The sequence below is a fragment of the Mesorhizobium sp. DxT genome, from assembly GCF_058448885.1.
Genome location: NZ_JBZFLJ010000003.1, coordinates 109,386 through 220,735 on the forward strand (window position 1 = coordinate 109,386; position 111,350 = coordinate 220,735).

General features: G+C 63.9%; 113 protein-coding genes and 1 pseudogene (2 of these 114 cut by a window edge). 75 read left to right on the top strand and 39 right to left on the bottom strand.

Annotation, left to right across the window (positions count from 1 at the left end; genetic code table 11):
* From ACVJNE_RS07635 to ACVJNE_RS07660, 6 genes and pseudogenes are all read right to left on the bottom strand, one after another.
* Positions 1-581, bottom strand: partial view of a proline racemase family protein gene (locus tag ACVJNE_RS07635; protein ID WP_499564388.1) — the 5' portion only. 424 nt of this gene lie to the left of the window's left edge; 581 of the gene's 1,005 nt are visible here — the first part of the coding sequence; it begins with the start codon at positions 579-581; its stop codon lies off the left edge, out of view.
* On the bottom strand, positions 581-1,387 hold the full coding sequence (locus ACVJNE_RS07640; RefSeq protein ID WP_499564390.1) for an isocitrate lyase/PEP mutase family protein: 807 nt from the start codon (positions 1,385-1,387) through the stop codon (positions 581-583). Before ACVJNE_RS07640 ends, ACVJNE_RS07635 begins: the two co-directional genes overlap by 1 nt.
* Before the next feature lie 192 nt (positions 1,388-1,579).
* Positions 1,580-2,132: pseudogene (locus ACVJNE_RS07645) on the bottom strand (type 1 glutamine amidotransferase domain-containing protein).
* A 94-nt stretch (positions 2,133-2,226) separates the two neighbouring features.
* The gene (locus ACVJNE_RS07650; protein ID WP_499564392.1) at positions 2,227-2,898 is read right to left on the bottom strand and encodes an HAD family hydrolase; all 672 of its coding nucleotides are present in this window, start codon (positions 2,896-2,898) and stop codon (positions 2,227-2,229) included.
* On the bottom strand, positions 2,895-3,374 hold the full coding sequence (gene dut / locus ACVJNE_RS07655; RefSeq protein WP_499564911.1) for a dUTP diphosphatase: 480 nt from the start codon (positions 3,372-3,374) through the stop codon (positions 2,895-2,897). Before dut ends, ACVJNE_RS07650 begins: the two co-directional genes overlap by 4 nt.
* A gap of 71 nt (positions 3,375-3,445) precedes the next feature.
* Complete coding sequence (locus ACVJNE_RS07660; RefSeq protein WP_368801495.1) at positions 3,446-3,916, bottom strand: Lrp/AsnC family transcriptional regulator; 471 nt, start codon at positions 3,914-3,916, stop codon at positions 3,446-3,448.
* A 105-nt stretch (positions 3,917-4,021) separates the two neighbouring features.
* Between ACVJNE_RS07660 and ACVJNE_RS07665 the strand changes: the two genes are divergently transcribed.
* Both ACVJNE_RS07665 and ACVJNE_RS07670 read left to right on the top strand, forming a co-directional pair.
* A complete protein-coding gene (locus tag ACVJNE_RS07665; RefSeq protein WP_499564394.1) occupies positions 4,022-4,270 on the top strand; it encodes a DUF6356 family protein in 249 nt (82 codons plus the stop codon).
* Complete coding sequence (locus ACVJNE_RS07670) at positions 4,242-5,042, top strand: class II glutamine amidotransferase (protein WP_499564396.1); 801 nt, start codon at positions 4,242-4,244, stop codon at positions 5,040-5,042. The genes ACVJNE_RS07665 and ACVJNE_RS07670 overlap by 29 nt, the downstream gene beginning before the upstream one ends.
* Positions 5,043-5,051: 9 nt before the next feature.
* Here ACVJNE_RS07670 and ACVJNE_RS07675 read toward each other — a convergent pair whose 3' ends face one another.
* A complete protein-coding gene (locus ACVJNE_RS07675) occupies positions 5,052-5,498 on the bottom strand; it encodes a MarR family winged helix-turn-helix transcriptional regulator (RefSeq protein WP_499564398.1) in 447 nt (148 codons plus the stop codon).
* A 68-nt stretch (positions 5,499-5,566) separates the two neighbouring features.
* Between ACVJNE_RS07675 and ACVJNE_RS07680 the strand changes: the two genes are divergently transcribed.
* The 6 genes from ACVJNE_RS07680 to ACVJNE_RS07705 all read left to right on the top strand — a co-directional run bounded on the left by ACVJNE_RS07680 (position 5,567) and on the right by ACVJNE_RS07705 (position 10,156).
* Positions 5,567-6,430, top strand: coding sequence for a haloalkane dehalogenase (locus tag ACVJNE_RS07680; protein WP_499564400.1), 864 nt, complete (start codon positions 5,567-5,569; stop codon positions 6,428-6,430).
* A 134-nt stretch (positions 6,431-6,564) separates the two neighbouring features.
* Positions 6,565-6,897: an ArsR/SmtB family transcription factor gene (locus ACVJNE_RS07685; protein ID WP_173188414.1), complete on the top strand. Its 333-nt coding sequence runs from the start codon at positions 6,565-6,567 to the stop codon at positions 6,895-6,897.
* On the top strand, positions 6,897-7,370 hold the full coding sequence (locus ACVJNE_RS07690; RefSeq protein WP_499564402.1) for an SRPBCC family protein: 474 nt from the start codon (positions 6,897-6,899) through the stop codon (positions 7,368-7,370). Before ACVJNE_RS07685 ends, ACVJNE_RS07690 begins: the two co-directional genes overlap by 1 nt.
* Positions 7,370-7,957 (top strand): glutathione S-transferase N-terminal domain-containing protein, encoded by a 588-nt coding sequence (locus tag ACVJNE_RS07695; RefSeq protein WP_499564404.1) that lies wholly within the window; start codon positions 7,370-7,372, stop codon positions 7,955-7,957. Before ACVJNE_RS07690 ends, ACVJNE_RS07695 begins: the two co-directional genes overlap by 1 nt.
* Before the next feature lie 52 nt (positions 7,958-8,009).
* The gene (locus tag ACVJNE_RS07700; RefSeq protein WP_499564406.1) at positions 8,010-8,948 is read left to right on the top strand and encodes a glutaminase; all 939 of its coding nucleotides are present in this window, start codon (positions 8,010-8,012) and stop codon (positions 8,946-8,948) included.
* 161 nt (positions 8,949-9,109) lie between these two features.
* The gene (locus tag ACVJNE_RS07705; RefSeq protein ID WP_499564913.1) at positions 9,110-10,156 is read left to right on the top strand and encodes a DNA alkylation repair protein; all 1,047 of its coding nucleotides are present in this window, start codon (positions 9,110-9,112) and stop codon (positions 10,154-10,156) included.
* Between the two features lie 48 nt (positions 10,157-10,204).
* Here ACVJNE_RS07705 and ACVJNE_RS07710 read toward each other — a convergent pair whose 3' ends face one another.
* On the bottom strand, positions 10,205-12,100 hold the full coding sequence (locus tag ACVJNE_RS07710; protein WP_499564407.1) for a PhoX family protein: 1,896 nt from the start codon (positions 12,098-12,100) through the stop codon (positions 10,205-10,207).
* 183 nt (positions 12,101-12,283) lie between these two features.
* Here ACVJNE_RS07710 and ACVJNE_RS07715 point away from each other — a divergent pair, with 183 nt between their 5' ends.
* The gene (locus ACVJNE_RS07715) at positions 12,284-13,873 is read left to right on the top strand and encodes a peptide chain release factor 3 (protein WP_368801505.1); all 1,590 of its coding nucleotides are present in this window, start codon (positions 12,284-12,286) and stop codon (positions 13,871-13,873) included.
* 37 nt (positions 13,874-13,910) lie between these two features.
* On the opposite strand, the gene ACVJNE_RS07720 is transcribed toward ACVJNE_RS07715, so the two are convergent.
* Positions 13,911-14,318: a hypothetical protein gene (locus ACVJNE_RS07720; protein WP_173188411.1), complete on the bottom strand. Its 408-nt coding sequence runs from the start codon at positions 14,316-14,318 to the stop codon at positions 13,911-13,913.
* Positions 14,319-14,671: 353 nt separating this feature from the next.
* Between ACVJNE_RS07720 and ACVJNE_RS07725 the strand changes: the two genes are divergently transcribed.
* From ACVJNE_RS07725 to ACVJNE_RS07740, 4 genes are all read left to right on the top strand, one after another.
* Complete coding sequence (locus tag ACVJNE_RS07725; RefSeq protein WP_173188410.1) at positions 14,672-15,331, top strand: peroxiredoxin; 660 nt, start codon at positions 14,672-14,674, stop codon at positions 15,329-15,331.
* A gap of 140 nt (positions 15,332-15,471) precedes the next feature.
* On the top strand, positions 15,472-16,347 hold the full coding sequence (locus ACVJNE_RS07730) for a D-alanyl-D-alanine carboxypeptidase family protein (protein ID WP_499564410.1): 876 nt from the start codon (positions 15,472-15,474) through the stop codon (positions 16,345-16,347).
* A gap of 9 nt (positions 16,348-16,356) precedes the next feature.
* The gene (locus ACVJNE_RS07735) at positions 16,357-17,043 is read left to right on the top strand and encodes a D-lyxose/D-mannose family sugar isomerase (RefSeq protein ID WP_499564412.1); all 687 of its coding nucleotides are present in this window, start codon (positions 16,357-16,359) and stop codon (positions 17,041-17,043) included.
* Between the two features lie 24 nt (positions 17,044-17,067).
* On the top strand, positions 17,068-17,685 hold the full coding sequence (locus tag ACVJNE_RS07740; protein ID WP_499564414.1) for a nucleoside triphosphate hydrolase: 618 nt from the start codon (positions 17,068-17,070) through the stop codon (positions 17,683-17,685).
* Positions 17,686-17,688: 3 nt separating this feature from the next.
* Here ACVJNE_RS07740 and ACVJNE_RS07745 read toward each other — a convergent pair whose 3' ends face one another.
* From ACVJNE_RS07745 to ureC, 8 genes are read right to left on the bottom strand one after another with little or no spacing between them, the layout of a single operon-like run.
* On the bottom strand, positions 17,689-18,459 hold the full coding sequence (locus tag ACVJNE_RS07745; RefSeq protein WP_499564415.1) for a class II aldolase and adducin N-terminal domain-containing protein: 771 nt from the start codon (positions 18,457-18,459) through the stop codon (positions 17,689-17,691).
* 39 nt (positions 18,460-18,498) lie between these two features.
* Positions 18,499-19,140: an urease accessory protein UreG gene (ureG, locus tag ACVJNE_RS07750; RefSeq protein ID WP_499564417.1), complete on the bottom strand. Its 642-nt coding sequence runs from the start codon at positions 19,138-19,140 to the stop codon at positions 18,499-18,501.
* On the bottom strand, positions 19,137-19,577 hold the full coding sequence (locus tag ACVJNE_RS07755; RefSeq protein WP_499564419.1) for a DUF3995 domain-containing protein: 441 nt from the start codon (positions 19,575-19,577) through the stop codon (positions 19,137-19,139). The genes ureG and ACVJNE_RS07755 overlap by 4 nt, the downstream gene beginning before the upstream one ends.
* Positions 19,574-20,242, bottom strand: a complete 669-nt coding sequence (locus ACVJNE_RS07760; protein WP_499564421.1) for an urease accessory protein UreF — start codon at positions 20,240-20,242, stop codon at positions 19,574-19,576. The genes ACVJNE_RS07755 and ACVJNE_RS07760 overlap by 4 nt, the downstream gene beginning before the upstream one ends.
* The gene (gene ureE, locus ACVJNE_RS07765) at positions 20,235-20,795 is read right to left on the bottom strand and encodes an urease accessory protein UreE (protein ID WP_499564423.1); all 561 of its coding nucleotides are present in this window, start codon (positions 20,793-20,795) and stop codon (positions 20,235-20,237) included. The genes ACVJNE_RS07760 and ureE overlap by 8 nt, the downstream gene beginning before the upstream one ends.
* A complete protein-coding gene (locus tag ACVJNE_RS07770) occupies positions 20,792-21,391 on the bottom strand; it encodes a glutathione S-transferase family protein (protein ID WP_444726957.1) in 600 nt (199 codons plus the stop codon). Before ACVJNE_RS07770 ends, ureE begins: the two co-directional genes overlap by 4 nt.
* A gap of 29 nt (positions 21,392-21,420) precedes the next feature.
* Positions 21,421-21,717: a putative quinol monooxygenase gene (locus tag ACVJNE_RS07775; RefSeq protein WP_379013908.1), complete on the bottom strand. Its 297-nt coding sequence runs from the start codon at positions 21,715-21,717 to the stop codon at positions 21,421-21,423.
* Between the two features lie 35 nt (positions 21,718-21,752).
* Positions 21,753-23,465, bottom strand: a complete 1,713-nt coding sequence (gene ureC, locus ACVJNE_RS07780) for an urease subunit alpha (protein WP_499564425.1) — start codon at positions 23,463-23,465, stop codon at positions 21,753-21,755.
* Between the two features lie 215 nt (positions 23,466-23,680).
* Between ureC and ACVJNE_RS07785 the strand changes: the two genes are divergently transcribed.
* Both ACVJNE_RS07785 and ACVJNE_RS07790 read left to right on the top strand, forming a co-directional pair.
* Positions 23,681-24,136, top strand: coding sequence for a hypothetical protein (locus ACVJNE_RS07785; RefSeq protein ID WP_499564427.1), 456 nt, complete (start codon positions 23,681-23,683; stop codon positions 24,134-24,136).
* Positions 24,137-24,322: 186 nt separating this feature from the next.
* Entirely contained in the window at positions 24,323-24,805 is a 483-nt protein-coding gene (locus tag ACVJNE_RS07790; RefSeq protein WP_173188403.1) for a hypothetical protein, read from the top strand.
* Between the two features lie 32 nt (positions 24,806-24,837).
* Here the strand turns inward: ACVJNE_RS07790 and ACVJNE_RS07795 are convergent, their stop codons facing one another.
* Genes ACVJNE_RS07795 through ACVJNE_RS07815 form a run of 5 tightly spaced genes read right to left on the bottom strand, consistent with a single transcriptional unit; the run spans position 24,838 to position 27,208 of the window.
* A complete protein-coding gene (locus ACVJNE_RS07795; RefSeq protein WP_173188402.1) occupies positions 24,838-25,143 on the bottom strand; it encodes an urease subunit beta in 306 nt (101 codons plus the stop codon).
* A gap of 11 nt (positions 25,144-25,154) precedes the next feature.
* Positions 25,155-25,751: a HupE/UreJ family protein gene (locus ACVJNE_RS07800; RefSeq protein ID WP_499564429.1), complete on the bottom strand. Its 597-nt coding sequence runs from the start codon at positions 25,749-25,751 to the stop codon at positions 25,155-25,157.
* Between the two features lie 37 nt (positions 25,752-25,788).
* On the bottom strand, positions 25,789-26,043 hold the full coding sequence (locus ACVJNE_RS07805; protein WP_499564431.1) for a DUF1272 domain-containing protein: 255 nt from the start codon (positions 26,041-26,043) through the stop codon (positions 25,789-25,791).
* Between the two features lie 9 nt (positions 26,044-26,052).
* A complete protein-coding gene (locus tag ACVJNE_RS07810) occupies positions 26,053-26,355 on the bottom strand; it encodes an urease subunit gamma (protein ID WP_499564433.1) in 303 nt (100 codons plus the stop codon).
* Between the two features lie 13 nt (positions 26,356-26,368).
* Entirely contained in the window at positions 26,369-27,208 is an 840-nt protein-coding gene (locus ACVJNE_RS07815; protein ID WP_499564435.1) for an urease accessory protein UreD, read from the bottom strand.
* A 189-nt stretch (positions 27,209-27,397) separates the two neighbouring features.
* Between ACVJNE_RS07815 and ACVJNE_RS07820 the strand changes: the two genes are divergently transcribed.
* The 9 genes from ACVJNE_RS07820 to ACVJNE_RS07860 all read left to right on the top strand — a co-directional run bounded on the left by ACVJNE_RS07820 (position 27,398) and on the right by ACVJNE_RS07860 (position 37,302).
* Positions 27,398-27,652: an acyl carrier protein gene (locus ACVJNE_RS07820; protein ID WP_173188388.1), complete on the top strand. Its 255-nt coding sequence runs from the start codon at positions 27,398-27,400 to the stop codon at positions 27,650-27,652.
* A 1-nt stretch (position 27,653) separates the two neighbouring features.
* Complete coding sequence (locus ACVJNE_RS07825) at positions 27,654-28,871, top strand: beta-ketoacyl-[acyl-carrier-protein] synthase family protein (protein WP_499564437.1); 1,218 nt, start codon at positions 27,654-27,656, stop codon at positions 28,869-28,871.
* 115 nt (positions 28,872-28,986) lie between these two features.
* Positions 28,987-29,691 carry a glutathione S-transferase N-terminal domain-containing protein gene (locus ACVJNE_RS07830; RefSeq protein ID WP_499564439.1) on the top strand — a complete coding sequence of 235 codons (705 nt, stop codon included), beginning with the start codon at positions 28,987-28,989 and terminating at the stop codon, positions 29,689-29,691.
* Positions 29,692-29,759: 68 nt separating this feature from the next.
* Positions 29,760-30,377 carry a LysE family translocator gene (locus ACVJNE_RS07835; protein WP_499564441.1) on the top strand — a complete coding sequence of 206 codons (618 nt, stop codon included), beginning with the start codon at positions 29,760-29,762 and terminating at the stop codon, positions 30,375-30,377.
* A 64-nt stretch (positions 30,378-30,441) separates the two neighbouring features.
* The gene (locus tag ACVJNE_RS07840; protein ID WP_499564443.1) at positions 30,442-32,241 is read left to right on the top strand and encodes a sensor histidine kinase; all 1,800 of its coding nucleotides are present in this window, start codon (positions 30,442-30,444) and stop codon (positions 32,239-32,241) included.
* On the top strand, positions 32,238-33,572 hold the full coding sequence (locus ACVJNE_RS07845) for a sigma-54-dependent transcriptional regulator (RefSeq protein ID WP_499564445.1): 1,335 nt from the start codon (positions 32,238-32,240) through the stop codon (positions 33,570-33,572). Before ACVJNE_RS07840 ends, ACVJNE_RS07845 begins: the two co-directional genes overlap by 4 nt.
* 198 nt (positions 33,573-33,770) lie before the next feature.
* Positions 33,771-34,727, top strand: coding sequence for a TAXI family TRAP transporter solute-binding subunit (locus tag ACVJNE_RS07850; RefSeq protein WP_499564447.1), 957 nt, complete (start codon positions 33,771-33,773; stop codon positions 34,725-34,727).
* A 90-nt stretch (positions 34,728-34,817) separates the two neighbouring features.
* Positions 34,818-36,935, top strand: a complete 2,118-nt coding sequence (locus tag ACVJNE_RS07855) for a TRAP transporter permease (protein WP_444726970.1) — start codon at positions 34,818-34,820, stop codon at positions 36,933-36,935.
* A 1-nt stretch (position 36,936) separates the two neighbouring features.
* Positions 36,937-37,302, top strand: a complete 366-nt coding sequence (locus tag ACVJNE_RS07860; protein WP_444726971.1) for a DUF1850 domain-containing protein — start codon at positions 36,937-36,939, stop codon at positions 37,300-37,302.
* A gap of 1 nt (position 37,303) precedes the next feature.
* On the opposite strand, the gene ACVJNE_RS07865 is transcribed toward ACVJNE_RS07860, so the two are convergent.
* A complete protein-coding gene (locus tag ACVJNE_RS07865) occupies positions 37,304-37,453 on the bottom strand; it encodes a hypothetical protein (protein ID WP_173188368.1) in 150 nt (49 codons plus the stop codon).
* 367 nt (positions 37,454-37,820) lie between these two features.
* On the opposite strand from ACVJNE_RS07865, the gene ACVJNE_RS07870 reads away from it, so the two are divergent.
* The 19 genes from ACVJNE_RS07870 (at position 37,821) to ACVJNE_RS07960 (ending at position 59,155) form a co-directional block, all read left to right on the top strand.
* Positions 37,821-38,327: a YciE/YciF ferroxidase family protein gene (locus tag ACVJNE_RS07870; protein ID WP_499564450.1), complete on the top strand. Its 507-nt coding sequence runs from the start codon at positions 37,821-37,823 to the stop codon at positions 38,325-38,327.
* Positions 38,328-38,518: 191 nt separating this feature from the next.
* Entirely contained in the window at positions 38,519-39,085 is a 567-nt protein-coding gene (locus ACVJNE_RS07875; RefSeq protein WP_499564452.1) for a thioredoxin family protein, read from the top strand.
* Positions 39,086-39,246: 161 nt separating this feature from the next.
* Complete coding sequence (locus tag ACVJNE_RS07880) at positions 39,247-40,479, top strand: MFS transporter (protein WP_499564454.1); 1,233 nt, start codon at positions 39,247-39,249, stop codon at positions 40,477-40,479.
* Between the two features lie 72 nt (positions 40,480-40,551).
* Complete coding sequence (locus ACVJNE_RS07885; RefSeq protein ID WP_499564456.1) at positions 40,552-41,439, top strand: MurR/RpiR family transcriptional regulator; 888 nt, start codon at positions 40,552-40,554, stop codon at positions 41,437-41,439.
* Positions 41,436-42,788, top strand: coding sequence for an aspartate aminotransferase family protein (locus ACVJNE_RS07890; RefSeq protein WP_499564458.1), 1,353 nt, complete (start codon positions 41,436-41,438; stop codon positions 42,786-42,788). Before ACVJNE_RS07885 ends, ACVJNE_RS07890 begins: the two co-directional genes overlap by 4 nt.
* Positions 42,788-43,639 (top strand): beta-keto acid cleavage family enzyme, encoded by an 852-nt coding sequence (locus tag ACVJNE_RS07895; protein ID WP_499564460.1) that lies wholly within the window; start codon positions 42,788-42,790, stop codon positions 43,637-43,639. Before ACVJNE_RS07890 ends, ACVJNE_RS07895 begins: the two co-directional genes overlap by 1 nt.
* A gap of 89 nt (positions 43,640-43,728) precedes the next feature.
* Positions 43,729-44,709: a TAXI family TRAP transporter solute-binding subunit gene (locus tag ACVJNE_RS07900; protein ID WP_499564462.1), complete on the top strand. Its 981-nt coding sequence runs from the start codon at positions 43,729-43,731 to the stop codon at positions 44,707-44,709.
* Positions 44,710-44,800: 91 nt separating this feature from the next.
* Complete coding sequence (locus ACVJNE_RS07905; protein ID WP_499564464.1) at positions 44,801-47,473, top strand: TRAP transporter permease; 2,673 nt, start codon at positions 44,801-44,803, stop codon at positions 47,471-47,473.
* A gap of 12 nt (positions 47,474-47,485) precedes the next feature.
* Positions 47,486-47,920, top strand: coding sequence for a universal stress protein (locus ACVJNE_RS07910; RefSeq protein ID WP_421928087.1), 435 nt, complete (start codon positions 47,486-47,488; stop codon positions 47,918-47,920).
* 112 nt (positions 47,921-48,032) lie between these two features.
* The gene (locus ACVJNE_RS07915) at positions 48,033-48,989 is read left to right on the top strand and encodes a sugar-binding transcriptional regulator (RefSeq protein ID WP_499564466.1); all 957 of its coding nucleotides are present in this window, start codon (positions 48,033-48,035) and stop codon (positions 48,987-48,989) included.
* Between the two features lie 298 nt (positions 48,990-49,287).
* On the top strand, positions 49,288-50,184 hold the full coding sequence (gcvA, locus tag ACVJNE_RS07920) for a transcriptional regulator GcvA (protein WP_499564468.1): 897 nt from the start codon (positions 49,288-49,290) through the stop codon (positions 50,182-50,184).
* A 142-nt stretch (positions 50,185-50,326) separates the two neighbouring features.
* Entirely contained in the window at positions 50,327-51,637 is a 1,311-nt protein-coding gene (locus ACVJNE_RS07925; RefSeq protein ID WP_499564470.1) for an ABC transporter substrate-binding protein, read from the top strand.
* 249 nt (positions 51,638-51,886) lie between these two features.
* Positions 51,887-52,759: a carbohydrate ABC transporter permease gene (locus tag ACVJNE_RS07930; protein WP_368801540.1), complete on the top strand. Its 873-nt coding sequence runs from the start codon at positions 51,887-51,889 to the stop codon at positions 52,757-52,759.
* Positions 52,760-52,771: 12 nt separating this feature from the next.
* Positions 52,772-53,596: a carbohydrate ABC transporter permease gene (locus ACVJNE_RS07935; protein ID WP_173188324.1), complete on the top strand. Its 825-nt coding sequence runs from the start codon at positions 52,772-52,774 to the stop codon at positions 53,594-53,596.
* Positions 53,597-53,613: 17 nt separating this feature from the next.
* Positions 53,614-54,612 carry an ABC transporter ATP-binding protein gene (locus tag ACVJNE_RS07940; RefSeq protein ID WP_499564473.1) on the top strand — a complete coding sequence of 333 codons (999 nt, stop codon included), beginning with the start codon at positions 53,614-53,616 and terminating at the stop codon, positions 54,610-54,612.
* Entirely contained in the window at positions 54,612-55,385 is a 774-nt protein-coding gene (locus ACVJNE_RS07945; RefSeq protein WP_499564475.1) for an L-iditol 2-dehydrogenase, read from the top strand. The genes ACVJNE_RS07940 and ACVJNE_RS07945 overlap by 1 nt, the downstream gene beginning before the upstream one ends.
* A gap of 1 nt (position 55,386) precedes the next feature.
* On the top strand, positions 55,387-56,865 hold the full coding sequence (locus ACVJNE_RS07950; protein ID WP_499564477.1) for a mannitol dehydrogenase family protein: 1,479 nt from the start codon (positions 55,387-55,389) through the stop codon (positions 56,863-56,865).
* 29 nt (positions 56,866-56,894) lie between these two features.
* A complete protein-coding gene (locus tag ACVJNE_RS07955; RefSeq protein WP_499564479.1) occupies positions 56,895-57,572 on the top strand; it encodes an HAD family hydrolase in 678 nt (225 codons plus the stop codon).
* A complete protein-coding gene (locus ACVJNE_RS07960; RefSeq protein ID WP_499564482.1) occupies positions 57,569-59,155 on the top strand; it encodes an FGGY-family carbohydrate kinase in 1,587 nt (528 codons plus the stop codon). The genes ACVJNE_RS07955 and ACVJNE_RS07960 overlap by 4 nt, the downstream gene beginning before the upstream one ends.
* 3 nt (positions 59,156-59,158) lie before the next feature.
* Here ACVJNE_RS07960 and ACVJNE_RS07965 read toward each other — a convergent pair whose 3' ends face one another.
* Positions 59,159-59,395, bottom strand: a complete 237-nt coding sequence (locus tag ACVJNE_RS07965; protein ID WP_499564484.1) for an Lrp/AsnC ligand binding domain-containing protein — start codon at positions 59,393-59,395, stop codon at positions 59,159-59,161.
* Between the two features lie 46 nt (positions 59,396-59,441).
* Complete coding sequence (locus tag ACVJNE_RS07970) at positions 59,442-60,272, bottom strand: hormone-sensitive lipase (protein WP_499564915.1); 831 nt, start codon at positions 60,270-60,272, stop codon at positions 59,442-59,444.
* A gap of 149 nt (positions 60,273-60,421) precedes the next feature.
* Here ACVJNE_RS07970 and ACVJNE_RS07975 point away from each other — a divergent pair, with 149 nt between their 5' ends.
* From ACVJNE_RS07975 to gnd, 14 genes are all read left to right on the top strand, one after another.
* A complete protein-coding gene (locus tag ACVJNE_RS07975; RefSeq protein ID WP_499564486.1) occupies positions 60,422-62,713 on the top strand; it encodes a bifunctional salicylyl-CoA 5-hydroxylase/oxidoreductase in 2,292 nt (763 codons plus the stop codon).
* Positions 62,713-63,468, top strand: a complete 756-nt coding sequence (locus ACVJNE_RS07980; RefSeq protein WP_499564488.1) for an SDR family NAD(P)-dependent oxidoreductase — start codon at positions 62,713-62,715, stop codon at positions 63,466-63,468. Before ACVJNE_RS07975 ends, ACVJNE_RS07980 begins: the two co-directional genes overlap by 1 nt.
* Positions 63,469-63,470: 2 nt before the next feature.
* Positions 63,471-63,944 carry a MarR family winged helix-turn-helix transcriptional regulator gene (locus ACVJNE_RS07985; RefSeq protein WP_499564490.1) on the top strand — a complete coding sequence of 158 codons (474 nt, stop codon included), beginning with the start codon at positions 63,471-63,473 and terminating at the stop codon, positions 63,942-63,944.
* Positions 63,941-64,753, top strand: coding sequence for an enoyl-CoA hydratase family protein (locus ACVJNE_RS07990; protein WP_499564492.1), 813 nt, complete (start codon positions 63,941-63,943; stop codon positions 64,751-64,753). Before ACVJNE_RS07985 ends, ACVJNE_RS07990 begins: the two co-directional genes overlap by 4 nt.
* A complete protein-coding gene (locus ACVJNE_RS07995; protein WP_499564494.1) occupies positions 64,753-65,904 on the top strand; it encodes an acyl-CoA dehydrogenase family protein in 1,152 nt (383 codons plus the stop codon). The genes ACVJNE_RS07990 and ACVJNE_RS07995 overlap by 1 nt, the downstream gene beginning before the upstream one ends.
* On the top strand, positions 65,901-67,529 hold the full coding sequence (locus ACVJNE_RS08000; protein WP_499564496.1) for an AMP-binding protein: 1,629 nt from the start codon (positions 65,901-65,903) through the stop codon (positions 67,527-67,529). The genes ACVJNE_RS07995 and ACVJNE_RS08000 overlap by 4 nt, the downstream gene beginning before the upstream one ends.
* Positions 67,530-67,588: 59 nt before the next feature.
* Positions 67,589-68,368 carry a tryptophan 2,3-dioxygenase gene (gene kynA, locus ACVJNE_RS08005; RefSeq protein WP_499564917.1) on the top strand — a complete coding sequence of 260 codons (780 nt, stop codon included), beginning with the start codon at positions 67,589-67,591 and terminating at the stop codon, positions 68,366-68,368.
* A gap of 111 nt (positions 68,369-68,479) precedes the next feature.
* Complete coding sequence (locus ACVJNE_RS08010; RefSeq protein ID WP_499564497.1) at positions 68,480-69,625, top strand: ABC transporter substrate-binding protein; 1,146 nt, start codon at positions 68,480-68,482, stop codon at positions 69,623-69,625.
* A gap of 195 nt (positions 69,626-69,820) precedes the next feature.
* Positions 69,821-70,741 carry a branched-chain amino acid ABC transporter permease gene (locus ACVJNE_RS08015; RefSeq protein ID WP_444726995.1) on the top strand — a complete coding sequence of 307 codons (921 nt, stop codon included), beginning with the start codon at positions 69,821-69,823 and terminating at the stop codon, positions 70,739-70,741.
* Positions 70,742-70,751: 10 nt separating this feature from the next.
* Complete coding sequence (locus ACVJNE_RS08020; protein WP_499564919.1) at positions 70,752-71,732, top strand: branched-chain amino acid ABC transporter permease; 981 nt, start codon at positions 70,752-70,754, stop codon at positions 71,730-71,732.
* Entirely contained in the window at positions 71,725-72,474 is a 750-nt protein-coding gene (locus ACVJNE_RS08025; protein ID WP_499564499.1) for an ABC transporter ATP-binding protein, read from the top strand. The genes ACVJNE_RS08020 and ACVJNE_RS08025 overlap by 8 nt, the downstream gene beginning before the upstream one ends.
* Positions 72,471-73,157: an ABC transporter ATP-binding protein gene (locus ACVJNE_RS08030; RefSeq protein WP_499564501.1), complete on the top strand. Its 687-nt coding sequence runs from the start codon at positions 72,471-72,473 to the stop codon at positions 73,155-73,157. Before ACVJNE_RS08025 ends, ACVJNE_RS08030 begins: the two co-directional genes overlap by 4 nt.
* A 52-nt stretch (positions 73,158-73,209) precedes the next feature.
* Complete coding sequence (locus ACVJNE_RS08035) at positions 73,210-73,620, top strand: RidA family protein (RefSeq protein WP_499564503.1); 411 nt, start codon at positions 73,210-73,212, stop codon at positions 73,618-73,620.
* A 152-nt stretch (positions 73,621-73,772) separates the two neighbouring features.
* The gene (gene gnd / locus ACVJNE_RS08040) at positions 73,773-75,200 is read left to right on the top strand and encodes an NADP-dependent phosphogluconate dehydrogenase (RefSeq protein ID WP_499564505.1); all 1,428 of its coding nucleotides are present in this window, start codon (positions 73,773-73,775) and stop codon (positions 75,198-75,200) included.
* 9 nt (positions 75,201-75,209) lie between these two features.
* On the opposite strand, the gene ACVJNE_RS08045 is transcribed toward gnd, so the two are convergent.
* Complete coding sequence (locus ACVJNE_RS08045; RefSeq protein ID WP_499564507.1) at positions 75,210-76,253, bottom strand: LacI family transcriptional regulator; 1,044 nt, start codon at positions 76,251-76,253, stop codon at positions 75,210-75,212.
* Positions 76,254-76,659: 406 nt separating this feature from the next.
* On the opposite strand from ACVJNE_RS08045, the gene ACVJNE_RS08050 reads away from it, so the two are divergent.
* The 11 genes from ACVJNE_RS08050 to rpe all read left to right on the top strand — a co-directional run bounded on the left by ACVJNE_RS08050 (position 76,660) and on the right by rpe (position 88,210).
* On the top strand, positions 76,660-77,898 hold the full coding sequence (locus ACVJNE_RS08050; RefSeq protein WP_499564509.1) for an ABC transporter substrate-binding protein: 1,239 nt from the start codon (positions 76,660-76,662) through the stop codon (positions 77,896-77,898).
* An 82-nt stretch (positions 77,899-77,980) separates the two neighbouring features.
* Positions 77,981-78,874 carry a carbohydrate ABC transporter permease gene (locus tag ACVJNE_RS08055; RefSeq protein WP_368801560.1) on the top strand — a complete coding sequence of 298 codons (894 nt, stop codon included), beginning with the start codon at positions 77,981-77,983 and terminating at the stop codon, positions 78,872-78,874.
* Positions 78,867-79,802, top strand: coding sequence for a carbohydrate ABC transporter permease (locus tag ACVJNE_RS08060; protein WP_499564511.1), 936 nt, complete (start codon positions 78,867-78,869; stop codon positions 79,800-79,802). The genes ACVJNE_RS08055 and ACVJNE_RS08060 overlap by 8 nt, the downstream gene beginning before the upstream one ends.
* A gap of 8 nt (positions 79,803-79,810) precedes the next feature.
* Positions 79,811-80,911, top strand: coding sequence for an ABC transporter ATP-binding protein (locus tag ACVJNE_RS08065; RefSeq protein WP_499564921.1), 1,101 nt, complete (start codon positions 79,811-79,813; stop codon positions 80,909-80,911).
* 25 nt (positions 80,912-80,936) lie between these two features.
* On the top strand, positions 80,937-81,683 hold the full coding sequence (locus ACVJNE_RS08070) for a sugar phosphate isomerase/epimerase family protein (protein WP_499564513.1): 747 nt from the start codon (positions 80,937-80,939) through the stop codon (positions 81,681-81,683).
* 11 nt (positions 81,684-81,694) lie between these two features.
* The gene (locus ACVJNE_RS08075; protein ID WP_499564515.1) at positions 81,695-82,837 is read left to right on the top strand and encodes a Gfo/Idh/MocA family protein; all 1,143 of its coding nucleotides are present in this window, start codon (positions 81,695-81,697) and stop codon (positions 82,835-82,837) included.
* 53 nt (positions 82,838-82,890) lie between these two features.
* A complete protein-coding gene (mgrA, locus tag ACVJNE_RS08080) occupies positions 82,891-83,937 on the top strand; it encodes an L-glyceraldehyde 3-phosphate reductase (RefSeq protein ID WP_499564517.1) in 1,047 nt (348 codons plus the stop codon).
* Complete coding sequence (locus tag ACVJNE_RS08085; protein WP_499564519.1) at positions 83,938-85,548, top strand: glycoside hydrolase family 43 protein; 1,611 nt, start codon at positions 83,938-83,940, stop codon at positions 85,546-85,548.
* The gene (locus ACVJNE_RS08090; protein WP_499564520.1) at positions 85,545-86,372 is read left to right on the top strand and encodes a TolB family protein; all 828 of its coding nucleotides are present in this window, start codon (positions 85,545-85,547) and stop codon (positions 86,370-86,372) included. Before ACVJNE_RS08085 ends, ACVJNE_RS08090 begins: the two co-directional genes overlap by 4 nt.
* Positions 86,373-86,397: 25 nt before the next feature.
* Positions 86,398-87,456 carry a sugar phosphate isomerase/epimerase family protein gene (locus ACVJNE_RS08095; RefSeq protein WP_499564522.1) on the top strand — a complete coding sequence of 353 codons (1,059 nt, stop codon included), beginning with the start codon at positions 86,398-86,400 and terminating at the stop codon, positions 87,454-87,456.
* Between the two features lie 70 nt (positions 87,457-87,526).
* On the top strand, positions 87,527-88,210 hold the full coding sequence (gene rpe, locus ACVJNE_RS08100; RefSeq protein WP_499564524.1) for a ribulose-phosphate 3-epimerase: 684 nt from the start codon (positions 87,527-87,529) through the stop codon (positions 88,208-88,210).
* 17 nt (positions 88,211-88,227) lie between these two features.
* Here the strand turns inward: rpe and ACVJNE_RS08105 are convergent, their stop codons facing one another.
* Positions 88,228-88,854, bottom strand: a complete 627-nt coding sequence (locus ACVJNE_RS08105) for a LysE family translocator (RefSeq protein ID WP_499564526.1) — start codon at positions 88,852-88,854, stop codon at positions 88,228-88,230.
* A 1-nt stretch (position 88,855) separates the two neighbouring features.
* Positions 88,856-91,786 carry a DNA polymerase I gene (gene polA, locus ACVJNE_RS08110; RefSeq protein ID WP_499564528.1) on the bottom strand — a complete coding sequence of 977 codons (2,931 nt, stop codon included), beginning with the start codon at positions 91,784-91,786 and terminating at the stop codon, positions 88,856-88,858.
* A 391-nt stretch (positions 91,787-92,177) separates the two neighbouring features.
* Here polA and ACVJNE_RS08115 point away from each other — a divergent pair, with 391 nt between their 5' ends.
* On the top strand, positions 92,178-93,557 hold the full coding sequence (locus ACVJNE_RS08115) for a M20/M25/M40 family metallo-hydrolase (RefSeq protein WP_499564530.1): 1,380 nt from the start codon (positions 92,178-92,180) through the stop codon (positions 93,555-93,557).
* Positions 93,558-93,574: 17 nt separating this feature from the next.
* Positions 93,575-94,192 carry a ribonuclease D gene (locus ACVJNE_RS08120; RefSeq protein ID WP_499564532.1) on the top strand — a complete coding sequence of 206 codons (618 nt, stop codon included), beginning with the start codon at positions 93,575-93,577 and terminating at the stop codon, positions 94,190-94,192.
* A 16-nt stretch (positions 94,193-94,208) separates the two neighbouring features.
* Here the strand turns inward: ACVJNE_RS08120 and ACVJNE_RS08125 are convergent, their stop codons facing one another.
* Positions 94,209-95,303 carry an acyltransferase family protein gene (locus ACVJNE_RS08125; protein ID WP_499564534.1) on the bottom strand — a complete coding sequence of 365 codons (1,095 nt, stop codon included), beginning with the start codon at positions 95,301-95,303 and terminating at the stop codon, positions 94,209-94,211.
* A gap of 352 nt (positions 95,304-95,655) precedes the next feature.
* Here ACVJNE_RS08125 and ACVJNE_RS08130 point away from each other — a divergent pair, with 352 nt between their 5' ends.
* The 5 genes from ACVJNE_RS08130 to ACVJNE_RS08150 all read left to right on the top strand — a co-directional run bounded on the left by ACVJNE_RS08130 (position 95,656) and on the right by ACVJNE_RS08150 (position 101,300).
* Entirely contained in the window at positions 95,656-97,224 is a 1,569-nt protein-coding gene (locus tag ACVJNE_RS08130) for a peptide ABC transporter substrate-binding protein (protein ID WP_499564923.1), read from the top strand.
* Between the two features lie 65 nt (positions 97,225-97,289).
* On the top strand, positions 97,290-98,207 hold the full coding sequence (locus ACVJNE_RS08135) for an ABC transporter permease subunit (RefSeq protein ID WP_173189993.1): 918 nt from the start codon (positions 97,290-97,292) through the stop codon (positions 98,205-98,207).
* Positions 98,208-98,217: 10 nt separating this feature from the next.
* The gene (locus ACVJNE_RS08140) at positions 98,218-99,372 is read left to right on the top strand and encodes an ABC transporter permease (RefSeq protein WP_499564536.1); all 1,155 of its coding nucleotides are present in this window, start codon (positions 98,218-98,220) and stop codon (positions 99,370-99,372) included.
* A gap of 1 nt (position 99,373) precedes the next feature.
* Positions 99,374-101,017, top strand: coding sequence for an ABC transporter ATP-binding protein (locus ACVJNE_RS08145; protein ID WP_499564538.1), 1,644 nt, complete (start codon positions 99,374-99,376; stop codon positions 101,015-101,017).
* A 127-nt stretch (positions 101,018-101,144) separates the two neighbouring features.
* Complete coding sequence (locus ACVJNE_RS08150) at positions 101,145-101,300, top strand: hypothetical protein (RefSeq protein WP_368801579.1); 156 nt, start codon at positions 101,145-101,147, stop codon at positions 101,298-101,300.
* On the opposite strand, the gene ACVJNE_RS08155 is transcribed toward ACVJNE_RS08150, so the two are convergent.
* From ACVJNE_RS08155 to ACVJNE_RS08200, 10 genes are all read right to left on the bottom strand, one after another.
* Complete coding sequence (locus ACVJNE_RS08155; protein WP_499564540.1) at positions 101,297-101,758, bottom strand: RrF2 family transcriptional regulator; 462 nt, start codon at positions 101,756-101,758, stop codon at positions 101,297-101,299. The two genes, ACVJNE_RS08150 and ACVJNE_RS08155, sit on opposite strands and share 4 nt — an antisense overlap.
* Positions 101,759-101,916: 158 nt before the next feature.
* Positions 101,917-102,939 carry a sulfate/molybdate ABC transporter ATP-binding protein gene (locus ACVJNE_RS08160; RefSeq protein ID WP_499564542.1) on the bottom strand — a complete coding sequence of 341 codons (1,023 nt, stop codon included), beginning with the start codon at positions 102,937-102,939 and terminating at the stop codon, positions 101,917-101,919.
* On the bottom strand, positions 102,936-103,832 hold the full coding sequence (gene cysW, locus ACVJNE_RS08165; protein ID WP_499564544.1) for a sulfate ABC transporter permease subunit CysW: 897 nt from the start codon (positions 103,830-103,832) through the stop codon (positions 102,936-102,938). Before cysW ends, ACVJNE_RS08160 begins: the two co-directional genes overlap by 4 nt.
* Positions 103,829-104,650 (bottom strand): sulfate ABC transporter permease subunit CysT, encoded by an 822-nt coding sequence (gene cysT, locus ACVJNE_RS08170; protein WP_499564546.1) that lies wholly within the window; start codon positions 104,648-104,650, stop codon positions 103,829-103,831. The genes cysW and cysT overlap by 4 nt, the downstream gene beginning before the upstream one ends.
* Before the next feature lie 78 nt (positions 104,651-104,728).
* Positions 104,729-105,730, bottom strand: coding sequence for a sulfate ABC transporter substrate-binding protein (locus ACVJNE_RS08175; RefSeq protein ID WP_499564548.1), 1,002 nt, complete (start codon positions 105,728-105,730; stop codon positions 104,729-104,731).
* 220 nt (positions 105,731-105,950) lie between these two features.
* Positions 105,951-108,008 (bottom strand): bifunctional aldolase/short-chain dehydrogenase, encoded by a 2,058-nt coding sequence (locus ACVJNE_RS08180; protein WP_499564550.1) that lies wholly within the window; start codon positions 108,006-108,008, stop codon positions 105,951-105,953.
* A gap of 36 nt (positions 108,009-108,044) precedes the next feature.
* A complete protein-coding gene (locus tag ACVJNE_RS08185) occupies positions 108,045-109,001 on the bottom strand; it encodes a sugar-binding transcriptional regulator (RefSeq protein ID WP_499564552.1) in 957 nt (318 codons plus the stop codon).
* Positions 109,002-109,121: 120 nt separating this feature from the next.
* Entirely contained in the window at positions 109,122-110,168 is a 1,047-nt protein-coding gene (locus ACVJNE_RS08190; protein ID WP_499564554.1) for a substrate-binding domain-containing protein, read from the bottom strand.
* Between the two features lie 46 nt (positions 110,169-110,214).
* Positions 110,215-111,201, bottom strand: a complete 987-nt coding sequence (locus ACVJNE_RS08195; protein WP_173188262.1) for an ABC transporter permease — start codon at positions 111,199-111,201, stop codon at positions 110,215-110,217.
* Positions 111,201-111,350, bottom strand: partial view of a sugar ABC transporter ATP-binding protein gene (locus ACVJNE_RS08200; protein ID WP_499564557.1) — the 3' end only. The gene runs 1,356 nt beyond the window's last position; 150 of the gene's 1,506 nt are visible here — the last part of the coding sequence; its start codon lies beyond the right edge, outside the window; its stop codon occupies positions 111,201-111,203. Before ACVJNE_RS08200 ends, ACVJNE_RS08195 begins: the two co-directional genes overlap by 1 nt.

Below are 111,350 nucleotides of genomic sequence, written 5' to 3' on the forward strand. Positions count from 1 at the left end.
GTGAAGTCACGAACGGAATCGCGGCCGAATTCGAGCCCGAACTGCCGGCAGTCGGCCAAGGCGTAGAACGCGCCGCCATAGGCTATGTCGAACCGGATGGTGCCATAACCGGATACTTCGACCCGGCAGTCCGATGCGAAGAGGAAGGACGGTACGCTTTCGAACGAGACAGCGCCGGCGCGGCCGTTGTCGACTTCCACCTCCGCCCTCACCAGTCCGCAGGGGCATTCGATATTGACCACGGTCACGGGCTCGGTCTTCGCGACCACCCCCTCGTCGATCGCATAGCGGCCCAGCGCCAGGATGGCGTGGCCGCACATTGTCGAATAGCCCTCATTGTGCATGAACAGCACCGCGAGGTCGGCGTCCGGCAGGTCTGGTTCGACAAGCAGCGCCCCATACATATCGAAGTGCCCGCGGGGCTCGAACATCAACAGGCGGCGCAGATGGTCGAGATTGTCGCGCACGAAGGCACGCTTTTCCAGGATCGTGCCTTTCGGCAGCAGCGGGTAGCCGGCAGTGACGATCCGCAGCGGCTCGCCGCCGGTATGCATGTCGACAACGCGCAAGCTGCCCGGCATCAGCGACCTTCCGAGAACATGGCCTGAAGCTTGGCGAACGACATTGCCTGACGTGCATATTCGAAGGTGCCGTCTTCCAGCATCTCTTTCGCCGCGGCTTCCACGGCGCCAAAGGCTACCGTTGTAAGCTTGGAGCCGACCGAGACGCGCCGCGCGCCTGCGTCGGACAGGCTGGCGACCGAAAAACCCTGCACGGCCAGCACGTTGACCGGCTTGCCGACGCTTGTGCAGACGGTTTTCACGTCGGCGATGTCCGAGAGGCCGGGCGCGTAGAGCACATCGGCGCCGACCTTCTCGAATGCCTGCAGCCGGCGGATCGTGTCATCGAGATCGGGGCGTCCCCAGAGAAAATTCTCCGCCCGCGCGGTGAAGACGAAATCGTGCCCGAGCGCGCGGGCCGCTTCGACGGCCGCCGCGACGCGTTCCACAGCATGCGAGAATTCGAAGATCGGCCTGTCCGGGTCGCCGGTGGAATCCTCGATCGAGCATCCGGCGAGCCCCGTGGACGCGGCGCGCCTGATCGTCTCCGCGGCATCTTCAGGACTGTCGCCCTTGCCCTTTTCGAGGTCGGCCGAGACTGGCACGTCGACGGCATCCACCAGTTCGCGACAATGTGCGAGCATGGCCTCGAATTCGACGCCGCCATCGGGCAGGCCGCGCGAGAACGCGTAGCCCGCGCTCGTGGTGGCGAGCGCCTTGAAGCCCATATCGGCCAGCAGCTTGGCTGTGCCTATATCCCATGGGTTTGGGATGACGAAGGCGGCCGGGCCGTCGTGCAGCCGCCTGAATTCTTCTGCCTTGCTCATGAGATCCTCCGCTGGCTTTGTCGCGAGCGGACACGTTAGGTCGCCGGAAGCTGATCCGCAAAGGCTCGCAATTGGGCCAGCCGCACCCTCCTGACATGATCGTTTTTTGAAAGCGGCGCGGCAGCCCGTAAGGGCGCCAGCGCCGCCTTGCCCGGCCGCGAGACTGATCCGCTACTCAGCGGCCGAACCTCGTCATTCTGCCGCCGTGCGCTGTCCGGGATCGTTTTCTACGGCTTCCACGATAGCCGCCGTAAACGCTTCCAGATCGTCAGGCTTGCGGGCGGTTATCACATTGCCATCGCGCACTGTCTGGGAATCTTCCCAGCGAGCGCCGGCATTTTCCATATCGGTCCGGATCGAGTGGTAGGACGTGGCTCTAAGCCCCTTCACCAGACCGGCTTCAATCAGCAGCCACGGTGCATGGCAGATCGCCGCAACAGGCTTTCCGGTCGCATGAAAATCGCGAATGAAGCCTACCGCCGCCTTGTCGGTGCGCAGCACGTCGGGGTTGATCTGTCCGCCGGGCAGCACCAGTTTCAACCCGAGCGTTGCTTAGGGTACGGTCGACCTTGACGGCCGAACCCCAGTCTTTCTTTTCCCAGCCGGTAATCTCTCCGTTTTCGATAGAAACGACATCGACCGTCGCGCCGGCGTTCCGCAGTTTTTCCAGCGGCACCTCAAGTTCCGACTGCTCGAAACCGTTGGTTGCAAGGATCATGATGCGTGATTCAGGGATAGTTGGCATTCTCGCCTCCAGTTATCCCCCAGCTCCGCTTGAAGAACGCGCGACGCTATCAATCGTTCAAGATTTTTTGGCTGCTTACGCGTTGCCGAAACGGTCAGGCGAGACCGAGCAGGCGCGGCAGTTCGCGCATGTCGTCGAATGGTAAGCCGCCGGCTGCAGCAAGCGCCTCGCGATCCGACATCGGGTCGGCATGATAGGAGAAGACACGCATGCCCGCCGCGACACCAGCCTGGGTGCCGGGCACGCTGTCTTCGATCACGACGCAGCTTGAAGGCTCGAAGCCCATCTCACGTGCCGCATGGAGAAAGAGATCGGGGAACGGCTTGCCGCGCTCCACCATGGTCGAGCTGAAAAGCGCGTGCCCGAAATGGGGAAGCAGACCCGTGGAGCCGAGCGTCAGATGCATCTTCTCGATCCTGGCAGAGGAGGCCACGCACCAGGGAATGTCGCTTGCGCGCAGGGTATCGACCACGCGCTCGATATGGGGAATGGCGTCGACGCCGGCGCCGAATATCTCCTCGAGCGAGCCATACCAGCGTTCGGTGAGGTCGAAGCCCAGCCGATAGTCGCCGGCCTCGATCTCTTCCTGCACGCTCTTCATGCTGCGGCCCGAATAGACGCGCCGGCAATATTCGTAGGTCACGTCATGCCCCGCAGCGCAGAACCAGTCGGCGAGCACCCGGTTGGCCCGCTCCTCCGTGTTCACCAGGACGCCGTCGCAATCGAAGATGACGAGGCCCGGCGGCGTTTGCGTAGCTGCGCTCATTTCGTACCCGTCGAGCCGAAACCGCCCGCGCCCCTTGCTGTCTCGCCGGCCAGATCGCGCTCCTCGATCGCCGCATGGCTGACAGGCGCGAGGACAAGCTGCGCTATGCGCATGCCGCGCTCGATCGCGAAGTCCTCGTCACCGAGATTGACGAGCAGCACCTGAACTTCGCCGCGATAGTCGCTGTCGATGGTTCCCGGCGTGTTAAGGCAGGTGATGCCATGCTTGAACGCGAGGCCGGAGCGAGGCCGCACCTGTCCTTCGTAGCCGGCAGGAATCTCGAATATCAGCCCTGTCGGCACCAGCGCCCGCCGGCCCGGCAGCAATATCATCGGACGGTCTTCCGGCACCGCGGCGCGCAAATCCATGCCGGCCGCGCCGTCGCTTTCATAGGCTGGCAGCGCCAGCCCCTGCGAATGCGGCATGCGGACGATGCCGAGGACTGGTGCGGAGCGGGTGTCGGGAGCGGGCTTCATGACGCGCATGCTATGGCGGGGCATGCCGCTCTGGTCAATCGACGCAGCACCCTTTCCAGCGCTTTTCGGCGCTACCGCACCTCGACAGGCACGATCGTGGTGTCCTTAATCTCCTCCATGACGAATGATGCGGAGACATCATCCAAAGGCACCTTGGCGATCAGTCGCTGATAGAGCCGGTCGTAGGCCTTGACGTCGGCGACCCGGGCCCGCAACACGTAATCGAGATCGCCCGACATGCGATAGACGCCGGTGATCTCGGGGAAAGAAGTGACCGCGTCGCGAAATCGCTTCAGCCAGTCCGGGTCGTGATGCGAGGTGCGCAGGATCACGAAGACGGATAGTCCCAGCCCAAGCTTGTCCGCATCGACCAGCGCCACGCGCCCGGTGATGACGCCTTTCTCCTCCAATATCTTGACGCGCCGCCAGCAGGCGTTTCGAGACAGGTTCAGCCGCTCCGAGAGCTGGTCGACGGTCAGCGTCGCATCGCGTTGCAGTTCGGCGAGCAGGCGCCGGTCAATCGTATCGATTTCATGCTTCATTTCGGGACAATGTCCCATTTCTAGAGGCAGAACAAGGACAGATTGGGATTTCCGGCTAACGATGAAGGCTATCATGGGCCGGCTTGAACTACAGGGGACGAGTCCATGGCCACGCGCATCGCCCGCATCTTCACCGCCCATCCCGAAACGGTCGGCGAGACCTATTTCGGCCACATGGCTTTTGCCGCCTGGTTCGCCTCGCGGCTGTTCATGGCCGCCGGCGCGGCCGTCGTTCACGCTTTCTTGCCGTTTCTGTTCGAGACTACCGCGTCGAGGATCGTGCGCGAACTCTACGAGCGTACACATAACAGGGGAAGCAAGAGCAATGTGCCGGTGGGCGGCCTATCTCGGTGATCCCGTCTTCCTGGAAGACGTCGTAGCGGCACCTTGCCATTCGCTGATCGCCCAAAGCCATCAGGCATTGGAAGCCAAGACGGCCACTAATGGCGATGGCTTCGGCCTAGCCTGGTATGGCGAGCGGCCGGAGCCCGGCCGCTATCGCGACGTCCTCCCAGCTTGGTCCGACTGCAATTTGAGAAGCTTGTGCCGGCAGATACGGTCCGGCCTGTTCCTCGCGCATGTGCGCGCCTCGACCGGCGGCGCCACCAGCCGCGACAATTGCCATCCCTTCGTTTCAGGCCGCTGGTCGTTCATGCATAACGGCCAGATCGGCGGTTTCGAGCGTATCCGCCGCCGGCTGGAAGAAAGCCTGCCCGACGCGCTCTACGCGGAACTGCATGGCACGACCGATTCGGAACTCTTTTTCCTGCTGATGCTGGCCGAAGGCCTTGAAACCGATCCGCACGGCGCTGCCACACGCGCCGTCGCGCTTGTCGTGGCCGCTGCCGGTCAGGCGGCGATGGAACCTGCCCTGAAGCTGACGGCCGCCTTCGCCGATGGCGAAACGCTCTATGCGATACGCTATGCGACGACCGGCACCGCGCCGACCCTCTATGCGGGAGAACTGCGCGGCGGATCGGGGCGCTGCCTCGTCTCCGAGCCGTTCGATCGCGACGGACCGCAATGGTCGCCGGTGCCTGAAGGCAGCTTTGTGACGATGACGCGCGCAGGCATGAGCGTTCGCCCCTTCGCGCCGGCTGTGGCCTCGCTCGCTCTAGCCGGCTGACGGTTCGCCTTAGCGATCCTCGGAGACGTCGAGGATCTGCTCAAGAGTGGCGCGCAGGGCTTCCAGTCGTTGTTGCCCCAGGCGCTTGCCCCAGTCGTCCTCCACGCTTTGTCCGGTAGCCATCGCCAGCGGACGAATCTGCTTCCCGCGCTCGGTCAGCATTACGAGGCGCGCCCGCCTGTCGGTGGGGTGCGGCCGTCGCTCGACATAACCGAGCGCCTCGAGCTCTTCCACGGCTTGAGCCATCGTCTGCTTGCGCACACCTGCCTTCAGCGTGAGGTCCGATACCTGGATGCCTTCAGGCGGCACGAAGGTGAAGACATTAGCGTGGTGCGGGCGGATGTCTCCGAAACCCTGCTCCGCCAGTGCGCCGTCGACGGCGGACGAAAATTGTTGATTGGCGAGACGCAAAAGCACGCCGATGGATCGCGGCGCAGAGGATGAGCTATCGGGCATATTGACAGGCGCCTGTCTAAACGGATATAGACAGGCACCTTACCAAATTCAACCGAAGGAATAAACCCATGCCTGTCCTGCCTGTCCTTGGCTCAACGATTTTCTACAGGGATGCGGGAGCCGGTGTGCCGCTGGTGTTCCTGCATGGCAATCCGACCTCCTCTCATGTCTGGCGTAACGTCATCGCCAATATCGATGCGCCGGTGCGCACTATTGCCCCCGATCTGATAGGGATGGGGCAGTCCGGTAAGCCCGAAATCGCATACCGTTTCGCCGACCATGCTGCCTACCTCGATGCCTGGTTCGACACGATGGATTTGGACAGGGTGGTTCTGGTCGGGCACGACTGGGGTGGCGCGCTCGCCATGGACTGGGCCGCCAGCAACCCGTCCCGCGTCGCCGGCATCGTTCTGATGGAAACGATCCTGCGACCTATGACCTGGGCCGATTTTCCAGGCGCGCATCGTACCCGATACGAGACGCTGCGCGGTGAGGGCACGGGCGAGGCCAAGGTGCTCGACGAGAACTTCTTCATTGAGCAGGCACTGAAATTGACCGTCCGCAGCGGGCTATCGCCAGAGGATCATGACGTCTACCGAAAGCCTTACGCGACGCGCGAGAGCAGGCGTCCGCTGCTCGCCTGGCCGCGCGAGATGCCGATCGAGGGCGAACCCGCCGACACGATAGAGCGGATCGTCGCCTACGATGCCTGGCTGGCGGATTCTTCCGACACGCCAAAACTGCTGCTGACCTTCGAAGGCGAGGAAGGAACGCTGATGATCGGACCCGGGATGACCGATTGGGCCCGACAGAACATGGCGTCGCTGGAGATCGAGCGGTGCGGACCGGCCGGTCATGTGTGCCCGGAGGATCAGCCGGCAGCGATCGGCAAGGCCATTGCCTCCTGGGTGGGTCGTCACGGCCTCCGCTGAACGACCTTGAAGCCTGAGGTGGCCCGGAGGGGGCGCCTTGGGAACCTCTTTCCTGCGGTGACTGACAGGGGGTTGACTCTATAGGTTGCGAAATGTATTGAACCACAAAGTTAAATAACCAGATGGTTCAATAGATGCCAAACGATCCACTGAGCCTCACGCTTTCAGCCCTCGCCGATCCGACGCGCAGGGCCATCCTCGCCAGGCTGTCGCGTGGCGAGGCAACGGTCTCGCAACTGGCGGAACCATTCCAGATGAGCATGCCGGCCGTGTCCAAGCATCTGCGGGTTCTGGAGCGGGCGGGGTTGGTCGAGCAGGGACGCGAAGCGCAGTTCCGGCCGCGCCGGCTGCGACCCGATCCGCTTCGCGACCTCGCCGGATGGCTGGAAGACTACCGGCGCTATTGGGAAGAAAACCTCGACCAGCTCGACGACTACCTCAAGGAAATCCAGAAGGGAGACCGCTGATGAATGCCTCGACACAAGCCCAAGCCCGGCCCGAACTGACGATCAAGCGGGTCCTCGATGCGCCCCGCGAGCTGATCTACGCCTGCTGGACGCAGGAAGAGCACATGAAGAACTGGTTCTTCCCGAAAGGCTTCACCGTTCCGCATTCACAAGCCGATGTCAGGCCTGGCGGCAGCTACCGCTCCTGCCTTCGTGCGCCGGACGGCACCGACCACTGGGTCGGCGGCGTCTACCGCGAACTCACGCCCCCGGAGAAGATCGTCTTCACGCACGCCTGGCAGGATGAGGCCGGCAACAGCGAACACGAGACGGTGGTGACGATCACCCTCGAGCCGGTCGAAGACGGCAAGACCCGGCTGACGTTCCATCAGGCGTTCTTCCTCAGCGATGCATCGCGCGATGGCCATGCGGAGGGCTGGAACGAATCGCTGGACGGCCTCGAAACCTATCTCGAAAGCGGCAGGGCGGCGTGATGAAGCTCTATCTCACCCCCGGCGCCTGCAGCCTTGCCGATCACATCGCGCTGGCCGAGGCTCGCATCACCGTCGAGCCGGTAAAGGTCGACCTGCGCACACGCACGACCGAGCATGGTGACGATTTCACTGCGGTCAATCCCAAGGGCTATGTGCCGGCCCTCGAGTTCGATGACGGCTCCGTGCTGACGGAGAACGTCGCCATTATCGGCTGGGTGTCGGACCAGGCTCCAGCGCTCACCCCTCCCGGTCCGCTCGGACGGGCGCGCAATATCGAGATGCTCGCCTTTCTCGCCACCGAGGTCCATCGGCCGTTCATGCGCTCGATGTTCTCGCCCGCCGAGACTGAAAAGCAGGCTGCGCGGGAGGCGATCGTTGCCCGTCTCACCTATCTGGCCGGGCGGATTGAGGGCGACTACCTGTTCGGCGACGTCTTCAGCGGCGCGGACGCGCTGTTCTACGTTATGGTGCGCTGGGCGCGCGATTTCGGTTACGAAGTCGATAGTCGGCTCCTGGATTTCGCTGCCAGGGTGGAGGCGCGCCCTGCCGTACAGGCGGCGCTCCGGGCGGAGGGGCTCCCCGCCTGACGGATCGAAACGCCTCGCTGCGCGTTGCGCTCCGGACCAACCGGAGAAGGCAATGGCGAAGCGCGGCGTGAAAGTCGAACTCAAGGAACTCGAAAGCGCGGTCGAAGAAGTCGTCGGCCGCATGGGCGTGATCGAACGCTTCGGCAAGGCCGCAGACCACATCGAGGGCCTTGCCGAGATCGATACCGACCGCTTCGGCATAGCGGTCGTCACCGACGGTGGCGCTACGGTGACAGGCGGAGAAGCCGACGAGCCTTTCGCAATCCAGAGCATCTCCAAGGTTTTCGGGCTCACGCTTGCGTTGCAGGCTTTCGGCGACGACGTCTGGAAACGGGTCGGCCGGGAACCGTCCGGTGATCCGTTCAATTCCATTGTCGATCTGGAGCGCCAGAAGGGCATTCCGCGCAACCCGTTCATCAATCCCGGCGCGATCGTCGTGTCTGACATGCTGCTCGACATTTCGGCAAAGAGCGATACGCACAAGACGGTGCGCGAATTCCTTGCCGACCAGATCGGCGAGGATGTAGGCATCGACCGCAAGGTGTTCGACAAGGAATCCTCATCCGGATTCAACAACCGCGCCATGGCCAATCTGTGCAAGTCGTTCGGCAACCTCAACCACGAGGTCGAGGCGGTGATGAAGCCTTATGTAAGCCAGTGCGCGATCGCCCTTTCCGCGCGACAGCTCGCGCTCGCTGGCCGCTACCTGATGGATGGCGGCGACAAACCGACCGACCAGCAGCGAATGCTGGCACGCCGCGTCAATTCGCTGATGCTGACATGCGGGCAGTATGACGGATCGGGCGAGTTCGCCTTCCGAGTTGGCCTGCCGGCGAAAAGTGGCGTCGGCGGCGGCATTCTGGCTATCGCCCCCGGTGTTGCATCCATCGGCGTGTGGTCGCCGGGACTGGACGACAACGGGAATTCGCTTCTCGGCACGCTCGCGCTGGAGCAGTTGGCCGAGCGCATGGGCTGGTCTGTGTTCGGCTGACATCTGCGTATCGTGCAAGGTGCTGTGGATTTCGTCACCTCCTGACAGCATCCGTCAGGGAGTAGCGTCTATGGTCGCGGCATCTGACGAAACACACGGGTGCTTACGTGAACGATCAACCGGCTGCCGCCGCGCTGAAGGAAATATTCGACCGCGCGCGCATGCGCCGGTTCGCCGAGGATACGAAGACCATCTGGCCGGATTTCGATGCGGATCGGTTCGAGACGCTCGCCACCACCGGGCTCGACGATCTCGGCATCATGCAGCGCATGCGGCTGGCGGCGGACGCTTTCGAGGCAACACTGCCGTCCGACTATGAGCGGGCATTGGAAATTCTCTCGGCACTCGCGCCGCGTATCAGGCATGGCTTTGCATCGATCACACTGTGTGAATTCGTCATCGTGCGGGGCCTTGAGGATTTCGACCGCTCGATGGACGCGTTGAAGCTGTTCACACGGTATGGCTCGGCGGAATTCGCCATCCGGCATTTCCTGCAACACGACCTTCACCGCACGTTGTCGGTAATGCGGGAATGGTCGCTCGACGGGAACGAACACGTCCGCAGGCTAGCCAGCGAGGGGGCGCGGCCGCGCCTGCCATGGTCGTTCCAGCTCAGGCCGATCGTCGCGGACCCGTCGCTCACATGGCCGATCCTGGAGGCGTTGAAGAGCGATCCAAGCCTCTACGTTCGCAAATCCGTCGCCAACCACCTCAACGACATCAGCAAGGACCATCCTGCCTGGCTTGTCGATAAATTGGCGGGCTGGCCGCAAGAGGATGAACGTACGCGGTGGATCGTCAGGCAGGCCCTGCGCACCCTGATCAAGAAGGGCGACCGCGCTGCGCTGGCACTCGTTGGGGCGGCCGAAAAGGTCGACGCGCGCGTGGAAGGTTTTGCGGTGACGCCGCCGCGCCTCAAGCTCGGCGACCGCCTCGCCATATCCGCAACCGTCGTTTCGCAAGCGCACGAGACGCAGCAGGTCGTTGCAGACTATGCCGTTCATTATGTGAAGAAGAACGGTGCGGCCTCCCGCAAGGTCTTCAAGCTCAAGACCTTCGCGCTCGAGCCGGGTGCGACGCAGCCGCTGTCCATCTCCCAGACAATCCGCGACTTCACTACCCGCACCCACAATGCAGGTTTTCACAAGGTCGAGCTGATGCTGAACGGCGAAACTGTAGCCGAAGGCGGGTTCGATCTGACGCTTTAAAAGACCGGCTGCCTTGGGCGCGCGGGGACGCGCCCAAGGCTGGCTGGGTCAGCCGACGGGAGCGTTGTCGTCGCGCTTGATCGCGATGATCGAGGAGCGCGGCAGTTTGCCCTCGCCGTCCGGGAAGGGTGCGGCCGGATGCTGGATTCCGACGAACATCGTGCGCCTGTCTGCCGACCAGCAAAGACCCGTCACCTCGGATCCGTTCGGGCCGGTCAGGAAGCGTTCGATGCGTCCCGTGACAGGGTCGCCGGCCAGCATCTGGTTGTTGCCCTGTCCCGCGAACTCGCCTTCGTTGGAATCGTCGCCATCGGTCTGGATCCAGATCAGCCCGGTGGAATCGATCGCCATACCGTCGGGCGAGTTGAAGAGGTTGCCTTCGTTGACGTTCTCGGAGCCCGCATAAGGCCCTTCGTGAACGGTCGGGTTGCCGGCCATGACGTAGAGGTCCCATTCGAACGTGTCCGACGCATGGTCGTCATCGGCTGGGCGCCAGCGAACGATCTGGCCGTATTCGTTGGCCTCGCGTGGGTTCGGCCCGCCGACCGGCGTCCAGTCGCCGCCTGCATTGGCCCTGACGCCGCGGCGGCTGTTGTTGGTCAGCGCGCAATAGGCTTCGCAGGCGAGCGGGTTCACAGCGACCCATTCTGGCCGGTCCATCGTCGTCGCGTTGACCCGCGAGCCGGCGGTGCGCGTGAAGATGGCGATTTCGGCCGCCGACATGCCGGTTGCTTCCGGCGTCAGGGCAATCCATTTGCCCGTCATGTCATCGTCGAAGCGGGCCACGTAGAGCTGGCCTTCGTCCAGCAGCGTCGAGGTGTCGCCGCCCGGCACATAGATGTCGCGCGAGACGAATTTGTAGATGAACTCGCCGCGCTCGTCGTCGCCCATATAGACGACCACACGACCGTCGGGCGCGAGCGTTGCGGCGGCGTTCTCGTGCTTGATGCGGCCGAGCGCGGTGCGCTTTACAGGCGTGCTTGCCGCGTCGGTAGGGTCGATCTCGACGATCCAGCCGGCGCGGTGCGGTTCGTGGGGGTTCTTCGACGTGTCGAAGCGCGCATCCCATTTGTGATAGTCGTAGCCCCAGCCTTCCGGGGCAATGCCATAGCGCTTGTAGCCTTCGGCGGTCAGCCCTTCGAGCTGGGTGTCTCCCGTGGCGCCGAAATAGCCGTTGAAGTTTTCCTCGCAGGTCAGATAGGTGCCCCAGGGTGTCCTGCCGGAACCGCAATTGTTGAAGGTGCCAAGGCTTTCCGTGCCGGTCGGATCGGCCTCGGTCTTCATCAGGTCGTGGCCGGCGGCCGGCCCCGCGATGCGCATCGGCGTGTTGTGCGTAATGCGACGGTTGAACGGGCTGTCCTTGACCACGGACCAGTTGCCGTCGGTTTCGCTGATCTCGAAGACGGCAACCCCTTGCAGGTTCTGCAGCTTCAACACGTCCTGCGCGTCGCGTGGTACGCCGTCCGTGGCCCCGGGCAGGTTGATGTCGTTATTGGTGTATTCGTGGTTGACCGCGATGACCTGCTTGCCGCCGATCACGAACAGCTCCATGCCGTCCGTGTTCTCGCCGAAAATCTTGTCGGCATCGGCAACGGAACCGCCGGTCGCATGGTCAAGCTCTGCCACGCCGGAAAACAGCGGGTCGCCCCAGCTTACCAGACGCTGCCAGCTATAACCTTCCGGTACATGCACCGTGTTGTCGGTGGAAATCGGGATCGGCTTGAAGGCAAAGCGCGAATCCTGTGCCGCACGGGCGGGAAGGGAATTGAGAATGCCGGCACCCATGACGGCCGCGCCCGATCCGAAGGCGAGCACGCCGCCCAGAAAGCCGCGCCGCGAGATTGCCCGTTCCACGACGCGGTCGAACTCGTTTTCCTCCGGACGCGGGAAGTTGATCTCGTCCCACTCGTCGAATGTCGGTCTTTCATGCTTCGTGTCGGTCATAGTTGGCTCCCTTCGTATCTGGTGGCTTGCAACGAAGCTCGGCGCGTACGCCGGAGCTTGTTGTGTTTGCCTACCCGGCCGGCCACACAGATTGATGACAGCCCGATGAAAAGTGCAGTCGGCTTTTCTCGACATGGCTCGACGCCGCAGCTATAAGCCCGCCGACCGAAGGAACCTCTTCACATGGCCGAAACGATCGAAAAGGCGGTGTCGCGCCGCCGCACCTTCGCAATCATTGCGCACCCCGACGCGGGCAAGACGACGCTGACCGAAAAGCTGCTGCTGTTCGGCGGCGCGATCCAGCTTGCCGGCGAGGTGAAAGCGAAGAAGGACAAGATCCAGACGCGTTCCGACTGGATGAAGATCGAGCGCGAACGTGGCATCTCCGTCGTCACCTCGGTGATGACGTTCGAATATGGCGACAACGTCTACAACCTGCTCGACACGCCGGGCCACGAGGACTTCGCCGACGATACCTACCGCACGCTGTCGGCGGTGGATTCGGCCGTCATGGTCATCGACGCCGCCAAGGGCATCGAGCCGCGCACGCTCAAGCTGTTCGAGGTCTGCCGGCTGCGCGACATTCCGATCGTTACCTTCGTCAACAAGATGGACCGCGAGGCGCGCGACACTTTCGAGATCCTCGATGAAATCGAGCAGAAGCTGGCGCTCGACACCGCGCCGATCACCTGGCCGATTGGTCAGGGCAAAACTTTCTCCGGTACCTACCACCTTGCAGACAATGCCGTCCGGCGCGGCGACGACGAGGTCGAGCGCACCAAGGTCAACGGTCCGGATTCCAATCGCGTCGCGGGGCTGCTGCCTGAAAACGAGCGGCCGGCCTTTATCGAGGAGCTGGAGCTGGCGCGGGAGGCCTGCAGGCCGTTCGATCTTGCCGCATTCCGCGAAGGACACCTGACGCCGGTCTTCTTCGGCTCGGCGCTGCGCAATTACGGCGTGCGCGACCTGATCGAGGCGCTGGGCGCATGGGCCCCCGCACCGCGTGCCCAAGAGGCGGATTCACGCCGCGTCGAGGCGACCGAGGGCAAGATGACCTCCTTCGTCTTCAAGATTCAGGCCAACATGGACCCCAACCACCGCGACCGCATCGCCTTCGTGCGCGTGTGTTCGGGAACGCTGCAGCGCGGGATGAAGGCCAAGCTGGTACGCACCGGCAAGGCGATGAGCCTGTCCGCGCCGCAGTTCTTCTTTGCCCGGTCGCGCATAACCGCCGACGAGGCCTATGCCGGCGACGTTGTGGGCATCCCCAATCACGGCACGCTGCGCATCGGTGACACGCTGACCGAGGGCGAGGAAATCCTGTTCCGCGGCGTTCCGAACTTCGCGCCGGAAATCCTGCGCCGCGTACGGCTCGGCGACCCGATGAAGGCGAAGAAATTGAAGGAAGCCTTGCAGCAGATGGCCGAGGAAGGGGTCGTTCAGCTATTTTCACCCGACGATGGCTCGCCTGCCATGGTCGGCGTGGTCGGCGCACTGCAGCTCGACGTGCTCAAGGAGCGCCTGAACGTCGAATACGGACTGCCCGTCGACTTCGAGATGGCGCGCTTCACCGTCTGCCGCTGGATCTCGGCCGACAGCAGGGCGGAGCTTGAGCGTTTCGTCGAGGCGCATCGCGGCGACATCGCCCGCGATCTCGACGGCGATCCGGTCTTCCTGGCCCCACACGAATTCGGCCTCAACTACGAGGCCGAACGGTGGAAACAAATCCGCTTCGCTGCGATCAAGGACTATCAGGTCCGCGACGCGGCGTAGCCGAAGACAGCATTGAATGCCCTGCGCGGGGGCGTGGCTACTCAGCCGGCTGGCGCATGCCTGTTGCCCTGGCGACACCGTCCCCGCTGAAGATGATCCAGCCGAACAGCAGAACGCCGGCAAACACGATCAGCGACCCCATGGCCACGATGGGTTCCGCGCCCGGATTGCCTGCAAGCAGGACGTAGAGCGCGGGGATCATGATCACGATGCCGATCACGTAGATGGCGTATTGCAGCAAGGGCAGCCTGCCGGCGGCCTTGAGCGGGTTGACCGCGTAATAGGTGCCGAACAGCGCCGAAGTCACCCAGCCGAGCAGGTTGAGATGGGCGTGCGCGCCCATGACCCCGTGGTTGCCCGAGATCGACATGTGAAGGCCGATGCCGATACCTATGATGAGAAAGAGGATGGCCGTGCGAAAATACAGCGTAGCAAGAAATGGCATGATGTTCCCCAAATGGCAGCAGGGGCGATCCTTTGCACCTCTGATGGTCGAGGCCGTGTGATCGCAACGCAATAGCGTTCGGCCTGTACTGCCACTCCAGCCGATGCGCCAAATCTACGCCTATCCCGCTTTCGCGACAATCGGGCCGGGTGCGGGTGGACGACTATTTTTGGTGGATTGATTGTCCAGATGCGGTATGCCCTTCAGCTAAGTCAATGCTGAGCAAACCATTCCTGAACGGACGGCATAATCGCTCGTTCCGTTCTACAAATCGTCGCAATTTGCCGCGTCAACTCTCGTCTTGCGCTGCCATTGCATTATGATCAGCACAACAGCCATTGAGGAGAAACGCCATGGGCCTTCGCATCAACGATACCGCACCGGATTTCACGGCCGACACAACGCAGGGACAGATCAGCTTTCACGACTGGATCGGCGACGGCTGGGCCGTGTTGTTCTCTCATCCGAAGAACTTCACGCCCGTCTGCACGACGGAACTTGGCACGATGGCCGGTCTTGAGGGCGAGTTCCGCAAGCGCGGCGTCAAGATCATCGGTATCTCGGTCGATCCCGTCGAAAGCCACGCCAAGTGGAAAGACGACATCCGGACGGCTACGGGTTTCGCTGTCGACTACCCGCTGATCGGCGACAAGGACCTGAAGGTCGCAAAGCTCTACGACATGCTGCCGAGCGACGCCGGTGACAGCGCGGAGGGCCGCACGCCGGCCGACAACGCCACCGTGCGCTCGGTCTACGTGATCGGCCCCGACAAGAAGATCAAGCTGGTGCTCACCTACCCGATGACCACCGGGCGCAATTTCGACGAAATCCTGCGCGCGATCGATTCGATCCAGCTTACGGCCAAGCATCAGGTGGCGACGCCGGCCAACTGGAAGCAGGGCGAGGACGTGATCATCACCGCAGCGGTTTCCAACGAGGACGCCACCAAGCGTTTCGGCTCCTACGAGACGATCCTGCCCTATCTGCGCAAGACCAAGCAGCCCTCGGCCTGACTTGCGCAAGCGCCAGGTCATGAATACGGCGGCGATGGATGCCATCGCCGTCGTTTCTGTGACGGGATTGCGATGGCGGACAGGCTCGGGCATGATCCGAAACCGTCAGACATTGCCGGATCGATCACTCGGGGGACCTATTGCAAGCCGCAACTCGTGCCGTAACGGGCATCACGCGCCGCGCCGCCATCATCATGGCGGCATTCGTGTTTCTGGCGGGTTGCACGACGCAGACCGTCATGCAATCGGCTGTGGCACCGCTGCCGTCGGAGAAATACGCGGCCATCGTCGTTGATGCCAATAGCGGGCGGGTTCTTTACGAAGACAACGCCCGCGAGCCGCGCTACCCTGCGTCGCTCACCAAGATGATGACGCTCTACATGCTGTTTGAGGCTATGGACAGCGGGCAGCTCAACGTGATGACGAGCATACCGGTTTCCGCCTACGCAGCCGGGCGACCGCCGTCCAAGCTCGGTTTGAAGAAGGGCGGGAGCATAGACGTTCGCTCGGCGATCCTTGCGCTTTGCGTGAGGTCCGCCAATGACGTCGCTTCGGCCGTTGGGGAGCATCTCGGCGGCACGGAGGAACGCTTCGCTGCGATGATGACGGCCAAGGCGCGTTCGCTGGGCATGCGCTCGACAACGTTCCGCAACGCCTCCGGCCTGCCGGACGCCGAGCAGCAGACAACCGCGTACGACATGGCGATCCTTGCCATGTCGTTGCGCAAGCGCTTTCCCCATTACTATCACTATTTCAGCAACCGCGAGTTTGCCTATGCCGGCAAGGTCATTCGCGGCCACAACGACCTGCTGGGGCGGGTTGCGGGCGTTGACGGGCTCAAGACCGGCTATATCCGCGCGTCCGGCTTCAACCTGGCAACGTCGGTCGGGCGCGGCGGGCGGCGCATCGTCGCCATTGTAATGGGCGGCAAAAGCGCGGCCGTCCGCAACGAACATATGGAACAGTTGATCGAGGTCTATATGCCGCGCGCGTCGCAGGCGAGCGCCTCGCGCTGAGGAGACATGATGAAGCGGTCTGAAGTGAATTCCATCCTTGCCGATGCGGATGCCTTCATCCGGTCCCACGGTTATGTGCTGCCGCCATTCGCCTACTGGTCGCCTGAGGAGATGAAGGCGCGGCGCGCCGGGATCGGCGGCATTGTCGATGCGCGCCTCGGCTGGGACATCACCGACTACGGCACGGGCGATTTTGCCTCGACCGGCCTGTTCCTGTTTACCGTGCGCAATGGCAACGCAGCCGACCTGGCCCACGGCCGGGGCATGCTCTATGCCGAGAAGATCATGATTTCGCGCAAGGACCAGCTCGCGCCGATGCATCGCCATGACGTCAAGGCCGAGGACATCATCAACCGGGGCGGCGGCAAGCTGGCGCTCAAGCTCTACATGTCTGCGCCAGACGGCTCGATCGACAAGACGGCCGAGGTTAAGGTGCCCACCGACGGTGTGGTGCGCACGCTGGAACCCGGCGGCATCCTTAAGCTCCATCCCGGCGAGAGCGTGACGCTGCTGCCCGGCGTCTGGCACGCCTTCTGGGCCGAGGGCGATGACGTGCTGATCGGCGAGGTCTCCACCGTCAACGACGACGAGACCGACAACGTCTTTGCGGAGCCGATCAAGCGTTTCTCGAAGATCGATGAAGACGTCGAGCCGACCCACCTGCTCGTCTCGGACTATCGAAGGTGGCTCGACTGACGAGCAGGCCACACGGAGGAGGCCATGTCGGAGATCGCCCATCTGGCGGCAACGCTGTTTCGCAAGGTCGCCGGCCGAAAGCGGATTGTGGTGGCGATCGCCGGGCCGCCGGGTTCGGGAAAGTCGACCTTCGCGGAAGCGTTGATGCCCTTGCTGCCCGAAGGAACGGCCGTGACCGTACCGATGGACGGCTTCCACTATGACAACGCGGTGCTGGATGCCCGCGGTTTGCGGGCCCGCAAGGGGGCGCCGGAAACCTTCGATTTCGATGGCCTGCGCCATCTGCTGGAACGCCTGCGCGGTGCCGATGGGGATGTGACCGTGCCACTGTTCGATCGCAAGGCCGATCTTGCCCGCGCAGGCGCGGCGATTGTGCCGGCGGAGGCCCGGTTCGTTCTCGCGGAGGGCAACTACCTGCTGCTCGACGAAAGCCCCTGGTATGGGCTTGGGCCGCTTTTCGACTACTCCGTCTGGCTCGATGTGCCGATGCAGGAACTCGAACGTCGGCTGGTGCAGCGCTGGCTGGACCACGGGCATTCCCAGGAGGAGGCGCGCAATCGTGTGTTCTCCAACGACCTGCCCAATGCCGAGCGCGTGCTCGCCTCCCGCCGTCCACCCGACAAGACCATCAGGAACGGCTGATAGTCAGGCGTTGTAGTTCGAGCCCTCCTCGTCGAGGATAAGCCTGAGCTCCTGCAGATGGCGGCCGGCACTGTCGACGGGATAGCGGTCCATCTGGCTGGCCACCGTTTCGGCGACCGTGTCGGAAAGGATACGCAGCGGCCTGCCTGTCCAAAGGGCCTTGATATAGGTCTCGCAGGCGCGCTCGAAATAATAGAGTCGGTCGAACGTATCGCCCACAGTGTCGCCGATGACCAGCACGCCGTGATTGCCCATCACCATCACCTTGACCTTCGGATCGGCGAAAAGCCTGGAGCAGCGTTCGCCCTCCTCCTCGAAGGCGAGGCCGCCATAATGCTCATCGACCACCACGCGGTCGAAGAACGTCGCTGAATTCTGGTCGATGGGCGGCAGCCGCGAGTCGGCAAGCGAGGCAAGCACCGTGGCGTGCACGGAATGGACATGCATCACGCAGCGCGCATGCGGGCAGTTGCGGTGGATCGCGCCGTGCAGGCCCCACGCGGTCGGGTCGGGCGCGTGCGGCCGGTTCATCGTTTCGGGATCGTCGGCGTCGATCAACAAGAGATCACTCGCCCGGATGCGCGAGAAATGCATCTGGTTCGGATTGATGAGAAGCTGCGTGCCCTTTTCGTTCACCGCCAGCGAAAAGTGATTGGCCACGGCCTCGTGCATGTTCAACCGGGCGGTCCAGCGAAAGGCCGCCGCGAGATCGACGCGCTCTTCCTGAAACGGAAGGTTCGACCGGTTGCGTTCGGAAAGCTGGGTGACGCTCATTTCGGGATGCTCCGCTGGTTCGGCGCAAGCATGGCCCGATCAGGCCTCTGCCGCAACCTTCCGGGCCGGTTCCAGGCCACCCTGCTCAAGAATAAAGCCCACGACGGCGTCGAGGCCGCGTCCGCGCGATAGGTCGGTGAAGCCGAAAGGCTTGCCCTTGCGCATCCGTCCTGCATCGTCCGTCATCACGTCGAGATTAACGTTCACATAGGGCGCGAGGTCGGACTTGTTGATGACCAGGAAGTCGGAGCGGGTGATGCCCGGCCCGCCCTTGCGCGGGATCTCCTCGCCCTGGCAGACCGAGATTACGTAGAGGGTGATGTCGGCGAGGTCAGGTGAGAAAGTTGCCGCCAGATTGTCGCCACCCGATTCGATGAAGACGATGTCGAGATCGGGAAATTTTCCGCGCATCTCGGCGATCGCCTGCAGGTTGATCGAGGCATCCTCCCGGATGGCGGTGTGCGGGCAGCCGCCAGTCTCCACCCCCATGATGCGGTCTTCCGGGAGCGCCTGAAGCCGCGCCAGCATCAGAGCGTCTTCCTTGGTGTAGATGTCGTTGGTGATGACGGCGATCGAGAAATCGTCGCGCAGCGCTTTGCAGAGCTTTTCTGTCAGCGTCGTCTTGCCGGAACCGACCGGTCCGCCAATGCCGATGCGCAAGGGGCCGTTGGGTGAGGTCATGTGGCTACTCCTTGAAAGAGCAGGAGGGTTAAGCCCGCACCGATCAGCAGGCAGAGCGGTGAGAAATAAAGCCGGTCGTTGCGGGCGAACGGCATTTCCGGCGTGATCCGCCGCCAGGCGGGTGTGAATCCGGCGATGCCGCGTCCCAGGAAGACGAGGGCGGCGCCAAGCCCGCCCAGCCATATGAGTGCGGCCGGCAGCGGCAATGTGACGATGCCGGCCAGAGCCAGCGCGATCAGGGCCGCGACGGCAAGTGCGGCTGCCACGCCAAAAGCCGCAGGCGGCGAGGGCATGCGATCGATGCCCTTGAAGCCGGCAACGGCCCGCGCGCAGGATTTCTCGTCCGTTCCCGGCCAGACCCCACCAAGGCCCCAGTAGACATGCAGCGCAGCAAGCAGGCCCAGCACCAGCGCAATGAGGGCGGCGACCAGGGTCATGAGCGAAACAGTCGCGAATATTGCGTTTCGTGGTTCATCGCCGCGATCTCGACGACGAGCGTCGCCGAACCCAGATCGTCGAGCGAGGAGAGTGAGGCACGCGCGGCGGTTTGCGCCACCGTCGTTTCGAGCCCGGCGAGTATTGCGACCGCGTCGCTCTGGCCGATGACCGATAGCCGGATCGCGGCCTGGATCATGTTCGATGCGAAGGCCTGGAGATATGCGGCAAGCGCGCTTTCCAAGGGCACGCCCTGTGCCCCGGCCACGGCGCCGACGGCGACGCAATAGGGGCAATTGGCTGGCAAACGATCGGCAACGTCTGGTTGCCATGCTGCCGCCGATGTGAGGAAGGCCGCACCCTGGAGCGTCGATTCCAGATGCCGTTCTGCGGAGCCGGCCATCGCTTCGGCAAGTTCGGCGACGTCGATTAGCGAAGCCCCGTTGGCGGAAAGGCGAAAGCTCTCTGCCAGCAGCACCGCGTCGTTCCAGCCGGAACCCTCGGCCAGCAAGGTGGCGATCCACTCGGCGAGGTCGGCTCCGGTTTCGACCAACCCGTCATGAACGGCGCGCTCCAGGCCGTGGCTGTAGCTGAACGATCCGACGGGAAATGCCGGCGACAGCCATGCCATCAGTCGCAGCAGCGACGCCGTCCCGCGTTCAGGCATGGTTGTGCCCGTAATGCGGGTCGCCGGGAAGGCGTCCGAATTTGTCGGCTTCGCCATGATGATGGTGGTCGTGTCCGTGCGAATGGCCGGAATAGGCGCCGCGCACGGGGTTGAAGGGCGCAACGACGTCCTTGACCGTCGCGCCGAGCCCTTCCAGCATCGCCTTGATGACATGGTCGCGCAGGATGAGAATGCGCCCGGTCTCGATCTGCGCGGCGAGATGGCGATTGCCGATGTGCCAGCACAATTCGGCAAGGTGCAGCGCATTGCGAGGGGCAATCTCGTAGACCTCCTCCTCGGCCGCGACGATCCGCGCCGTGCGGCTATCGTCGAGCACCAACAGGTCGCCGTCTTCCAGCGCCGTGGGCTCCGGCAGGTCGACCAGCACCTTTTCGCCGCCGGCAAGCTCGACCACCCGCCGGCGCAGATGGCGCTCGTCATGTACAAGCACAACGCTGTCGAACGGCGCCGTGCCGGTTGCCGCCTCGGCCGCGCGGACAAACGCGCCTGCGCGCGGCAGCTTGGTGAAATCCTGATTGATCTGCAGCTTCACGCGGCCTCCTCGCGGGCTTTCGCACGCGCCAGTGCGGGGCGGGCAAGCACCCTGTCGAAATAGGCATTGACCCGGTCCGAGGCCACGTCGAAGCGGGCGCTGCGTGCCCACTGCCCGCAATGGCCGAGAATCACGTCAGCAGCGGTGAAGCGGTCGCCCATGGCGTATTCGTGCTCGCCGAGACGCAATTCCAGCGCGCGTATCTCGCGGGTGAATTCCGCTGTCGTCCAGGGTCCGACATCGACCCGCTCTTCCTCGGCCAGCAGCATGCGGTGCTTAAGCTTGTTCCACAGCGGCGCCTCGAGTTCCGACTGGGCGAAGAAAAGCCAGGCGTTGAGGTGGGCGCGCTCGGCCGGCGTCTGCGGCGCCATGCCTTTCTCGGGATGCTTTTCGGCGAGATAGGCGCAGATCGCCGCGGAATCCGTGACCACCACGTCGCCATCGATCAGCGCGGGCGCCTTGCCCGAGGGATTGTAGCGGCGCATCTCGTCAGTGTGCTGCTTGACCTTGAGAATGCTGTAGGGCTGGCCGAGCTCCTCCAGCATCCAGGTGACCCGGATGAGGCGGGAACCCGGCGATCCGACGGCCTGGTACATGCTTTGTCCTCCCTTGCGTTGCGAGCGCTTCAGAACTGCTCGATTCGCTCGGGATGCACAATCTCGATCCGGCGTTCGACGAGGTGCGGCGCGCTGGCATCGCGCCAGGCGAGGAGATGCGGCTGCTTCGAATGGGCGGTGAGGTCCTCGCGCGTCTCCCACTGCTCGATGAAGACCAGTTTCTCGGGGTCTGCGAGGCTTGCGAACAACTCGTAGGAGATGCAGCCCTTCTCCTTGCGGGTTTCTGCCATGCAGGCTGCTGCGGGTTCGCGCAGAGCCTCCAGTGAACCGGGCTTGATGGTGAGCGTGGCGACGACGTAGATCATGGCTGGCAGCCTCCCTGTGCATTTCGGCCGGCACGCTAGAACAGAAAATAGCGTTGCGCCATCGGCAGCACGGTCGCGGGCTCGCAGGTAAGCAGTTCACCATCGGCGCGCACCTCGTAGGTCTCCGGATCGACCTCGACATACGGAGTAGCATCGTTGAGCACCATCGAGTGCTTGCCGATGCCGTCGCGCGTATTCGCGACGGCCACCATGTTCTTCTCGACACCCAGCCTCCTGCCGAGATCGAAGTCGAGCGCAGCCTGGCTGACGAAGGTAACGGACGAGTTGGTGACCGCCTTGCCATACGCCGCGAACATGGGGCGATAGTGCACCGGCTGCGGCGTCGGGATCGAGGCGTTGGGATCGCCCATCGGCGCGGCCGCGATCGAGCCGCCGATCAGCACCATGTCCGGCTTCACGCCGAAGAATGCCGGATTCCACAAGACGAGATCGGCGCGCTTGCCGACTTCGATCGAGCCGATCTCGTGGCTGATCCCGTGGGCGATCGCCGGGTTGATGGTGTATTTGGCGATGTAGCGGCGGGCGCGGAAATTGTCGTTGTCGCCGCTCTCCTCCTTCAGCGCGCCGCGCTGGCGCTTCATCTTGTCCGCGGTCTGCCAGGTGCGGATGATGACCTCGCCGACGCGGCCCATCGCCTGGCTGTCCGACGAGATGATCGAGAATGCGCCCATGTCGTGCAGGATGTCCTCCGCCGCGATCGTTTCCTTGCGGATGCGGCTTTCGGCGAATGCGATGTCCTCGGGAATCGAAGGCGAGAGGTGGTGGCACACCATCAGCATGTCGAGATGCTCGGCGATGGTGTTGTGGGTATAGGGGCGGGTCGGGTTGGTGGATGAGGGGATCACGTTTGAAAGCCCGCACACCTTGATGATGTCCGGCGCATGGCCGCCGCCCGCGCCCTCTGTGTGGAAGGCATGTATCGTGCGGCCCTTGAAGGCCGCGACCGTATCCTCGACGAAGCCGCTCTCGTTGAGAGTGTCGGTGTGGATCATCACCTGCACGTCGTAGTCGTCCGCGACCGAAAGGCAGTTGTCGATCGCCGCCGGTGTCGTGCCCCAGTCCTCATGAAGCTTCAGCGCGCAGGCCCCGCCGAGGATCATCTCCTCCAGTGCGGCCGGCAGCGATGCGTTGCCCTTGGCCGACAGGCCGAGGTTCATCGGAAACGCGTCGAACGACTGGATCATCCGCCCGAGATGCCAAGGGCCGGGCGTGCAGGTCGTCGCCAGCGTGCCATGGGCCGGGCCGGTGCCGCCGCCCAGCATCGTGGTTACGCCCGACATCAGCGCCTCCTCGATCTGCTGCGGACAGATGAAGTGGATATGCGCGTCGAAGCCGCCGGCCGTCAGGATCCTGCCTTCGCCGGCGATTGCTTCGGTGCCCGGCCCGACGACGATGGTGACGCCCGGCTGGGTATCCGGATTGCCGGCCTTGCCGATGCCGGCGATGCGTCCGTCCCTGAGCCCGATATCGGCCTTGTATATGCCGGTGTGGTCCAGCACGAGCGCATTGGTGATAACGGTATCGACGGCGCCGTCGGCGCGGCTCGCCTGGCTCTGGCCCATGCCGTCGCGGATCACCTTGCCGCCGCCGAACTTCACCTCTTCTCCATAGACGGTGAAGTCCTTCTCCACCTCGACGAACAGTTCCGTGTCGGCCAGCCGCACCTTGTCGCCCGTGGTCGGGCCGAACATGCGGGCATAGGCGGAGCGCTGGATTCTTGCGGGCATGGGCTGTTTTCCTCGGATCAGTGTGCTGTCGGCGGAGCCGTAAAAGGTATTTGGCGAAGGCGTCCGGCGGCTTGCACATTGCCGCCACCAAATGACCCCGAAAAGGTCGCTGCGTTCATGAAACCGGAGCCGGGCCCATGCATTTCCCCGGTGGCCGCCTCGACGCGGCCGCTCCGAAAGAAGGGACAAACCCGAACGGAATGAAAGGTACGATCATGAAACGCATTCTTGGCCTCACCACCGCCGCTCTTATGGGTGCTTCGGTTCTCGCCGCTCCGGCCCTTGCGGAGAGCAAGATGGACCTCTCCGGCGATGCCGGCGCGACCACGACGATGCCGGACGTCGATACCGGCACCACGGCCGCGATCGATGGGAATTTCGAATCCGCGCTGACGGCGATCGGCGCCGGCTCGTCCAACGCACAGGCGATCGGTACGCTGAGCGAGGTCGACACCGTCAAGGTTGTCAGCGTCAGCGATCTGGAAGGTCACGAGCAGGCCGCGCTCGACCAGGCCGTGAGCCAGAACAGCGACAGCGTGGATGAGCTGCGCACCTCGATCGGCGCCAATGCGGCGCTCAGCGAGGAACTTCGCAGCCAGGGCGTCGACACCTCGGCGGTGGTTGCGGCCCAGATTGAAGCGGATGGTCAGGTTACCGTCTACGTGATGTGATTGTCGCTTACTTTCATCGGCCGGCGCGAGCTCGATCTCGCGCCGGCCGACTGATGCGCGACGATCCGTCGGTTTCGCTGTGCCGACCGTTTGTGTAGGCTTGGCCTGAACCAAATGCGCCGGTCGCGCATTGATGAGTCTGGTTCGGGCGCGATCAGCCCGATCAAATGAAAGGGAGCCTGACTTTTGCCATTCACGATTGCCTCCGACAGGCCGAACTGGCTTCATGCCGTATTCGCGACTGCCTTTCTCCTCGCATCTGCGCCCAATGTCGCACTGCTCGCACAGGGTCTGGATTCGGAGGAGGCCATCGACACCATCGTCGGTTCTGATGTGAAGACGGGTGAAAGCAAGACGGCCGCCGATGAAGAGCGCATTCTGGCGGCGATCGAGAAGTCGACCGACAACGCCGCGGACGTGCGCAAGCGGTTCTCTATCGATGATGTGGAGATCGTCTTCCTCCCGGATCTTGGCGAGGAAGAAACGGCCGTCGAGGCGAAGATGGAAGAGTACAAGGACGACGTCGCCGTTCTGCGCGAAGCTATCCAGGGTAGCGCGATCTTCTACCATGCCATCGATTCGCGTTCTGTCCTGCTCACCGACGTCATCGCCCTCGAATTTCACGACCAGAACGCCGTGACGATCTTCGTCGCGGGCGGCGAGCCCTGATAATACGAAGGCAGGGCTGGCCGCCTGTCCGCTCATAGCGGGCCCATTACCTGCTGCCTGAAGCCATAGACCTGGCGTTGGCCGCCGAGCGGCACGAGGGTGACGTCGCGCTCCTGCCCGGGTTCGAAACGAACGGCCGTGCCGGAGGCAATGTCGAGACGCATTCCGCGTGCCTTTTCCCGATCGAAGCGCAACCCCTCATTTGTCTCGAAGAAGTGGTAGTGGCTGCCGACCTGGATCGGCCGATCGCCGCTGTTTGCCACCTTGATCGTCACTGTCGGCTGGCCGGCGTTGAGTTCGATCTCGCCCTCTGCGGTGATTATCTCGCCCGGTATCATTGACGCCTCCCTCAGCCGCCGATAGCCAGCCAGACACCGCCCAGCGCCGTCAAAGCGCCAGCGATACGCGTGACCGTGCGGCCGGCATCGCCGCCGAAGAGCCTGCCGACAAATAGACCCGCGGCCACGCCCGCAGCGTGAAGCAATCCCGTGGCGATGGCAAAGCCGGCAGCATAGGCATAGGCGCCCGCCTCGCCGATCTCCCCGCCATGGGCGTGCCCGTGGAAGAATGCGAAGAAGCCGACCATGGCCATCGCCGCCCCGGTTGGCACGTTGAGCGCGATCGCTGCAAGCAGCCCGATGACGACCACTGAGGCGAGAATTACCGGCTCCACAAATGGCAGCGGCGCGCCGGCCATCGCGGCGACAAAGCCGGCGAGCATGGTTCCCACGAAGGCAAGCGGGACCAGCCACAAGGCTCGGCCGGAAAGCAGTGCTGCCCACAAGCCGACCGCGACCATGGCAAGGATGTGGTCGGTGCCGAACAGCGGGTGCGAGAAGCCGGCCATGAAAGAGCCGTGCTCCGTAGGGTCGAGGTGGGCGAGAGCCGGACTTGCGCTCGCGATGAAGGCGAATGCCGCAAGCGATGCGATCCTAGTTCTGGTCATAGAGTATTCCCCTGGTTTGTATCTCGATGAAACCTCGTTATGCGGCGTCCTTCGGCGCGCAGCCATCCGCCTTGAGCACGCGCTGCGTCGATGCAGGGAAGCGTGAAAGCTTGTCGGCGGGCCGGATCGGACGGCGAACGAGTTCGCCCCCGCAATTCGGGCAGACGCCGCCGAGCACGTCGGAGGCGCAGCTTGCGCAGAAGGTGCATTCGAAGGTGCAGATCACGGCGTCCCGTGTCTCGGCTGGCAGGTCGCGGTCGCAACATTCGCAGTTGGGGCGCAGTTCAAGCATCGCGAACTCCTAGCGGATCGGTTCGTGCACGGTGACGAGCTTGGTGCCGTCAGGAAAGGTCGCTTCCACCTGCACGTCGTGGATCATCTCGGCCACGCCCTCCATCACCTGTTCCCGCGTCACGACATGCGCGCCGGCCTCCATAAGGTCGGCAACGGTGCGGCCGTCACGGGCGCCTTCGACGACGAAATCGGTAATCAGGGCGATCGCTTCGGGATGGTTGAGCCTGACTCCGCGCTCCAGCCGCCTGCGGGCCACAATGGCGGCCATGGAAATCAGCAGCTTGTCTTTTTCACGCGGCGTCAGGTTCATCGTTCTCCACCCTTTAAAGTGACCAGGTTTTAGGCAGGCCTGCCTGTCCGTTGAGCATCGCGACAAGCGGAACCAGCCGCTCGCGCAGGGCGTAACCGTCGGTTGCGACCAGCCTCGCAAGAAGCTTGCCAGTCGAACCGACCTGCCATGCCGACGCGCCGCCGGCACCGTCGACGATGGTCCGCACCGCGTCGAGATGGGCGGCAGCCGCAGGGCCCACGAGAAGGACGGTGGCGCAGGCTCCAGCGCCGCCAAGCCCGGCCTTCCGGCCGATTGTGGCCGCGACATCGGGGCCGATCGCGAAGTCTTCGGCGTGAACCAATCGATCTCCGCAGCGCACTCGCCAGCAGTCGCGGAAGATCGCCGTCCGAACGGTTTCGCCCATCGCCCGCCGCCCGAAGATGGTCGCCTCGACGAGCAATGCCTCGGCATCCTCGGCAAGGGTCACATCGAGCGTGCGACGGAAAGCGGAGCGGTCGTAAACGATCGTCTCCTGAGGCAGCCATGCGACCCGCGCGCCCGATCTGCCCACGACTTTGCAGGTAACTTCGGCATGCCCCGCCGTGGTCCGGTAAACCTTTTCGCAGGCCTGGGTGGTGACGGTGACGGCCGTATCTTCGCCGGCTTCGATGTCCCATGCGAGCCGATCGCCGCCGGTCAGGCCGCCGGCAGTGTTGATCAGGATCGCTTCCAGTGGGCCGTCCCCGCGCGCCGGTAGCCGGATTTTGGCGGCGCCTTCCTGATAGAGCCTTTCCAGGCGGGTGGTGCCATCGCGCCGTCGCGCCGACAATCCACCGCTTGCCGATACGCGTTGCAGCTTGGCCTGCTCGAGGCGGGGTTGCAGTTGGTTCATCCGATGCGGGCTCCTTGCCGCAAAATGAAAGCAACGCTCGTGCCATTTGCGCCGCTGCCGGGCATTGTCGCCAGGGACACTTGTTGCGCAAGGGCGAATGGGTTCTTATAGAGGTCACAGGTGCGTGGAGAGGCGCATGCAAGGAGTTTTGCCCCGTTTGCGGGCACAGTCTGGTTTGGGGGTAGCGGAATGAGTGACGAACTGGCGGCGACAATCATCGAAAAGATCAAGGCGCACGCCAGCCCTGATGCAGGCGAGGTCACGCTGGCCACGGACCTGACGGAACTCGGCATCCATTCGCTGGAACTGACCGAGATCATATTCGACCTCGAGGACGAGTTCGGTATCGAGATCGAAATGAGCACGGTCGATGCCTGGTCCAATCTCTCGAATGTCGGCGATATCGTCGAAGCCGTGCGCGGCCTGATCCAGCAAAAATCCTGACATGGCCAGACCGCGGATCGTCATTACCGGCCTGGGCGGCGTCTGCGCGCTCGGCACCGACGTAGCGGCGATTTGGGACGCCATGCGTGCCGGCCGCTCGGGCATCGGCCCGCTGACGACGGTTCCGCTGCATGATCTCAAGGTGAATACGGGCGCCGAGATAAAGACGTTGCCAGAGCACGGCATCGAGCATCGCCGGCTCGTCACCATGGACCGCTTCAGCCTGCTTGCGGTGATCGCCGCGCGTGAGGCCGCCGCACAGGCGGGCCTTGGCATCGACGAGAACAACACCCGACGCGTTGGTGCCGTCATTGGCGCCGGCGTTGCCGGCTGGGAAACCATCGAAGACAATTACCGGGGCATCCTTCTGGATGGTCGGCCGCGCGCCAACATATTCTCCGTGCCGCGCGCCATGACCGGCGCACCCGCCGGTCAGGTCAGCATGGATCTCGGGCTGCGCGGGCCTGTCTACGGCGTGAGTTCCGCATGTTCCACCGCCAATCACTCGATAAGCAGCGCGGTCGACCAGCTTTTGCTCGGGCGCGCCGATGTGATGCTGGCGGGGGGCACTGAAGCGCCGCTGGTCTGGGGCATCCTCAAGGGTTGGGAAGCGTTGCGGGTTCTTGCCAAGGAGACATGCAGGCCGTTTTCCGCCGATCGCGAAGGTCTGGTGATTGGCGAGGGCGCCGGTGTCGTCGTTCTGGAGACGCTCGACCACGCGCTGGCGCGTGGCGCGACCATTCTTGCAGAATACGCGGGTGCGGGCATGTCGGCCGACGCCACCGATATCGTCGCCCCCACTGTCGACGGGCCGACGCACGCGATCCGCAACTGCCTCGAGGATGCCGGGCTCGCGCCCGAAGACGTCGATTACGTCAATGCGCACGGCACCGGCACGAAGGCAAATGACCAGATAGAAACGCAGGCGATCCGTGGTGCCTTTGGGGCGGCGGCGGATCGGCTATCGGTTTCGTCCACCAAGTCCATGCATGGCCACTGCCTCGGTGCGACGGCTGCGATCGAACTGATCGCATGCGTCAAGGCGATCACGGACGGGGTCGTGCCGCCGACTGCAAATTATCGTGAAGCCGATCCGGCCTGCGACCTCGATGTGACGCCCAACGCGGCGCGGCAACGAGAGATACGCGCCGCAATCAGCAATTCTTTCGCGTTTGGAGGCACCAACGCGACTGTTGCCGTAAAGGCATACCGTCCCTGAAACGGTGTCAGGAAGCCGGTCCCGGTTGCCTTGTATCGGCAAGCCGGCTCGCTATCTAAAACCGGTTATCCTCTCCCGCCGCGTTCTGTGGCACCACCGTAACAGGGACGTTCCCATGACCGATCTTTCCGGCTTCCAGGTCGCCACGCGTTGGCCGGCCCGGGACATAGACAGGCTGCAGCTCTATTCTTTCCCCACGCCCAACGGCGTGAAAATCTCGATAGCGCTGGAGGAACTGGGCCTGCCCTATGAGGCTCACCTGATCGACATCACCAAGAACGAGACCTGGACGGACCACTTCCTGTCCCTCAACCCCAACGGCAAGATCCCGGCAATCGTCGATCCGGATGGGCCTGGTGGCAAGCCACTGGCCCTGTTCGAATCCGGGGCGATCCTTCTTTATCTCGCCGAGAAGACCGACCGGCTGATCCCGGCAGATTCGGCAGGCCGCTACGAGACGATCCAGTGGGTCTTCTTCCAAATGGCGGGCGTGGGACCGATGTTCGGTCAGCTCGGTTTCTTCTACAAGTTTGCCGGCAAGGAGATCGAGGACAAGCGGCCGCTCGAGCGCTACGTCAACGAATCGAAGCGCCTGATGGGTGTGCTGGAGGCGCGATTGAAGGGTCGCGAGTGGCTCATGGGGGAAGAATACACCGTTGCCGACATAGCGACCTTCCCATGGGTGCGCACGCTGCGCGACTTCTATGAGGCTGACGAAATTATCGGGTTCAACGACTTCCCCGAAACGATCGCGTGGCTGGATCGATGCCTGGCGCGGCCGGCAAGCCAGAAGGGCCTCACCATACCCGCGCGCGGGTAGGCGACACGCTTCCAAAGAGGCCCGCGTCATGCGATAGGGAAGCCGCAATTCTCGGAGGCTTCCCAGACATGACCCTCGCAGGCTTCGTCACCTATGCTGGCGCGCTCGCCATAGCTGCCGCGATTCCCGGTCCCGGCGTCGTTGCCCTCGTCGCGCGGGCCCTCGGCTCCGGTTTCCGCTCGGCCATCTTCATGGCATTCGGACTGGTTCTTGGCGATCTGGTCTATCTGACGGCGGTGGTTCTGGGTCTCGCTCTCGTCGCCCAGACTTTCGGGACCGCCTTTCTCGTCATCAAGTGGGTTGGTGTTGCCTATCTCGCCTGGATGGCCTGGAACTTCTGGCGCACCGGCATCACGGCCGAAAAGGTCGATGCCGACCGTACCCGCGGCGGCATCTGGACCAGCGTGCTGAGCGGGCTGCTGGTCACGCTCGGCAATCCCAAGGTGATGGTGTTCTATCTGGCGATCACACCGACGATCATCGACATCGCTTCGATTACCCCGTCCGATTATGGGGTGCTCATCGCAATCACCGCAATGGTTCTGCTCGTGGTCCTGATGCCTTACCTGGCGCTTGCCGCCAAGGCACGCTGGTTCCTGGCGACACCGAGCGCGCTCAAGGCGCTTAACCGCACGGCGGCAACCTTCATGGCTGGCGCCGCCGCGGCGATCGCTACGCGGTCGTAGTTGCATCGACGAGCGCGCGGCCTCTACTATGAGGCCACGCAATGGGCATCATCTCGGGAGGACCATGCCCGGTTTCCGTTTTCGCCGCGGCCTCGTCGCGATACTGGCGCTGGCGCTGATCGCGTCGGCCGCGTCGGCGGTATGGTTCATCTCGCTTGAGACCGGAAAGCGCCGTGCGCTGGCGGCTCTCGACGACGAGCTGCATGTGCTTGCACGCACCGTCGAGGGTGAGATCGAGCGCTTCCGCTACCTGCCCGCCGTGATTGCGCGAGACCGGCGCATTCTCGACGTGTTGGCCTCTCCCGAGCCAGCGACGATTGAGCGCGCCAACGCCTATCTTGAGGCAGTGCGAACCGATTCCGGCGCCGACGAACTCTACGTGATGAAGCTGGACGGTCTGGCAGTCGCCGCCAGCAACTATGCCGAGCCGACCAGCTTTGTCGGCGAGAATTATCAGTACCGCCCCTATTTCACCGACGCGCTCGCGCGCGGCGAGGGACGCTATTACGCGGTTGGCGCGACGACGGGGATACCCGGCTATTTCCTGTCCTCGGTCATTCGCGACAACGGCCGGATCGTCGGCGTTGCCATCGTCAAGGTCGACATGCGCAAGATCGAGGCGACGTGGACCGATGCCCGGTCGATCGTCGCGGTCACCGACGCTGACGGGGTCGTATTCCTCACCGGTCATGCGCCGTGGAAATACCGGCCGCTGCAGGCATTGAGCGAGGAAACCCTGTTCGACCTCGCCCGCACCCGCAAATATGGCAGCGCTGATCTCGCATCAGCCAACCCGATCTTTTCCGATGCCGGCAGGCTTCCGGAAACGGCGCTTGTCGACGGCGAGGATGCGCGCCGCCTCGTTCTGCAGGTGGGCATAGAGCCGGATGGATGGAGGTTGCTCGGGCTCGCAAGCCTCGCGCCGATCCGCGCCAACAGCCTGCTGCTGGCGCTGCTGACCGCGCTGGCCGGCCTGCTGATCGCCGGCGCCGGCCTTTATATGCGACAGCGGCGCCAGCTCACGCGGGCGCGGCTGCATGCCCACGCCGAACTCGAACGGCGCGTGGTCGAGCGAACCGCCGAACTGAACAGGCAGGTGGAGGATCGCCGCCGCGCCGAAGCGGAGCTGCGTCAGGCGCAGGAATCCCTCATTCAAGCGGCCAAGCTGGCGGCACTGGGACGGATGTCGGCTGCGATTGTTCACGAAGTGAGCCAACCGCTCGCGGCGATGGAGAATACACTTGCTTCGACCGGACTGCTGGCGTCGCGCGGTGACGCGGCCGCTGTCGCCGACAAGGTGCGTTCCGCGCGCGATCTGGTACGCCGTATCCAGCGAACCGTGAAACTGCTGAAATCTTTCGCGCGCAACGAGCCGGTCAGGCTCGAGCCCGTGGATGTCGACAAGGCGATGGCCGTTGCGGTCGAGTTGGCCGCGGCGCGCGCAACCGAGCAGGGCGCGCAGGTCAAGCTGCGCAAATCGTCGTCGCCTCCGAGTGTTCTTGCCAATGCCACGCGGCTGGAACAGGTGATCCTCAATCTGGTTGTCAACGCGCTGGATGCGGTCAAGGAGAGGCCGGAGGGAGAGGTCGAACTGTGGAGCGAGCATGACGAGGAGCGCGTGCGCCTATTCGTGCGCGACAATGGCATCGGCATACCGGACCATCTGCGTGACCGCATCGCCGAACCGTTCTTCACCACCAAGCTCACCGGCGAGGGGTTGGGGCTCGGCCTTTCCATATCGCGCGCGATCCTGGACGAGTTCGGTGGCGGGATGAATTTCGAAACGCGCGAGGAAGGCGGCTGCACCTTCCGCATAGACCTCCCCGCAATCAGCGAGAACCGGCTCCGCGAGGCCGCCGAATGAGCCGGGGCTTCGTGTTGCTCGTCGATGACGAGGAGAATGTGCGCGAATCCGCGCGGGAGTGGCTTGTCCTCAGCGGGTTCGATGTTGTGACCGCACCCAACGCCGAGGCCGCTTTGGCGGGGTTCGACGCGCGCGGCTGCGACGCGCTGATCACGGATGTCCGCATGCCTGGCATGGGCGGTCTCGCGCTGCTTGCGGAGGCACGACGCAGGGACCCTGCTCTGCCCGTCATCCTCCTTACCGGTCACGGCGATGTCCCGCTCGCGGTTGAGGCGATGCGTGGCGGCGCGCATGACTTTCTGGAAAAGCCCTACGATGCGGACCATCTGGTGGCGGTGCTTGATCGTGCGGTTGCGCAACGCCGGCTGAACAGCGAGGTCGAGCGGCTGCGCGATGCGGTTGGCGCTTCCGCGTCGATCGAGACGCGTTTCATAGGCGATTCCGGTCCGGCCAGAGCGCTGCGTGTCCAGGTCGCGCAACTGGCATCGCTCGACGTCGATGTGCTCATCCATGGCGAAACGGGTACCGGCAAGGAGGTCGTGGCGCGCGCGCTGCATGATTTCGGCAAGCGCAGCGGCAGTCCCTTCGTCGCCCTCAATTGCGCCGCCATTCCCGAAAGCGTCTTTGAAAGCGAGGTATTCGGCCACGATCGCGGCGCGTTCACAGGAGCGGCCCAGAAACGCGTCGGTCGCATCGAGCATGCGAACGGCGGCACGGTTTTCCTCGATGAAGTCGAATCGATGCCGCTTGGCCTTCAGGCGAAGCTTTTGCGTGTGATACAGGAACGCGAGGTCGAACCGCTCGGCTCGAACCGGCGCGTACCCGTCGATGTCCGGTTCGTCGCGGCGGCCAAGGCGGATTTGCGCACGGAGAGCGACGCGGGGCGGTTTCGCGCCGATCTCTACTTCCGCCTTGCGACGGTCGTTGTCACCATCCCGCCGCTGCGTCAGCGCCGCCAGGATGTGGCCTTGCTGTTCCGCCATTTCTGCATCGAGGCCGCAAACCGCCACGGCTTCGATCCGCGAGAGCCGGATGCGGGCCTGCTGACTGCTCTCGAGGATTCCGACTGGCCGGGCAATGTGCGAGAGCTGCGCGCCGCCGCCGAGCGCTTCGCGCTCGGACTGCCGCTGGATCCGGGGTCGGCCGTCGCGGGGCAGGCTAACCAGCCGTCGCTTGCAGGGCGCGTCGCGACCTACGAGGCGCGGCTCATTGCACAGATGCTGGCCGAAACCGGGGGCAATACGCAGGAGGCGAGCCGCCTGCTTGGAGTGCCGTTGCGAACGCTGAACGAAAAGATCCAGCGCCATGGGCTGAGGCCGTCGCGATCCTGAGACTTCGGCGGATTCTTGCCGCGCTTTCGTAGGGTCAGGCGAAATCCTGCCGCGACCAGCACGAAGAAGCTCGCTGAGAGCCGGGAATTCCAAGGGTTTGGCGAAATGCTTGGAAATGGCACGCAGGATGCTAGGTTTTATCCGGGTGCACGGCATCGGTGCCGTGTCACGACAGGAAGTCAGGGAGGACTTTGCATCATGAAACACGTCACCAGGAATCTGCTTGCCGCCGGCGCTGTCGCCGTGTCGCTGGGCTTCGGCGCGACAACCGCCAAGGCGCAGGAATTCATCAACGTGCTGACCGGCGGCACTTCGGGCGTCTATTATCCGCTGGGCGTGGCGCTGGCGAAGATCTACAGCGACAACATGGATGGCGTGCAGACGCAGGTCCAGTCGACCAAGGCGTCGGTCGAAAACCTCAACCTGCTGCAGCAGGGCCGTGGCGAGATCGCGCTGGCGCTCGGCGACTCTGTTCAGAACGCCTGGGCGGGCAACACCGAAGCCGGCTTCCCCGGCAAGCTGGACAAGCTGCGCGCCATCGCCGCGATCTATCCGAACTACGTTCAGATCGTCGCCTCGCAGGAGTCCGGCATCACCGATCTGGAAGGGCTCAAGGGCAAGAGCCTGTCCGTGGGCGCGCCCGCGTCGGGCACCGAGCTGAACGCGCGTGCCATCTTCGAGGCCGCCGGCATGAGCTATGACGACCTCGGCAAGCTCGAATACCTGCCGTTCGCCGAATCCGTCGAACTCATCAAGAACCGCCAGCTCGACGCTACGCTTCAGTCCGCCGGCCTCGGCGTCGCCTCGATCAAGGATCTGGCGATCTCGCTGCCGACCACTGTCGTGGCGGTGCCGGCCGAGATCGCGGAAAGCATGGGCGCGCCATTCATCGCGGCGACGATCCCTGCCGGCACGTATGAAGGCCAGGCCGAGGACGTGCCGACCGTGGCGATCACCAACATCCTCGTCACGCATGACGGTGTCACCGACGAGGTCGCCTATCAGATGACCAAGCTGCTGTTCGAGAACCTCGACGAGATGGTTGCAGCGCATTCGGCGGCCCGTGCGATCTCCGCGGAGAAGGGTCCGCAGGGCCTGCCGATCCCGCTGCATCCGGGCGCCGAGCGCTACTACAAGGAAGCTGGCCTCCTCTAGGCCTTCGCCTTCGGGGCGTGCAATCGGCCGGCGCGGTTTCGCGCCGGCCCGTTGCCCGCAGCAACGTGGCTATCCTTTTCGGAGCACGCGATGACCAATGCAGCATCCAGCCCGTCCAAGGCGGACGAGGCCGCGGCAGCCATTCACGATCCCACCCATGGCAGCTTTCCGCTGACCCGTGAAGGCAGGGTTCTGTTCTGGATCGCGGTAGCCTTCTCGCTCTACCAGATCGGTTCCGCAGCGCACATCATCAACCTGCCGAGCCAGGTGGTGCGCGCCTTCCATCTCGGCTTTCTGGTGCTGCTGACCTTCCCGCTGGTCGCGGCGATGACCGGCCGAGCGCTTCCCGTGCGCGCCGTGGCCTGGGCGCTGGGTGCTGCCGGCATGGCGGTCGCATTCTATCAATGGTGGGAATACGTACCACTGATTCAGCGGACGGGGTTTCCGCTCACGCGCGACATCGCCGTCGGCGTCGTCGCGATTGTCACCGTATTCATCGCCGCCTGGGTCATCATGGGACCGGCGCTGCCGATCATTTCGGGCCTGTTCCTCGCCTACTGCCTGTTCGGCCAATACCTGCCGCGACCGCTCAACCATCGCGGCTACGCTTTCGATCAGGTGATCGACCACATGGCGTTCGGTACCGAAGGCATCTACGGCATCCCGATCTACGTATCGGCGACATATATCTTCCTTTTCATCCTGTTTGGCTCCTTCCTGGAGCGGGCGGGCATGATCAAGCTGTTTACCGACGTATCGCTGGGCTGGGTCGGTCATGCGCGCGGCGGAGCGGCCAAGGTCTCCGTCATCTCGTCCGGCATGATGGGCACCATCTCCGGCTCGGGCGTCGCAAACGTCGTGACAACCGGCCAGTTCACCATCCCGCTGATGAAGCGGTTCGGCTACCGCCCAGCTTTTGCGGGCGGCGTGGAGGCGACGTCCTCGATGGGCGGGCAGATCATGCCGCCGGTCATGGGCGCGGTGGCCTTCATCATGGCCGAGACGCTGGGCATCGAATATTACGAGGTCGTCAAGGCAGCGATCATTCCCGCCATCTTATACTTCGCCTCGGCCTTCTGGATGGTTCACCTGGAAGCGGGCAAGCGCGGCCTGATGGGCCTGCCTCGCTCCGAACTGCCGTCGCCGCTGCGCGCGCTCCGCGAGAGCTGGTATCTGATCCTGCCGCTGGCGGCACTCGTCTACCTGCTCTTTTCCGGCTACACGCCGCTCTTCGCCGGCACCGTCGGCCTGTCTCTGACAGTCCTGCTCATCCTCGGCACCACCGTTGCGCTCGGCCTGCCCAACACCGTGCTACGCTACGTCTTCTGGATCGGCCTTGGCGTGGTTGCGGCAAGCTTCTTCCGCCTCGGCATCAATGTCATTCTGGCGGCTGTTGTGGCGCTGATCCTGGTGAATGTCTTTATAGCGGGCGGTCGCGACACGCTCGCGGCCTGCCGCGATTCCCTCGCCGAGGGCGCAAAGACTGCCCTGCCTGTTGGTGTCGCCTGCGCGGTCGTTGGTGTCATCATCGGCACCATGACGCTGACCGGCGTCGCCAACACCTTCGGCCAGTACATCGTATCGGTCGGCCAGACCTCGTTATTCCTGTCGCTGGTCCTGACGATGATCACCTGTCTGATCCTCGGCATGGGCATCCCGACGATCCCCAACTACATCATTACCTCGACCATCGCCGGCCCGGCGCTGTTGGCACTGGGCGTTCCGCTGATCGTCAGCCACATGTTCGTCTTCTATTTCGGCATTCTGGCCGATCTGACGCCGCCTGTGGCTCTTGCTTGCTTCGCGGCTGCGCCGATCGCCAGGGAAACCGGATTGAGGATCGCAATGCAGGCGATCAAGATAGCCGCTGCCGGTTTCGTCATCCCGTTCATGGCCGTCTACACACCAGCGCTGATGCTGCAGGACGGCGGTGCTCTCACCCAGTCGATCGGCTTCTGGCCGGCGGTGGCCTACATTGTCTTCAAGGCGGGCCTGTCGATCATGCTGTGGGGCGTCGCCGTCATCGGCTATCTGCGCGCCGATCTTGCGATATGGGAGCGCCTGCTTGCAGCCGCTGCCGCCTTCACGCTGATCGCCGCCCTGCCGGCAACGGATGAGATCGGCTTTGCGCTGGCGGCGGCGATGATCGGTCTGCACTGGTGGCGCACCCGCGAGCAGGTGCCGCCTGCGCGCGAGGCGGGCGAATAGGATGAGCGTGTGCATCGCCGCAGCCGGCAAGACGCTGATGCTGGCGGCGAGCCTTTTCACGCTCTCCTGGGAGCACTCGGTCGAGAAGACGGCATGGCAGGAGGACTGGCTGGCGACGCCGGCCGGCCTTCACGCGTTGCAGGCACGCGTCAAGGGCTCGGGCGCCGGCATGGACCCGCCCGAGGGTTCGGTTCTTCATGATGGATGGTGGCGCTGGAAGCCCTCGATACCGCCGCTGCCGCGACTGGTGCTTGCCGCCTCGGGCGCAACGGCTTCGGGCTGGACGGTCTGTGCGGAGGGCCGGTGTGTCGAGGTGGGCGCTGACGCGGCGGAGCCGGTCGTCATCGAACCCTGCGGAAAGCCTTGACTTACTGGAAGCTGGCGTCGGGGTGCACGCCGCGGATGCGTGCGCAGGCGGGGCCGGGGCCGCGCATGTAGTGGCGCTCCGGGCGGTAGCTCGGCATGAAGAATTCGCGCACCGAAACTGCGCGGCTGATGATGTGAGCCCAGACCGTCATGACCCGAATTTCCCGTCCTCTCGGATGTCCCTTCCGAATGGCATTGATTGTAGCGCGGACCCGTGAATAACCCGTGAACGCGTTGTTAATGGGTAGCTGTTTAGGGCGCGATCCGTGACGCAATTGCGAGTGATTCGCGGCCCTTTCGCGGCTGCGCGACGATTGCCTGCCCTTGTTGCATTTGCGCAACGCCCTTTCTCGCCGCCCCGCTGCCGAAAAATTATCCCGATTGGCCAGGACCAAGCGGAACCGCCTCTGCGCTTCGACGTTGGAGAGGTGTCCGGACAGACACTGGCTCTGGCGTTAATCGAATGAACGTCGGGAGCCAGCCGCCCCTTAAAAAGAAGAAGCAAGAAAGGCTACGACGATGGGCATTTTTTCCAAGGACATCAAAACGATGGACGATCTCTTCGTCCACACGCTCCGCGACATCTACTATGCGGAAAAGCAGATATTGAAGAACCTTCCCAAGATGATCGACAAGGCGACGAGCGCCGAACTCCGCAAGGGCTTCGAGAAGCACATGGCTGAGACGGAAGGCCATGTCGAAAGGGTGGAGCAGGTGTTCAAGATGCATGGGGTCGAGGCCAAGGCGGTAAACTGCCCGGCTATCGATGGCATCCTGAAGGAAGCGGACGAAGTCGCTGGTGAGGTCGACGACGACCGCGTGCTCGACGCCGCGCTGATCGCTGCCGCTCAGGCCGTCGAGCACTATGAAATGACGCGCTACGGCACGCTTGTCGCCTGGGCGAAGGAACTGGGACGCAACGACGGCGCCGCCGTCCTTCAGAAGAACCTCGACGAGGAAAAGGCAACTGACGAAAAGCTGACGAAGTTGGCTGAGAGTCGGGTCAACCTCAAGGCTGCCGAATAGACCCCAAGGTCCACGAGTAGTCCACGAGTAGTACGCCGCAGCCGGGTTCCCCTCGCCTGGCAGCCGGCTTTCCGGCCCGCCGCTCTCCCATGCGGCGGGCCGATGCTTTTTCCGATTGAGCCGCCGGACTTCGCGGGCGCAGCCAAACATGTCTATGATGGGCGTCGATGCACCGACGATGGAGGATGAACATGGCGGCGGTTCCGCCCGTTTGTGATTTTGGCTGGAAGGGGATCGACGCAATCCTTCCCGGCGTGGATGGTAACGAGCATCAGCTTTCCGAGCATGTCGGCCCCGGCGGCCTCGTCGTGGCCTTCATCTGCAACCACTGCCCCTATGTGAAGGCGGTGATCGACCGCATCGTGCGCGATGCGCGAGACCTGAGCGCCCACGGCATCGGTTTCGTCGCGATCAACTCCAACGACGCCGATGCCTATCCGGAAGACTCATTCGAGAACATGAAGGCGTTCTCTCGCCAGCACGGCATGACCTTCCCCTACCTCCACGATGAGGACCAGTCGATTGCACGGGCCTATGGCGCCGCATGCACGCCGGACTTCTTCGGCTTCAATGCCGACATGCGCCTTCAGTATCGCGGCCGGCTCGATGCCTCGCGCCGCGAGGAGGGGCCGGCCGACCTTCGCCGCGATCTCTACGAGGCGATGGTCAAGATCGCGCAGACGGGCGAGGGACCGCGCGAGCAGGTCGCCTCTGTAGGCTGCTCGATCAAGTGGAAGGACGGCGGCGACTGGGCGTGAGCCCACAATGCCCCATCTGATGGCGATTTTCATCACGTCGGCCTGAGCTGTCTGGAACGGTCGATGTCTCGCCCGTGGCGCTTTGGCCCGTGGCCTGAAGCGACGATGCTGCCATTGAAAACATGATGGCGGGACCGCCGCCGAAAGGGATCGGAAACGCCATGGATGCCGCAGCGAACACGAAGGCTCGGGCCGACGTAGACGGCCGCTATGCCTGGACGAGGCTGTTCGTCTCGGTGCTGATCGCCACGATCGGCAGTGTCGGTATGTGGTCGGTCATCGTCGTCTTGCCGGCTGTCCAGGCGGAATTCGGCGTCGATCGTGGCGTCGCCTCGCTACCCTATACCGCGACCATGATCGGCTTCGCCTTCGGCAACGTCATGATCGGCAGGTTCGTCGATCGGGCCGGCATCCTGCTGCCGATGATGGTTGCGGCCGGCTCGCTCCTTGTAGGTTACGTGCTGGCAGCCATCGCACCCTCCATCTGGCTGTTCGCGCTGCTGCAGGCACTGATTGGGTTCGGGGCCTCCGCCACCTTCGGCCCGCTCATCGCCGATCTCTCGCACTGGTTCGATCGTCGCCGCGGCGTTGCTGTCGCCGCCGCCGCGAGCGGCAACTATTTTGCCGGCGCGATCTGGCCGCTGGTGATGCAGTTGACGCTGCCCACCGAGGGCTGGCGTTTCACTTATATCGCGATCGGCATCTTCTGTGCGGTGACGATGGTGCCGCTGGCGCAGTTGCTGCGCCGCCGCGCGCCCTATGCCGAGCCGGAGTCAGTCGCTGCCACCGGCGTGGCGCACAAGCGCTCCATCGATCTCTCGCCGCGCGCATTGCAATTGCTGCTGTGCCTGGCCGGTGTCGGCTGCTGCGTGGCGATGTCCATGCCGCAGGTTCACATCGTTGCCTATTGCGTCGACCTGGGCTACGGCGTCGCGCGCGGATCGGAGATGTTGTCGCTGATGCTGGTCGGCGGCATCGCGAGCAGGCTCGTCTCCGGTTTCCTGGCGGACTATATCGGCGGCGTGAAGACACTGCTCATCGGCTCCGTGCTGCAATGCTTGGCGCTGTTCGCCTACGTGCCGTTCGACGGCCTGGTCTCGCTCTATATCGTCTCCATGGTCTTCGGCCTGTCGCAGGGCGGCATCGTGCCGAGCTACGCCATGATCGTGCGCGAATATCTGCCGGCCCGGGAGGCCGGCCAGCGGGTGGGTGTCGTCATCATGGCGACGATCGCCGGCATGGCGCTCGGTGGCTGGCTTTCCGGCTGGATCTACGACCTCACCGGTTCCTACGCGGCCGCCTTCTGGAACGGGATCGGCTGGAACGTCATGAACATCTCGATCATGGTGCTGATCCTGCTTCGCAGCAGCCGACCGCGCCCGGTGCAGGCCTGACGGAATCTGATTGACACAAACGTTTCATTACAGCTTTACTGCGTGACAAGTGTTTCGTAGGGCGGAAGCGTCGTGAGCCTTCAGGAGATCTGGCAGCGCATCGAATCCCGCTACGGCGCGTTCTCGCCGCAGCTTCGTCGCGCCGCCCGTTTCGTCCGCGAGAACCCGCAGGATGTCGCCCTGCATTCGCTGCGAACGCTGTCGCGGCAGGCAGGCGTCTCGCCGACATCGATGACCCGTCTGATGCAGGCGCTCGACTTCGACAATTGGGACGCGTTTCAGGCAGATCATCGCGCGTGGCTCACCGCCGGCGGGCAGGGTGTGTTCTCGGATCGTGCCGATCGCGTCATCAGCGGATCGCGGGCACCGGGCGCAGAAGACCTGCTGCTCGACGCGATGGCCGCGGCCGAGCGGGACAACGTTTGCCACGCGCTCGCCCCGCAGGCGCGACGGAACCTTGTCCAGGCCGCCGACATGCTGGTCGCTGCGCCCGCTGTGGCAATCGCCGGCATCAGAAGCTGCTTCCCGGTCGCCTTCAGCCTGCACTATTCGCTGTCGCTGTTCATGCCGCATGTGAGGCTGATGACCGGCATCGGCAGCGCTCCGCTAGACGAGCTGCACCATCTGCGCGAGAACGATTGTCTGGTGGTGGTCTCGGTCGCGCCCTACAGCCGCGAGACCGTCGATGTTGCGCGCCATGCGCGGGACTCGGGCGTCCGCGTCGTCGCCATCACCGACGGGCCGCTGAGCCCGATTGCCCGGCTTGCCGACGTCACGCTTGTCGCGGCAAACGAAAGCCCGGCCCACATCGCCTCTCCCATCGGACCGATCGCTGCCGCCCAGGCGCTGGCGATACTGGTGCTGGCGCGCGCCGGCGATGGCGCACTGGATGCATTGCGTCGCCGCGAAGCCACTTTCGAAGCCATATCCGCCTACCTGCCAGAAGAGCCGAAATCATGAGCGCGAACCGCACCCGCATCCTGCATCGTGAACCGTCCCGCGACTTGCCCGTCGCAACGGGCGGCGATGGACCATTCGTCATCGACAGCGCGGGCAAGCGCTACCTGGACGCTTCCGGCGGAGCAGCCGTGTCCTGTCTCGGCCATAACGAGCGGCGCGTGATCGAGGCGATCAAGGCGCAGCTCGACCGCCTGCCCTACGCGCATACCGGCTTCTTCACCAACGAGCCGGCCGAAGCGCTGGCCGAACACCTGATCGAGCGCGCGCCGGACGGGCTCGGCCATGTCTATTTCGTCTCCGGTGGCTCGGAGGCAAACGAGACGGCCATGAAGCTCGCGCGGCAATATTTCTTTGAACGCGGCGAGACAGGCCGGCGGCACTTCATCGCGCGACGCCAGAGCTATCATGGCAACACCATCGCGGCGCTCTCGGTGGGCGGCAATGCGGGACGGCGCGCGATCTACGAGCCGATCCTGCTGCCGGCCAGCCATATCGCACCCTGTTTCGAATACCGCCACCGCCGACCCGACGAGACACCGCAGGAATACGGCATCCGCGCCGCTGACGAGCTGGAGGCGGAAATCCTGCGCCTCGGACCGGAAACCGTCATAGCCTTCATCGCCGAAACGGTCGTGGGCGCGACCGCGGGAGCCGTGCCGCCGGCGCCAGGCTACTTCCGCCGAATCCGCGAAATATGCGACCGCTATGGAGTCCTGCTCATCCTCGACGAAGTCATGAGCGGCATGGGCCGTACCGGCACGCTTTATGGTTGTGAGCAGGACGGCATCGCGCCCGACATTCTCACCTGTGCCAAGGGGCTCGGAGCCGGCTATCAGCCCATCGGCGCGACGATCCTCTCCGAGCGCATCTTCGAAACGATCACCGGCGGCTCGGGCGCGTTCCAGCACGGCTTCACCTATATCGGCCACGCGACGGCGGCCGCAGGCGCTCTGGCCGTCCAGCGTGTGATCGAGGAAGACGGGCTGCTCGAAAACTGCCGCCTGATGGGCGCGCAACTGCAGGAACGGCTGGGTGCGGCGTTCGAAGGACACCCTTTCGTCGGCGACATTCGCGGCCGTGGCCTGTTCATCGGCATCGAACTGGTCGAAGATCGACAGACGAAGAAGCCGTTTGATCCCGGTCTGCGCTTGCATTCGCGTATCAAGGCTGCCGCGATGGAGGAGGGGCTTATGGTCTATCCGGCTGGGGGAACGGCCGACGGCAAGGCCGGCGATCATGTCCTGGTGGCCCCGCCATTCATCATCGGCGAGGATCATGTCGGCATGATCGTCGAGAAGCTCTCGCGCGCGGTTGCTGCAGCGACCGCTGCGGCCGGAATCGCCGCCTGATGACCCATCCTTTCGCCATTGCCGTGGCGCCGAACGGGGCGCGGCGCACAAAAGCCGATCATCCGCGCCTGCCGATGACGGCGGCCGAGATCGCTCGCGACGCTGGGGACGCCCTGGCCGCAGGTGCGGCGATGATTCATCTTCATGTTCGCGACGTCACCGGCGCCCACACGCTGGACGCGGCGCTTTACCGCGAGGCAGTCGCTGCCGTCCGCAAGGCCGTGGGGGACGATCTGGTCGTGCAGGTCACCACCGAGGCTGTCGGGCGCTACACGCCTGACGAGCAGGTCGCCGTCATCGACGCGTTGCAGCCGGAATCCGTATCGATCGCGTTGCGCGAAATCCTGCCGGAGAACGGCGACGAGCGCGTGGCCGCAGCACTTTTCGAGCGCATGGAGAAGGCCGGTACGCTGCATCAGATCATCGTCTATGAGGCGGCCGAGCTGGCGCGTCTGGATGCGCTTGCCGCGCGCGGCGTGCTGCCGGACGGACCGCTCGCAGTGCTCGCGGTGCTCGGCCGGTACACGCAGCAGGGCGCCACTGGCGGCGAGCTGGAGGCGTTCCTGGCCGACGGCATCGAGCGGCATCAATGGATGCTGTGCGCCTTCGGGCCGCGCGAGACGGAATTCATGGCGCTTGCGTCGCAGGCAGGAGGTCATGCCCGGGTCGGCTTCGAGAACAATCTGTGGCTGCCGGACGGGTCTTTGGCTCCGGACAACGCCGCAATTGTCGCCGCGACTGTTGTTGCGGCAGGAGAATGCGCGCGCGGGGTTGCAAAGGCCGCGGATTTGCGCAGGCTTTGGCGAGTACCCGCATCGGCCGCCAATGAGATTTCGGCAGCCTCCGGGTGAGCCGAACAACCGGCCCTCGCGCACGGAGGGATCCGGGTTATATCAACCAACCCGTCAGGGGAACGTGCAAGGAGCAAGGAGACGCAAACATGAAATCCAGAAACCTGATTGGCCTCGGCCTCGCGATGGCGATGGGCGGCTCGCTGGCCGCCGGCGCCGCCGTTGCGCAGGAGCAGCAGTTCATATCGGTCGGCACCGGCGGCGTCACCGGCGTCTATTACCCGGTCGGCGGCGCGATCTGCCGCCTGATGAACCAGACCCGCCGCGACCACGGCATCCGCTGCTCGGTCGAATCGACCGGCGGTTCGGTGTTCAACGTCAACGCCATCAAGGGCGGCGACCTCGAGTTCGGCGTCGTGCAGTCGGACGTGCAGTACAACGCGTTCAACGGCGAGGCGAACTTTGCCGACGGCGGCGCGCATGAAGACCTGCGTTCGGTGTTCTCGCTTCACGCCGAGCCGCTGACAGTCGTGGCGCGCGCGGAAGCGGGCGTCGCCGGCTTCGATGATCTCAAGGGCAAGCGCGTCAACATCGGCAATCCCGGCTCCGGCCAGCGTGCGCTGATGGACCTGCTGATCGCCGAGAAAGGCTGGACCAACGCCGACTTCGCGCTCGCCGCCGAGCTGGCGCCTGCCGAGCAGAGCTCCGCGCTGTGCGACAACAACATCGACGCCTTCGCCTACACGGTCGGCCATCCGGCCGGCGCGATCCAGGAAGCAACCACCACCTGCGACAGCGTCATCGTGCCTGTCGAGGGTGAGGCGGTCGACAAACTGGTCACGGACAATCCGTACTACTTCAAGGCTGTGATCCCCGGCGGCATGTATCGCGGCACCGACAATGACGTGAACACCTTCGGTGTCGGCGCCACGGTCGTGACTTCGGCCACCGTCGACGACGAGGTCGTCTATCAGTTCGTCAAGGCCGTCTTCGACGACTTCGACAACTTCAAGAGCCTGCACCCGGCGCTCGCCAACCTGACGCCGGAAGACATGGTCGGCCAGGGTAACTCCGCGCCGGTCCATCCGGGTGCTGAGAAGTACTACAAGGAGAAGGGCTGGCTCCAGTAAAACCAGAAATTCGGGGCGTCCGATTGCCGGGCGCCCCGTTTTCGATCAACATGGCCCATTAGGGCAATGTGCGCGTCAGGAGGGGACCCAGATGGCGAACGATCCGAAGACTGCCGGCAAGGCAACAACGGCCATGACCGACGACGAACTTCAGGATCTCGTGGCATCGAGTGATACCGGCGCGCGCAATCCGGTCGGCACGGCCGGTCTGGTGATCGCAGGCGTTGCGCTGTGCTGGTCGCTGTTCCAGCTTTACATCGCCTCGCCGCTGCCCTTCATGCTTTCTCGCATGACCGGTCTGCAACTCGTCTTCAACGACACGCAGACACGCTCCATCCATCTGGCATTCGGCGTATTCCTCGCCTTCATGGCCTTTCCGGCCCTGTCCAGCAGTCCGCGCGACCGAATCCCGCTACTCGACTGGGTTCTGGGCATTCTGGCTGCGTTCTGCGCGCTCTACATCTTCATCTTCTACCGTGACCTCGCCCAGCGCCCAGGCCTGCCGATCACGCAGGACCTTATTGCTGCCGGGCTCGGCATGGTTCTCCTGCTCGAAGCGACACGACGTGCCCTCGGCCCGCCGCTGGTGATCGTCGCCCTGGTGTTCCTGGCCTATGTGTTCTTCGGTTCGTCGACCTTCGTGCCTGACATCATCCGCTGGGGTGGCGCATCCTTCGCGCGCGCCATGGACCAGATGTGGCTGTCGACGGGTGGCGTATTCGGTGTTGCGCTGGGCGTTTCGACGGCCTTTGTTTTCCTGTTCGTGCTGTTCGGCTCGATGCTCGACCGAGCAGGCGCCGGCAACTTCTTCATCAAGCTCGCTTTCGCGCTGCTGGGACACCTGAAGGGCGGCCCTGCCAAGGCCGCCGTGCTGGCCTCGATGATGACCGGCCTTATCTCGGGCTCCTCGATCGCCAACGTGGTGACGACCGGCACCTTCACGATCCCGCTGATGAAGCGCGTGGGCTTTTCCGCCGAAAAGGCCGGGTCGGTCGAAGTCGCAAGCTCGGTCAACGGTCAGATCATGCCACCGGTCATGGGCGCGGCCGCGTTCCTGATGGTCGAATATGTCGGCATTTCCTACCTGCAGGTCATCAAGCACGCTTTCCTGCCGGCGGTGGTCTCTTACATCGCTCTGCTCTACCTCGTGCATCTCGAGGCGGTGAAGAACGACATGCCCTCGCTGCCCAAGCGGGTGCAGCACCCGGCCAGGATCGCGCTGCTGCGTGCGGGCCTGGTGACCCTGTCGATCGTCATCCTGGCAGGCGCGATCTACAACGCGATCAACATGGTGAAATGGCTTCTGCCGGCAATTTCCGCGCCGGTGCTGCTCCTTGCCCTGCTGGCGGCCTATGTGTTGCTGATCTGGTATGCCGCCAAGCAGCCAGATCTTGAACTCGACGATCCCAATGCGCCCGTGGTGGAGCTGCCGATCGCATCCGAGGTCATCAAGACGGGGCTGCATTATCTGCTGCCGCTGTTCGTGCTTGTCTGGTTCCTGATGATCGAGCGCCGTTCGCCGGGGCTGTCGGCGTTTTATGCGGTGGTGCTGCTGATCATCATCATGCTCACCCAGAAGCCGTTGAAGGCCATGTTCAGGGGCATGCAAAGCGCTGAGACCAGCGCCGCGATGCGCGAAGGCTTCGACGATCTCATCGTCGGCATGATTTCCGGTGCGCGCAACATGATCGGCATCGCCTGCGCAACGGCCGCCGCCGGCATCATCGTCGGCACGGTCACCCTGACCGGCATCGGACAGGTGATGGCGGAGTTCGTCGAATTCCTCTCCGGGGGCAACATCTTCCTGATCCTCGTCTTCACCGCGATCATCAGCCTCATCCTGGGCATGGGCCTACCGACCACGGCGAATTACATCGTCGTCTCCTCGCTGATGGCGCCGGTGATCGTGGAGCTGGGCGCCGCCAACGGCGTCCTCATCCCGCTGATCGCGGCCCACATGTTCGTCTTCTATTTCGGCATCATGGCCGACGTCACACCACCGGTGGGGCTTGCCTCCTTCGCGGCGGCGGCGGTTTCCGGTGGTGATCCCATCAAGACGGGCTTCACCGCGTTCTTCTATTCGCTGCGCACGGTGCTGTTGCCGTTCATCTTCGTCTTCAACACTGATCTTCTACTGATCGACGTTGGCTGGGTGGGAGCGATCTGGATCACGATCCTGGCCACGGTGTCGATGCTGATCTTTGCGGCTGCGACGCAAGGCTTCTTCATGGCGCGCTCGCGGCTGTGGGAATCGGCCGCCCTCCTGCTCGTCACCTTCATGCTGCTGCGGCCCGGCTTCTTCCTAGATCTCGTGCAGCCGCCCTACGAACAGGTGGAGCCCGTGCGCCTGTTCGAGGTGATTCAAGGCGAGCCGGACGGCGCGCAGGCACGGCTGGTCATCACCGGCCCCGATTTCGACAATCCCGACCGGCTCGTCGAGCGCACCATGGCGTTCGATCTCGGCGCGCAGGGCGAGAGCGGCGAAGCCCGTTTCGAGCGTGCGATGGGCATGAACGTCACCGTCCAGGATGACAAGGCAATTCTCGAAGAGCCGCTGGACATGAACAGCCTCGCCGGCCGCACCCTGTCCAACCTGGATTTCTACGACCCAGACCGGCCGGTCGAGGTCACCGCCATCGAGGTTACCGCCGAGCGGATGCCGCGTGAGATCTTCTACATACCCGCGCTGCTGCTGTTCGGCCTCGTCGTCTTCACCCAGCGCCGCCGCGGCGGCACGCTGTTCGGCAATCCGAAGGCCGCGTAGGGAGGTGCGATCATGTACAAGAACATCCTGGTCTCGGTCGATCTCGGTGACGCCGAAAACGAAACGCGGACAATTGGCACCGCCGTCGATTATGCAAGGCTCTTCGGCGCGACGCTGCATGTGATGACGGTGGTGCCCGACTACGGCCTTTCCATCGTTGGCGGTTTCTTCCCCAAGGGGCACGAACAGGAGGCGATTGACCACGCCAACAAGGCATTGCACGAGTTCACCGGCAAGCACGTGCCGGCCGAGGTCAAGCATCGCCATATCGTCGGTCACGGCTCGATCTATCGCCAGATCCTGCACTATGCCGGTGTGGTTAAGGCCGATCTGATCGTGCTCGCCGCGGGACGAGAGGGGCCTGAGGACTACCTGATCGGTCCGAACGCTGCCCGCGTCGTGCGCCATTCAAAAACATCGGTATTGGTCGTCCGCGATAACGATTGACCATACGGGGAGCAGCCGAAAGGCACGGATTGACTGCGCGTGCCTGCGCGGCCAGAGTTGATCGCTGCGGCGCGGCGATCATTTGTTTCTCGCCGGTCCTGCACAGGTACCCATGAGCACAGTTCGCGATACCACATCATCCAGGCTCGACGATGCGGCCCGAGCCGGCTGGCTCTACTATGTTGCTGGCAACACGCAGGACCAGATTGCGACCAAGCTCGGCGTCTCGCGCCAGTCTGCGCAACGCCTTGTATCGCTGGCGGTTTCCGAAGGGCTGGTGAAGGTACGCATCGACCATCCGATTGCGAACTGCCTCGAACTGGCCTCCCGGTTGCGCGAGCGGTTTGGGCTTGATCTTGTGGAGGTCGTGCCCAGCGACCCCGGATCGGCTTCGACAACGCTTGGCGTCGCGGAAGCCGCTTCCGCCGAGATCGAGAGGCGGCTGTCTTCACAGCAGCCGATCGTGATGGCGCTCGGCACCGGGCGCACGCTGAAGGCCGCCATCGAAAAGCTGCCTGCGATGGAATGCCAGCAGCACAAGGTCGTGTCGCTGACCGGAAATATCGCGCCGGACGGTTCGGCTGCTTTCTACAATGTCGTCTTCACAATGGCCGATAAGGTTAAGTCGCGCTCTTTCCCGATGCCTCTGCCGGTCATCGCCTCGTCGCCGGAAGAGCGCGCCTTGCTGCACGGTCAGGAACTCATCCGCGCGACGATGACACTCGCCGCCCAGGCCGACGTTACCTTTGTCGGCGTTGGCGATCTCGGGCCGGAGGCGCCGCTCTACCAGGACGGTTTTATCTCCAAGGACGAGCTCGAGGCGTTGCGTAAGGCCGGCGCAGTCGCCGAGATCGTCGGCTGGGCGTTCGACAGCAAGGGCAGACCGGTGGAGGATGTCATCAACGACCGCGTGGCCTCGACACCGATCCCCTCGCGGGATTCGTCCGAGGTCATCGCGCTCGCCATGGGCGAACGCAAGCTGCCAGGCATCTTCGCCGCCGTCAGCGGTCGCCTCGTCAACGGCCTGATTACCGACGAGCGCACGGCGGTTGCCCTGCTCGCCATGTAGCGGCTAGATTCGTCTTCGCGGATCGTGGCTGTCTATCAGGCCGATGTCCCTTTGCATGTGTTCCGTCAGATGGCGGATTTCTACCCTTCTCGTCTTCTTGCGCGTCAATCGCGACAGAATGGCATGCACCAGGCCTGCCCAGTTTGACCTTGTGCGCTCGGGATGTCGCATCGGGGATTCTATTGTAACCATGAGGGGGCCGCTTTCCTGAAAGCCTGCTTATGCGTCAGTGTTTCAGATCGTCCCAAAAGGCGCTAAAATCCAACAAAACGTCGATCATCGGACATAAGGACTACTTATGTATCGTAACCTGCCGCCACTTTCTGCCGTGCGCGTTTTCGAGGCGGCGGCGCGTCACGGCAGCTTCACACGCGCTGCCGACGAGCTCGGCATGACGCAGGCGGCGGTGAGCTATCAGGTCAAGGCGCTTGAAGAGCGCGTTGGGGCGCCGCTCTTCCTGCGGCGGCCCCGTCAGGTCGAGCTGACGGAGACGGGGCTTCGTCTCGCCGCAGCATCGACGCAGGCGCTCGACATTCTCTCCGCAGCCTTCGGCACGATGCGTGACAATGTTGCGGGCAAGCTGACGATCAGCACCGTGCCCACGCTCGCGACCAACTGGCTGGCGCCGAGGCTGGGTCTGTTCCAGCTTGCCAATCCGTCGATCGCGGTTCGGCTGGAAACGTCGCCGCGCTACGTCGACTTCAGCCGGGAAGATGTGGATGTTGCGATCCGTGTCGGCACCGGCAACTGGCCCGGCCTTCTTGCTCATCCGCTGCTGCCGACGATTTTCACCCCGATGCTCAGTCCGGAGCTTGCAGCCTCGATCGGCGGCATCAACGAACCTGCCGATCTTCTGCGCCTGCCGATCCTGACCCCAACCGATCCTTGGTGGTCGCAGTGGCTGACGGCCGCGGGCGTCTCTCCGGAGGGACTGAAGGGCCGTCCACAGAACGAGATGGGCTCGCAGGCCAACGAGGCGCGCGCGGCGATCGCGGGTCAGGGCGTCGCAATCCTGACTCCCTTTTTCTTCACGAGCGAACTCGCTTCGGGCCGCCTCATTCAGCCTTTCGATCTCCTGTGGGAGGACAAGGCGTCTTTCTGGCTGGTCTATCCGCAGGGGCGCCGCAACCTGCCGAAGATCAGCGCCTTCCGATCGTGGATCCTGGCAGAGGCTGCGGCGTCACAATCGGATTGAGGCAACCCCGCATCGAGGTGTCCGTCGCCTGAGATTCGATGCTGCGCCGCAGCATCGAATCCGGCTTGACTTTCGGCAAGCTAAACTGAATATTTGCCCAACAAACTAGCAATTGCTCATCATGGTTCTAGGGAGGATATCCATGAAACTGAGATCTGCGCTGCTCGGCGCATGCTCCGTCGTCGCCCTGTCGGGCTCCGCGCTGGCCGAGACGATCACCATCGCAACTGTCAACAACGGCGACATGATCCGCATGCAGCGGCTCGCCGAGGACTTCACGGCCAAGCATCCGGACATTGAGCTGCAGTGGGTGACGCTGGAGGAGAACGTTCTGCGCGAGCGCGTCACCACCGACATCGCCGCCAGCGGCGGCCAGTATGACGTGATGACCATCGGCAACTACGAAGTGCCGATCTGGGCCAAGCAGGGCTGGCTGCTCGAACTCAACGGTCTTGGCGACGATTACGACGTCGACGACCTGCTGCCCGCCATCCGTGGCGGCCTGTCCGTGGATGGCAAGCTCTATGCCGCGCCGTTCTACGGCGAGTCGGCGATGATCATGTACCGCACCGACCTGTTCGAGGGTTCCGGTCTTGAAATGCCGGAATCGCCGACCTGGGAATTCATCGGAGAGGCTGCCCGCAAGATCAAGGCGGACAACCCCGACGTGAACGGCATCTGCCTGCGTGGCAAGGCCGGCTGGGGCGAGAACATGGCTTTCATCACCGCCATGGTGAACTCCTATGGCGGCCGCTGGTTCGACGAGAACTGGCAGCCCCAGTTCGATCAGCCGGAGTGGAAGAATGCCTTCCAGTTCTATGTCGACCTGATGAACGATGCCGGCCCGTCGGGCGCCTCGTCCAACGGTTTCAACGAGAACCTGACGCTCTTCCAGCAGGGCAAGTGCGCCATGTGGATGGACGCGACGGTCGCGGCATCCTTCGTCTCAAATCCGGAAGATTCCACCGTGGCCGACAAGGTCGGCTATGCGATCTTCCCGGATACCGGCAACGGCAATCACGGTCACTGGCTATGGTCCTGGAACCTGGCGGTGCCGGCGAGCTCGACCAAGGCCGACGCCGCGCAGACCTTCATCGCCTGGGCGACGAACAAGGCCTATACCGAGCTGGTTGCGGAGAAGGAGGGCTGGGCCAACGTTCCGCCCGGAACCCGCACCTCGCTCTATGAGAACGAGGCGTACAAGGAAGCCGCGCCCTTCGCGGAGCCAACCCTTGCTGCCATGAACGCTGCCGACATCACCAATCCGTCGGTGAAGCCGGTGCCCTACACAGGTGGCCAGTTCGTCGCGATCCCGGAATTCCAGGGGCTCGGCACGACGGTCGGCCAGCTTTTCTCGGCGGCTCTCGCCGGTCAGATGTCCGTCGATGACGCGCTGGCGCAGGCACAGAATGTCGCCACCCGCGAGATGACCCGCTCCGGCTACATCAAATAGGCTTCCTCCCGAAGCCTGGCCGTCCGGCTTCGGCCGGGCGGCCGCCCTTTCGGAAGATCATGCGTCCTTCGATGCTCGCTGCGCTCGCACTTCAGTTTGAGGACTGACGTGCATCAGTCCACAAGCGGTTGGCTCGATCAAACTACCTCCCTCATCCTGAGGTGCAAGCGCAGCGAGCATCGAAGGACGCACTTTCCGGCAAATCTCGCCGGACGATACGGAACAGGAACCCAGCAAGGGACCCCTGCCATGGCTACGCGACAAACCAGAACGCTTGCCCGCCTGATGATGGCCCCCGCCGTCGTTCTGCTGCTGATCTGGATGATCGTGCCGCTGTCCATGACGATCTGGTACTCGTTCCAGAACTACAACATGCTGAACCCCGCCATGCGCGGCTTCGCCGGCTTCTTCAACTACGTCTATTTCTATACGGATCCGGCCTTCTATCAGGCGATCATCAACACGCTGTTCATTGTCGTCGGGGTGCTGTTCATCACCATCGTCGGCGGCATCGCTTTGGCGCTTCTGCTCGACCAGCCGATCTTCGGCCAGGGCATCGTGCGTATCCTCGTCATCTCACCCTTCTTCGTGATGCCGCCGGTCGCGGCGCTCATCTGGAAGAACATGATCATGCACCCCGGCTACGGGGTGCTGGCGGATGTCTCGCGCTTCCTCGGTCTCCAGCCCGTCGACTGGTTCGCTCAGTATCCGCTCACGTCGGTCATCATCATCGTTGCGTGGCAATGGCTGCCGTTCGCGACCCTGATCCTGCTGACGGCCCTGCAGTCGCTCGACGAGGAGCAGAAGGAGGCGGCCGAAATGGACGGCGCCAACTTCGCCAACCGCTTCTGGTATCTGACCCTGCCGCACCTGGCGCGGGCGATCACGGTTGTGATCCTGATCCAGACGATCTTCCTGCTCGCCGTTTATGCCGAGATTCTCGTCACCACCAATGGCGGCCCCGGCTATGCCACGACAAACCTCGCCTTCCTGATCTACCGCACGGCGCTTCTGTCCTACGACGTCGGCGGCGCATCGGCCGGAGGCGTGATCGCGGTCGTCCTCGCCAACATCGTCGCCATCTTCCTGATGCGCGCCGTCGGCCGCAACCTCGACAGGTAAGGGAGAGACGATATGGCACGCGCAGTCTCCACACGCCGCAAATGGATCGCCACGGCAGCCGCCTGGGTGGTCGCCCTGGTGATCTTCTTTCCCATCTTCTACATGGTCGTCACCTCGCTGAAGACCGAGCCCGAGGCGATCGCCGGCATCAGCCTCATCCCCTCCGGCACCTTCGAGAACTATGTCGAGGTCCAGACCCAGCGCGACTATTTCAAGCCGTTCCTGAATTCGGTGATCATCTCGCTGGGCTCGACATTGATCGCGCTGCTGATCGCCATCCCGGCCGCATGGTCGATGGCATTCTCGCCGACGCGTCGGACCAAGGACATCCTCATGTGGATGCTTTCGACCAAGATGATGCCGGCCGTCGGCGTCCTTGTGCCGATGTTCCTCATCTTCCGCGATACCGGCCTGCTCGATACGAGGATCGGCCTGACAGTCGTCCTCACGCTCATCAACCTGCCGATCGTGGTGTGGATGCTCTACACCTACTTCCGCGAAATCCCCGGCGAGATTCTCGAGGCCGCGCGCATGGATGGCGCGACGCTGATGGGCGAGATCGTCTATGTGCTGACGCCGATGGCGGTGCCAGGCATCGCGTCCACCATGCTGCTCAACATCATTCTCGCCTGGAACGAGGCGTTCTGGTCGATCCGTCTTTCGGCAGCGAACGCAGCCCCGCTGACGGCGTTCATCGCCTCTTTCTCCAGCCCTCAGGGCCTCTTCTGGGCCAAGCTTTCGGCAGCGTCCACGCTCGCCATCGCGCCGATCCTCATCATGGGTTGGTTCTCGCAGCGCCAGCTCGTGCGCGGGCTCACCTTCGGCGCCGTCAAATAAGGTTTCGGGAGGAAGCCATGGGCAACATCACGCTCAAGAACGTGCACAAGGCTTTCGGGGCGACAGTCATCATCCCCGACATCGACCTTGAAATTTCGGACGGCGAGTTCGTCGTCTTCGTCGGCCCGTCGGGGTGTGGCAAGTCCACGCTGCTGCGGCTGATCGCGGGTCTGGAAGACACCACCTCCGGCACCATCCTGATCGACGGCGCCGACATGACGGGCGAGGCACCCGCCAAGCGCGGCCTGGCGATGGTTTTCCAGTCCTATGCGCTCTATCCGCATATGAGCGTCTACAACAACATCGCCTTCCCCCTGAAGATGGCGAAGGCCGACAAGGAAACCATCGACGCCAAGGTGCGAGCAGCGGCCCAGACGCTGAACCTCACCGCCTATCTCGAACGGCGCCCGGGGCAGCTTTCAGGGGGCCAGCGCCAGCGTGTCGCCATCGGTCGCGCCATCGTGCGCCAGCCCTCGGCCTTCCTGTTCGACGAGCCGCTGTCCAACCTGGACGCCGCCCTGCGCGGGACGATGCGGCTGGAAATCAGCGAGCTGCACCAGCAGCTCAAGACGACCATGATCTATGTCACGCACGATCAGGTCGAGGCGATGACGATGGCCGACAAGATCGTGGTGCTGAATGCCGGCAACATCGAGCAGGTCGGCTCGCCCCTCGACCTCTATCGTTCGCCCCGCAATCTCTTCGTGGCAGGGTTTATCGGATCGCCGCGCATGAACTTCGTCACCGGCGAAGAAGCTGCCAGGCACAACGCGGCGACCATCGGCGTGCGGCCCGAACATATCAGGCTCTCGACCACCGAGGGTGCCTGGAAAGGGGTGGTCGGCGTCGCCGAGCATCTGGGTTCGGACACGTTCCTGCACATCCAGGTCGAAGGCGTCGGCCAGGTCACGGCGCGCGCGGATGGCGAGTTCACCGTGCACCATGGCGATGCGGTCTGGCTTACGCCAGAGCCAACGAAGATTCACCGTTTCGATGCGGACGGGAACGCGATCTGATGGGGCGTCTGGCCGGCAAATCGGCATTGATCACGGGCGCGGCGCGTGGCATCGGCCGCGCCTTCGCCGAAGCCTATGCCGGCGAGGGCGCGACGGTCGCCATCGCAGACATCGATCTTGACAGGGCCAGCGAGACCGCGCGCCAGATCGGCGACGCTGCCTACGCGCTCCAGCTCGATGTGACCCGCCAAAGCTCGATCGATGAGGCGGTCAAGGCTGCCGAGGAACATGCCGGCGGCATCGACATTCTCGTCAACAATGCCGCCCTGTTCGACATGGCGCCGATCGTCGATATCACCCGCGAGAGCTACGATCGCCTGTTCGCCGTCAATGTCGCCGGCGCCCTGTTCACAATGCAGGCGGTGGCCCGGTCGATGAAAGCGCGCGGCAAGGGCGGCAAGATCATCAACATGGCCAGCCAGGCAGGGCGTCGCGGCGAGGCGTTGGTCGGCGTCTATTGCGCCAGCAAGGCCGCGATCATCTCGCTCACCCAATCCGCGGGCCTCGATCTCATTCGGCACGGCATCAACGTCAACGCGATCGCGCCAGGCGTCGTGGAAGGCGAGCACTGGGAGCATGTCGACTCCCTGTTTGCGAAGCATGAAGGTTTGGCTCCGGGCGAAAAGAAGAAGCAGGTCGGCGCGGCCGTTCCCTATGGCCGCATGGGCACCGCGCAGGATCTCGTCGGAATGGCGATCTTTCTGGCGACGAAGGAAGCCGACTACGTGGTCGCCCAGACCTACAATGTCGACGGCGGCAACTGGATGAGCTGAGATGGCAACGACACTTTCCCTCTCCACGCTCGGCAGCCTGCCAGAAGGCGTCGCGCGCCCGCAATATCAGCGCGAGGCGCTTTCACCGGGCATTCTGCATTTCGGTGTCGGCAATTTTCATCGTGCGCATCAGGTCGCCTATCTGGACGATCTTTTCAACGCCGGACGCGGGCACGACTGGGCGATCGTGGGTGCCGGCGTGCTGGAAGCGGAGCGGACGGGCAGGCAGAAGCTTGCCGCGCAGGATTTCCTGTCGACCCTGGTCGAGCAGGATGCCGGACACATGAGCGCACGGGTAACCGGCGCGATGATCGACTTTGTCGAGCCTGGCGACGCGGTGACGACAATTGAGCGGCTGGCCGACCCGGCGATCCGGATCGTGTCGCTCACCATAACCGAGGGTGGCTACTTCATCGATCCCGCGTCGGGGCGGTTTGACGCGGCTCACCCGGTCATCGTTGCCGATGCGCGCGACATTGCCTCACCGCGTACGGTGTTCGGCATGATCGTTGCCGGCCTGATGAGGAGGCGGGCGGCCGGCCTCGCGCCGTTCACCGTCATGTCGTGCGACAACATCCCGGGCAATGGCCACGTCACCGAAGACGCGGTCGCCGGACTTGCCGCGCTGGTCGATCCGGACTTGGCGCAATGGGTGAAGGAGAACGTTGCATTCCCCAATGCCATGGTCGATCGCATCACGCCGGCCACCAGCGACCGAGAGCGCGAGATCCTCGCGCGCGAATTCGGTGTCACCGACGCCTGGCCCGTTTTCTGCGAACCGTTTCGGCAATGGGTGCTGGAGGACAGGTTTTCGGCCGGCCGGCCTCCGCTGGAAGAGGTCGGCGTGACGCTTGTCGACGATGTCGCGCCGTGGGAACTGATGAAAATCCGCATGCTCAATGGCGGCCATGCGGCAATCGCCTATCCGGCGGCATTGATGGACATTCATTTCGTGCACGAGGCGATGGAGGAACCGCTGATCCGCGGCTTCCTTGAAAAGCTCGAGCGGGAGGAGATCATCCCGGTCGTGCCGCCGGTGCCGGATACCAAGCTCGAGGATTATCTGGCGTTGATAGAGCGGCGTTTCGCCAACCCCAAGATCGGCGACACCATTGCGCGTCTGTGTCAGGATGGTTCGAATCGCCAACCGAAATTCATCCTGCCGTCGGCTGCCGACCGGTTGAAGGCTGGCGGAGGCGTGACCGGCCTGTCCCTGGTCTCGGCGCTGTGGTGCCGCTACTGCACGGGGACCAGTGACTCCGGCCGGACCATCGAGCCGAATGACGCGAGTGCGGAGCGCCTCAAACAGGCGGCCCTTCAGGCCCGGCAGTCGCCGCAGGCCTTTCTGGCGCTTTCCGACATTTTCGGCGATATGAGCAATGTGCCCGCCTTCGCGGACGCTTTTTCCCGCAACCTCAATGCCGTGTGGGAGCAGGGGGCGAGTGGCGCATTGAAATCCTATCTCGCCGGGAAGCTCTGACCGGCCTTGCCGGAGGCGACTGAATATCCATGAAACGCGAGACCGAACTGGTCATCTTCGATTGCGACGGCGTCCTGGTCGACAGCGAGCCGATCTCGATCGCGGTGCTACGCGATGTGATCGCCCGCGCCGGCTGCGACATCGACGAGGCAACCGCCTACCGGCTGTTCCTGGGCCGCTCGATGACGACGATCGGCGAGACGCTGGTGCTGCGCTACGGCCTGCGCTTCACCGAGGAGCACCTTGAAGAGACGCGCCGGCTGATGTCGGCGCGGTTCCGCGCCGAACTCAAGGCGATCCATGGAATACGCGAAACGCTGCTGGCGCTTCCGCACCGGCGTTGCGTGGCTTCTTCCAGTCGGCCGGAGCGCATTCGATTGTCGCTGGAGGTCACGGGCATTCTGGACCTGCTGGAGCCGGCCATCTACAGTGCGACGATGGTCAAGCGCGGAAAGCCTGCTCCGGATCTCTTTTTGCATGCTGCCAGCCAGATGGCGGCAGACCCGGCCGCTTGCATCGTCATCGAGGACAGCCCTGCCGGCATCGAGGCGGCGAAAGCCGCCGGCATGCGGGTCTTTGCCTTTGCTGGTGGCTCCCATGCCGGACCGGGCGGCCTGCGTGAAGCCTTCGAAACGCTCGGGCCCGATCTGGTTTTCGACGATATGCAGCGTCTCCCCGCGCTTCTCGCGCAGGCGTCGCTTCCGTGAGCGAGCCGCTGGTTTGCGCCGTCGATGTCGGAACGGGCAGCGCGCGGGCCGGCGTGCTTGATAGCACCGGGCGGCTGCTCGGGCGCGGCGAGCATCCAATACTGATGAATCGGCCCAGGGCTGACCACGCCGAACACGATTCGGAAGACATCTGGTCGGCGGTGTGTGCGGCAGTGCGCGCCGCATTGTCCGTTTCCGGCGCGGCACCGGAATCGATCGTCGGTATCGGCTTCGATGCCACCTGTTCACTCGTGGCGCGCGACACGGCCGGGCGTCAGTTGACGCTGTCGTCGACCGGTGAGGCAAGGTGGGACACGATCGTCTGGCTCGATCACCGCGCCATCGCGGAAGCCGACGAATGCACCGCCACCGGCCATGCCGTCCTCGACCATGCCGGCGGCGTGATGTCACCGGAAATGCAGGCGCCCAAGCTGATGTGGGTCAAGAAACATCTGCCGGAGAGCTGGCAGGCCGCCGGGCATTTCTTCGACCTCGCGGACTTCCTGACCTACCGCGCCAGCGGATCGCTGGCGCGGTCGCAATGCACGCTGGCCTGCAAATGGACGTTCCTGGCGCATGTCGAGCCGGGCTGGCAGCGCGATTTTTTCGATGCCGTCGGCCTGCCTGAGCTGCCATCGCATGGCGGCTTGCCGGATCGAACGGTCCCCGTAGGAGCCGACCTAGGGCCACTCACGGAAGAGGCAGCCCGCGAACTCGGCCTGACAACAAGCTGCCGGGTCGCGGCCGGCATGATCGACGCTTATGCCGGCGCGCTGGGCGTCATCGGAGGCTTCGCTGCCGATGACGACGAGCTCGAGCGCCACATGGCGCTCATTGCCGGCACGTCGAGCTGTGTCATGGCGATGTCCAGGGATCGCCGGTCCTTCGCAGGGGCGTGGGGGCCCTACTGGGGCGTGACGCTGCCGGATTTCTGGATGATCGAGGGCGGCCAGTCGGCTACGGGCGCCCTGCTCGATCACGTCATCCGCTGGCATGGCGCGGGCGGCGAGCCCGATGCCGCCATGCACCGGCGCATCGGCGAGCGCATTGCCGTGTTGCGGGCCGAGCAGGGAGATGGCTTTGCTGGCCGGCTGCATGTGCTGCCCGATTTCCATGGCAACCGCTCGCCGCTCGCGGACCCGCATGCGGTCGGCGTGATCTCCGGGCTGACGCTGGACTCATCCTTCGACAGCCTCGCGAAGCTCTACTGGCGCACCTGCGTGGCGATCGCGCTCGGCGTCCGTCACATCCTCGATACCCTGAATGACGGCGGCTTCGTCATCGACACGCTGCATGTCACCGGCGGACATACGCGCAACCCGATCCTGATGGAGCTTTATTCGGATGCCACCGGCTGCCGCGTCGTCGAGCCCCTTGGCGACGATGCCGTGCTCACCGGTTCCGGCATGGCAGCGGCCGCCGCCGCCGGGCTCTACCCCTCGCTCGCGCAGGCCTGCGCCGGCATGCGGCAGCAAGGTCGCGAGCGCCGGCCCAACGCCGCCGCGCACGCCCGCTTCGACCGCGACTACCGGGTGTTCCTCGAAATGCACCGGCAGAGGAAGGCGCTGGAGCGGATGGAGTGAGCCTCAGAAAGCCTTGAAGGTCAGCGTGGTCAGCGAGCGGACGATACCGGGTACGTTGGCGACGTTGTCGTTTATGAACTTGCCGATATCCACGCTCTCATCGATGTAGATCTTCATCAGCAGGTCGTAGTCGCCGCTGGTCGAATAAAGCTCGGACGCGACCTCGCGCTTGAACAATTCGTCGGCGACCTCGTAGGTCCTGCCCGGCGAAACCTGAAGCTGTACGAAAACCGCTCTCATCAAAATAACTCCGCACCCATCTTTCAACCAGACTCGTGTGTGGCAGTCAGCCTGTCAACAGCGTTCGCGTCAGCGCATGGTCCGGGTCGGCCAGCCCGTCGATGACGTTGAAATGATGCCGGTCGGGCTCCTCCACCGTCAGCGTTTCCGCGCCGAGGCCAGTCCATGCATTGGCGAGCAGCGCATTCTGCCGCACGAATTCGGAGCGCTCGGCCGCGCCCACCCAGCAGGCGATCCGCGCCCCTGTCATCGGCTCCAGCAGCGCCGGGCTTTCGTCGTCCGCTTCCGCCCGATCGATCTTCAGCGTCTCGTTCATGGCCGTTGCCATCATCGGTCTGAGATCGTGCACGCCGGAGATCGAAACGGTGTTGGCTATGCGCGACCGCACGGCATCCGGCAGCGGCGAGTTGGCGCAGATCATCCGGCTGACGAGATGGCCGCCGGCGGAATGGCCGGTGAGGTGGATCGGACCGGCCACCATGCCGGCCGCGGCCTCGACGGCCGAGCCGATCTCCCTGACGATGCCGGCGATGCGGATGTCCGGGCAGAGCGTATAGGAGGGCATGGCGACGGCGTGGCCATGCGCAAGCGGGCCTGCGGCCAGATGCGACCAGAAGCTCCTGTCGAGCCGCAGCCAGAAACCACCATGGACGAAAACGACGAGACCTTTGGCCTCGCCCTGCGGCAGGAACAGGTCGAACCGGTTGCGGGGCGCATCGCCATAGGCAATCCCCAGTCGAGCGCGCCCGTCCGTGGCAAGCCGGTCGCGGAACGCCTTTGCCGGCTCGACCCAGGCCTGCGGCCAGCGATCGCCCTGCGGGATATTGGCGCCATTGGCGTATGCGTCGTCCCAGTCCGTGATGCGGTGATAGATCATGTGGTTCACGCTCTCCCTGCGCCATTCCTTCGCCTGCCGGCTTCATACTGTCCAGTGCGCAAAATATTTCAACCTTGAAATTTTAGGCTTGAAGCATGCCGGGATCGGTGCCATGTTCCCTGAAAATAAAAGAACGGGGAACGTGACGGATGAAGGTTGCAGTGCTCGGCGGTGGCCCCGCCGGCCTATACTTTGCCATCTCGATGAAGCTGCGCGACGCCGCGCACGACGTCACCGTGTTCGAGCGCAACCGGGCTGACGACACCTTTGGCTGGGGCGTCGTTCTGTCGGACGAGACGCTCGACAACCTCGCCGCCAACGACCCCAAGAGCGCTGCCGCGATCCGCGAACATTTCGCCTACTGGGACGACATCGCCGTCATTCACAAGGGTGTACGGACGCTGTCCACCGGACACGGTTTCTGCGGCATTGGCCGGATGCGGCTGCTTCTGCTCCTGCAGGAGCGTGCGCGCGAGCTCGGCGTCGATCTCCGTTTCGAGACGGAAGTGGGCGACCGCGCGGCGCTGATGGCCGACTACGATCTGGTGATCGCCGCGGACGGGCTCAACTCGAAGACGCGAACTGAGTTCGCCAAGCATTTCCGGCCGGATATCGACACGCGCAAGTGCAAGTTCGTCTGGCTAGGCACGAAGCAGAAATTCGACGACGCCTTTACCTTTATCTTCGAGAAGACAAAGCATGGCTGGGTGTGGGCGCATGCCTACCAGTTCGATCCGGACACCGCGACCTTCATCGTCGAATGCTCGCAGGAGACGTGGGAGAAGTTCGCCTTCGGCGACATGAGCCAGCAGGAGTCGATCGCCGTCTGCGAGGAGATTTTCAGGGATCACCTCGACGGTCACGCGCTGATGACCAACGCCAACCACATTCGCGGGTCAGCCTGGATCAGTTTCCCGCGCGTGCTGTGCGAGCGCTGGTCGTATCGCAACCTCGCGCTGATGGGTGATGCGGCTGCGACCGCGCACTTCTCGATCGGTTCCGGTACCAAGCTTGCGCTGGAGTCTGCCATCGCCATGGCCGACTATCTCCACTCAGAGCCGACGCTCGAAGCCGCCTTCGCCAAATACGAGGAGGCGCGCCGGCTGGAAGTGCTGCGGCTGCAATCGGCGGCGCGCAACTCGATGGAGTGGTTCGAGGAGGTCGAGCGCTATCTCGATCTCGACCCCGTCCAGTTCAACTATTCGCTGCTGACGCGCTCGCAGCGCATCAGCCACGAAAACCTGCGGCTGCGTGACGCCGAATGGCTGGGCAGCGCCGAGGCGTGGTTCCAGCGGCAGGCGGGCGCCGCCGCCAACGAGAACCGCGCGCCGATGTTCGCGCCCTACAGGCTGCGCGGCATGGAGTTGCAGAACCGCATCGTCGTGTCGCCGATGGCGCAATACAAGGCCGTCGACGGCTGCCCCACGGACTGGCATTTCGTCCATTATTGCGAGCGCGCCAAGGGTGGCGCTGGGCTGGTCTATATCGAAATGACCTGCGTCTCGCCGGAAGGACGCATCACCCCCGGTTGCCCCGGCTTCTACGCGCCGGAGCACGAGGCTGCGTGGAAACGCATCGTCGATTTCGTGCATGCCGAGACGCAGGCGAAGATCTGCGCCCAAATCGGCCATTCGGGCGCCAAGGGCTCGACCCAGCTCGGCTGGGAGGAGATGGACGCACCGCTGAAGCAAGACAACTGGCCGCTGCTCGCCGCATCGGCCGTGCCATGGTCGCCGCAAAACCAGACGCCCAAGGCGATGGACCGCGCCGACATGGATGTGGTGCGAGACCAGTTCGTGACTGCCGCCGAAATGGCGGAGCGCTGCGGCTTCGACATGCTCGAACTGCATATGGCCCATGGCTATCTGCTGTCTTCCTTCATCTCGCCGCTGACCAACCATCGCGACGACGAATATGGCGGCAGCCTCGAAAACCGCATGCGCTATCCGCTCGAGGTTTTCCACGCGGTGCGTGCAGTGTGGCCTGAAGATAAGCCGATTTCCGTGCGCATCTCGGCCAATGACTGGGTCGGCGACGATGGCATCACGCCGGCCGAGGCGGTGGAGATCGCGCGGCTGCTGCAGGCTGCCGGCGTCGACATCTGCGACGTCTCTGCGGGCCAGACGTCGATCCGCGCCAGGCCCGTTTATGGCCGCATGTTCCAGACGCCATTCTCGGATCGCATTCGCAACGAGACGGGCATGGCGACGATGGCGGTCGGCAACATCTACGAGCCCGATCACGTCAACTCGATCCTGATGGCGGGCCGCGCCGACTTGGTGTGCCTGGCACGGCCGCATCTGGCCGACCCGTACTGGACGCTTCACGCCGCAGCCCAACTGGGCGACCGTGGCGTGGTGTGGCCCGACCCCTACCTGCCGGGCCGCGACCAGCTCTATCGCCTTGCCGAACGGCAGGAACAAATGACGGGGAAAGTGTGATGGCGACGGCATGGAAGCACGCGCTCGTCACCGGTGGCTCGTCGGGCATCGGTCGCGCGATCGCGTTGTCGCTGGCTGGGGCGGGCGTCGCCGTGACCATCTGCGGGCGCCGCGAAAGCGAGCTGACCAAGGTCGCCGACAAGGCAGACAACATCCACGCGATTGTCGCCGACGTGACTGACGAGGATTCGGTCCGGGCGCTCTATGCGCAGGCGGAAGCCGCACGCGGTCCCTTCGACATCGTCGTGGCCAATGCCGGCATTGCCTCCAGCGCGCCCGCGCATCGCACGACGCTCGAGGACTGGAACCGCATCGTCAACGTCAATCTCACCGGCGCATTCCTGACCGTGCGCCCGGCGCTCGCCGGTATGGCCGAGCGGGCGCGCGGCCGTATCGTCTTCATCGCGTCGGTCGCCGGCCTGCGCGGCTCTGCCTATGTTGCGCCCTATGTGGCCTCCAAGCACGGCGTGGTCGGCCTCACCCGCGCGCTTGCCGCCGAACTGCTCAAGACCGGCGTCACCGTCAACGCCATCTGCCCCGGCTACGTCGAGACCGAAATGCTGGAGCAGTCGATCCATCGCGTCATGGAAAAGACTGGCCGCAGCGAGGAAGAGGCGCGGCGCGGCTTTGCCGAGATCAATCCCAACCACCGGCTGATTAAGCCGGAGGAAGTGGCCGCCGCCGCCATGTGGCTCGTCAGCGATGCGGCGATCTCGGTCACCGGCCAGGCCATTCCGATCTCCGGAGGCGGGTGACGATGGACGCATCCGCCGAGACGCTGGAAAAGCCCGCCACCAACAAGGAGCGGCTGCGCCTGTGGATCAGGCTGCTGCGCGCCGCGCGGGTGGTCGAGGGCGAGCTGCGTGAGCGGCTGAAGCGCGAGTTCGACACGACCCTGCCGCGTTTCGACGTGATGTCGGCGCTGTATCGTCAGCCCGAAGGCATGCTGATGAGCGACCTGTCGCGGTTTCTGCTGGTTTCGAACGGCAACGTGACCGGCATCGTCGACCGGCTGGTGACCGACGGTTTCGTCGTGCGCGCCAACCGCGACGGCGACCGGCGCACATCGATCGCGAGGCTCACGGAAGCTGGCTCGGCGCGGTTTGCGGCGATGGCTGAGGCCCACGAGATATGGATCGCCGAGCTTCTGGGCGAGGTGAGCGAGGAGGATGCGCGGCGGCTTTCGGTCATGCTGAAAGCCTTCCGCAGCAATTGGGAGAACGAACATTGAGTGAGATGGCGGGCCTCAAGCCGAAGCATTTTCTCTGGAGCGTCGAGAACCGGGTCGCAACCGTGCGGCTCGACAGGCCCGAGCGTAAGAACCCGCTGACTTTCGAAAGTTATGCTGAGCTTCGCGACACTTTCCGCGACCTCGTCTATGCCGACGATGTCGATGTCGTCTGTTTTCTCCCCAATGGCGGCAATTTCTGCTCGGGCGGCGATGTGCACGACATCATCGGCCCGCTGGTCGACATGGACATGAAGGGCCTGCTCGCCTTCACGCGCATGACCGGCGACCTCGTCAAGGCGATGATCAATTGCGGCAAGCCGATTGTCTCGGGCGTCGACGGTGTTGCGGTGGGTGCTGGCGCCATCATCACCATGGCCTCCGACATCAGGCTGGCGACGCCGGAGGCGAAGACCGCCTTCTTATTCACCCGCGTAGGCCTCGCGGGCTGCGACATGGGCGCCTGCGCCATGCTCCCGCGCATCATCGGCCAGGGCCGCGCTGCCGAACTGCTTTATACCGGCCGCACGATGAGCGCTGCCGAAGGCGAGCGCTGGGGCTATTACAACCGGCTCGTCGCCGCCGCCGATCTGGAAGCCGAGGCGCTCAAGCTTGCCGGCCAACTGGCCGCGGGCCCGACCTTCGCGCATGGCATCACCAAGACCCAGCTCAACCAGGAATGGTCGATGGGACTGGACCAGGCGATCGAGGCGGAAGCGCAGGCGCAGGCAATCTGCATGCAGACGCGCGACTTCGAACGGGCGTATCGGGCGTTCGTGGCGAAGGAACGCCCGGTGTTCGAGGGGGATTGATGGCCGACCGTTCCTTCCTGTCCTGGCCCTTCTTCGAGGACCGCCATCGCGAGCATGCAGAACGGCTGGAAGCGTGGTGCACGGCCAACCTGCCGGTCGACCATTCGGATGTCGACGCGGCCTGCCGGCGGCTCGTTGCAGCACTTGGCGACGCCGGCTTTCTCACGCCGAGCGCGATCGATCCCGCCGACCCGCAGCCGCTCGATGTGCGTACGCTCTGCATCACCCGAGAGACGCTTGCCCGGCATGACGGCCTCGCCGATTTCGCCTTCGCCATGCAGGGGCTCGGCACCGGTGCAATCAGCCTGTTTGGCACGCCGGAGCAGCGCCAATGGCTGGAGAAGACCCGCGCGGGGAAGGCCATCTCCGCCTTTGCCCTGTCCGAACCGCGCTCCGGATCCGACGTCGCCAATATGGAGATGGCGGCGACGCGGGACGGCGGCGATTACGTGCTCTCCGGCGAGAAGACCTGGATTTCCAACGGCGGCATTGCCGATCTCTATTGTGTCTTCGCCCGTACCGGCGAAGCGCCGGGCGCGAAGGGCATCTCCGCTTTTGTAGTCCCTGCCGATACGCCCGGCCTGATTGTTGCCGAGCGGCTTGAGGTGATCGCGCCGCACCCGCTGGCGCGTCTGTCTTTCGATGACGTGCGGGTCCCCGCATCGGCGATGATCGGAAAGCCGGGGGAAGGCTTCAGGATCGCCATGTCGGTGCTGGATGTCTTCCGCTCGACCGTCGGGGCCGCGGCGCTGGGCTTTGCCCGCCGTGCGCTTCATGAAACGGTTAGTCGCGTCGGCAACCGCGAGCTCTTCGGCGCGCCGCTCTTCGACCTCCAAATGGTGCAGGGTCATGTCGCCGACATGGCGCTCGATGTCGATGCGGCCGCGCTGCTCGTCTATCGCGCCGCATGGACCAAGGATGCGGGTGCTGCCCGTGTCACGCGCGAGGCGGCGATGGCCAAGCTCTATGCCACCGACCGCGCGCAGGCCGTGATCGATAAGGCGGTGCAGCTACATGGGGGCGACGGTGTGCGCAGGGGGCACATCGTCGAGAGCCTCTACCGGGAAATCCGCGCATTGCGCATCTATGAGGGCGCATCAGACGTCCAGAAGGTGGTGATCGCGCGGCAGACAATGGGAGCAGCGTCATGAGCCTCGGGCCCAGCGGGCACGTCGATACATTCAGTCGCGACAACCTTCCGCCCTTTGACCAGTGGCCGGATTTGCCGCAGCAGGGTTTCGACTATCCGGATTACCTCAACTGCGCGGTCGAGCTCACCGACCGCCTGGTCGAGAAGGGGTACGGGGACCGCACGGCCCTGATCGGCAACGGCCGGCGCCGGACCTACAAGGAGCTTTCGGACTGGACGAACAGGCTGGCGCGCGCGCTCGTTGAGAATTACGGCGTCAAGCCAGGCCACCGTATCCTGATCCGTTCGCCCAACAATCCTGCGATGGTCGCCTGCTGGCTGGCAGCGACCAAGGCCGGCGCGGTCGTCGTCAACACCATGCCGATGCTGCGCGCCGGCGAACTCGCCAAGATCGTCGACAAGGCGGAGATCGCACTCGCGCTCTGCGACACGCGCATCAAGGACGAGCTTGTCGCCTGCGCAAAGGACAGCCGTTTCCTCAAGCAGGTTGTCGGCTTCGACGGCACTGCAAACCACGATGCGGAACTCGACCGCGCCGCGCTCGACAAGCCGGTTACCTTCGAGGCGGTGAAAACCGGTCGCGACGACGTTGCGTTGCTCGGTTTCACGTCGGGCACTACGGGCGTGCCCAAGGCGACGATGCATTTCCATCGCGACATTCTCATCATCGCCGATGCCTACGCCCGCGAAGTGCTGAACGTGACGCCGGACGACGTGTTCGTCGGTTCGCCGCCGCTGGCCTTTACCTTCGGGCTTGGCGGGCTGGCGGTTTTTCCGCTGCGGTTCGGGGCTGCCGCGACGCTGCTCGAAAGCGCGACGCCGCCGAACATGGTCGAGATCATCGAGACCTACAAGGCGACGATCTCGTTCACCGCACCGACCGCCTATCGCGCGATGATGAAGGCGATGGACGAGGGCGCGGATCTGTCGTCGCTGCGCATCGCGGTCTCGGCGGGCGAGACGCTGCCTGCCCCGGTCTATGATGAATGGATTGCCAAGACCGGCAAGCCCATTCTCGACGGCATCGGTGCGACCGAGATGCTGCACATCTTCATTTCCAACCGGCTGGACGATCGCGCACCCGGCGTGACCGGCAGGCCGGTGACCGGCTACGAGGCGAAGATCGTTGACGGTGACATGAAGGAACTGCCACGCGGCACGATCGGCCGCCTGGCCGTTCGCGGCCCGACAGGCTGCCGCTATCTCGCCGACCAGCGCCAGATGGACTATGTGCGGGACGGCTGGAACCTCACCGGCGATTCCTTCCTCCAGGACGAGAACGGCCGCTTCCGGTTCGCAGCGCGCTCCGACGACATGATCCTGTCCGCCGGCTACAACATCGCCGGGCCGGAGGTCGAGGCCGCGCTGCTGGCGCATGCGCTCGTTGCCGAATGCGCCGTTATTGGCGCGCCGGATGAAGAGCGCGGCCAGATCGTCGAAGCTTATGTCGTGCTTGCCGCGGGAACCGTGGCCGATGGCGATACGATCCGCGCGCTGCAGGACCACGTCAAGGCGACGATCGCACCCTACAAATATCCGCGCTCGGTGAAAATCGTGGCAGCACTGCCGAAGACCCAGACCGGCAAGATCCAGCGGTTCCGGCTGCGTGAAGGAGGCGTCGCGTGACCGGCGAAGACGCCAGGACCACGACGCCGGAAGGCGCAGAGACCGACTTCCGCGGCCGGATGTCTTATGCCGACTATCTGCACCTGGACAAAATCCTCGACGCGCAGGAGACCCTCTCCGCCTCGCCCGACGAGTTGCTGTTCATTATCCAGCATCAGACGTCCGAACTGTGGATGAAGCTTGCCATCCACGAGATTTCCTCGGCGATGGAGGCGATCCGGGGTGACGATCTTCAGCCGGCTTTCAAGATGCTGACGCGCGTTGCCCGCATCTTCGAGCAGCTCAACAGCGCATGGGACGTGCTGCGCACGATGACGCCGTCGGAATATACGCGTTTTCGCGGCGATCTTGGCCAGTCGTCGGGGTTCCAGTCCTGGCAATACAGGGCCATTGAATTTCTCGCCGGCAACCGGAATGCGGCGATGCTCAAGCCACACGCGCACGATGCGGCAATCGTCGCGCGGCTGGAAGCGATCCTTGTGCGGCCGAGCCTCTACGACGAGGCGATTGCCTTGCTTGCCCGCAAAGGCTTCAACATTGGCGACGATGCCAAGCGAAAGGACTGGCGCGCCACGCGCCAGCCGGAGGATGCCGTCAAGGCTGCCTGGCAGGCCATCTACCAGGCGCCGGAAACCCATTGGGCGCTTTACGAACTGGCCGAGAAGCTGGTCGATTTCGAGGATTATTTCCGCCGCTGGCGGTTCAATCACGTGACGACGGTGGAACGCATCATCGGCCTCAAGCGAGGCACGGGCGGCACCGCCGGCGTCTCCTATCTCCGGCGCATGCTGGAGGTCGAGCTTTTCCCTGAACTCTGGACCGTGAGGACGGAGCTTTGATGCGGTGGCCGCAAGGCCCAACAAAATGAAGGAGACGGGCTGGCCAACGCCCGCGGATTTTTCCAACGTAGGGAACCCAGAGGGGTTCCAGGTAACAACGGGAGTAGAACTATGAAGAAAGTGATTGCAGCGGGCCTTGCCGCGCTTGCCATGAGTGTGTCGGGCGCGGCCTTCGCCGAGCCGGTCAAGATCGGAATGATCACCACGCTTTCGGGCGGCGGTGCTGGCCTCGGCATCGATGCCCGCGACGGCTTCATGCTCGCGCTCAAGAATGCCGGCGACGCGGCATCCGAGATCGAGGTCGTGACCGAGGATGACGGCCAGAAGCCCGAGCTCGCCGTGCAGATCGCCGACAAGATGATCCAGTCGGACCAGGTCGACATTCTGACCGGCATCATCTGGTCGAACCTTGCCATGGCCGTCGTGCCGAGCGCCGTGGCGCAGGGCAAGTTCTACCTCTCTGTCAACGCGGGGCCCTCGCCGCTTGCCGGGTCGCAGTGCAACGAGAACTATTTCAACGTCGCCTACCAGAACGACAATTTCCACGAGGCGATGGGCCAGTACGCAAACCAGGACTACAAGAAGACCTTTATCCTTGCGCCGAACTATCCGGCCGGTACCGACGCGCTGACCGGCTTCAAGCGCTTCTACAAGGGTGAGTTGACGGGCGAGGTCTACACCCAGCTCGGTCAGACCGACTACGCAGCCGAGATCGCGCAGATCCGCGCTTCCGGCGCCGACTCCGTCTTCATGTTCCTTCCAGGCGGCATGGGCATCGCCTTTACCAAGCAGTACGCGCAGTCGGGCGTCGACATCCCGCTGATGGGTCCCGGCTTCTCGTTCAGCCAGGATGTGCTGGGCGCGATCGGTGACGCGGCCCTCGGCGTCAAGAACTCCGGTTCTTGGGCGAAGGATCTCGACAACGAGACGAATGCGAAGTTCGTCGAAACCTTCCAGGCCGAATACGGCCGCCTGCCTTCCGTCTACGCCGCACAGGCATACGACACGGCGAACCTTATCGTCGCTGCGGCCGGAAAGGCGAGCGTCAAGGATGCGGATGCATTCCGGGCCGCGCTGAAGGAAGCCGACTTCGACAGCGTCCGTGGCAAGTTCTCCTTCAACACCAACAACCATCCGATACAGGACATCTACGTTCGCGAAGTTATCAAGGAAGGTGACGTGCTGACGAACAAGATCGTCTCCACTGCCTTCACCGATCACAAGGACGCCTACGCTGCCGAGTGCTCGTTGCAGTAGGTCCATCGCTTAGCGGCAGGCTTCCTTCTCCCCGCCTGCGGGGAGAAGGTGCCGGCAGGCGGATGAGGGGCAGGGACTTGTTGAGACCATCGTGCCGCCCCTCCTTCAACCCTCTCTCCATGAACGGGGAAAGGGGACAACAATGCCGCACCCATCATACAGCTAAGCAACAGGCCTGACCCGGACATTCCACCCGTGCAAACCGCTCTCTTCATCGAACAGATTCTCAACGGGCTGCAGCTCGGCGTGATGCTGTTCCTCATGGCCGCCGGGCTGACGCTGATCTTCGGCGTCATGGGGCTGATCAACCTTGCCCACGGGTCGCTCTATATGGTCGGTGCGTTCGCCTGTGCCGCGGTCGCGGCCGCGACCGGCTCGTTCTGGCTGGGGCTCGCGGCCAGCCTCGCCGCGGCTGCCGCTGCTGGCGCGCTGGTCGAAATCCTCGTCATCAGGCGTCTTTACGAGCGCGACCATCTCGACCAGGTTCTGGCGACCTTTGCCCTGATCCTGATTTTCTCGGAAGGGACGCGCTGGCTCTTCGGTTCCTTTCCGCTCTATCTGGACATCCCGCCGCTGTTGCAGGGAACCGTCCCGATTCCCGGCGGCTCGCGCTATCAGCTCTACCGGCTGGCGATCATCGGCGTCGGCGTCGCGGTCGCGGTCGGCCTGTTCCTCCTGATCTCGCGTACCCGGCTCGGGATGCGCATCCGTGCCGGCGAGTCCGACCGCGAGATGATCGGGGCGCTGGGTGTCGACATCCGCACGCTCTATACGGTTGTGTTCGCGCTGGGCGCAGCACTTGCCGGGCTTGCCGGCGCAATGGTCGGCGCGCTGCAATCCGTGCAGGTCGGCATGGGCGAGCCGGTGCTCATCCTCGCTTTCGTGGTGATCGTGATCGGCGGCATCGGCTCGATCAAGGGCGCGCTCGTCGGCGCGTTGCTGGTCGGGCTTACCGATACGATGGGGCGCATCCTGCTGCCGCAGCTTTTCGGTGTGTTCATGGACCCGTCGCGGGCCGGCCTCGTCGGCGGCGCGGTCGCATCGATGCTGATCTACATCGTCATGGCCGTCATTCTTGCGGTGCGCCCGCAGGGCCTCTTTGCGGCGAAGGGGTAAGGCGATGACGATCTCACGCGAAACGGCGATCAATCTGGTTCTGGCCTTGCTGCTGCTGGCCGTGCCTTTCATCGCCATGCAGTTCGGCAAGCCGTTCTACGTCACGCTTGCGACCCGCATGGCGATCCTCGGCCTCGCAGCCATAGGTCTCAACATCGCGCTGGGCCTCGGCGGCCTTGTGTCGTTTGGCCACGCAGCCTTCTTCGGCATCGGCGGTTATGCGGCCGGCATCCTGGCCAGCCATGCCTTTTCCGCCCAGCCTCTCGATTTCGGGCTGTTCGCGGTGCCGGGCAGCAATCTGATGCCCGTGATATGGGCGGTCGCCATCATGGCGGGCGGGCTGCTTGCGGCGGCGATCGGCTCCATCAGCCTGCGCACGTCGGGCGTCTATTTCATCATGATAACGCTCGCCTTCGCGCAGATGACCTATTATTTCGCGATCTCCTGGCCCGCCTATGGCGGTGAGGACGGGCTGTCGATCACGATCCGCAACACGTTCCCGGGCGTCAACACGCTTGTGCCGCAGAACTACTTCCTAATCTGTTATGCGTTGCTGGTGGCCGGCCTCGTGCTGTTTGCCCTGCTGCGCGACTCGCGTTTCGGAGCGGCGCTGCAGGCCTCGCGGCAGAACGAAGTGCGTGTCGCGTCCGTCGGCATCGCGCCCTTTCGCATCAAGCTCGCCGCCTTCGTCATCTCGGGCATGATCACCGCGCTGGCCGGTGCGCTCTATGCCGATCTCAACCGCTTCGTCAGCCCGTCGATGCTGTCATGGCAGATGTCGGGCGAGTTCATCGTCCTCATCATTCTCGGCGGTGTCGGCCGGCTGTGCGGCCCGCTCGCAGGCGCAATGCTGTTCGTTATGTTCGAATACATCCTCGGCGGCCTGACGGAACGCTGGCAATTCTTCCTCGGGCTCCTGCTGCTTGGCGTGGTTCTGTTCGCCCGTGGCGGGCTGATCGGATTGCTTGCCGGGAGGGCGCGTCATGGCTGAAGCCGTTCTTGCCATCCGCGATCTGTGCAAGTCTTTCGGGGCGTTGCGGGCAACGGAGAATGTCAGCATCGATCTGGTTTCGGGCGAAATTCACGCGCTCATCGGCCCAAACGGCGCGGGTAAGTCGACGCTGATCCACCAGATCGCCGGCACGCTGAAACCGGACAGCGGCGAGATCGAGTTTCTAGGAAAGCCTGTCAGCCATATTGGCGCGGCAGAGCGCGCCCGCATGGGCCTGGGACGTTCGTTTCAGGTCTCCTCGCTGGCGCCCGAATTCTCGGCGTTGCGCAACGTGATGCTTGCCGTCCAGTCGCGGCAGGGAACATCCTTCCGCTTCTTCAAGCCGGTGATGCGTGATGCGACGCTGGTCGAGCCTGCGATGGCGGCGCTGGAACGCGCCGGCCTCAAGGACCGCGCCCGCGTTGCGGCCGCCGAGCTTTCGCACGGCGAGCGGCGCCAACTCGAGATCGCCATCGCGCTCGCGCTCGGGTCGCGGGCCTTCCTGCTCGACGAACCGATGGCCGGCATGGGCCCGGAGGGGTCGAAGACCCTGACTGGCTTCCTCGACGGGCTGCGCCGTGAGGCGCCGATCCTGCTGGTCGAACACGACATGGACGCCGTGTTCGCGCTGGCCGACCGCATCTCGGTACTGGTCTATGGCCGGGTCATCGCAACCGGCACGGTCGAGGAGATACGCAGCGATCCGGAGGTCCGACGCGCCTATCTGGGAGGTGCCGAATGAAGCTGCTCGAGATTGCCGGGCTGGAGACCTTCTACGGCGCGAGCCAGGCGCTGTTCGGTGTCGATCTGGATGTCGCCGAGGGCGAGGTCGTGGCACTGATGGGCCGCAACGGCATGGGCAAGACCACGACCATCCGCTCGATACTCGCCATGACCCCGGCGCGTGCCGGCAAGGTGCGGCTTGGCGGGCGTGAGATACAGGCCATGCGGCCCCATCGGATCGCCCGGCTGGGCATCGGACTGGTGCCGGAAGGCCGGCGCTGCTTCCCCAACCTGACGGTCGCGGAGAACCTGCTTGCCGCCGCCCGTTCGGGACGCTGGAACCTCGCCGAGATCAACCGGCTGTTTCCCAGGCTGGAAGAGCGACGTGACCAGATGGCGCGCACCCTTTCGGGCGGCGAACAGCAGATGCTGGCGATCGGCCGCGCGCTGATGACCAATCCGAAGCTGCTGATCCTCGATGAGGCGACCGAAGGCCTCGCACCCGTGATCCGCAATGACATCTGGACCGTGATCCGCGTGCTGAAGGCGGAAGGACAGTCGATCCTCATCGTCGACAAAACGCTCTCCGAACTGCTGCCCTCGGCCGATCGCTGCGTGGTGCTGGAAAAGGGCGCCACCGTCTGGATCGGTCGCCCGGATGAGCTCACACCATCGCTTCAGGACCGCTATCTCGGCGTTTGACGCCGCAACGAAGAACAGGCGGCAAGCGCCTGTCTATCGGAGGATTATACCGATGACTGACACACAAACCCCGCACCAGCTTCTCCATCCAGCATCCTGGAAGAAGGCTGTGGGTTATGCCAACGGACTGATGACGGAAGGCCGGCCCGTCTGGATGGGCGGCCAGATTGGCTGGACCGGCGATCAGGTCTTCGAGGCGAAGGACCTTGTCGGCCAGACGCGGCAGACGCTGGAAAACATCGTGGCGATCCTCGCCGAAGCCGGTGGCCGACCGGAACACATCGTCCGCATGACCTGGTATGTCACCGACAAGCAGGATTACCTGGCCAATCTCAAGGGTATCGGCGAAGCCTACCGGGCCGTCATGGGGCGGCATTTCCCGGCGATGACCATGGTTCAGGTCGTTGCCCTGATCGAGGATGAGGCCAAGGTCGAGATCGAGGCAACGGCGGTCCTTCCCTGAGGATCGTCGGACCGCCCGCGCGGTTCTTTTGCCATAGCGTTGTGCAGCGCTTCCGTCATGGCTGCCATGCGGAAGGAGCAGGTTGACGCATTGATTGGCTGGCGTTCATCATTGCCGCCAGAACAATAAACCCACATCGATGGAAACGCCTCATGTCCAAAGCGGAAATCGGCCTGATCGGCCTCGGTGTCATGGGCTCGAATCTCGCGCTCAACATCGCCGAGAAGGGCTATCCCATAGCCGTCTACAACCGCACCTCGACCCGTACCGGTGCCTTCTTCGAAAATGCCGGCGACCTGCGGGGCAACATCGTGCCCTGTGCCTCCCTCGAGGAACTCGTGGCGCAGATCAAGCCGCCGCGCCCCATCATTCTCATGGTGCAGGCCGGCAAGGCGGTCGACGAGCAGATCGAGGGCCTGCGCGACCTGCTGGCACAGGGGGACATCATCATCGATGCCGGCAATGCCAATTTCCGCGACACGATGCGGCGCTTCGCCGAGCTTGAAGGTTCGGGCCTGACATTCATCGGCATGGGTGTTTCGGGTGGCGAGGAAGGCGCGCGTCACGGTCCGTCGATCATGGTTGGCGGCAAGGAAGACGCCTATAAGCGGGTCGAATCCGTCCTCACCGCCATCGCCGCCCGCTACGAGGGTGAGCCGTGTTGCGCCTGGCTCGGCGAAGGCGGGGCGGGTCATTTCGTCAAGACCATCCACAACGGCATCGAATATGCCGACATGCAGATGATCGCCGAGATTTACGGCATCCTGCGCGACGGCTTCGGCATGGAAGCGAAAGAGATCGGCGCGATCTTCGCGCGCTGGAACGAGGGCAGGCTGAACTCCTATCTGGTGGAGATTACGGCCGCCGTGCTGGAAGCTGCGGACCCCGTTTCGGGCAAACCCATGGTCGACATGATCCTCGACCGGGCGGGCCAGAAGGGTACAGGCCGCTGGTCGGCGGTCGAGGCGCAGATGATGGGGGTGCCGGCGACCGCGATCGAATCGGCCGTCGCCGCGCGCAGCCTGTCTGCCGAAAAGGAGCTGCGCGAGGCGGCAGCCAGCGCCTACGGCGGCGCTGCCGAGCCGGCGGGGCGCGCTCCGGACAAGGCCTTCATCGACGATCTCGAACTCGCCCTGTTTGCCGGCAAGATCGCGGCCTACGCCCAGGGTTTTGCCGTGATGGCGGAGGCCTCGTCGGAGTTCAAATGGAACCTTCCGATGCCGACGATCGCGCGCATCTGGCGCGCCGGCTGCATCATCCGCTCGCAATTCCTTGGAACGCTTGCGCGCTCCTTCGAAGCCGACACGAAGGCGGAAAACCTGCTGCTGATTGGCGATTTCGTGGAGATGATGAACGAGGCGCAGCCGTCGCTCCGCCGTGTCGTGTCGCACGCGGCACTGGGGGGATTGCCCGCGCCCGCACTTTCGGCAGCATTGGGCTATTTCGATGCGTTCAGGCAGGCGCGTGGAACCGCCAATCTCATCCAGGCCCAGCGCGACTATTTCGGAGCCCACGGCTTCGAGCGCATCGACCTCGAGGGTGAACACCATGGACCGTGGGGATCGGGCGCGGCGAGTTAAGGGCTGAGGTCAGGGTCTGGGGCCTTCGACGCCATCGGGTACGGCAAGCGTTTGCAATGATGCCGGCACTGCGCCGTCGATGCTCGCCCTGACAGCGCGGGCCAGTTCGCGACCGGCAAGGCGGAAATCCTCGTTCACCACAAGGATCTGCGGGCGGAACATCTGAACCAGCGGCGTCGATTGCTTGGTCACGATGTCGATGTCGCGGCCAAGCTGCAGCCCACATTCCTCGATGGCTGCGACAAGTGCGAAGGCGCCTGCACCGCTGCCCGAGACGAGACCGTCAGGTGGCGTGCTGCGTTGTAGAAGTGCCGTCGCGGCTGCCTTGATCTGTTCGACGGGCATGTCCACCCAGGCATCGCGAAACGGGATGGCGGCGCAACCCTGCTCTTCGACACCTTCGGCGAACCCGTCGCTCATATGACGGTAGTAGGTGAGCTTCGGCGACGGCGCGAGCAGGGCAAGCCGGCGTCGGCCCTTCGCCACCAGAGCTCGCACGGCCTGCATGGCGAAGGCATGGTTGTCAAAATCATGCCAAGGGTGCTCGACCCCCGTATGCGTGCGCCCGTGAGTGGCGAACGGAAATCCGTGTTCCGTCAGGTAGCGCACCCGTGGATCGTTGGGTTCCGTCTGCGAGATGATGACGCCGTCGGCGGAATGGGTCTCCACCACGTAGCGGATCGGATCCATCGGATCGTTACGGCTGGAATAGGGCGTCAGGATCAGGTGATAGGAGGACGAGGCCAGCTCCTCCGACACACCGTAGATGATGTCGGATATGAAGCCCATCAGTTGCTCGTCGGTATTGAGGACAAGCGAGATCACGTTGGTCTTGCCGGTGCGCAGGCGAACGCCAGCACGATTGGGCCGATAACCGACCTGGCGCGCGACGAGCTGGACGCGCTTCTTCGTCTCCTCGCCGATGTCCGGCGCGTCCTTCAGGGCGCGCGAAACCGTGGTGACGCCGAGCCCGGTCATGAAGGCGATCGTCTTGAGGGTGGGCCGGCCGCCGGCCGCCACCTCGTTCTGTCCGTTCCTGCGCTGATCGTTCATACGTCGCTGCCCGTTAACCCGGCGCACGGCCTAACGCATTCGCCCCAGCCGCACCAGTCCCGAGCTGAAAATGGAAACTGTAACGTTACAGTTTTTGAGAAGAGTTGCACGGCAAATCTGCCGATTGTTGAACTCGATCTGATCTCCATGTGGTCAGAATGGTGCCCTCGGCGCGCCATATGCTGCAACGCACAGCTTCTATGAATCAGCGCTTTAGCTACAAACTTGAAGAGAAATACCGCAATGCAGCATGTTTTCACCGCGAGCCTTATCTGCAGAGGAGCGAGTGGTGCATTAGTTCGAGGTTCGAAAAAAATCGCCGCTGACGCCGCTTTCCCCGTTGCGCGGCCCCTTGGATTGCCCTACGCTTCAATCTGTAACGTTACAGTTTCAGGGAGGAAATATGATGCGTTATAGGCTCCTTACCGCCGCCTTCGCCGCGACGGCGGCTCTCAACATTGCCGGACCGGTGCAGGCCGCAGAACTCGAAGTCACGCACTGGTGGACCTCTGGAGGCGAAGCGGCGGCCGTTGCCGAGTTCGCGAAGGCGTTCGACGCCAGCGGTCACAAATGGATCGACGGCGCAATTGCCGGCTCCGGCGGCACCGCCCGGCCGATCATGATCAGCCGCATCACCGGCGGCGACCCCATGGGCGCAACGCAATTCAACCACGGACGCCAGGCCGAGGAGCTGGTGGAAGCCGGATTGATGCGCGATCTGACCGACATCGCCGAGGAAGGCAAATGGCGCGAAGTGGTGCATCCGAGCTCGCTGCTGGATTCCTGCACCCTCGACGGCAAAATCTATTGCGTGCCGGTCAACATTCACTCGCAGCAGTGGTTGTGGCTTTCGAACGCGGCGTTCGAAAAGGCCGGCGTGCCGGTTCCGACCAACTGGGAGGAATATGCAGCCGCCGCTCCCGCGCTCGAGGAAGCGGGCATCATACCCCTCGCCGTTGGCCAGCAGCCCTGGCAGACCACGCTTGCGTTCCAGGTCCTGCTGACGGCGATTGCCGGGCCGGATGCCTACACCAAGATCTTCGGCGAAAAGGATGCGGACCTTGCCGCCGGCGAAGAGCTCGCCAAGGTCTTCGAGGCGGCCGCGCAGGCCCGTTCCATGTCGGCGAAGTCCAACGTGCAGGACTGGAACCAGGCCACGAATATGGTCATCACCGGCCAGGCCGCAGGCCAGATCATGGGCGACTGGGCGCAGGGTGAATTCCAGGTCGCCGGCCAGGTGGCGGGCGAAGACTATACCTGCCTGCCCGGACTGGGTGTCAACGAGGTCATCATGACCGGTGGCGATGCCTTCTACTTCCCGGTTCTGGATGACGAGGAAAAGAGTGCCGCGCAGGCCGACCTCGCCAAGCTGATGCTGTCGCCGGAAGTGCAGGTCGCCTTCAATCTCAAGAAGGGATCGTTGCCCGTACGCGGCGACGTCGACCTGGAAGCGGCCAACGACTGCATGAAGAAGGGTCTGGAGATTCTGGCCCAGGGCAACATCATCCAGTCGCCCGATCAGCTCATGTCGGCGGACTCGCTGACGCAGATCAACGATCTGTTCGTCGAGTTCTTCAACAATACGAGCATCACGGCCGAGGACGCGCAGAAGCGCTTCGTCGACCTAGTGGCGAACGCCGACTGATCTGTGAGCCAGCAGCGCCGCGCCGCCCCGGGAAGTCGGGGGCGGCGGGCGCGAGCGTGACCCTCATCAGGGAGTTGCCGTCATGCACGAGGCCCGGCGCCCGAACCCGCTGTTCAGGAATCTGAGCGCGAAGATTGCCGCGATCCCCATGATCCTCACCGCGCTGGTGGTCTTTGCCGGCGGCACGATCTGGACGATCATCTATTCCTTCACGAATTCCAGGCTTCTGCCGCGCGAGAATTTCGTCGGGCTGGATCAGTACGAACGGCTGTGGTCGTCCAGCAAATGGATCATCTCGATCCAGAATCTGCTGATCTATGGTGTCTGCCTGCTCGTCTTCTCGCTCGTCGTCGGCTTTCTGCTGGCGGCGCTGCTGGACCAGAAGATCAGGTTCGAAAACACCTTCCGCACCATCTTCCTCTACCCGTTCGCACTGTCCTTCATCGTCACCGGCCTTGTCTGGCAGTGGATCCTCAATCCGCAATTCGGCGTCGAGGGCATCGTTCGCTCGTTGGGCTGGACAAGCTTCTCGTTCGATCCGCTCTACAATGCCGACATCGTCATCTACGGCATCCTGATTGCCGCCCTCTGGCAGAGCACCGGTCTCATCATGTGCCTGATGCTCGCTGGCCTGCGCGGCATCGACGAGGACATCTGGAAGGCCGCGCGTGTCGACGGCATACCGATGTGGAAGACCTACGCCTTCATCGTCATCCCGATGATGCGCCCGGTATTCATCACGACGCTGGTCATAATCGCTTCGGGCATCGTCAAGGTCTACGACCTCGTGGTGGCCCAGACCGGCGGCGGACCGGGCATCGCGTCGGAGGTTCCCGCCAAATACGTCTATGACGCGATGTTCCTGTCGCAGAACCTCGGCCAGGGCTTCGCCGCATCGACCATGATGCTGCTGACCGTGCTGATCGTGCTGATCCCGTGGGCCTATCTCGAATTCGGAGGCAAGAAACGTGGCTGACGTCGCTATTCCCGTTTCCGCGCCGGCGGACCACGCTGACCAGGCACTTGCCGGTCCGAGCGGTCCCCGTCCCCGCAAGGTCATCTCCCGGCGCAACATCATCCTCTACGGCACGCTCTTCGTTGTGGCCGTCTACTACTTGTTGCCGCTGTATGTGATGATCGTCACCTCGCTGAAGGGCATGCCGGAAATCCGCCTCGGTAACATCTTCTCGCCCCCCGTCGAGATCACCTTCCAGCCCTGGGTGAAGGCCTGGGCCGAAGCCTGCACGGGTCTCAATTGCGAGGGGCTCAGCCGTGGCTTCTGGAATTCGGTGCGCATCACTGTTCCTTCGGTCGTGCTGTCGATCGCGATCGCGTCGGTCAACGGCTATGCACTGGCGAACTGGCGCTTCAAGGGCGCCGACGTGTTCTTCACCATCCTGATCTTCGGCGCGTTCATCCCTTACCAGGTGATGCTCTACCCAATCGTCATCATGCTGCGCGAGATCGGCCTTTACGGCGGTCTCTACGGGCTGATCATCGTCCACTGCATCTTCGGCATGCCGATCCTGACGCTGCTTTTCCGCAACTACTTCACCTCGCTGCCGGAAGAGCTGTTCAAGGCCGCGCGCGTCGATGGGGCGGGCTTCTGGGGTATCTACTTCAAGATCATGCTGCCGATGTCGCTGCCCATCTTCGTCGTGGCGGTCATCCTGCAGGTGACGGGCATCTGGAACGACTTCCTGTTCGGCGTCGTCTACACGCGCCCCGACTACTACCCGATGACGGTTCAGCTCAACAACATCGTCAATTCGGTTCAGGGTGTGAAGGAATACAACGTCAACATGGCGGCGACGTTGCTCACCGGGCTGGTGCCGCTGATCGTCTACTTCATTTCAGGCAAGCTTTTCGTGCGCGGCATCGCCGCGGGCGCGGTCAAGGGTTGATGCACATGATGGATACCAGCAACACGCCGAGTGTGGCGGTGCGCGGCGTCTCGCTCAATTTCGGTGCCGTCGAGGTCTTGAAAAGCCTCGACCTGGAGGTCGGCAGAGGCGAGTTCCTCGTTCTGCTCGGTCCTTCGGGTTGCGGCAAGTCCACGCTGCTCAACTGCATCGCAGGACTGCTCGACGTCTCCGCCGGCCAGATCTTCATCAACGACCGCAACGTCACCTGGGACGAGCCCAAGGACCGCGGCATCGGCATGGTGTTCCAGTCCTACGCGCTCTACCCGCAGATGACCGTGGAGGGAAACCTCTCTTTCGGGTTGAAGAACGCGCGCCTGCCCAAGGATGAGATTGAGCGCCGCATCGCACGCGCTGCGGAGATCCTGCAGATCGAACCGCTGCTCAAGCGCAAGCCATCTGCACTGTCCGGGGGCCAGCGGCAGCGTGTCGCGATCGGTCGGGCGCTGGTCCGCGACGTCGACGTGTTCCTGTTCGACGAGCCTTTGTCGAACCTCGACGCTAAGCTGCGCTCCGAGCTGCGCGTCGAGATCAAGCGGCTTCACCAGAAGCTCGAGAACACGATGATCTATGTCACGCACGACCAGATCGAGGCGATGACGCTGGCCGATCGCATCGCGGTCATGCGTGGCGGGATCATCCAGCAGCTCGATACGCCGCAGGCGATCTATTCGCGTCCGGTCAACCGGTTCGTCGCCGGCTTCATCGGCTCGCCGGGCATGAACTTCATCGAGGGCGAGTGTGTCGCAGATGGCGCCAGCGCCGTCTTCGAGGCGAATGGCGTCAAGGTGCCGCTCGACCGCTACGAATTCGCGGGCGGCGCGCATACCGGAAAGGCAGTCTTCGGCGTACGGCCGGAACACGTGATCCTCGGCGAGGGCGCTGGTGCGATGCCCTTCCAGAGCGACCTGACGATCGAAATCGTTGAGCCGATGGGCTCCGACTCGCTGGTCTGGGGCAAGTTCGGCGGCCAGAACCTGAGCTTCCGCATCGATGCCGAGCGCGCGGTCGCCAAGGGCGACGTGGTGCGCATCGGCTTCGATCCCGGCCGCGCCTCCATTTTCGACGCCGGCACCGGCGAACGCATTTGATTTTCCCAACCGACGGACAGATACGATGAACTGGTCATTCCAACTTTACTCCGCCCGCAAGTTCCAGCCCTGGGAAGACGTCTTCGCCATGGTCGCAAAGGCAGGTTATGCGCAGGTGGAAGGGTTCGGCGGTCTCTACGACGACCCCGCCGGCCTGCGCGCCATGCTCGATCGCAACTGCCTGACGATGCCGACGGGACACTTCTCCCTCGACATGCTGGAGGACGACTTTGCCACTGCGCGCCGCATCGCCGAGACGCTGGGCATCGGCACGCTGATCTGTCCGCATATCGCCGCCGACGCCCGACCGTCCGACGAAGCCGGCTGGCGGGCCTTCGCGGCGCGCCTTGCCGCCGTGCATGAGAACTGCCGCAAGGCAGGCCTGCGCTTTGCCTGGCACAACCACGACTTCGAGTTCGTGCCTTGCAGCGACGGCCCGGTGCCGCAGCGCGTGATCCTCGATGCGGCGCCGGAGATCGGCTGGGAGATGGACGTGGCCTGGGTAGTCCGTGGTGGCGCCGACCCGATGCGATGGATCGACGAATACGCTTCACGCATCGTTGCAGCCCATGTGAAGGATATCGCGCCCGCAGGCGAAGCCCAGGACGAGGACGGTTGGGCCGATGTCGGCCACGGCACGATGGACTGGCCGGCGATCATGAAGGCGCTGCGCGACAAGACGCCGGCGCGCGTCTTCGTCATGGAACACGACAACCCGAGCGATGCCGGGCGTTTCGCGCGGCGGTCGATCGAGGCGGCAAAGAACTTTTAGGAGAGACCGGGATGGCGAAGAAACTCGGAGTCGGCGTGATCGGCTGCGGCAACATCTCGGCCGCCTATTTCATGCTTGCGCCACTGTTCAAGGGCATCGAGATGCGCGCGGGCGCGGACCTCGACGTGAAGATGGCGCAGGCCCGCGCCAAGGAGTTCGGTGTGCGTGCGTCCAGCGTCGCTGACCTACTGGCCAGCGACGATATCGACATCGTGGTCAACCTGACCATTCCGGCAGCTCATTATGAGGTGTCGAAGGCGATTCTCGATGCCGGCAAGCATGTCTATTCCGAAAAGCCCTTCGTGCTGTCGGTGCGGGAAGGGCAGGACCTGAAGAAGCGGGCCGAGAGGAAAGGCCTGCGTGTCGGTTCCGCGCCTGACACGTTCCTCGGCGGCGCGCACCAGCGCGTGCGCAGTCTGATCGACGACGGCAAGGTCGGGCGCGTGACCAGCGGCACGTGCTACGTCATGAGCCACGGCATGGAGCACTGGCATCCAAACCCGGACTTCTTCTTCCAGCCGGGCGGCGGGCCGATCCTCGACATCGGCCCGTACTACATCACCAATCTCGTCCAGCTCATCGGGCCGGTGAAGCGTGTCGCCGCGCTCGCGGCAACGCCTGCGAGCGAGCGTACGATCACCTCCAAGCCGCGCTTCGGTGAGAAGATCAAGGTGACGACGCCGACGACGATCCATGCGCTGATGGAGTTCGAGAACGGCGCCACGGTGACCTTCAATGCAAGCTGGGATGTGTGGAAGCACGGCCACGCGCCGATCGAACTCTATGGCGAGGAAGGCACGATCTTCGTGCCCGACCCCAACTTCTTCGGCGGCGACGTGATGATGACCAATCGCACCGATGCGGTGAAGAAGCTGCCGAAATGGGAGCATGCCTTCGCCGTGCCCAACCAGCAGCATGCGCAGGGCATGATGGCCAACTACCGCGCCTCGGGTCTTGCCGACATGGCTCTGGGCATTCTGGAGGACCGGCCGCATCGCTGCTCGCTGGAGCTTTCGCTGCACGTCATCGACGTGATGACCGGCATCCTGCGTTCGGGCGAGACCGGCAGGTTTGTTGCCATGCGCACGACCTGCGAGCGGCCGGAAGCGCTTTCGCCCGCGCAGGCCAAGGCTATGCTAGCGCGGAAGAAATAGTTACGACGGGGCCGGCGCGTCTTCCGCGCCGGCCCCTCGTGAAAGGAACCGACATGACCTGGCAGCCAGCCGATACCCGCTACGACACCATGACCTACAACCGCTGCGGTCGGTCCGGTCTCAAGCTGCCTGCCATCTCGCTGGGACTTTGGCACAATTTCGGTGGCGACACGCCGCATGAAACCAAGCGCGCGATCTGCCGCAAGGCCTTCGACCTCGGCATCACGCATTTCGACCTCGCCAACAATTATGGCCCCCCTCCGGGCTCCGCCGAAGTCGCTTTCGGCGAGATGTTGCGCGACGATTTCGCCGGCTATCGCGACGAGATGATCATCTCGACGAAGGCCGGCTACAATATGTGGCCCGGCCCCTATGGCGAATGGGGCAGCCGCAAATACGTTCTTGCCTCGCTCGACCAGAGCCTCAAGCGGATGGGGCTCGACTATGTCGACATCTTCTATTCGCATCGCTTCGATCCCGAGACGCCGCTTGAAGAGACGATGATGGCGCTCGACCATGCCGTGCGCTCCGGCAAGGCGCTCTATGTCGGCCTCTCGTCCTACAACTCGAAGCGCACGCGCGAGGCGGTGGCGATCCTCAAGGAACTCGGCACGCCGTGCCTGATCCATCAGCCCTCCTATTCGATGATCAATCGCTGGGTTGAGGAGGACGGCCTGCTCGACACGCTCGACGATCTCGGCGTGGGCTCGATCGTCTTCTCGCCGCTCGCGCAGGGCATGCTGACCGGCAAATATCTCGGCGGCATCCCCGACGACGCGCGCGCGGCGCAGGGCAAATCACTGCGTCCCGGCTTTCTCAACGAGAAGAACCTGGCCAATATCCGTGCGCTCAACGAGATAGCGTCCCGGCGCGGACAGACGCTGGCGCAGATGGCGTTGGCCTGGGTATTGAGGGGCGGCCGTGTAACCACGGCGCTGATCGGCGCCAGCCGCCCTGAACAGGTGGAAGACTGCGTCGGCGCGCTCGCCAATCCAAACTTCACGACCGAGGAACTCGCCGAGATCGACCAGTTCGCCAAGGATGCGGACATCAACCTGTGGGCGGCATCCGCCGAACGCGAAGGGCCGCAGAGGAAGTAGATGATCCGCAACCCGATCCTGCCCGGCTTCAATCCGGATCCCTCGATCTGCAGGGTCGGCGACGACTACTATATCGCAACCTCAACCTTCGAGTGGTATCCGGGCGTGCAGCTCCATCACTCGAAGGATCTCGTGAACTGGCGGCTGGTCGGGCGGCCGCTCGATCGCGCGAGCCAGCTCGACATGCGCGGGAATCCGGACTCCGGCGGCATCTGGGCGCCGTGCCTGTCCTATGCCGATGGGCTGTTCTGGCTGGTCTATACGGACGTCAAACGCATCGACGGGGCCTTCAAGGATACGCACAACTACATAGTCACCGCGCCGTCCATTGAGGGGCCGTGGTCCGACCCGGCCTACGTCAACTCGTCCGGCTTCGATCCGTCGCTTTTCCACGATGAGGATGGCCGCAAGTGGTTCCTCAACATGGTCTGGAACCATGTGTCGTCGGGCGTGGGCGGGCAACCAAAACATCCCTCCTTTGCCGGCATTCTGTTGCAGGAATGGGACGCGAAGGCGAAGACGCTGGTTGGAGAGGCGCGCAACATCTTCGCCGGTAGCCCGCACGGGCTGGTCGAGGGGCCGCATCTCTTCAAGCGGGCCGGATGGTATTATCTGACGACGGCGGAGGGCGGCACCGGCTACGACCATGCCGTCACCATGGCACGCTCCCGGGCCATCGACGGACCCTACGAGCTGCATCCGCGCACCCATCTCATCACTTCGAAGGACGATCCTGACGCGGTTCTCCAACGGGCAGGGCACGGCCAGCTTGTGGAGACGCCGAACGGCGAAATCTACCACACGCATCTGACCTCACGGCCGCTGCCGGGCCTGCGGCGTTCGCCGCTCGGAAGGGAAACGGCGATCCAGAAATGTGTCTGGAAGGAGGATGGCTGGCTCTATCTGGAGCAGGGCGGCCAGGTGCCGGCGGTCGAGGTCCCCGGGCCGCTGGATGTGCAGCGCGCCGATCCGCCCGCGGTCGAGCGACACGATTTCGATGATGGCAAGCTGCCACTCGAATTCCAGTGGCTGCGCACGCCGGATTGGCAGCGACTGTTCTCGTTGAACGATCGTCCGGGCTTCCTGCGGCTGTTCGGCCGCGAGTCGATCGGGAGCTGGTATGAACAGGCGCTCGTCGCACGGCGGCAGGACGTGTTTTCCTTCCGCGCCGAAACGCGGCTCGACTATGAGCCCAAAACGTTCCAGCAGGCAGCCGGCCTTGTCCACTACTACAATCGGCACAAGTTCCATTTTCTCGCCGTCACTCACGACGCGTACCACGGCCGCGTGCTGACCGTAATGAGTTGTCCCGGAGACTGGCCTGACGGCCGGCTCACCTTTCCGCTCGCCGAACCGATCCCGCTGCCGGGCGATGCGCCCGTCACCTTGGCGGCCGAGGTTCGCGGCGCGACGCTCACCTTCAGCTACGAGCGCGACGGGACGTGGCAGCAGGTCGGCCCGACGCTCGACGCGAGCGTGATCTCGGACGAAGGCGGCCGCGGCGAACACGGCTCCTTTACCGGGGCCTTTGTCGGCATGGCCGCATTCGACACCAGCGGCAGCGGCCTTCAGGCCGATTTCGACTGGTTCACCTACGGGCGCGTGGGATGAAGAGCGAAATCGTCATCCACGAGCCCGCCACGGGTGCCGAGCGCGTCGTCCACGCCACCGACGCGTTGATAGAGGCGCCAAACTGGTCGCCCGACGGCACGTTTCTCGTGTTCAACGGCGATGGCCTGATCTGGCGGCTCGATCTTGCAAGCGGCGCGAAACCGCAGCGCATCGACACCGGCTTCGCCACGGCCTGCAACAACGATCACGGCATCTCGCCGGACGGCGCCACGCTCGTCATCAGCGACAAGTCCGCAACCGGGCAGTCCTGCATCTACACGCTGCCCATCGATGGTGGCGTGCCGAGGCGGATCACGGACAACGTACCGTCGTGGTGGCATGGCTGGTCGCCCGACGGCAGGACGATGGCCTACGCGGCGGCACGCGATGACGGCATGGACATCTACACTGTCCGGTCCTCCGGCGGCGAAGAGACCCGGCTCACCGATGGTGGCGGTTATTATGACGGGCCGGATTACACGCCGGACGGGAACTGGATATGGTTCAATGCCGACCGGGGCGGAACGATGCAGCTCTGGCGCGTTCGGACCGACGGCAGCGGCATCGAGCAGATGACGAATGACGACCGCGTGAACTGGTTCCCGCACCCCTCTCCCGACGGAACCGCCGTGCTCTATCTGGCTTATGAAGCGGGCACGGAAGGCCATCCGCGCGGTAGAGACGTGGAGCTGCGCCTGATGAACCCCGAGGGCGGCGGCATCCGCACTGCCGTCTCGCTGTTTGGCGGGCAGGGGTCGATCAATGTGCCCTGCTGGGCACCGGACTCGACTGCTTTCGCTTACGTGCGCTACGCGCGCCCGTGAAATCGACACAGGAAAGGAACATGACATGCCGGCTACGATGAAGGGCCCTGCGATCTTTCTGGCGCAATTCGCTGGCGACGAGGCGCCGTTCAACACGCTGCCGTCGATCGCCAGGTGGGCAGCCGGACACGGCTACAAGGGCATTCAGGTGCCGAGCAATGACGGGCGCCTCTTCGACCTGGAAAAGGCGGCTTCTTCGAAGGACTACTGCGACGAGGTCAAGGGCATCTGCGCCGAGGCGGGCGTGGAGATCACCGAATTGTCCACCCACATCCAGGGCCAGCTAGTTGCGGTCCACCCGGCCTACGACGCGCAGTTCGACGGGTTCGCGCCGCAGAAGGTGCGCGGCAATCCGAAAGCGCGGCAGGCGTGGGCCGTCGAGCAGATGAAGCTTGCGGCGAAGGCGTCGCAGAACCTGGGGCTCAAGGCGAGCGTGTCCTTCACCGGTTCGCTGGCCTTCCCCTACCTCTATCCCTGGCCGCAGCGCCCCGCCGGCCTCGTCGAGGAAGCATTCGGCGAGCTCGGCAAGCGCTGGAAGCCGATCCTCGATGCCTATGAGGATGCCGACTGCGATCTCGGTTTCGAAATTCACCCCGGCGAGGACGTTTTCGACGGCGCGACCTTCGAGATGTTCCTCGACGCCGTGGGCGACCACAAGCGCTGCACGATCAACTACGATCCGTCGCATTTCCTGCTGCAGCAGCTCGACTACCTCGCCTTCATCGACATCTATCACGAGCGCATTTCGGCCTTTCACGTGAAGGATGCCGAGTTCAACCCGACCGGCCGGCAGGGCGTCTATTCCGGCTACCAGGGCTGGACCGAGCGGGCCGGCCGCTTCCGTTCGCTGGGCGACGGACAGGTCGATTTCGGCGGCATCTTCTCGAAGCTGGCGCAGTACGGGTACGACCGCTGGGCGGTGCTCGAGTGGGAATGCTGTCTCAAGCACCCGGAGGACGGGGCGGCCGAAGGCGCGCCCTTCATCGAACACCACATCATTCGCGTCACCGAGAAGGCATTCGACGATTTCGCCGATTCCGGCGTCGATCGCGCCGCGCTGCGCAGGATGATGGGCATAGGATAAGACCCTCGGCCTCTCGACAACGGCGAACGCACACGCTAGGCGGACGGCAGATCAACGGGAGCCGTCCGCAATGACCGGAACCATCATCGCACCGTCCGTGCTTTCGGCCGACTTTTCCCGGCTCGGCGACGAGGTTGAAGCGGTGGTTGCCGCCGGGGCCGACTGGATCCACCTCGACGTAATGGACGGCCATTTCGTGCCGAACATCACCTTCGGCCCGCCCATCATCAAGGCGATCCGCAACCGCACCGACAAGGTGTTCGACTGCCATCTCATGATTGCGCCGACGGACGCCTATCTGGCCGCCTTCGCGGATGCCGGTTGCGACATCATCACCGTCCATGCCGAGGCCGGCCCCCACCTCGACCGCTCGCTGCAGGCGATCAAGGGGCTCGGCAAGAAGGCCGGTGTGTCGCTCAACCCGTCGACGCCGGAAAACGTCATCGAATACGTGCTCGACCGGCTCGACCTCGTGCTTCTGATGACGGTCAATCCCGGCTTCGGCGGACAGGCATTCATTCCCTCGGTCGTCGAGAAAGTGCGCCGCGTTAAGGCGCTGATCGGCGACCGTCCGATCGACATAGAGATCGATGGCGGCGTGACGCCGGAAACGGCCCCGCTGGTCACGAAGGCCGGTGCGAACGTGCTTGTCGCAGGCTCGGCGGTGTTCAAGGGCGGATCGAAAGACGCCTATGCCACGAACATCTCCGCCATCCGTGACGCGGCGGATACAGCCGTGGGGCGAATGGTTTAGGAAACGTCGGCGTCCTTTCAGCGGGCCGTGGTCCACCCGAACCAGACCGCGACGAGCGCCAGCAGGGCTGAAAGTGCGCGTCGCGCAATCCGTTCCCGGCGCGGATTGTTCAGCAGGGGTTCGAGCGCGCCGGCCAGCCCGACGATGCCCGCGTGTATGAGCGTTGCGATCACGACATAGACGACGGTCAGCGTCACTGTCTGCGCCAATAGCGGTCGCGCGGCGTCCACGAACGTCGGCAGCACGGCGACGTAGAACATCGCAGCCTTCGGATTGAGCAGGTTGGTGATCAGACCACGCAGGAAATAGCGCCCGCCGATCCTGGCATCCGATGCCACGACATCGCCGCCGCCCAGCCATCCGTCCCACGCAAGATAGAACAGGAAGGCCACCCCGGCCCAGCGCAGGATCTCGTATGCGAGCGGCGAAGCGCTGATGAGCTCCGCGACGCCGAAGGCTGCCGCGAACCCGATCACGGCCAGACCAAGCGCGACGCCGGCAACGGTAGCGAAGCCGACCCGTCGTCCCTCCGACGCCGAAACCAGCGCCAGATAGGTCATGTTCGGGCCGGGTGTCAGCTCAATGATAGTCGAGGCGAGCGCGAAGGAGAGGAGGGTGGGCAGCGCGACCGCGACCGTTTCCACCTCAATGCGCCTCGTCCCAGTTCTTCGCCGCGCGGGCGTCGACGTGGAGCGGCACTTTCATGGCGAGCGCGGGCATGGCGGCATTCTCCATCACGTCGCGGATCACCGGCATCGCCGCCTCGATCTCGCCTTCCGGAGCCTCGAAGATCAGTTCGTCATGAACCTGCAGCAACATCTGCGTGTTGTGCAGTCCGGCCGTCTCCAGCGCGGCCTCCATCCGCACCATCGCGCGGCGGATGATGTCGGCAGCCGCGCCCTGGATCGGGGCGTTGATCGAGGCACGCTCGTTGAACGCCCGCACGGACGGATTCGGCGAGCGTATCTCGGGGAAGTGGATGCGGCGGCCGAAGATCGTCTCGACGTAGCCGTTGTCGCGCGAATGCGCCTTGGCCGCGTCCATATAGTCGCGGATGCCCGGAAAGCGCTCGAAATACTTCTTGATGTAGGCGCTGGCCTCCTCGCGCGGAATCGCAAGCTGGTTGGCCAGCCCGAATGCCGAGATGCCGTAGATGATGCCGAAATTGATCGCCTTGGCGCGCCGGCGCACCTCGCCCGGCATGCCCTCGACCGGCACGCCGAACATCTCGGATGCCGTCATCGCGTGAATGTCGATGCCATCGGCGAAGGCCTGGCGAAGCTGGGGAATGTCGGCGACGTGGGCGAGCACGCGCAGCTCGATCTGGCTGTAATCGGCCGAGATCAGCAGGTTCCCGGGCTCGGCGATGAAGGCGGTGCGGATCTTGCGGCCTTCCGCGGTGCGGATCGGAATGTTCTGCAGGTTGGGATCGGACGACGACAGGCGGCCGGTGGTCGTGGATGCCAGCGCGTAGGACGTGTGCACGCGCTTCGTCTGCGAGTTGATAAACCCGGGCAGCGCGTCGGTATAGGTCGATTTCAGCTTTGTGAGCTGGCGCCAGTCGACGATCTTGCGCGGCAGCTCGTGCCCGGCGGCTGCAAGGTCTTCAAGCTCGCGCGCGGTGGTCGACCATTGGCCCGTCTTGGTCTTCGAGCCGCCCGGAAGCCCCATCTTGCCGAACAGAATGTCGCCAAGCTGCTTCGGCGAGCCGACGGTGAAGCGCTCTCCGGCAAGCTGGTAGATTTCATCCTCCAGCGCGGCCGCACCCTGCGCGAAATCACCCGACAGCCGCGACAGAATCTGGCGGTCGACCGAAATGCCGCGCTGCTCCATCCGCCCGAGCACGGGCACCAGCGGACGCTCCAGCCGCTCATAGACGGAGACGAGGCCTTTCTCGGCGAGCCGGGGTTTGAGAACGCGCCACAGCCGCAGCGTCACGTCGGCATCCTCGGCGGCATAGCAGGTGGCCCTGTCCAGTTCGACGAAGTCGAACGTGATCATCGCCTTGCCGGAACCACACACGTCCTTGAAGGCGATCGGCGTGTGGCCGAGCCAGCGTTCGGACAGCGCATCCATGCCGTGGGAACCGTTCGATCCGCCATCGAGCACATAGGAGATGAGCATCGTGTCGTCATAGGGCGCAATGTCGATGCCGTGGCGTTGCATGATGACAAGATCGTATTTCAGATTCTGCGCGACCTTGAGGACGCTGCGATCCTCCATCAGGGGCTTCAGTTCGGCCAGCGCTTCGCGCGCGGGAATCTGGCCTTCCACCAGCCCGCCCCCCAACAGGTCCCCCGCGCCCGACTTGTGGATCAGCGGCACATAGGCCGCCCGCCCGGGCCGGGTGGCAAGGCTGAAGCCGCAAAGCTCCGCCTGCATCGGGTCGAGGGATGTCGTCTCCGTATCGAAGGCGACGACGCCCGCCTCGCGCGCCTCCGCGATCCATTCACGCAGCGTGGCGATGTCGCGGATGCAGTCATAGGCGGTGTTGTCGACCTTCTTCGCGACCGCCTCGGCGGCGCGGGCTGCGGCGAGCGCGCCCGGCGTGTCCCCTGCTGGCGCCGCAGCCGATGCGGCATCCCCCTCGGCAGCGGCGTCAGCAGGCTTTGAGCCGACATCCGGACCGTGCGCTGCCTCGCCCCATTCGACGTCCACCTGCGCCGACTCGATCTCGGCGGCCTCGGCGCCGGACGCCTCGGCGACGCGCCGCGTCAGCGTGGTGAATTCCATCGCCTTGAGGAAGGAAATCAGCTTCGGGCCGTTCGGCGGCTGCAGCACGAAATCGTCCAGCGGCTCGACGCCGGGAACGTCGTTCCTGAGCCGCACCAGTTCACGCGACATGAGCGCCTTGTCGCGATTTTCGATCAGCGTCTCGCGCCGTTTCTGCTGCTTGATCTCGCCCGCCCGCTCCAGCAGCGAGTCGAGGTCGCCATATTCCTCCAGAAGCTGCGCCGCCGTCTTCTGGCCGATGCCGGGAACGCCCGGAATGTTGTCGACCGAGTCGCCCATCAGCGCCTGCAGGTCGATCATCTTCTCCGGCGGCACGCCCCACTTCTCGATCACCTCGGGGATGTTGATTTCCTTGTCCTTCATCGGGTCGTACATCGACACGGTGGGACCCACGAGCTGCATCAGGTCCTTGTCGGAGGAGATGATGGTGGTGTCGCCGCCGGCCTCGCATGCCAGTCGCGCATAAGTGGCGATCAGATCGTCCGCCTCGAACCCTTCCATTTCCAGGCACGGCAGGTCGAAGGCGCGCGTCGCTTCGCGGATCAGGCCGAACTGGGGGATCAGGTCTTCGGGCGGCGCCGAGCGGTTCGCCTTGTATTCCGGATACAGTTCGTTGCGGAACGTCTTCGACGAATAGTCGAAGATGACCGCGAAATGTGTCGGCGTGACCCCTACATCGGTGTCGCGAGCGTTCTGCATCAGCTTCCACAGCATGTTGCAGAAACCGGAGACCGCGCCGACGGGGAGACCGTCGGATTTGCGCGTCAGCGGGGGTAGTGCGTGATAGGCGCGGAAGATGTAGCCCGAGCCATCGACGAGGAAGAGATGATCGCCTTTTTTCATGGGAAAACGCGTAGCGCGGGGCATCCGTGGTGTCCATCGCAAACCGTGGCTGAATGCCCGGCTCCTGCCACTTCTTCCGGCGAAAACGGCCATCACGTGCATGTTACAGAGATGTAATGTTGACGCCCTTGAATCGCCATTTTCAAAGACCCAAATGCAGGTCATCGGCAATTTTCGCCGAGTCCGGGAAATAGGCCCGTCCCCCGCCTGAACCGGACATTGCGGGAGCCTCATCCCCCTCTCCGGGCTCCCGCATCGTTTCGAGTAAGGCCGCCGTGGTTCCCCTCCACCACGGCGGCACTTTTTTTGTGCTGCTGGCACAAGGAAGCAGGGCTTTTCGAGCGGTGCGCCGGACGATAGGGTCGCGGCCGCAGAATCGAAAGGTCCAACCATGTCCGCACTCGCTCCCGTCCTCGACCGTATTGATGCAGACCTCGAATCCAGCCTCGAACGGCTGTTCTCGCTGCTGCGCATTCCCTCCATCTCGACAGACCCGGCCTTCGCGCAGGATTGCCGCCGCGCCGCCGAGTGGCTGGTGGAGGATCTGAAGTGCATCGGCTTCGACGCGAACGTACGCGACACGCCGGGCCATCCGATGGTCGTTGCTCACCATGACGGGCCGGAGGGCTCGCCTCATGTCCTGTTTTATGGCCATTACGACGTCCAACCGGTCGACCCGCTGGATCTGTGGGATGCGGATCCGTTCGACCCGAGGATCAAGGATCTGGAGCCCGGCAGGAAGGTCATCACCGGCCGCGGTTCCTCCGACGACAAGGGGCAGCTCATGCTGTTCGTGGAGGCTTGCCGCGCCTGGAAGCAGGTGCATGGCAGTCTGCCGTGCAAGATCACCTTGCTGTTCGAGGGCGAGGAAGAATCCGGCTCGCCCTCGGTCAAGCCGTTCCTCGACGCCAATTCGGAGGAGCTGAAGGCCGATTTTGCCATGGTGTGCGATACCGGCATGTGGAACCGCGATACGCCGTGCATCACCGTCGGCCTGCGCGGGCTCGTCGGCGAGGAGGTGACGATCCACGCCGCCAACCGAGACCTCCACTCCGGCGTCTATGGCGGTGCGGCGGCCAATCCCATCCGCATCCTTTCCAGAATTCTCGCGGACATGCACGACGAGACGGGGCGCATCACGATCCCCGACTTCTATGAAGGCGTCGAAGAGACGCCGAGCCAGATCAAGGCATCTTGGGACAAGCTCGACATCAGCCCTCTTCTGGGCGACATCGGCCTGTCGGTCCCGTCGGGCGAAAAGGGACGCTCGATCCCGGAAATGGTGTGGGCGCGTCCGACTGCGGAATTCAACGGCATCTCCGGCGGCTACGAGGGCGAGGGCTTCAAGACGGTGATCGCCGCGCAGGCGTCGGCGAAAGTGTCCTTCCGCCTTGTCGGCAATCAGGACCCAGAGGCGATCCGCGCTTCATTCCGCAAGTTCGTCGAGGACAGGGTCCCGGCCGACTGCTCGGTGACCTTTCACAAGCATGGCGGGTCGCCGGCGCTGCAGCTTGCCTATGATTCCCCGATGGTGACAAAGGCCGCTTCGGCGCTGACGGACGAGTGGCCGAACAAGGCCCTCGTGCTTGCCATGGGCGGCTCGATCCCGATCGTCGGCGATTTCAAGCGCCGCCTCGGGATGGACACCCTCCTCGTGGGCTTCGGCCTCGACGACGACCGCATCCATTCGCCCAACGAGAAATACGACCTTACCTCGTTTCACAAGGGCCAGAGAAGCTGGGCGCGCATCCTCGCCGCACTGACCTCCTGAACCCGAAAGGCCTCTCCATGACTATCCGCTTTCACAAGGGCGACCTGCCCGATCTCGCCAATTATGACGTCGATGCGATTGCGATCGACACCGAGACGCTCGGGCTGAACCCGCATCGCGACCGCCTCTGCGTGGTGCAGCTTTCGCCCGGTGACGGCACGGCCGACGTGATCCAGATCGCGCCCGGTCAGAAGCGTGCGCCCAACCTCGTCTCGCTGCTCCGCAATCGGAAGATCACCAAGCTCTTCCATTTCGGACGCTTCGACCTTGCGGTACTCTACAACGCGTTCGGCGTGATGCCGGAGCCGGTTTTCTGCTCCAAGATCGCTTCACGGCTGACCCGGACTTATACCGATCGCCATGGTCTCAAGGACATCTGCAACGAGTTGCTGGGTGTCAGCCTGTCCAAGGTGCAGCAATCGTCCGACTGGGCAGCCGAGACGCTGACGCCGGAGCAGCTCGAATATGCCGCTTCCGACGTTCTCTACTTGCACCAGCTTCGCGAAAAGCTGCTGTTCAGGCTGGAGCGCGACGGACGGACGAAAGAGGCCGAAGCCTGCTTCCGATTCCTGCCCACCCGCGCCAGGCTCGATCTGATGGGCTGGGACGAGCAGGACATCTTCGCCCACTCGTGAGGGGTTTGTGCCCGGCTTATTCGGCCGGCAGCGCGGCACGTTGCGGCTTTGCGGGGCGATCGATGATCGCCCAGTCCGGCCGCTCGAACAGGAACTTGCCCCAGCCGGTCCATTGGATCAGCCCGTAGAGCATGACCGGGCCGATCACGCCTGCGATGGTTACAAGCAGGGAGATCGTGCCGATATCGGTGATGATGCCGGTGCGGATGAGGATCACGCGCGATACGGCCATGGGCAGGAAGAAGGCGAGGTAGATCACGATCGAGTGCGCGCCGAGCCAGGAAAGCCATTGCATCCAGGAAACCTGCGCGAGCAGCGCTGAGGCGGTTATGATCGCCATCGCGCCGGCGACACCAAGCGCCAGCGAAATGAACGGCAGCACTGCCAGTCCAGCAGCACCGGCGGCATCGCCGCCTGGCTGGTGGAAGATGGCGAAGGAGGCCGGGGCTGGCGTGAAGACGAAGATGCCGTTGATGACCGCCCACAGCCCGAGAAGACGGAGCGCCTTGGCGCGGTTCGCGGCAACCCATTCGGCAAGGTCGAAAATCCGCGTTGCGAAGGCATAGCCGGCGAAGAAGTAGACATAACGCGAGCAGAACTCGTCGAAGAGCACCCAGCCGGTGTGGATCGGCAGCATCTCGAGCAAGGCGGCGAAACCCAGCACCAGCCAGACCGGCAGCGTCTTCACCAGCCGCGTGAAGATGAAGAAGATCGGCAGCATATAGACGAACCACAGCGTGCCGAACGGCTGTATGAACGACCAGAGATAGGCTGTCAGCGGCGCGGCGGGTCCGCCTTCGGCCACCATGCCGGGCGCCTTGAAGACGAACTGGATCGTCAGCCACAACACGTAGAAATACAGGAAGTGCACGACCTTCCGGTCGATGTAGCGCAGCCATGGCCTGTCGATGACGAGCCCGAGGAAGAGGCCGGAAATCAGGAAGAAGTCGGGCATGCGGAAGGGGCGCGCAAACGCCACGACATAGTGCATGAACCCTTCGCCGCCCATGGTGCTGCCGACGCCGAGCGTCGAATGCATCATCACCACGAAGATGATACAGATGCCCTTGGCGATGTCGACCCACCCGATGCGCGTCGCGGTTTCAGCCATTTCGTGCTCCCTGCGCTTGCGGATTGCGCCATTAATGGGCACAAACCTAGCACGCCGACGCCAGCGAACCATTAACCCGCCAGCGCAATGGCGGGCATCTTGCTGGCTTGGTGAAGACTTTCTTGCATGCACCGACAAGCAAGATTCCGTCAATTTCACCTTTTTGATGCGCGTGTTCGTGCGAAAATTATGCCTTCAGGCTAATCGCATTGCGGAAAGGGCGCATGGGCGGCCGCGCGTCCGATTCACGCTTGCTCTCGGATTAGGCTTGTTCATAATCTGCATCACCCGGCGGCGGGGACCGGTTCCAGAGGAGGAAGTACCGATGCTACGTCAATTGATGAATGCGGCCATGCTTTCGGCTGCGATGGTTGTGCCCGGCGGCCTCGTCGCAACCCAGGCTTTTGCCGAAGTGGTCTACAACCGCGGCAACGACACCGATCCGACGACCCTTGATCACCACAAGACGACGACGGTAGCGGAAGGTCACCTGATGCGCGACCTTTACGAAGGTCTCGTCGTGCAGAACAACAAGGCCGAGGTGGTGCCGGGCGTCGCGGAGAGCTGGGAAATCTCCGATGACGGCCTCGTCTACACCTTCAAGCTGCGACAGGACGCAAAGTGGTCGAATGGCGACCCGGTGAAGGCAAGCGACTTCGTCTTCACCTATCAGCGCATCCAGAACCCGGAAACGGCGGCGCCCTACGCCAACATGCAGTATCCGATCCTGAACGCCGAGGCGATCAACAAGGGCGAGAAGGAGCTTGCGGAACTCGGCGCCAAGGCCGTTGACGACCATACGCTCGAGATCACGCTCAACGCGCCGACCCCCTACTTTCTCGAACTGCTGACCCATCAGACCGGCCTGCCGCTGCATCAGGCTTCCGTCGAAGAGCACGGCACCGAGTTCACCCGCCCCGGCAACATGGTGACCAACGGCGCCTACATGCTGGAGAATTTCACGCCCAACGACAAGATCACGATGCGCAAGAACCCGCATTTCCACGATGCGGATAATGTGAAGATCGACGTCGTCAACTTCATCCCGTTCGAGGATCGCGCCACCTGCCTGCGTCGCTTCGAGGCGGGTGAAGTCCACTCCTGCTCGGACCTCGACAACCAGCAGATGGACTATATGAAGGCGAACCTCGGCGAGCAGCTCCGCATCGCGCCCTATCTCGGCGTCTACTATCTGCCGGTGAAGGTGAAGAAGGAAAAGCTTGCCGATCCGCGCGTGCGCCAGGCGATCTCGATGGCCATCGACCGAGAGTTCCTGGCTGACGAGATCTGGCGCGGCACCATGATCCCGGCATGGTCCTTCGTGCCGCCAGGCATCGGAAATTACGGTGAAAACGCCACTCTGCCCTATGCCGAGGACGACATCCTCGACCGCGAGGATGCCGCCAAGGCGCTGCTCGAGGAAGCGGGCGTGGCCGAGGGTTCGCTCAGCATCGAACTGCGCCACAACACCGGCGAGAACCACAAGAACACCATGACGGCGCTGAGCGACATGCTGAAGAACATCGGCATCAACTCGACCATCGTCGAAATGGAGGGCACCGGCTATTTCGACTACATGAAGCAGGACGGCGACTTCGACATGACGCGCGCCGGCTGGATCGGCGACTATTCCGATCCGCAGAACTTCCTGTTCCTGTTCGAGAGCGAGAATCTCGGCTTCAACTATCCACGCTGGGAGAATGCCGACTACGACGCCCTGATGGACAAGGCTGCAGGGACGATCGACATCGACGCGCGCGCGGAAATCCTCAAGGAGGCCGAGGCCCTGCTTCTGGAAGAACTGCCGATCATCCCGATCATGTATTATTCGTCCGGCTCGCTCGTCTCCGACAAGCTGAACGGCTGGGAAGACAACGTGATGAACGTCCACGGCACCCGCTGGATGTCGATCGAGCAGTAATCCCAGACACGACTTGCCCATGCGCGGCCACCGCCGCGCATGGGCGACCTTGACCGGAGCAGGCCATGTTTGCCTACGTGCTCAGGCGTTTTGCCGGAGCGGTGCCGACGCTGTTCATCATCGTCACCATCGCCTTCTTCATGATCCGGCTTGCGCCGGGCGGCCCGTTCGATCTCGAACGCCCGCTCGACCCTTTGATCATGAAGAACCTCGAACGCGCCTACAATTTCGACAAGCCGCTTTGGCAGCAATACCTGATCTATCTCGGCAATCTGGCGCAGGGCGACCTCGGCCCATCCTTCACGCGGCGTGACTTTTCGGTGGTCGATCTGTTCAGGACCGGCCTGCCGGTGTCGATCCAGCTCGGTGGTATCGCGCTGTCGATCGCGCTGGTTGTCGGGGTGTTTCTGGGCGCGCTGGCCGCGCTGCGCCAGAACACCTGGGTCGACTACATGGTGGTGGGCACTGCGACCTTCGGCATCACCATCCCGACCTTCGTGATCGCGCCGGTTTTCTCACTCTTTTTCGGCGTCATGATGGGCTGGCTCCCGGCGGGGGGCTGGGGCACCTGGCAGCATATGGTGTTGCCCATAGCCACGCTGGCCCTGCCCCAGATCGCGATCATCGCGCGCCTGACGCGTGGCGCCACGATCGAGGCACTCCGCTCGAACCATGTGCGCACCGCGCGCGCCTATGGCCTGCCGTCCTACGTCGTGGTCGGTGTTCATGCGCTGCGTGCCGCGATCCTGCCGGTGGTGTCCTATCTCGGACCGACGGCCGCGGCGTTGCTGACCGGTTCGGTGGTCGTGGAAACCATCTTCGGCATCCCCGGCATCGGCCGCTATTTCGTGCAGGGCGCGCTCGGGCGCGACTATACGCTGGTGATGGGCACCGTGGTGGTCATCGCCTGCTTCGTCATCGTCTTCAACCTCATCGTCGACGTGCTCTATGCGTGGCTCGACCCGCGCGTACGCTACGACTGAGGAGGCAACAATGAGCAACACCACGCTTGGACAAGCATCAGGCCCTCGGGAGCCCCTCGTTGCCGGACGATCCCTCGGTCAGGATGCTTGGCTTCGCCTGAGACGCAATCGCGCGGCTGTCGCTAGCGCCGTTGTCCTGCTGTTGCTGGCACTTGCCGGCATCGTGGGCCCCTGGATCCATGCGCATCCTTACGACCGCATCTATCCACAATATGTGCGTGCGCCGGCGAGCCTGGAGGCCTATCCGAAGGAGGACGCCATCGTGCCGGCCTTCGAAAGCGCGCTCGGACGGGCGCGGGTGGACATCGGTGAGATCGATCTTTCCGGCTCCACCGTTCGCGCCCCGGTCTCCGACGACGAAGCGCTCGATCCGCGCATCGTGCGCTACATCGACCGTTCCGACCTTTTCTCCAATGCGCGCCTTGAGGATGAAGAAGGCAACGAGATGATGGAAGGCGCGACAAGCGCCTTCATGGTGGCCGACGTTCAGCGGCTGCGCTTCGTCTTTGGCACGGATGCCAACGGCCGTGACCTGCTCTCGCGCATCCTCATCGGCATCCGCATCTCGCTGGCGATCGGCGTGCTGGCATCGATGATGGCACTGCTGCTCGGCGTCACCTACGGCGCCATCGCGGGCTATCTCGGCGGCCGTGTCGACAATCTGATGATGCGCGTGGTCGATGTCCTCTATTCGCTGCCCTTCATCTTCTTCGTCATCCTGTTGGTGGTCTTTTTCGGACGAAACTTCGTGCTGATCTTCATCGCGATCGGCTGTACGGAATGGCTCGACATGGCGCGCATCGTGCGTGGCCAGACCCTCACCATCAAACGCCAGGAGTATGTGCAGGCGGCAGAAGCACTTGGCGTGAGCGATGCCGGCATCGTACGCCGCCACATCATTCCCAACGCGCTTGGCCCGGTGGTCGTCTTCGTCACGCTGCTGGTGCCTAAGGCGATCCTGCTTGAAAGCCTGTTGTCCTTCCTAGGCCTCGGCGTACAGGAGCCGCTGACCAGTCTCGGCCTGCTGATTGCGGAGGGTGCGGCCAACATGCGCGGCGCAGCATGGTTGTTGATCTATCCGGCGGTGACGCTGACGGCGATCCTGTTCGCGCTCAACTTCCTGGGCGATGGATTGCGCGACGCCCTCGACCCGAAGGATCGCTGACATGACGCAGGAATCCATCCTCCGGGTGCGCGACCTGCATGTCGAGTTCGAGACCAATGACGGCATGGTTCACGCCGTCCGGGGCATCGATCTCGACGTGAAGCCGGGCGAGACCGTGGCGATCGTCGGCGAGTCCGGGTCCGGCAAGAGCCAGACCACCATGGCGCTGATGGGCCTGCTTGCCGCCAACGGCCGCGCCCGTGGTTCCGCCACCTATCGTGGTCAGGAGCTGATCGGCCTGTCGGAGCGCAAGCTCAACCGCATCCGCGGTGAGAAGATCACCATGATCTTCCAGGAGCCGATGACCTCGCTCGATCCGCTCTATCGCATCGGGCGGCAGATTGCGGAACCGCTTGTCCATCACCGCGGGATGTCGCGAAAGGCTGCGCGCGAGCGTGTCATCGAGTTGCTGGAGCTTGTCGGCATTCCCGATCCCGCTCGCCGGGTTGATGCCTATCCGCATGAACTGTCCGGCGGACAGCGCCAGCGCGTTATGATCGCCATGGCGCTGGCGAACGACCCCGACATGCTGATTGCCGACGAGCCCACCACTGCGCTCGACGTCACCATTCAGGCCCAGATTCTCGCGCTGCTGGCCGAGTTGCAGCGCAAGCTGGGCATGGCCATCGTCTTCATCACGCACGATCTCGGCATCGTCCGCCGCTTCGCCGACCGGGTCTATGTGATGCGCTATGGCGAGGTTGTGGAGGAAGGGGAGACATCGGTCCTGTTCGACACGCCCAAGCATCCCTACACGATGGAGCTTCTGGCAGCCGAGCCGACCGGCCGCAAGGCGCCGCCACCGATGGAGGCGCCGATCCTGCTTGAGGGACGTGACGTCGAGGTCGTCTTCGGTGGTGGTGGCGGGTGGTTCTCGGGTCCCGAAGCCGAAATCCGCGCCGTCGACAGAATTTCGGTCGCCTTGCACAAGGGCCAGACGATCGGCGTCGTCGGCGAGTCGGGTTCCGGCAAGTCGACGCTCGGGCGCGCGCTGCTCAGGCTCCTGCCGAGCGAGGGTACGGTCCGCTTCGAAGGGGCGGATATCAGCGCTTCCGACAAGCGTGCCATGCGGCCGATGCGCAAGGAAATGCAGCTCGTCTTCCAGGACCCGTTCGGCTCGCTCTCGCCGCGCATGACCATCGGCCAGGTGGTGACCGAGGGCCTGAAGGTACATGAGCCGCAACTGCCTGCGCGCGAGCGTGACCGGCGCGCCATCGAGGCGCTGGAAGAGGTCGGGCTCGACCCGGCCATGCGCAATCGCTATCCGCACGAATTCTCCGGCGGCCAGCGCCAGCGCATCGCCATCGCCCGCGCGATGATCCTGAAACCTAAAGTGGTCGTGCTCGACGAGCCGACATCTGCGCTCGACCGTTCCGTGCAGAAGCAGATCGTCGATCTTCTTCGCGATCTGCAGAAGGCGCACGATCTTTCCTACCTCTTCATCAGCCACGACCTCGCGGTCGTGCGGGCGATGGCCGACCACATCGTGGTGATGAAACAGGGCCGGATCGTCGAGGAGGGGCCGACGGACGCGATCTTCGATCACCCGCGTGAAGCCTACACCCAGGCCCTTATGGCGGCGGCCATCGACGGGACGCCGTTCCGGCAGCAGACGGGCGCATTCGCAGCCGGTCTGATTGACTGATTGGAATATTTTTCGCCGATTAGCGCAAATTTTCCGGGACAGGCGGCGACGAAGCGGTGAACGGTAGAAAATTTATAGTCGACAAAGTCTACTGATTTTATAGATTAAAGACATGGACGGAGGAACCATGTCTTACGGAAACAGCAATCGATCCAGCCGCCAGGCACAGCAAGGCGCGGCGGAACGGGCCATCGTTCGCCCACGCGGCAGCGCCTTCACCTATCTCATCTTCACGGTTTCGGTGGTTTTCACCGCAGCCTTCGTCTTCGGCCTGGTAGCCTAGATAGCGCCTGTGGCCCGTACCCCACGAAGGCCGCCAACCGCGTCATTGTCGGCATCGCGCATTTCCGCAAGGCTCTGGCCGTCGAGCACTTCGGCAATGGCGCGACGAACATTCAGCATCATATACCGGACCTCGCAGGTCGCCTCGTCGCAGTCCTCGCAGCGCTGGTAGCGCGTCTGGCTCGCGCAGGAAATCGGCGCGAGCGGCCCGTCCAGCACTCGCACGACATGACCGATCCTGATGTCGCCGGCCGGCTTTGCCAGCCGATAGCCGCCGTCCTTACCTTTCCGGCTCTCGACGAAGCCGGCATTCCGCAGCTCCCCCAGTATCGCGTCGAGAAATTTCTTCGGAATGTTCCGGGCAATGGCGATGTCGTTGACGAAGGCGAGCTGACCGGGCGGCAGGTGAGCCAGATAAACGAGAGCCTTCAGGCCGTATTTGCCCTTCTTGGTGAGCATGTCCGCATCATTCTCCGACCACCGCGCCAACGCACGCGGGCCGCGACGGCACGGCAATCCAACTTTCCCTTGTCGCGGCGAAGCATCCATTCCTCATAGGGTCCGGCGGCGGGACATACAAGCGGCAAGGGTCCTACATCGGCCCTATCTTGAAACGATCAGGTCGCCGGGAACACGTTGCCGCGCAGGATGCTGATGTAGCCGCGGTCGCTGGCCGCAACCTGCGTGTCGGCCGGGACATCCAGTTCGACAGATTCGCCGGTCTCGATGCGCGCGAGAATCCGCCGTCCTTCCGGCCGGTCGATCACGCGGGCCACCTGTGCCGGGATGCCGCCGCCAGCCGTCGCCCAGCCGAGATCGCCCGGCCGCGCCAGGACTTCGACCGGCCCGTCCGCGACACCCGTCGCGGCAACGGTCGCGCCCGAGACCCGTGCGGTGCCGCCCGCAGCCGTTCCAGCCAGATGGTTCGTATCGCCCAGGAACTTCATGACGAAAGCCGAACCCGGCTTCCTGCACACCTCCTCCGGCGTACCCTGCTGCACGATGCGCCCCTCATTGAGGATGACGACGCGGTCGGCGAGGTCCAATGCCTCTTCCTGATCGTGCGTCACGAACAGCGTCGTGATGCCGAGTTCCTCGTGGATTTCGCGCAGCCAGCGCCGCAGGTCACGTCGCACATTGGCGTCCAGTGCCCCGAACGGTTCGTCGAGCAGCAGCACCTTGGGGTCGACCGCCAGCGCCCGCGCCAACGCCACGCGCTGCCTCTGCCCACCGGAGATCTGCGTCGGGAACCGGTTGCCCAGCCCTTCCAGCCTCACGAGCCGCAACAGATCCTCGACGCGCCGCGCGATCTCGTCCTTCGACCGGCGCACCTTTGACACCTTCATGCCGAAGGCCACGTTCTCGCCCACCGTCATATGCGGAAACAGCGCATAGTGCTGGAAGACGAAGCCGACGCCGCGCTCCCGCACGGGGATGTTCGTGGCGTCTTCGTCGCCGAAATGGATTGATCCGGCATCGGCATATTCGAGGCCCGCCACCATGCGCAGGATCGTCGTCTTGCCCGAGCCGGAAGGGCCGAGCAGCGCGACAAGTTCGCCACTTTCGATTTCCAGAGAGACGCCATGCACGGCGCGGAACGTGTCGAAGGTCTTCACGACCTGGTCGAGGGTGATCTTCATGACGTCTTTTCCTGGATGGCGACTGTTGGGCTGGCCAGCGCCGGACGGCCCGCGCGTCCCGCGCCGCGGCGCTCCAGCGCGAGCTTGGCGACAATGGTGACGAGTGCAAGCACGGCGAGTATCGAGGCGGCCGCGAATGCGCCGACGGTGTTGTAGTCGTGATAGAGCAGCTCGATGTGCAGCGGCAGCGTGTTGGTCTGGCCGCGGATCTTTCCGGACACCACCGAGACCGCGCCGAACTCGCCCATCACGCGCGCGTTGCAGAGCACCACGCCATAGAGCAGCGCCCAGCGGATATTGGGCAGCGTCACTGTGAGGAACGTGCGCCAGCCCGAGGCGCCCAGCGAGGTTGCCGCCTCTTCCAGGTCGCGCCCCTGCGCCTGCATCAATGGGATCAGCTCGCGCGCGACAAAAGGTGCCGTGACGAACATCGAGGCGAGCACGATGCCGGGCAGGGCGAACAGGATCTGGATCTCTGCCGATTGCAGCGCCGGACCGAACAGGCCTTGGAGCCCGTAGACGAAGAGATAGGCAACGCCCGCGACCACCGGCGAGATGGAGAACGGGATTTCGATCACGATCAACAGAAAACGCCGTCCCCAGAACTCGAACTTGGTGATCGCCCAGGCGGCCGCGATGCCGAAGATCGTGTTGAGCGGCACGGCGATCAGCGCCGTCAGTACGGTCAGGAAGATCGCGTGCCGCGTATCCGGATGCGCGATCGTTTCGGCGACGTGGTCGAGGCCGAGCGCAAACGCCTGCGTGAAGATCACCAGCAGCGGCGCGAGCACGAGCAGCGCGCCGAAGAAGACGACGAAGGCGATCAGTGTCCGGCGAATGGCTGGTGCGTCGCCGACGCGTGGCGGTTTGGCGGGATGCTGCGCCATCTTCATGCCCTCGCCATGTAACGCAGGGCGCGCGCCTGCAGGTAATTCGTCACGGCAAGCATGACGAAGGCTGTGAACAGCAGCACCGAAGCGATCGCTGCCGCGGCGCTGTAGTTGAATTCCTCAAGTCGGATGAAGGCCAGCAGCGCCGTGATCTCGGTCGAAGAGGGGCGGTTGCCGGCAATGAAGATGACGGCGCCGAACTCGCCGAGACTGCGCGCGAATGAAAGCGACAGGCCGGCCAGAAGCGCAGGCGTCAGCAGCGGCAGGATCACGCGCAGGAAGATCGTGCCATCCGAACCGCCGAGCGACTGCGCGGCTTCTTCCAGCGCCGGATCGAGGTCTTCCAGCACAGGCTGCACCGTGCGCACCACGAATGGCAGGCTGGTGAAGAACATGGCCACCATGATGCCCAGCGGCGTGTAGACGACCTGAATGCCGACCGAGGCGAGGATCGAGCCGAGCCAGCCATTCTGCGCAAACAGCGAAGTCAGCGCGATGCCCGCAACCGCCGTCGGCAGCGCAAAGGGCAGGTCGACGAGCGCGTCGATGAACCGTTTGCCGGGAAACTCGTAGCGAACCAGGACCCAGGCCAGCGCCAGCCCGAAGACGAGACCGAACGCGGTCACGGCGAGCGCGGACAAGGCCGTGACGCGATAGCTGGCTATGGCGCGGGAGGACGAGACGATGCGCCAGTATTCCTCGGGGCCGAGGCTGGCTGCCTTGAAGATAAGCGCGCCGAGCGGCAACGCCACGATCAGCGCCACATAAAACAGCGTGATGCCGAGCGAAAGCGGCAAGCCGGGCAGAATTCGACGTCTCAAGATCGCAGGACCTTTCGGGGCAAGGGTTGCGGCCGGCGGGTTTCCAACCGCCGGCCGCACACGAGCGAATTGGCGGGCTCAGCGGTCGCCGAAAATCTGGTCGAGCTTGGCGTCCGAAGCGAAGTGTTCCTCCTGGATGCGGTCCCACCCACCGAAGACGTCCTCGGCCGTCACCAGCCTTACCTCTGGGAACTGGTCGGCAAACTCGGCCGTCACCTTTTCATCGTGAACGCGATTGCCGAACGTTGCGGCGATGCGCTGCCCTTCTTCCGAATAGAGGAAATCCAGATAGTCCTTGGCCAGTTCCTGGCTGCCGCGCCGTTCGGCAACACGGTCGACGACGGCAACGGGGAATTCGGCCAGCAGGCTCACCGACGGCACGACGCTGTCGTAGCTGTCTTCGCCATATTCGCGGGCGATCGATCGCGTCTCGGCCTCGAATGTGATGATCACGTCACCGATGCCGCGTTCGATGAACGTCGTAGTGGCACCACGGCCGCCGGTATCGAACACCGGGACATTGTCGAAGATCTTGCCGACGAATTCCGCGATCTTCTCCTCATCGTCCCCGAAAGCCTCTTTGGCGTAGGCGACCGCGGCGAGATAGGTATAGCGTGCGTTGCCGGAGGTCTTCGGGTTGGGGAAGATCACTTCCACATCGTCACGGGCGAGATCGTCCCAGTCGGTGATGTTCTTCGGGTTGCCTTCGCGGACGAGGAACGACGGGAAAGAGTAGTAGGGCGAGGCGTTGTTCGGGAACTCGCTCTGCCAGTCCTCCGACACGAAGCCCTGCTGCACGAGGAAATCGATGTCGGTCGTCTGGTTGAAGGTCACCACATCCGCCTCCAGGCCTTCGGCGATCGAGCGCGCCTGGGCCGAGGTTCCGCCGTGGGACTGGTCCACGGTCACGTCGTTTCCGGTCTGCGCCTTATAGGCGGGCACGAAGGCTTCGTTGATTGCGGCGAAAAGCTCGCGTGCGATGTCGTAGGAGGAGTTGAGGATCTTGTCCGGCGACTGCGCCTGCGCGGGCGCGGCGAAGAGGAGCGCGGCGGCGGCGCCGGCGAGAAGAAGGCGTTTCATGAGGAACTCCGTGAGAAAGGACATGCGTCCAGTTCACGCAGAATATCCGTCTTCGCAGGTGCGGGAGAGGCACGTTTACGGGGACGCCCGCCCGGGAAATAGAAATTCTATCCTGTGGTGCGTCTGGTTTGGGATTTTCCGTCTCCGTATGTGGGAAACAGCGCAGTGATGTTGCCCGCGTCGGCGACCAAAGGCGCGACGCGGGCAAATGTGGGTTCGTTCAGCGCAGCGTCGCCGCGATGTTCCCGCCATCGACGGTGGTGACGTCGGCTGTTGTGCGCTCTGCCAGCGCATGGTGCAGGAAGGCCTGCGCCACGTGTTCGGCCGTCACCTCCAGCCCGAGCAGGTTGCCGGACATATAGTCCTTCTCGGAAAGCCCGCGCGCCTTCGAGCGGCTGGCGATCATCTCGTCGGTAAGCAGGCCGGAACGGATGCGGTCGGCGTTGACTGCATTGGCGCGCACGCCGATGCCGCCATATTCCAGGGCATACTGCCGCGACAGGAACAGGGTCGCGGCCTTCGGTATGCCGTAGGCGCCGAATTTCGGACCAGGATTGACCGCCTGCTTGGAGGTGTTGAACAGCAGCGCGCCGCCGGTGCCCTGCTGCTTGAAGATGCGCACGGCCGCTTGCGCAACGTTCTGGTGCGAGAAGAAATTGAGCTCGAAGCTCTTGCGCAGCAGCGCATCGTCCAGTTCGCCGATACCGCCTTCAAAGGCAGCTCCCGCGTTCGAGACCACGATGTCGACGCCGCCGTAATTGCGCACCGCCTGTTCGAAGGCGGAGGCGATGTCTTCAGGCTTCGTCACGTCGGCACCGACGCCGATCGAGCCGTTGCCGGCAGCCTTGGCCGCTTCCTTCGCCTTCTCCGCGTCTAGGTCGACGACCACCACATGCGCGCCCTGGCTGGCGAACAGCTTTGCGGTTGCGGCCCCAATGGCGCCGGCGCCTCCGGTTACAAGCGCGACCTGCCCCGTCAGCGGCTTCGGCTTGTTGCCGGCGAGCTTGGCCTGCTCCAGCGACCAGTATTCGAGCTCGAAAAGGTCGGACTTGGCAAGCGGGCGGAAATCGCCGATCGCTTCGGCGCCGCGCACGGCCTCGATCCACATCTCGCCGACGTCGGAGGCGATCTTCGCGTCCTTCAGCGTGCGGCCGAAACCGAACATGCCCAGCCCCGGCACGAGCAGAAGCCGCGGCATCGGGTCGAGCATGGTGCGCTTCACGTCGTCGCGCGCGTCGTTCTCCTCGAAGTAGCGGGTGTATTCGGCGACATAGTCGGCGACATGCGTCTTCACCGTCTCGGCGTAGGCGTCCAGATTGTCGGCGTCGGGTGCAGGCAGGGCCATTGGACCCGTCTTGATGCGGATCGAAAGGTCGGGCGTGGAAACGCCTCGGGCGGCGCGACGCTCCAGCCCTTCCGCGTTCAGGAACTCCAGGATCGTCGGCGATGTCCGGAAGTCGCTGACCATCCGGTCGAAGCGGCCTTCGCCGTGGCGCATCGCGACCGCACCGCGCAGCAGGGGGGCTATCTGCGCCGGGTCCGGCAGGCGCTTGGGTAGCGTGACCGGCACCAGCGGGTTCGCGGTGTTCTGCGCCACATAGTCTTCCGCCACGGTGACGTAGCGGATCATCAGGTCGTAGGCATCCTTCGCCGTCTCGGCGAATGTGAAAATACCGTGCTTGTCGAGGATGAGCCCTTCGACCGAAGGATCCTGATCGTAGATTTCAGCCGCTGCCTTGGCGAGGTCGAAACCGGGCTTGATATAAGGAACGTAGCCCATCTTCGGCCCGAACACCTTGCGGATCAGCGCTTCGCTGTCGTCGCCCTGGTCGACGATGGCGAGCACGGCTGTCGAATGGGTGTGGTCGACGAACTTGTGCGGCAGGAAGGCGTGCAGCAGCGTTTCGACCGACGGGTTCGGTGAGCCGGGATCGATCAGGTTGGCGCGCTGCAGCGCCACCATGTCCTCGTCGGAAAGGCTCTCCAACGCGCGCGCCTTGAGAAGAGGCGCGAGCTTCACTGCCGGCAGGCCCTGCGGTTCGATCACGCCCATGTCCCACCCGCTGCCCTTCACGCACAGAACCGGCCAGTGGTCGCCGACGAGGTCTGTCGCCTCGAGCTTGACGGAGGTGTTGCCGCCGCCATGCAGCACGAGGCGCGGCTCGCCGCCCAGCAGGCGGGTGGTGTAGACGCGCAGCGCAAGATCGCGTTCGACGCCCTTTTGCCCATAGGCGGCGACCAGGGCTTCGGCGTCGTTGTCGTTCCAGAGGTTCTTCATGTCTTGTCCGTCAGTGGTGTTGGGAGGATACGAATGTCAGGCGGCGGAACTGGCCGCCTCGGCGAGAAGGCGTTCGGCCATGCTTTGCGAAAGCACGAGATGGGTTGCGAATTTGCCGGCAAGGGCGGCCTTGAGCGGGTCGAGCTTGGCGCTTTCCTGCACGACCATCATCCGCTTCGGGATATGCCGGAAAGAGGCGAAGTCGGCGGAGATGACCCGCCGGTTGTAGTCGCAGTCGAGGAGCTCGCCCGTGGCGTCGATCATCTGTCCGGCGATCACGCCCGCCGCTCCCCGATCGCGCAGGGCGTGCACCTCGTCGGCGGTCATCGCACCGCATTTGACCACGTGGGCGTCCTCGTCGACCATGCCGACGGAAAACAGGGCCAGATCGCAATCCGACACGCCCGCGAGTTGCTCGCGGATCACTGGTTCGTCCCGCAGTTCGCGCGCCAGCCGCTCGCTCGACAGGACCAGCGGTGCGTAGAAATTGAGGCCCTTGGCGTTGAGCCGGCGGGCGATTTCCATCGTGCACTGGTCCGGTCGATAGGAGTAGGGCGCGCCGAGATTGCCGCAAAGCTGCACGACGGTAACGTCCTGAAGATCTGCATAGGACATGACGTCGGCGATCGAATAGACCGTTCGGCCCCAGGCGATGCCTATCTTCTGGCCGCTGGCCGCCAGCGAAAGGAAGACGCTTGCCGCCAGTGCCGGGATTTCGACGGCGGGCTCGAAGACCGGTCCCGTTTCGGGCGCGACCCATACGCCTGCAAGATCGTAGGTGTCTTCGACCCGACGGGCCAGCACGTCGCTGGCAAAGAGATGCGTCGACGTGGCGATGGTGACGATGCCGCTTTCGCGCGCCTTGCGCAGGTAGAGCGCCACCGACGCGCGTGAGATGTCGAGACGCCGCGCGACCTCGTCCTGCCGCAGGCCATGCGTGTAGTAGAGCCACGCGGCCTTGTGCACGATCTGGTCGCCGGGGCGGATTGGCATGGCTCTGTCCCTTCCTTTCGTCGTAATGACAAAAGTACGTACTGCGTGCGAGCGAGACCGGTAAGGTGAAACGGGCGGGACGGTCCGTTGCGAACCGCCCCGCCCGAAGCTTGAAACCGCCTACTCGTTCGGGTTCGGCATCCACGCAGGCATGGCGACATCGGCATGGTTGAACTGGGGCATCTTGGCCGACAATTCCTCCATGTTCTTGATGTCGCTGTCGTTGAGTTCGGCCTGCGTGATCAGCGTCGGCGGCACGATGACGCTGGCGCCCGGCTCCTCGCCGGCGAGCATCATGGCGAGCGCGCGCACCGAAACCTGGCCGACGACGGCCGGGTTGGTGGCGGCCGTCGCGACCCATGCACTGCCGGGCTCACGCATTGCCGAGATGTCGGCGGTGGAAATGTCGGCCGAATAAATCTTGATGTCCGAGGAAAGCCCGGCTTCGTCCACCGCGATCTTCACGCCTTTCGCGAACTCGTCATAGGGTGCGAAGACGACCTGGATGCCGGGATTGGCGGTCAGCACCGAGCGCGCCTGATTGGCGACGGAGTTGGCGATCGGATTGTCGAGCGTGCCGAACATGGCGACTTCCTCGATGCCCGAATAGCGTTCCTTGAATTCGCGCCAGGTCTCGTCGCGCCGGTCGAGCGGGGCGATGCCGGCGACGTAGACATAGGCTGCCTTCCAGGCCTCCCCATTGTCCTCGATAGCCTGTTCCAGCGCGAGCCTTGCGAGGTCGCGGTCGGACTGCTCGATCTGCGGGATCGCCTCGTTCTCGACATTCACGTCGAAGGCGACGACCTTGATGCCGGCATCGACGGCGCGCTGTGCGGCTTCCTTCATCGATTCGGTCAGGCCGTGCTGGATGATGATACCGTCGACGCCGAGCGCGATCGCCTGGTCGACCATGTCGGCCTGCAGCGCCGCGTCCTGACGGCTGTCCAGCACGCGCAGGTCGACGCCCAGCGCCTTGGCCTGCGATTCGACGCCGGCCAGATAGGCCTGGAAGAAGTCGCCGGTGGAAAGATACCGCACCAGCGCGATCTGGACGTCGGCGGGATTGTCGAACGGCGCTGGCCGGTCCTGCGCCAGCGCCGGCAAGGCGAAGAGGCCGGTGGCCGTGGCCAGCCCAAGGGCGCTGAATGTCCTGCGGGTAATGCTCATGCTCGTTTCCTCCACTTTGTGGCTTGTTGCAGCCTTGTTGAACCCGTCATCTCGCCCTGTTGGAGAGCGCGAATGTGAAGACGAGGGCGACGACGAGAACCGCGCCCTTGACGAAATCCTGCGTGTAGTAGGGCGCGTTCATCATCGTCAGCCCCTGCAGCAGGACGCCCACGAAGAGAGCGCCGATTGCGGTGCCGAAGGCGTTCGGCTTGGCGGCACCCAGCACCGCGAAGCCGATCAACGCGGCGGCCACCGAATCGAGAAGCAGATTGTTGCCGGAGGCGATGTCGCCGCGGCCGAGACGCGCGGCGAGCAGGATGCCGCCGATCGATGCGAAGACGCCGGAGATCACATAGGCCCAGATCTTGTAGGCCTTGACCGGCGCGCCTGCGAGTTCAGCCGCCTTTTCGTTGCTGCCGACGGCATACATCATCCGCCCGAACCGGGTGAATTCGAGGAAAAACCAGATCAGCACTGCCAGCACCAGCAACACCACGACGGAGACCGGAAGCAGGTTGTCGATGAAGAAATCGAGCCGGTGTCGCCCGAGCGCCAGGAAGGTTGGGCTGAATGTGCCGGTCGCCGTCGAGCCGTCGGGCATCGTCATGCCGGTGGCGATGGAACGGCCTTCCGTGGGGATGCGTTGCAGCCCTACCAGCAGGAACATCATGCCGAGCGTGGCCAGCAGGTCGGGCACGCGCATGTAGACGATGATGATGCCGTTGACCAGGCCGACCAGGGCGCCGATGGCCAGGCAGAAGAGCACCGCGACAAGCGCGTTCTGCTCCAGCACGACCATGGCGTAGGCGGCTGCCATCATCGCGCTGGTGGCGACCGAGCCGATGGACAGGTCGAAGCCGCCGACGACGAGCGTTGCCGTTACGCCCAGCGCTAGGATGCCGGTGATGGCAACCGACTGGAAGATGAAGACGGCACTCTGCGGCGAAGCGAAGCCGGGTGCGGCGAACGCGAAGAACACGATCAGTGCGGCCAGAAGGGCCAGGAATCCGTAGCGGATGACGGTGTCGGCCATCAGGCGGCGCCTCGTATATCTTCGCCGGCGACCTGCGCCAGCAGTCTGTCCATGTCCAGGCCGGCATTGCGGTGCTCGCCGACGATGGTGTGTTCCGACATCACGAGGATGCGGTCGGCGGTCTCGAGTGCCTCGTCGAGTTCGGTCAG

What these genes read in the sequence shown, in the direction of transcription:
- ACVJNE_RS07970 (WP_499564915.1), bottom strand. Translation starts at nt 60,272, where the DNA reads ATGATCTATCACCGCATCACGGACTGGGACGACGCATACGCCAATGGC.
- gnd (WP_499564505.1), top strand. Translation starts at nt 73,773, where the DNA reads ATGTCCAAAGCGGAAATCGGCCTGATCGGCCTCGGTGTCATGGGCTCG.
- ACVJNE_RS07995 (WP_499564494.1), top strand. Translation starts at nt 64,753, where the DNA reads ATGGCCGACCGTTCCTTCCTGTCCTGGCCCTTCTTCGAGGACCGCCAT.
- ACVJNE_RS07665 (WP_499564394.1), top strand. Translation starts at nt 4,022, where the DNA reads ATGGCCACGCGCATCGCCCGCATCTTCACCGCCCATCCCGAAACGGTC.
- ACVJNE_RS08000 (WP_499564496.1), top strand. Translation starts at nt 65,901, where the DNA reads ATGAGCCTCGGGCCCAGCGGGCACGTCGATACATTCAGTCGCGACAAC.
- ACVJNE_RS07880 (WP_499564454.1), top strand. Translation starts at nt 39,247, where the DNA reads ATGGATGCCGCAGCGAACACGAAGGCTCGGGCCGACGTAGACGGCCGC.
- ACVJNE_RS08135 (WP_173189993.1), top strand. Translation starts at nt 97,290, where the DNA reads ATGTTTGCCTACGTGCTCAGGCGTTTTGCCGGAGCGGTGCCGACGCTG.
- ACVJNE_RS07860 (WP_444726971.1), top strand. Translation starts at nt 36,937, where the DNA reads ATGAGCGTGTGCATCGCCGCAGCCGGCAAGACGCTGATGCTGGCGGCG.
- ACVJNE_RS07735 (WP_499564412.1), top strand. Translation starts at nt 16,357, where the DNA reads ATGAAGCGGTCTGAAGTGAATTCCATCCTTGCCGATGCGGATGCCTTC.
- ACVJNE_RS08185 (WP_499564552.1), bottom strand. Translation starts at nt 109,001, where the DNA reads ATGCCAATCCGCCCCGGCGACCAGATCGTGCACAAGGCCGCGTGGCTC.
- ACVJNE_RS07980 (WP_499564488.1), top strand. Translation starts at nt 62,713, where the DNA reads ATGGCGACGGCATGGAAGCACGCGCTCGTCACCGGTGGCTCGTCGGGC.
- ACVJNE_RS07965 (WP_499564484.1), bottom strand. Translation starts at nt 59,395, where the DNA reads ATGAGAGCGGTTTTCGTACAGCTTCAGGTTTCGCCGGGCAGGACCTAC.
- ACVJNE_RS07700 (WP_499564406.1), top strand. Translation starts at nt 8,010, where the DNA reads ATGGCGAAGCGCGGCGTGAAAGTCGAACTCAAGGAACTCGAAAGCGCG.
- ACVJNE_RS07855 (WP_444726970.1), top strand. Translation starts at nt 34,818, where the DNA reads ATGACCAATGCAGCATCCAGCCCGTCCAAGGCGGACGAGGCCGCGGCA.
- ACVJNE_RS07725 (WP_173188410.1), top strand. Translation starts at nt 14,672, where the DNA reads ATGGGCCTTCGCATCAACGATACCGCACCGGATTTCACGGCCGACACA.
- ACVJNE_RS07910 (WP_421928087.1), top strand. Translation starts at nt 47,486, where the DNA reads ATGTACAAGAACATCCTGGTCTCGGTCGATCTCGGTGACGCCGAAAAC.
- ACVJNE_RS08115 (WP_499564530.1), top strand. Translation starts at nt 92,178, where the DNA reads ATGTCCGCACTCGCTCCCGTCCTCGACCGTATTGATGCAGACCTCGAA.
- ACVJNE_RS07660 (WP_368801495.1), bottom strand. Translation starts at nt 3,916, where the DNA reads ATGAAGCATGAAATCGATACGATTGACCGGCGCCTGCTCGCCGAACTG.
- ACVJNE_RS08010 (WP_499564497.1), top strand. Translation starts at nt 68,480, where the DNA reads ATGAAGAAAGTGATTGCAGCGGGCCTTGCCGCGCTTGCCATGAGTGTG.
- ACVJNE_RS07890 (WP_499564458.1), top strand. Translation starts at nt 41,436, where the DNA reads ATGAGCGCGAACCGCACCCGCATCCTGCATCGTGAACCGTCCCGCGAC.
- ACVJNE_RS07905 (WP_499564464.1), top strand. Translation starts at nt 44,801, where the DNA reads ATGGCGAACGATCCGAAGACTGCCGGCAAGGCAACAACGGCCATGACC.
- ureG (WP_499564417.1), bottom strand. Translation starts at nt 19,140, where the DNA reads ATGACCTCACCCAACGGCCCCTTGCGCATCGGCATTGGCGGACCGGTC.
- ACVJNE_RS07915 (WP_499564466.1), top strand. Translation starts at nt 48,033, where the DNA reads ATGAGCACAGTTCGCGATACCACATCATCCAGGCTCGACGATGCGGCC.
- ACVJNE_RS07835 (WP_499564441.1), top strand. Translation starts at nt 29,760, where the DNA reads ATGACCCTCGCAGGCTTCGTCACCTATGCTGGCGCGCTCGCCATAGCT.
- ACVJNE_RS08190 (WP_499564554.1), bottom strand. Translation starts at nt 110,168, where the DNA reads ATGAGCATTACCCGCAGGACATTCAGCGCCCTTGGGCTGGCCACGGCC.
- ACVJNE_RS07935 (WP_173188324.1), top strand. Translation starts at nt 52,772, where the DNA reads ATGGCACGCGCAGTCTCCACACGCCGCAAATGGATCGCCACGGCAGCC.
- ACVJNE_RS07745 (WP_499564415.1), bottom strand. Translation starts at nt 18,459, where the DNA reads ATGAGCGTCACCCAGCTTTCCGAACGCAACCGGTCGAACCTTCCGTTT.
- ACVJNE_RS07900 (WP_499564462.1), top strand. Translation starts at nt 43,729, where the DNA reads ATGAAATCCAGAAACCTGATTGGCCTCGGCCTCGCGATGGCGATGGGC.
- ACVJNE_RS08025 (WP_499564499.1), top strand. Translation starts at nt 71,725, where the DNA reads ATGGCTGAAGCCGTTCTTGCCATCCGCGATCTGTGCAAGTCTTTCGGG.
- ACVJNE_RS07715 (WP_368801505.1), top strand. Translation starts at nt 12,284, where the DNA reads ATGGCCGAAACGATCGAAAAGGCGGTGTCGCGCCGCCGCACCTTCGCA.
- ACVJNE_RS07775 (WP_379013908.1), bottom strand. Translation starts at nt 21,717, where the DNA reads ATGATCTACGTCGTCGCCACGCTCACCATCAAGCCCGGTTCACTGGAG.
- ACVJNE_RS07755 (WP_499564419.1), bottom strand. Translation starts at nt 19,577, where the DNA reads ATGACCCTGGTCGCCGCCCTCATTGCGCTGGTGCTGGGCCTGCTTGCT.
- ACVJNE_RS07945 (WP_499564475.1), top strand. Translation starts at nt 54,612, where the DNA reads ATGGGGCGTCTGGCCGGCAAATCGGCATTGATCACGGGCGCGGCGCGT.
- ACVJNE_RS08070 (WP_499564513.1), top strand. Translation starts at nt 80,937, where the DNA reads ATGAACTGGTCATTCCAACTTTACTCCGCCCGCAAGTTCCAGCCCTGG.
- rpe (WP_499564524.1), top strand. Translation starts at nt 87,527, where the DNA reads ATGACCGGAACCATCATCGCACCGTCCGTGCTTTCGGCCGACTTTTCC.
- dut (WP_499564911.1), bottom strand. Translation starts at nt 3,374, where the DNA reads ATGAAGCCCGCTCCCGACACCCGCTCCGCACCAGTCCTCGGCATCGTC.
- ACVJNE_RS07845 (WP_499564445.1), top strand. Translation starts at nt 32,238, where the DNA reads ATGAGCCGGGGCTTCGTGTTGCTCGTCGATGACGAGGAGAATGTGCGC.
- ACVJNE_RS07865 (WP_173188368.1), bottom strand. Translation starts at nt 37,453, where the DNA reads ATGACGGTCTGGGCTCACATCATCAGCCGCGCAGTTTCGGTGCGCGAA.
- ACVJNE_RS08095 (WP_499564522.1), top strand. Translation starts at nt 86,398, where the DNA reads ATGCCGGCTACGATGAAGGGCCCTGCGATCTTTCTGGCGCAATTCGCT.
- ACVJNE_RS07760 (WP_499564421.1), bottom strand. Translation starts at nt 20,242, where the DNA reads ATGCCTGAACGCGGGACGGCGTCGCTGCTGCGACTGATGGCATGGCTG.
- gcvA (WP_499564468.1), top strand. Translation starts at nt 49,288, where the DNA reads ATGTATCGTAACCTGCCGCCACTTTCTGCCGTGCGCGTTTTCGAGGCG.
- ACVJNE_RS07670 (WP_499564396.1), top strand. Translation starts at nt 4,242, where the DNA reads ATGTGCCGGTGGGCGGCCTATCTCGGTGATCCCGTCTTCCTGGAAGAC.
- ACVJNE_RS08065 (WP_499564921.1), top strand. Translation starts at nt 79,811, where the DNA reads ATGGATACCAGCAACACGCCGAGTGTGGCGGTGCGCGGCGTCTCGCTC.
- ACVJNE_RS08180 (WP_499564550.1), bottom strand. Translation starts at nt 108,008, where the DNA reads ATGAAGAACCTCTGGAACGACAACGACGCCGAAGCCCTGGTCGCCGCC.
- ACVJNE_RS07950 (WP_499564477.1), top strand. Translation starts at nt 55,387, where the DNA reads ATGGCAACGACACTTTCCCTCTCCACGCTCGGCAGCCTGCCAGAAGGC.
- ACVJNE_RS07705 (WP_499564913.1), top strand. Translation starts at nt 9,110, where the DNA reads ATGCGCCGGTTCGCCGAGGATACGAAGACCATCTGGCCGGATTTCGAT.
- ACVJNE_RS08030 (WP_499564501.1), top strand. Translation starts at nt 72,471, where the DNA reads ATGAAGCTGCTCGAGATTGCCGGGCTGGAGACCTTCTACGGCGCGAGC.
- ACVJNE_RS07985 (WP_499564490.1), top strand. Translation starts at nt 63,471, where the DNA reads ATGGACGCATCCGCCGAGACGCTGGAAAAGCCCGCCACCAACAAGGAG.
- cysW (WP_499564544.1), bottom strand. Translation starts at nt 103,832, where the DNA reads ATGAAGATGGCGCAGCATCCCGCCAAACCGCCACGCGTCGGCGACGCA.
- ACVJNE_RS08055 (WP_368801560.1), top strand. Translation starts at nt 77,981, where the DNA reads ATGCACGAGGCCCGGCGCCCGAACCCGCTGTTCAGGAATCTGAGCGCG.
- ACVJNE_RS08050 (WP_499564509.1), top strand. Translation starts at nt 76,660, where the DNA reads ATGCGTTATAGGCTCCTTACCGCCGCCTTCGCCGCGACGGCGGCTCTC.
- ACVJNE_RS07805 (WP_499564431.1), bottom strand. Translation starts at nt 26,043, where the DNA reads ATGCTTGAACTGCGCCCCAACTGCGAATGTTGCGACCGCGACCTGCCA.
- ACVJNE_RS08120 (WP_499564532.1), top strand. Translation starts at nt 93,575, where the DNA reads ATGACTATCCGCTTTCACAAGGGCGACCTGCCCGATCTCGCCAATTAT.
- ACVJNE_RS07740 (WP_499564414.1), top strand. Translation starts at nt 17,068, where the DNA reads ATGTCGGAGATCGCCCATCTGGCGGCAACGCTGTTTCGCAAGGTCGCC.
- ACVJNE_RS08090 (WP_499564520.1), top strand. Translation starts at nt 85,545, where the DNA reads ATGAAGAGCGAAATCGTCATCCACGAGCCCGCCACGGGTGCCGAGCGC.
- ACVJNE_RS07690 (WP_499564402.1), top strand. Translation starts at nt 6,897, where the DNA reads ATGAATGCCTCGACACAAGCCCAAGCCCGGCCCGAACTGACGATCAAG.
- ACVJNE_RS07695 (WP_499564404.1), top strand. Translation starts at nt 7,370, where the DNA reads ATGAAGCTCTATCTCACCCCCGGCGCCTGCAGCCTTGCCGATCACATC.
- mgrA (WP_499564517.1), top strand. Translation starts at nt 82,891, where the DNA reads ATGACCTGGCAGCCAGCCGATACCCGCTACGACACCATGACCTACAAC.
- ACVJNE_RS07680 (WP_499564400.1), top strand. Translation starts at nt 5,567, where the DNA reads ATGCCTGTCCTGCCTGTCCTTGGCTCAACGATTTTCTACAGGGATGCG.
- ACVJNE_RS07875 (WP_499564452.1), top strand. Translation starts at nt 38,519, where the DNA reads ATGGCGGCGGTTCCGCCCGTTTGTGATTTTGGCTGGAAGGGGATCGAC.
- ACVJNE_RS08145 (WP_499564538.1), top strand. Translation starts at nt 99,374, where the DNA reads ATGACGCAGGAATCCATCCTCCGGGTGCGCGACCTGCATGTCGAGTTC.
- ureC (WP_499564425.1), bottom strand. Translation starts at nt 23,465, where the DNA reads ATGCCCGCAAGAATCCAGCGCTCCGCCTATGCCCGCATGTTCGGCCCG.
- ACVJNE_RS08150 (WP_368801579.1), top strand. Translation starts at nt 101,145, where the DNA reads ATGTCTTACGGAAACAGCAATCGATCCAGCCGCCAGGCACAGCAAGGC.
- ACVJNE_RS08085 (WP_499564519.1), top strand. Translation starts at nt 83,938, where the DNA reads ATGATCCGCAACCCGATCCTGCCCGGCTTCAATCCGGATCCCTCGATC.
- ACVJNE_RS08140 (WP_499564536.1), top strand. Translation starts at nt 98,218, where the DNA reads ATGAGCAACACCACGCTTGGACAAGCATCAGGCCCTCGGGAGCCCCTC.
- ACVJNE_RS07850 (WP_499564447.1), top strand. Translation starts at nt 33,771, where the DNA reads ATGAAACACGTCACCAGGAATCTGCTTGCCGCCGGCGCTGTCGCCGTG.
- ACVJNE_RS07820 (WP_173188388.1), top strand. Translation starts at nt 27,398, where the DNA reads ATGAGTGACGAACTGGCGGCGACAATCATCGAAAAGATCAAGGCGCAC.
- polA (WP_499564528.1), bottom strand. Translation starts at nt 91,786, where the DNA reads ATGAAAAAAGGCGATCATCTCTTCCTCGTCGATGGCTCGGGCTACATC.
- ACVJNE_RS07830 (WP_499564439.1), top strand. Translation starts at nt 28,987, where the DNA reads ATGACCGATCTTTCCGGCTTCCAGGTCGCCACGCGTTGGCCGGCCCGG.
- ACVJNE_RS07870 (WP_499564450.1), top strand. Translation starts at nt 37,821, where the DNA reads ATGGGCATTTTTTCCAAGGACATCAAAACGATGGACGATCTCTTCGTC.
- ACVJNE_RS07895 (WP_499564460.1), top strand. Translation starts at nt 42,788, where the DNA reads ATGACCCATCCTTTCGCCATTGCCGTGGCGCCGAACGGGGCGCGGCGC.
- ACVJNE_RS07940 (WP_499564473.1), top strand. Translation starts at nt 53,614, where the DNA reads ATGGGCAACATCACGCTCAAGAACGTGCACAAGGCTTTCGGGGCGACA.
- ACVJNE_RS07770 (WP_444726957.1), bottom strand. Translation starts at nt 21,391, where the DNA reads ATGTACCAGGCCGTCGGATCGCCGGGTTCCCGCCTCATCCGGGTCACC.
- ACVJNE_RS07810 (WP_499564433.1), bottom strand. Translation starts at nt 26,355, where the DNA reads ATGAACCTGACGCCGCGTGAAAAAGACAAGCTGCTGATTTCCATGGCC.
- ACVJNE_RS07650 (WP_499564392.1), bottom strand. Translation starts at nt 2,898, where the DNA reads ATGAGCGCAGCTACGCAAACGCCGCCGGGCCTCGTCATCTTCGATTGC.
- ACVJNE_RS08175 (WP_499564548.1), bottom strand. Translation starts at nt 105,730, where the DNA reads ATGAAACGCCTTCTTCTCGCCGGCGCCGCCGCCGCGCTCCTCTTCGCC.
- ACVJNE_RS07955 (WP_499564479.1), top strand. Translation starts at nt 56,895, where the DNA reads ATGAAACGCGAGACCGAACTGGTCATCTTCGATTGCGACGGCGTCCTG.
- ACVJNE_RS08045 (WP_499564507.1), bottom strand. Translation starts at nt 76,253, where the DNA reads ATGAACGATCAGCGCAGGAACGGACAGAACGAGGTGGCGGCCGGCGGC.
- ACVJNE_RS08035 (WP_499564503.1), top strand. Translation starts at nt 73,210, where the DNA reads ATGACTGACACACAAACCCCGCACCAGCTTCTCCATCCAGCATCCTGG.
- ACVJNE_RS07840 (WP_499564443.1), top strand. Translation starts at nt 30,442, where the DNA reads ATGCCCGGTTTCCGTTTTCGCCGCGGCCTCGTCGCGATACTGGCGCTG.
- ACVJNE_RS08130 (WP_499564923.1), top strand. Translation starts at nt 95,656, where the DNA reads ATGCTTTCGGCTGCGATGGTTGTGCCCGGCGGCCTCGTCGCAACCCAG.
- ACVJNE_RS08125 (WP_499564534.1), bottom strand. Translation starts at nt 95,303, where the DNA reads ATGGCTGAAACCGCGACGCGCATCGGGTGGGTCGACATCGCCAAGGGC.
- ACVJNE_RS08155 (WP_499564540.1), bottom strand. Translation starts at nt 101,758, where the DNA reads ATGCTCACCAAGAAGGGCAAATACGGCCTGAAGGCTCTCGTTTATCTG.
- ACVJNE_RS07930 (WP_368801540.1), top strand. Translation starts at nt 51,887, where the DNA reads ATGGCTACGCGACAAACCAGAACGCTTGCCCGCCTGATGATGGCCCCC.
- ACVJNE_RS07785 (WP_499564427.1), top strand. Translation starts at nt 23,681, where the DNA reads ATGAAACGCATTCTTGGCCTCACCACCGCCGCTCTTATGGGTGCTTCG.
- kynA (WP_499564917.1), top strand. Translation starts at nt 67,589, where the DNA reads ATGTCTTATGCCGACTATCTGCACCTGGACAAAATCCTCGACGCGCAG.
- ACVJNE_RS08075 (WP_499564515.1), top strand. Translation starts at nt 81,695, where the DNA reads ATGGCGAAGAAACTCGGAGTCGGCGTGATCGGCTGCGGCAACATCTCG.
- ACVJNE_RS07800 (WP_499564429.1), bottom strand. Translation starts at nt 25,751, where the DNA reads ATGACCAGAACTAGGATCGCATCGCTTGCGGCATTCGCCTTCATCGCG.
- ACVJNE_RS07675 (WP_499564398.1), bottom strand. Translation starts at nt 5,498, where the DNA reads ATGCCCGATAGCTCATCCTCTGCGCCGCGATCCATCGGCGTGCTTTTG.
- ACVJNE_RS07925 (WP_499564470.1), top strand. Translation starts at nt 50,327, where the DNA reads ATGAAACTGAGATCTGCGCTGCTCGGCGCATGCTCCGTCGTCGCCCTG.
- ACVJNE_RS08160 (WP_499564542.1), bottom strand. Translation starts at nt 102,939, where the DNA reads ATGAAGATCACCCTCGACCAGGTCGTGAAGACCTTCGACACGTTCCGC.
- ACVJNE_RS07975 (WP_499564486.1), top strand. Translation starts at nt 60,422, where the DNA reads ATGAAGGTTGCAGTGCTCGGCGGTGGCCCCGCCGGCCTATACTTTGCC.
- ACVJNE_RS07710 (WP_499564407.1), bottom strand. Translation starts at nt 12,100, where the DNA reads ATGACCGACACGAAGCATGAAAGACCGACATTCGACGAGTGGGACGAG.
- ACVJNE_RS07685 (WP_173188414.1), top strand. Translation starts at nt 6,565, where the DNA reads ATGCCAAACGATCCACTGAGCCTCACGCTTTCAGCCCTCGCCGATCCG.
- ACVJNE_RS07825 (WP_499564437.1), top strand. Translation starts at nt 27,654, where the DNA reads ATGGCCAGACCGCGGATCGTCATTACCGGCCTGGGCGGCGTCTGCGCG.
- ACVJNE_RS07795 (WP_173188402.1), bottom strand. Translation starts at nt 25,143, where the DNA reads ATGATACCGGGCGAGATAATCACCGCAGAGGGCGAGATCGAACTCAAC.
- ACVJNE_RS07815 (WP_499564435.1), bottom strand. Translation starts at nt 27,208, where the DNA reads ATGAACCAACTGCAACCCCGCCTCGAGCAGGCCAAGCTGCAACGCGTA.
- ACVJNE_RS07640 (WP_499564390.1), bottom strand. Translation starts at nt 1,387, where the DNA reads ATGAGCAAGGCAGAAGAATTCAGGCGGCTGCACGACGGCCCGGCCGCC.
- ACVJNE_RS07720 (WP_173188411.1), bottom strand. Translation starts at nt 14,318, where the DNA reads ATGCCATTTCTTGCTACGCTGTATTTTCGCACGGCCATCCTCTTTCTC.
- ACVJNE_RS08195 (WP_173188262.1), bottom strand. Translation starts at nt 111,201, where the DNA reads ATGGCCGACACCGTCATCCGCTACGGATTCCTGGCCCTTCTGGCCGCA.